The sequence below is a fragment of the Nonomuraea phyllanthi genome, from assembly GCF_006334985.2.
GTDB lineage: Bacteria > Actinomycetota > Actinomycetes > Streptosporangiales > Streptosporangiaceae > Nonomuraea > Nonomuraea phyllanthi.
The window spans coordinates 57,672-169,228 of the sequence record NZ_VDLX02000009.1; the positions used below are offsets into that span (position 1 = coordinate 57,672).

The 111,557-nt window shown below is 70.6% G+C and carries 117 protein-coding genes, 1 tRNA gene and 1 pseudogene (1 of these 119 only partly in view); 76 read left to right on the forward strand and 43 right to left on the reverse strand.

Translation table 11 applies throughout. The features are described from left to right. Positions 1-280 precede the first annotated feature (280 nt). The 4 genes from FH608_RS24025 to FH608_RS24040 all read left to right on the forward strand — a co-directional run bounded on the left by FH608_RS24025 (position 281) and on the right by FH608_RS24040 (position 5,466). The gene (locus tag FH608_RS24025) at positions 281-2,035 is read left to right on the forward strand and encodes a tyrosine-type recombinase/integrase (RefSeq protein ID WP_226899832.1); all 1,755 of its coding nucleotides are present in this window, start codon (positions 281-283) and stop codon (positions 2,033-2,035) included. 730 nt (positions 2,036-2,765) lie between these two features. After that, the gene (locus tag FH608_RS24030; protein ID WP_139632847.1) at positions 2,766-4,007 is read left to right on the forward strand and encodes a DUF262 domain-containing protein; all 1,242 of its coding nucleotides are present in this window, start codon (positions 2,766-2,768) and stop codon (positions 4,005-4,007) included. A gap of 22 nt (positions 4,008-4,029) precedes the next feature. Then, positions 4,030-4,653 (forward strand): HEPN domain-containing protein, encoded by a 624-nt coding sequence (locus FH608_RS24035; RefSeq protein WP_152315448.1) that lies wholly within the window; start codon positions 4,030-4,032, stop codon positions 4,651-4,653. A gap of 258 nt (positions 4,654-4,911) precedes the next feature. After that, positions 4,912-5,466, forward strand: coding sequence for a hypothetical protein (locus FH608_RS24040; RefSeq protein ID WP_139632849.1), 555 nt, complete (start codon positions 4,912-4,914; stop codon positions 5,464-5,466). 21 nt (positions 5,467-5,487) lie between these two features. On the opposite strand, the gene FH608_RS24045 is transcribed toward FH608_RS24040, so the two are convergent. Together FH608_RS24045 and FH608_RS24050 are read right to left on the reverse strand one after the other, a co-directional pair. Further along, positions 5,488-6,192, reverse strand: a complete 705-nt coding sequence (locus FH608_RS24045) for an HAD family hydrolase (RefSeq protein WP_139632850.1) — start codon at positions 6,190-6,192, stop codon at positions 5,488-5,490. Next, on the reverse strand, positions 6,189-7,028 hold the full coding sequence (locus tag FH608_RS24050) for a GntR family transcriptional regulator (RefSeq protein ID WP_193318589.1): 840 nt from the start codon (positions 7,026-7,028) through the stop codon (positions 6,189-6,191). Before FH608_RS24050 ends, FH608_RS24045 begins: the two co-directional genes overlap by 4 nt. Positions 7,029-7,388: 360 nt before the next feature. On the opposite strand from FH608_RS24050, the gene FH608_RS24055 reads away from it, so the two are divergent. From FH608_RS24055 to FH608_RS24150, 24 genes and pseudogenes are all read left to right on the forward strand, one after another. After that, positions 7,389-7,655 (forward strand): hypothetical protein, encoded by a 267-nt coding sequence (locus FH608_RS24055; RefSeq protein ID WP_139632851.1) that lies wholly within the window; start codon positions 7,389-7,391, stop codon positions 7,653-7,655. 139 nt (positions 7,656-7,794) lie between these two features. Then, positions 7,795-7,965, forward strand: coding sequence for a hypothetical protein (locus tag FH608_RS51630; protein ID WP_153262168.1), 171 nt, complete (start codon positions 7,795-7,797; stop codon positions 7,963-7,965). A 512-nt stretch (positions 7,966-8,477) separates the two neighbouring features. After that, the gene (locus FH608_RS24060) at positions 8,478-8,705 is read left to right on the forward strand and encodes a hypothetical protein (RefSeq protein ID WP_139632852.1); all 228 of its coding nucleotides are present in this window, start codon (positions 8,478-8,480) and stop codon (positions 8,703-8,705) included. A 107-nt stretch (positions 8,706-8,812) separates the two neighbouring features. Next, entirely contained in the window at positions 8,813-8,983 is a 171-nt protein-coding gene (locus FH608_RS51635; RefSeq protein ID WP_153262169.1) for a hypothetical protein, read from the forward strand. Positions 8,984-9,046: 63 nt separating this feature from the next. After that, positions 9,047-9,190: a hypothetical protein gene (locus FH608_RS51640; RefSeq protein WP_153262170.1), complete on the forward strand. Its 144-nt coding sequence runs from the start codon at positions 9,047-9,049 to the stop codon at positions 9,188-9,190. 122 nt (positions 9,191-9,312) lie between these two features. Further along, entirely contained in the window at positions 9,313-9,510 is a 198-nt protein-coding gene (locus tag FH608_RS24065; RefSeq protein ID WP_139632853.1) for a hypothetical protein, read from the forward strand. 107 nt (positions 9,511-9,617) lie between these two features. Continuing rightward, positions 9,618-9,791 carry a hypothetical protein gene (locus FH608_RS51645; protein WP_153262172.1) on the forward strand — a complete coding sequence of 58 codons (174 nt, stop codon included), beginning with the start codon at positions 9,618-9,620 and terminating at the stop codon, positions 9,789-9,791. Positions 9,792-9,879: 88 nt separating this feature from the next. After that, entirely contained in the window at positions 9,880-10,248 is a 369-nt protein-coding gene (locus tag FH608_RS24070) for a WhiB family transcriptional regulator (protein WP_139632854.1), read from the forward strand. Beyond that, entirely contained in the window at positions 10,245-10,532 is a 288-nt protein-coding gene (locus tag FH608_RS24075) for a hypothetical protein (protein ID WP_139632856.1), read from the forward strand. The genes FH608_RS24070 and FH608_RS24075 overlap by 4 nt, the downstream gene beginning before the upstream one ends. Beyond that, on the forward strand, positions 10,529-10,918 hold the full coding sequence (locus FH608_RS24080) for an RRQRL motif-containing zinc-binding protein (protein WP_139632858.1): 390 nt from the start codon (positions 10,529-10,531) through the stop codon (positions 10,916-10,918). Before FH608_RS24075 ends, FH608_RS24080 begins: the two co-directional genes overlap by 4 nt. 68 nt (positions 10,919-10,986) lie before the next feature. Further along, a complete protein-coding gene (locus FH608_RS24085; RefSeq protein WP_139632859.1) occupies positions 10,987-12,042 on the forward strand; it encodes a conjugal transfer protein TraI in 1,056 nt (351 codons plus the stop codon). Beyond that, complete coding sequence (locus tag FH608_RS24090; protein ID WP_139632860.1) at positions 12,042-12,371, forward strand: hypothetical protein; 330 nt, start codon at positions 12,042-12,044, stop codon at positions 12,369-12,371. Before FH608_RS24085 ends, FH608_RS24090 begins: the two co-directional genes overlap by 1 nt. A gap of 7 nt (positions 12,372-12,378) precedes the next feature. After that, positions 12,379-14,658, forward strand: coding sequence for an FtsK/SpoIIIE domain-containing protein (locus FH608_RS24095; protein ID WP_193318590.1), 2,280 nt, complete (start codon positions 12,379-12,381; stop codon positions 14,656-14,658). Positions 14,659-14,798: 140 nt separating this feature from the next. Next, entirely contained in the window at positions 14,799-15,017 is a 219-nt protein-coding gene (locus FH608_RS24100; RefSeq protein WP_139632862.1) for a hypothetical protein, read from the forward strand. Positions 15,018-15,056: 39 nt separating this feature from the next. Then, entirely contained in the window at positions 15,057-15,395 is a 339-nt protein-coding gene (locus tag FH608_RS24105; RefSeq protein WP_139632864.1) for a hypothetical protein, read from the forward strand. A 150-nt stretch (positions 15,396-15,545) separates the two neighbouring features. Beyond that, positions 15,546-16,451 carry a DNA-processing protein DprA gene (locus FH608_RS24110; RefSeq protein WP_193318591.1) on the forward strand — a complete coding sequence of 302 codons (906 nt, stop codon included), beginning with the start codon at positions 15,546-15,548 and terminating at the stop codon, positions 16,449-16,451. Positions 16,452-16,453: 2 nt separating this feature from the next. Next, on the forward strand, positions 16,454-17,293 hold the full coding sequence (locus FH608_RS24115) for a phosphoribosyltransferase (RefSeq protein ID WP_139632867.1): 840 nt from the start codon (positions 16,454-16,456) through the stop codon (positions 17,291-17,293). 141 nt (positions 17,294-17,434) lie between these two features. Then, the gene (locus tag FH608_RS24120) at positions 17,435-17,908 is read left to right on the forward strand and encodes a single-stranded DNA-binding protein (protein ID WP_139632869.1); all 474 of its coding nucleotides are present in this window, start codon (positions 17,435-17,437) and stop codon (positions 17,906-17,908) included. A gap of 158 nt (positions 17,909-18,066) precedes the next feature. Then, positions 18,067-19,011 (forward strand): adenine nucleotide alpha hydrolase family protein, encoded by a 945-nt coding sequence (locus FH608_RS24125; protein ID WP_226899833.1) that lies wholly within the window; start codon positions 18,067-18,069, stop codon positions 19,009-19,011. Positions 19,012-19,348: 337 nt separating this feature from the next. Next, positions 19,349-20,227: a bifunctional DNA primase/polymerase gene (locus tag FH608_RS24130; protein ID WP_139632871.1), complete on the forward strand. Its 879-nt coding sequence runs from the start codon at positions 19,349-19,351 to the stop codon at positions 20,225-20,227. A gap of 20 nt (positions 20,228-20,247) precedes the next feature. After that, positions 20,248-21,420, forward strand: coding sequence for a DUF3631 domain-containing protein (locus FH608_RS24135; RefSeq protein ID WP_193318592.1), 1,173 nt, complete (start codon positions 20,248-20,250; stop codon positions 21,418-21,420). Between the two features lie 172 nt (positions 21,421-21,592). After that, positions 21,593-21,796: pseudogene (locus FH608_RS24140) on the forward strand (helix-turn-helix transcriptional regulator); the annotation flags it as partial. Then, positions 21,796-23,220, forward strand: a complete 1,425-nt coding sequence (locus FH608_RS24145) for a tyrosine-type recombinase/integrase (RefSeq protein WP_139632875.1) — start codon at positions 21,796-21,798, stop codon at positions 23,218-23,220. The pseudogene FH608_RS24140 and the gene FH608_RS24145, both read left to right, overlap by 1 nt. A gap of 120 nt (positions 23,221-23,340) precedes the next feature. Next, positions 23,341-24,285, forward strand: coding sequence for a restriction endonuclease (locus FH608_RS24150; protein WP_139632876.1), 945 nt, complete (start codon positions 23,341-23,343; stop codon positions 24,283-24,285). 146 nt (positions 24,286-24,431) lie between these two features. Here FH608_RS24150 and FH608_RS24155 read toward each other — a convergent pair. Next, positions 24,432-24,505, reverse strand: a tRNA-Ile gene (locus FH608_RS24155). A 243-nt stretch (positions 24,506-24,748) separates the two neighbouring features. Between FH608_RS24155 and FH608_RS24160 the strand changes: the two genes are divergently transcribed. Continuing rightward, entirely contained in the window at positions 24,749-25,279 is a 531-nt protein-coding gene (locus tag FH608_RS24160) for a histidine phosphatase family protein (RefSeq protein WP_139632878.1), read from the forward strand. Between the two features lie 217 nt (positions 25,280-25,496). Here FH608_RS24160 and FH608_RS53860 read toward each other — a convergent pair whose 3' ends face one another. Together FH608_RS53860 and FH608_RS24170 are read right to left on the reverse strand one after the other, a co-directional pair. Continuing rightward, a complete protein-coding gene (locus FH608_RS53860; RefSeq protein ID WP_193318593.1) occupies positions 25,497-26,939 on the reverse strand; it encodes a S1 family peptidase in 1,443 nt (480 codons plus the stop codon). Positions 26,940-27,023: 84 nt separating this feature from the next. After that, the gene (locus FH608_RS24170; RefSeq protein WP_139632880.1) at positions 27,024-27,959 is read right to left on the reverse strand and encodes a LysR family transcriptional regulator; all 936 of its coding nucleotides are present in this window, start codon (positions 27,957-27,959) and stop codon (positions 27,024-27,026) included. Between the two features lie 94 nt (positions 27,960-28,053). Here FH608_RS24170 and FH608_RS24175 point away from each other — a divergent pair, with 94 nt between their 5' ends. Beyond that, positions 28,054-28,281 carry a DUF6158 family protein gene (locus FH608_RS24175; RefSeq protein ID WP_139632881.1) on the forward strand — a complete coding sequence of 76 codons (228 nt, stop codon included), beginning with the start codon at positions 28,054-28,056 and terminating at the stop codon, positions 28,279-28,281. Next, positions 28,278-28,514 (forward strand): hypothetical protein, encoded by a 237-nt coding sequence (locus FH608_RS24180; protein WP_139632883.1) that lies wholly within the window; start codon positions 28,278-28,280, stop codon positions 28,512-28,514. The genes FH608_RS24175 and FH608_RS24180 overlap by 4 nt, the downstream gene beginning before the upstream one ends. Positions 28,515-28,599: 85 nt before the next feature. Here FH608_RS24180 and FH608_RS51650 read toward each other — a convergent pair whose 3' ends face one another. Together FH608_RS51650 and FH608_RS24185 are read right to left on the reverse strand one after the other, a co-directional pair. Then, the gene (locus tag FH608_RS51650; RefSeq protein WP_193318594.1) at positions 28,600-28,761 is read right to left on the reverse strand and encodes a hypothetical protein; all 162 of its coding nucleotides are present in this window, start codon (positions 28,759-28,761) and stop codon (positions 28,600-28,602) included. Next, positions 28,758-30,389 carry a sodium:solute symporter family protein gene (locus FH608_RS24185; protein ID WP_226899834.1) on the reverse strand — a complete coding sequence of 544 codons (1,632 nt, stop codon included), beginning with the start codon at positions 30,387-30,389 and terminating at the stop codon, positions 28,758-28,760. Before FH608_RS24185 ends, FH608_RS51650 begins: the two co-directional genes overlap by 4 nt. Before the next feature lie 184 nt (positions 30,390-30,573). On the opposite strand from FH608_RS24185, the gene FH608_RS24190 reads away from it, so the two are divergent. Continuing rightward, a complete protein-coding gene (locus FH608_RS24190) occupies positions 30,574-31,368 on the forward strand; it encodes a putative hydro-lyase (RefSeq protein WP_226899835.1) in 795 nt (264 codons plus the stop codon). Positions 31,369-31,423: 55 nt separating this feature from the next. On the opposite strand, the gene FH608_RS24195 is transcribed toward FH608_RS24190, so the two are convergent. Both FH608_RS24195 and FH608_RS24200 read right to left on the reverse strand, forming a co-directional pair. Beyond that, positions 31,424-31,813, reverse strand: a complete 390-nt coding sequence (locus tag FH608_RS24195; RefSeq protein WP_139632888.1) for a PPOX class F420-dependent oxidoreductase — start codon at positions 31,811-31,813, stop codon at positions 31,424-31,426. A 34-nt stretch (positions 31,814-31,847) separates the two neighbouring features. Continuing rightward, on the reverse strand, positions 31,848-32,744 hold the full coding sequence (locus tag FH608_RS24200; protein WP_317135579.1) for a phosphotriesterase family protein: 897 nt from the start codon (positions 32,742-32,744) through the stop codon (positions 31,848-31,850). Between the two features lie 201 nt (positions 32,745-32,945). Here FH608_RS24200 and FH608_RS24205 point away from each other — a divergent pair, with 201 nt between their 5' ends. Further along, positions 32,946-33,365 (forward strand): TIGR02611 family protein, encoded by a 420-nt coding sequence (locus FH608_RS24205; protein ID WP_226899886.1) that lies wholly within the window; start codon positions 32,946-32,948, stop codon positions 33,363-33,365. A 64-nt stretch (positions 33,366-33,429) separates the two neighbouring features. Further along, complete coding sequence (locus FH608_RS24210) at positions 33,430-34,359, forward strand: TolB-like translocation protein (protein ID WP_139632894.1); 930 nt, start codon at positions 33,430-33,432, stop codon at positions 34,357-34,359. 3 nt (positions 34,360-34,362) lie between these two features. Here FH608_RS24210 and FH608_RS24215 read toward each other — a convergent pair whose 3' ends face one another. Continuing rightward, positions 34,363-34,683, reverse strand: a complete 321-nt coding sequence (locus FH608_RS24215; RefSeq protein ID WP_139632895.1) for a GroES family chaperonin — start codon at positions 34,681-34,683, stop codon at positions 34,363-34,365. 119 nt (positions 34,684-34,802) lie between these two features. On the opposite strand from FH608_RS24215, the gene FH608_RS24220 reads away from it, so the two are divergent. Together FH608_RS24220 and FH608_RS24225 are read left to right on the forward strand one after the other, a co-directional pair. Next, positions 34,803-36,056, forward strand: a complete 1,254-nt coding sequence (locus FH608_RS24220; protein ID WP_139632896.1) for an ArgE/DapE family deacylase — start codon at positions 34,803-34,805, stop codon at positions 36,054-36,056. Between the two features lie 21 nt (positions 36,057-36,077). After that, positions 36,078-36,677, forward strand: coding sequence for a TetR/AcrR family transcriptional regulator (locus FH608_RS24225; protein ID WP_193318595.1), 600 nt, complete (start codon positions 36,078-36,080; stop codon positions 36,675-36,677). Positions 36,678-36,706: 29 nt separating this feature from the next. On the opposite strand, the gene FH608_RS24230 is transcribed toward FH608_RS24225, so the two are convergent. Genes FH608_RS24230 through FH608_RS24240 form a run of 3 tightly spaced genes read right to left on the reverse strand, consistent with a single transcriptional unit; the run spans position 36,707 to position 39,563 of the window. Next, entirely contained in the window at positions 36,707-37,507 is an 801-nt protein-coding gene (locus tag FH608_RS24230) for an ABC transporter ATP-binding protein (RefSeq protein WP_139632897.1), read from the reverse strand. Beyond that, positions 37,507-38,514, reverse strand: coding sequence for a FecCD family ABC transporter permease (locus FH608_RS24235; protein ID WP_139632898.1), 1,008 nt, complete (start codon positions 38,512-38,514; stop codon positions 37,507-37,509). The genes FH608_RS24230 and FH608_RS24235 overlap by 1 nt, the downstream gene beginning before the upstream one ends. Continuing rightward, on the reverse strand, positions 38,511-39,563 hold the full coding sequence (locus FH608_RS24240; RefSeq protein WP_226899836.1) for a FecCD family ABC transporter permease: 1,053 nt from the start codon (positions 39,561-39,563) through the stop codon (positions 38,511-38,513). The genes FH608_RS24235 and FH608_RS24240 overlap by 4 nt, the downstream gene beginning before the upstream one ends. A gap of 84 nt (positions 39,564-39,647) precedes the next feature. Between FH608_RS24240 and FH608_RS24245 the strand changes: the two genes are divergently transcribed. After that, positions 39,648-40,655: an ABC transporter substrate-binding protein gene (locus FH608_RS24245; RefSeq protein WP_139632899.1), complete on the forward strand. Its 1,008-nt coding sequence runs from the start codon at positions 39,648-39,650 to the stop codon at positions 40,653-40,655. Here the strand turns inward: FH608_RS24245 and FH608_RS24250 are convergent. Together FH608_RS24250 and FH608_RS24255 are read right to left on the reverse strand one after the other, a co-directional pair. Then, complete coding sequence (locus FH608_RS24250; RefSeq protein ID WP_139632900.1) at positions 40,639-43,059, reverse strand: helicase-associated domain-containing protein; 2,421 nt, start codon at positions 43,057-43,059, stop codon at positions 40,639-40,641. The two genes, FH608_RS24245 and FH608_RS24250, sit on opposite strands and share 17 nt — an antisense overlap. Before the next feature lie 80 nt (positions 43,060-43,139). Beyond that, the gene (locus tag FH608_RS24255; RefSeq protein ID WP_139632901.1) at positions 43,140-43,655 is read right to left on the reverse strand and encodes an ATP-binding protein; all 516 of its coding nucleotides are present in this window, start codon (positions 43,653-43,655) and stop codon (positions 43,140-43,142) included. A gap of 222 nt (positions 43,656-43,877) precedes the next feature. Here FH608_RS24255 and FH608_RS24260 point away from each other — a divergent pair, with 222 nt between their 5' ends. The 5 genes from FH608_RS24260 to FH608_RS24280 all read left to right on the forward strand — a co-directional run bounded on the left by FH608_RS24260 (position 43,878) and on the right by FH608_RS24280 (position 46,541). Continuing rightward, positions 43,878-44,699 carry a helix-turn-helix domain-containing protein gene (locus tag FH608_RS24260; protein WP_139633156.1) on the forward strand — a complete coding sequence of 274 codons (822 nt, stop codon included), beginning with the start codon at positions 43,878-43,880 and terminating at the stop codon, positions 44,697-44,699. Continuing rightward, positions 44,700-44,936, forward strand: coding sequence for a DUF397 domain-containing protein (locus FH608_RS24265; protein ID WP_043632079.1), 237 nt, complete (start codon positions 44,700-44,702; stop codon positions 44,934-44,936). Positions 44,937-45,024: 88 nt separating this feature from the next. Next, on the forward strand, positions 45,025-45,282 hold the full coding sequence (locus FH608_RS24270; RefSeq protein WP_139632902.1) for a hypothetical protein: 258 nt from the start codon (positions 45,025-45,027) through the stop codon (positions 45,280-45,282). A gap of 96 nt (positions 45,283-45,378) precedes the next feature. Then, on the forward strand, positions 45,379-46,281 hold the full coding sequence (locus FH608_RS24275; protein ID WP_139632903.1) for a maleylpyruvate isomerase family mycothiol-dependent enzyme: 903 nt from the start codon (positions 45,379-45,381) through the stop codon (positions 46,279-46,281). Next, positions 46,278-46,541, forward strand: a complete 264-nt coding sequence (locus FH608_RS24280; RefSeq protein ID WP_193318597.1) for a sigma factor — start codon at positions 46,278-46,280, stop codon at positions 46,539-46,541. The genes FH608_RS24275 and FH608_RS24280 overlap by 4 nt, the downstream gene beginning before the upstream one ends. A gap of 109 nt (positions 46,542-46,650) precedes the next feature. Here the strand turns inward: FH608_RS24280 and FH608_RS24285 are convergent, their stop codons facing one another. After that, entirely contained in the window at positions 46,651-47,235 is a 585-nt protein-coding gene (locus tag FH608_RS24285; protein ID WP_139632905.1) for a histidine phosphatase family protein, read from the reverse strand. A 109-nt stretch (positions 47,236-47,344) separates the two neighbouring features. On the opposite strand from FH608_RS24285, the gene FH608_RS24290 reads away from it, so the two are divergent. The 11 genes from FH608_RS24290 to FH608_RS24340 all read left to right on the forward strand — a co-directional run bounded on the left by FH608_RS24290 (position 47,345) and on the right by FH608_RS24340 (position 59,741). Beyond that, positions 47,345-48,202, forward strand: a complete 858-nt coding sequence (locus FH608_RS24290; RefSeq protein WP_139632906.1) for a Gfo/Idh/MocA family protein — start codon at positions 47,345-47,347, stop codon at positions 48,200-48,202. Positions 48,203-48,401: 199 nt separating this feature from the next. Next, positions 48,402-49,352, forward strand: coding sequence for an ABC transporter substrate-binding protein (locus tag FH608_RS24295; protein ID WP_139632907.1), 951 nt, complete (start codon positions 48,402-48,404; stop codon positions 49,350-49,352). A 2-nt stretch (positions 49,353-49,354) separates the two neighbouring features. Then, positions 49,355-50,389 (forward strand): FecCD family ABC transporter permease, encoded by a 1,035-nt coding sequence (locus tag FH608_RS24300; RefSeq protein WP_139632908.1) that lies wholly within the window; start codon positions 49,355-49,357, stop codon positions 50,387-50,389. Continuing rightward, positions 50,386-51,159 carry an ABC transporter ATP-binding protein gene (locus FH608_RS24305; RefSeq protein WP_139632909.1) on the forward strand — a complete coding sequence of 258 codons (774 nt, stop codon included), beginning with the start codon at positions 50,386-50,388 and terminating at the stop codon, positions 51,157-51,159. Before FH608_RS24300 ends, FH608_RS24305 begins: the two co-directional genes overlap by 4 nt. Beyond that, positions 51,156-51,794, forward strand: a complete 639-nt coding sequence (locus FH608_RS24310; protein WP_139632910.1) for an adenosylcobinamide amidohydrolase — start codon at positions 51,156-51,158, stop codon at positions 51,792-51,794. The genes FH608_RS24305 and FH608_RS24310 overlap by 4 nt, the downstream gene beginning before the upstream one ends. A gap of 63 nt (positions 51,795-51,857) precedes the next feature. After that, complete coding sequence (locus FH608_RS24315) at positions 51,858-52,439, forward strand: Uma2 family endonuclease (protein WP_139632911.1); 582 nt, start codon at positions 51,858-51,860, stop codon at positions 52,437-52,439. A 278-nt stretch (positions 52,440-52,717) separates the two neighbouring features. Further along, on the forward strand, positions 52,718-54,181 hold the full coding sequence (locus tag FH608_RS24320) for a zinc ribbon domain-containing protein (RefSeq protein WP_139632912.1): 1,464 nt from the start codon (positions 52,718-52,720) through the stop codon (positions 54,179-54,181). Continuing rightward, entirely contained in the window at positions 54,181-55,890 is a 1,710-nt protein-coding gene (locus tag FH608_RS24325) for a serine/threonine protein kinase (RefSeq protein WP_139632913.1), read from the forward strand. Before FH608_RS24320 ends, FH608_RS24325 begins: the two co-directional genes overlap by 1 nt. Before the next feature lie 85 nt (positions 55,891-55,975). Next, positions 55,976-58,051: a DUF6421 family protein gene (locus FH608_RS24330; protein WP_139632914.1), complete on the forward strand. Its 2,076-nt coding sequence runs from the start codon at positions 55,976-55,978 to the stop codon at positions 58,049-58,051. Next, positions 58,048-58,692, forward strand: a complete 645-nt coding sequence (locus FH608_RS24335; RefSeq protein ID WP_139632915.1) for an SDR family NAD(P)-dependent oxidoreductase — start codon at positions 58,048-58,050, stop codon at positions 58,690-58,692. Before FH608_RS24330 ends, FH608_RS24335 begins: the two co-directional genes overlap by 4 nt. Then, positions 58,689-59,741 carry a threonine aldolase family protein gene (locus tag FH608_RS24340; protein WP_139632916.1) on the forward strand — a complete coding sequence of 351 codons (1,053 nt, stop codon included), beginning with the start codon at positions 58,689-58,691 and terminating at the stop codon, positions 59,739-59,741. Before FH608_RS24335 ends, FH608_RS24340 begins: the two co-directional genes overlap by 4 nt. Positions 59,742-59,760: 19 nt before the next feature. Here the strand turns inward: FH608_RS24340 and FH608_RS24345 are convergent, their stop codons facing one another. Continuing rightward, a complete protein-coding gene (locus FH608_RS24345; protein WP_139632917.1) occupies positions 59,761-61,161 on the reverse strand; it encodes a phytoene desaturase family protein in 1,401 nt (466 codons plus the stop codon). Between the two features lie 4 nt (positions 61,162-61,165). Further along, a complete protein-coding gene (locus FH608_RS24350) occupies positions 61,166-61,789 on the reverse strand; it encodes a DUF305 domain-containing protein (protein ID WP_226899837.1) in 624 nt (207 codons plus the stop codon). Positions 61,790-61,921: 132 nt separating this feature from the next. Here FH608_RS24350 and FH608_RS24355 point away from each other — a divergent pair, with 132 nt between their 5' ends. Then, entirely contained in the window at positions 61,922-62,608 is a 687-nt protein-coding gene (locus tag FH608_RS24355) for a DUF3105 domain-containing protein (RefSeq protein WP_139632919.1), read from the forward strand. A 34-nt stretch (positions 62,609-62,642) separates the two neighbouring features. On the opposite strand, the gene ald is transcribed toward FH608_RS24355, so the two are convergent. Then, positions 62,643-63,758, reverse strand: a complete 1,116-nt coding sequence (gene ald, locus FH608_RS24360) for an alanine dehydrogenase (protein WP_139632920.1) — start codon at positions 63,756-63,758, stop codon at positions 62,643-62,645. Between the two features lie 148 nt (positions 63,759-63,906). Here ald and FH608_RS24365 point away from each other — a divergent pair, with 148 nt between their 5' ends. Beyond that, a complete protein-coding gene (locus FH608_RS24365) occupies positions 63,907-64,833 on the forward strand; it encodes an excalibur calcium-binding domain-containing protein (RefSeq protein WP_139632921.1) in 927 nt (308 codons plus the stop codon). Here FH608_RS24365 and FH608_RS24370 read toward each other — a convergent pair. From FH608_RS24370 to FH608_RS24380, 3 genes are read right to left on the reverse strand one after another with little or no spacing between them, the layout of a single operon-like run. Next, entirely contained in the window at positions 64,830-66,209 is a 1,380-nt protein-coding gene (locus tag FH608_RS24370) for an NCS2 family permease (RefSeq protein ID WP_139632922.1), read from the reverse strand. The genes FH608_RS24365 and FH608_RS24370 overlap by 4 nt on opposite strands. A 60-nt stretch (positions 66,210-66,269) precedes the next feature. Beyond that, complete coding sequence (locus tag FH608_RS24375; RefSeq protein ID WP_139632923.1) at positions 66,270-66,503, reverse strand: EF-hand domain-containing protein; 234 nt, start codon at positions 66,501-66,503, stop codon at positions 66,270-66,272. Next, positions 66,487-68,706 (reverse strand): xanthine dehydrogenase family protein molybdopterin-binding subunit, encoded by a 2,220-nt coding sequence (locus tag FH608_RS24380; protein ID WP_139632924.1) that lies wholly within the window; start codon positions 68,704-68,706, stop codon positions 66,487-66,489. The genes FH608_RS24375 and FH608_RS24380 overlap by 17 nt, the downstream gene beginning before the upstream one ends. A 95-nt stretch (positions 68,707-68,801) precedes the next feature. Between FH608_RS24380 and FH608_RS24385 the strand changes: the two genes are divergently transcribed. Then, complete coding sequence (locus FH608_RS24385) at positions 68,802-70,415, forward strand: PucR family transcriptional regulator (protein WP_139632925.1); 1,614 nt, start codon at positions 68,802-68,804, stop codon at positions 70,413-70,415. A gap of 318 nt (positions 70,416-70,733) precedes the next feature. After that, positions 70,734-71,264 carry a hypothetical protein gene (locus tag FH608_RS24390; protein ID WP_139632926.1) on the forward strand — a complete coding sequence of 177 codons (531 nt, stop codon included), beginning with the start codon at positions 70,734-70,736 and terminating at the stop codon, positions 71,262-71,264. A gap of 34 nt (positions 71,265-71,298) precedes the next feature. Here the strand turns inward: FH608_RS24390 and FH608_RS51655 are convergent, their stop codons facing one another. The 3 genes from FH608_RS51655 to FH608_RS24405 form a co-directional block, all read right to left on the reverse strand. After that, positions 71,299-71,808 carry a hypothetical protein gene (locus tag FH608_RS51655; protein WP_193318598.1) on the reverse strand — a complete coding sequence of 170 codons (510 nt, stop codon included), beginning with the start codon at positions 71,806-71,808 and terminating at the stop codon, positions 71,299-71,301. 326 nt (positions 71,809-72,134) lie between these two features. After that, positions 72,135-72,668: a hypothetical protein gene (locus FH608_RS51660; protein WP_193318599.1), complete on the reverse strand. Its 534-nt coding sequence runs from the start codon at positions 72,666-72,668 to the stop codon at positions 72,135-72,137. A 1-nt stretch (position 72,669) separates the two neighbouring features. Beyond that, positions 72,670-73,995 (reverse strand): hypothetical protein, encoded by a 1,326-nt coding sequence (locus FH608_RS24405; RefSeq protein WP_139632928.1) that lies wholly within the window; start codon positions 73,993-73,995, stop codon positions 72,670-72,672. Positions 73,996-74,744: 749 nt separating this feature from the next. Between FH608_RS24405 and FH608_RS24410 the strand changes: the two genes are divergently transcribed. The 4 genes from FH608_RS24410 (at position 74,745) to FH608_RS24425 (ending at position 79,280) form a co-directional block, all read left to right on the forward strand. Next, on the forward strand, positions 74,745-76,028 hold the full coding sequence (locus tag FH608_RS24410) for a helix-turn-helix domain-containing protein (RefSeq protein ID WP_226899838.1): 1,284 nt from the start codon (positions 74,745-74,747) through the stop codon (positions 76,026-76,028). Between the two features lie 43 nt (positions 76,029-76,071). Beyond that, a complete protein-coding gene (locus FH608_RS24415; protein ID WP_139632929.1) occupies positions 76,072-76,686 on the forward strand; it encodes a copper resistance CopC family protein in 615 nt (204 codons plus the stop codon). After that, positions 76,683-78,662, forward strand: coding sequence for a cytochrome c oxidase assembly protein (locus FH608_RS24420; RefSeq protein WP_139632930.1), 1,980 nt, complete (start codon positions 76,683-76,685; stop codon positions 78,660-78,662). The genes FH608_RS24415 and FH608_RS24420 overlap by 4 nt, the downstream gene beginning before the upstream one ends. Before the next feature lie 228 nt (positions 78,663-78,890). Continuing rightward, positions 78,891-79,280, forward strand: coding sequence for a sensor histidine kinase (locus FH608_RS24425; RefSeq protein WP_139632931.1), 390 nt, complete (start codon positions 78,891-78,893; stop codon positions 79,278-79,280). Positions 79,281-79,286: 6 nt separating this feature from the next. Here the strand turns inward: FH608_RS24425 and map are convergent, their stop codons facing one another. Further along, a complete protein-coding gene (map, locus tag FH608_RS24430) occupies positions 79,287-80,135 on the reverse strand; it encodes a type I methionyl aminopeptidase (RefSeq protein WP_139632932.1) in 849 nt (282 codons plus the stop codon). 5 nt (positions 80,136-80,140) lie between these two features. Between map and FH608_RS24435 the strand changes: the two genes are divergently transcribed. Next, positions 80,141-80,347 carry a hypothetical protein gene (locus tag FH608_RS24435; protein ID WP_139632933.1) on the forward strand — a complete coding sequence of 69 codons (207 nt, stop codon included), beginning with the start codon at positions 80,141-80,143 and terminating at the stop codon, positions 80,345-80,347. On the opposite strand, the gene FH608_RS24440 is transcribed toward FH608_RS24435, so the two are convergent. Together FH608_RS24440 and FH608_RS24445 are read right to left on the reverse strand one after the other, a co-directional pair. Next, positions 80,344-80,988: a cyclase family protein gene (locus FH608_RS24440; RefSeq protein ID WP_139632934.1), complete on the reverse strand. Its 645-nt coding sequence runs from the start codon at positions 80,986-80,988 to the stop codon at positions 80,344-80,346. The genes FH608_RS24435 and FH608_RS24440 overlap by 4 nt on opposite strands. 12 nt (positions 80,989-81,000) lie before the next feature. Further along, on the reverse strand, positions 81,001-81,579 hold the full coding sequence (locus tag FH608_RS24445; protein WP_193318600.1) for a hypothetical protein: 579 nt from the start codon (positions 81,577-81,579) through the stop codon (positions 81,001-81,003). A 472-nt stretch (positions 81,580-82,051) separates the two neighbouring features. On the opposite strand from FH608_RS24445, the gene npdG reads away from it, so the two are divergent. Then, on the forward strand, positions 82,052-82,696 hold the full coding sequence (npdG, locus tag FH608_RS24450) for an NADPH-dependent F420 reductase (RefSeq protein WP_139632936.1): 645 nt from the start codon (positions 82,052-82,054) through the stop codon (positions 82,694-82,696). Between the two features lie 28 nt (positions 82,697-82,724). Here npdG and FH608_RS24455 read toward each other — a convergent pair whose 3' ends face one another. The 6 genes from FH608_RS24455 to FH608_RS24480 form a co-directional block, all read right to left on the reverse strand. Next, positions 82,725-83,330, reverse strand: a complete 606-nt coding sequence (locus FH608_RS24455) for a response regulator transcription factor (RefSeq protein ID WP_139632937.1) — start codon at positions 83,328-83,330, stop codon at positions 82,725-82,727. Beyond that, entirely contained in the window at positions 83,327-84,412 is a 1,086-nt protein-coding gene (locus FH608_RS53865; protein ID WP_139632938.1) for a sensor histidine kinase, read from the reverse strand. Before FH608_RS53865 ends, FH608_RS24455 begins: the two co-directional genes overlap by 4 nt. A gap of 116 nt (positions 84,413-84,528) precedes the next feature. Next, a complete protein-coding gene (locus tag FH608_RS24465) occupies positions 84,529-85,242 on the reverse strand; it encodes an ABC transporter permease (protein WP_193318601.1) in 714 nt (237 codons plus the stop codon). A 55-nt stretch (positions 85,243-85,297) separates the two neighbouring features. Beyond that, the gene (locus tag FH608_RS24470) at positions 85,298-86,176 is read right to left on the reverse strand and encodes an ABC transporter ATP-binding protein (protein WP_139632940.1); all 879 of its coding nucleotides are present in this window, start codon (positions 86,174-86,176) and stop codon (positions 85,298-85,300) included. Positions 86,177-86,221: 45 nt separating this feature from the next. Beyond that, positions 86,222-86,908, reverse strand: coding sequence for an alpha/beta fold hydrolase (locus FH608_RS24475; protein WP_139632941.1), 687 nt, complete (start codon positions 86,906-86,908; stop codon positions 86,222-86,224). A gap of 13 nt (positions 86,909-86,921) precedes the next feature. Beyond that, complete coding sequence (locus FH608_RS24480; protein ID WP_139632942.1) at positions 86,922-88,349, reverse strand: aminotransferase-like domain-containing protein; 1,428 nt, start codon at positions 88,347-88,349, stop codon at positions 86,922-86,924. A 113-nt stretch (positions 88,350-88,462) separates the two neighbouring features. Here FH608_RS24480 and FH608_RS24485 point away from each other — a divergent pair, with 113 nt between their 5' ends. Then, on the forward strand, positions 88,463-89,641 hold the full coding sequence (locus tag FH608_RS24485) for a trans-sulfuration enzyme family protein (RefSeq protein WP_226899839.1): 1,179 nt from the start codon (positions 88,463-88,465) through the stop codon (positions 89,639-89,641). Between the two features lie 8 nt (positions 89,642-89,649). Further along, positions 89,650-90,702 (forward strand): threonine/serine dehydratase, encoded by a 1,053-nt coding sequence (locus FH608_RS52925; RefSeq protein WP_226899840.1) that lies wholly within the window; start codon positions 89,650-89,652, stop codon positions 90,700-90,702. 449 nt (positions 90,703-91,151) lie between these two features. Here the strand turns inward: FH608_RS52925 and panB are convergent, their stop codons facing one another. Further along, the gene (panB, locus tag FH608_RS24500; protein WP_139632944.1) at positions 91,152-91,982 is read right to left on the reverse strand and encodes a 3-methyl-2-oxobutanoate hydroxymethyltransferase; all 831 of its coding nucleotides are present in this window, start codon (positions 91,980-91,982) and stop codon (positions 91,152-91,154) included. A gap of 142 nt (positions 91,983-92,124) precedes the next feature. Between panB and FH608_RS24505 the strand changes: the two genes are divergently transcribed. The 6 genes from FH608_RS24505 to FH608_RS24530 all read left to right on the forward strand — a co-directional run bounded on the left by FH608_RS24505 (position 92,125) and on the right by FH608_RS24530 (position 100,088). Further along, the gene (locus tag FH608_RS24505; RefSeq protein WP_139632945.1) at positions 92,125-93,369 is read left to right on the forward strand and encodes an MFS transporter; all 1,245 of its coding nucleotides are present in this window, start codon (positions 92,125-92,127) and stop codon (positions 93,367-93,369) included. Positions 93,370-94,107: 738 nt separating this feature from the next. Further along, positions 94,108-95,613 (forward strand): MFS transporter, encoded by a 1,506-nt coding sequence (locus tag FH608_RS24510; RefSeq protein WP_226899841.1) that lies wholly within the window; start codon positions 94,108-94,110, stop codon positions 95,611-95,613. Positions 95,614-95,620: 7 nt separating this feature from the next. Beyond that, positions 95,621-96,229, forward strand: a complete 609-nt coding sequence (locus FH608_RS24515) for a TetR/AcrR family transcriptional regulator (RefSeq protein WP_139632946.1) — start codon at positions 95,621-95,623, stop codon at positions 96,227-96,229. A 186-nt stretch (positions 96,230-96,415) separates the two neighbouring features. Further along, entirely contained in the window at positions 96,416-98,479 is a 2,064-nt protein-coding gene (locus FH608_RS24520; protein WP_226899842.1) for a right-handed parallel beta-helix repeat-containing protein, read from the forward strand. Beyond that, positions 98,476-98,862 (forward strand): cupredoxin domain-containing protein, encoded by a 387-nt coding sequence (locus tag FH608_RS24525; RefSeq protein ID WP_139632948.1) that lies wholly within the window; start codon positions 98,476-98,478, stop codon positions 98,860-98,862. The genes FH608_RS24520 and FH608_RS24525 overlap by 4 nt, the downstream gene beginning before the upstream one ends. Continuing rightward, the gene (locus FH608_RS24530) at positions 98,859-100,088 is read left to right on the forward strand and encodes a hypothetical protein (protein WP_139632949.1); all 1,230 of its coding nucleotides are present in this window, start codon (positions 98,859-98,861) and stop codon (positions 100,086-100,088) included. The genes FH608_RS24525 and FH608_RS24530 overlap by 4 nt, the downstream gene beginning before the upstream one ends. Positions 100,089-100,143: 55 nt before the next feature. On the opposite strand, the gene FH608_RS24535 is transcribed toward FH608_RS24530, so the two are convergent. After that, the gene (locus FH608_RS24535) at positions 100,144-101,259 is read right to left on the reverse strand and encodes a hypothetical protein (protein ID WP_139632950.1); all 1,116 of its coding nucleotides are present in this window, start codon (positions 101,257-101,259) and stop codon (positions 100,144-100,146) included. 56 nt (positions 101,260-101,315) lie between these two features. Between FH608_RS24535 and FH608_RS24540 the strand changes: the two genes are divergently transcribed. Beyond that, positions 101,316-101,993 carry a TetR/AcrR family transcriptional regulator gene (locus FH608_RS24540; RefSeq protein WP_139632951.1) on the forward strand — a complete coding sequence of 226 codons (678 nt, stop codon included), beginning with the start codon at positions 101,316-101,318 and terminating at the stop codon, positions 101,991-101,993. A 28-nt stretch (positions 101,994-102,021) separates the two neighbouring features. Here FH608_RS24540 and FH608_RS24545 read toward each other — a convergent pair whose 3' ends face one another. Beyond that, positions 102,022-102,408 (reverse strand): MerR family transcriptional regulator, encoded by a 387-nt coding sequence (locus FH608_RS24545; RefSeq protein ID WP_317135580.1) that lies wholly within the window; start codon positions 102,406-102,408, stop codon positions 102,022-102,024. 45 nt (positions 102,409-102,453) lie between these two features. Here FH608_RS24545 and FH608_RS24550 point away from each other — a divergent pair, with 45 nt between their 5' ends. Beyond that, the gene (locus FH608_RS24550) at positions 102,454-103,092 is read left to right on the forward strand and encodes an SDR family NAD(P)-dependent oxidoreductase (RefSeq protein ID WP_139632952.1); all 639 of its coding nucleotides are present in this window, start codon (positions 102,454-102,456) and stop codon (positions 103,090-103,092) included. Here FH608_RS24550 and FH608_RS24555 read toward each other — a convergent pair. The 3 genes from FH608_RS24555 to FH608_RS24565 are packed head-to-tail and all read right to left on the reverse strand — an operon-like array spanning position 103,082 to position 105,109. Further along, entirely contained in the window at positions 103,082-103,798 is a 717-nt protein-coding gene (locus FH608_RS24555; RefSeq protein WP_226899843.1) for a GNAT family N-acetyltransferase, read from the reverse strand. The genes FH608_RS24550 and FH608_RS24555 overlap by 11 nt on opposite strands. A gap of 43 nt (positions 103,799-103,841) precedes the next feature. After that, positions 103,842-104,408 carry an NADPH-dependent FMN reductase gene (locus FH608_RS24560; RefSeq protein ID WP_226899844.1) on the reverse strand — a complete coding sequence of 189 codons (567 nt, stop codon included), beginning with the start codon at positions 104,406-104,408 and terminating at the stop codon, positions 103,842-103,844. A gap of 11 nt (positions 104,409-104,419) precedes the next feature. Continuing rightward, complete coding sequence (locus FH608_RS24565) at positions 104,420-105,109, reverse strand: nitroreductase (RefSeq protein WP_139632954.1); 690 nt, start codon at positions 105,107-105,109, stop codon at positions 104,420-104,422. A gap of 159 nt (positions 105,110-105,268) precedes the next feature. On the opposite strand from FH608_RS24565, the gene FH608_RS24570 reads away from it, so the two are divergent. Together FH608_RS24570 and FH608_RS24575 are read left to right on the forward strand one after the other, a co-directional pair. Continuing rightward, positions 105,269-105,847, forward strand: a complete 579-nt coding sequence (locus FH608_RS24570) for a TetR/AcrR family transcriptional regulator (RefSeq protein ID WP_139632955.1) — start codon at positions 105,269-105,271, stop codon at positions 105,845-105,847. Further along, a complete protein-coding gene (locus FH608_RS24575; protein ID WP_139632956.1) occupies positions 105,831-106,973 on the forward strand; it encodes an alpha/beta hydrolase family protein in 1,143 nt (380 codons plus the stop codon). Before FH608_RS24570 ends, FH608_RS24575 begins: the two co-directional genes overlap by 17 nt. Before the next feature lie 48 nt (positions 106,974-107,021). Here FH608_RS24575 and FH608_RS24580 read toward each other — a convergent pair whose 3' ends face one another. The 3 genes from FH608_RS24580 to FH608_RS24590 all read right to left on the reverse strand — a co-directional run bounded on the left by FH608_RS24580 (position 107,022) and on the right by FH608_RS24590 (position 109,931). Beyond that, positions 107,022-107,501, reverse strand: a complete 480-nt coding sequence (locus FH608_RS24580; RefSeq protein ID WP_139632957.1) for a MarR family winged helix-turn-helix transcriptional regulator — start codon at positions 107,499-107,501, stop codon at positions 107,022-107,024. Continuing rightward, a complete protein-coding gene (locus FH608_RS24585) occupies positions 107,498-108,703 on the reverse strand; it encodes an acyltransferase family protein (protein WP_226899845.1) in 1,206 nt (401 codons plus the stop codon). Before FH608_RS24585 ends, FH608_RS24580 begins: the two co-directional genes overlap by 4 nt. Before the next feature lie 208 nt (positions 108,704-108,911). Further along, positions 108,912-109,931, reverse strand: coding sequence for an alpha/beta hydrolase (locus FH608_RS24590; RefSeq protein ID WP_139632958.1), 1,020 nt, complete (start codon positions 109,929-109,931; stop codon positions 108,912-108,914). A 541-nt stretch (positions 109,932-110,472) separates the two neighbouring features. Here FH608_RS24590 and FH608_RS52930 point away from each other — a divergent pair. After that, positions 110,473-111,557: the 5' portion of a sensor histidine kinase gene (locus FH608_RS52930; protein ID WP_226899846.1), read on the forward strand. Its footprint extends 574 nt past the window's final position; the window shows 1,085 of its 1,659 coding nt (coding positions 1-1,085); the start codon lies at positions 110,473-110,475; the stop codon falls past the right edge of the window.

Below are 111,557 nucleotides of genomic sequence, written 5' to 3' on the forward strand. Positions count from 1 at the left end.
CCTGCGGGCGGGCGAGGCGTTTGGAGTCTGGCCGGCGTTCTGCGACTGGGACAAGCAACAGCACGTCCCCACATCCGGCGTTCGGCCAGTGCGTGGGCCGGGATATGTGACCAGGGGATATTGCTTGACGTGGGTCGTGAAGGTGGGCGTCGATACCGACCGCCCCGATCCATCGGTGGCCCCCGACCGTCCCGCTGTGGCCCCTACGTGCCTGTGTGGGCCGACAGGGGTCGCCGTGTGGCCTGGGGTGCGGCATACCCCACCCCGCGGTCGCTGGGCGGTGACCCGCGCGGGCGTCGGCCCGGTGAGCAAGGCCGCCGGTGGCGTCCTGCACGGGCGACACCTCATCGGCGGTGTTCAGCGGCGTGGGCTGCAGAAGGGTGCGGCGTCAGGTAAGCGGCGACGCGAGGTCAGCGAACAAGGGAAAGGCGCGACAGCGGCGATGAACGGAACCACCTTCAAGACGTGTTCCTGCCGGGACGAGGCGACCGGGAAGAGACTGGGCAAGGCCTGTCCGAAGCTGCGCCGCCCCGGTGGCGGGGAGCGGTGGAGCAGCACCCATGGCCGGTGGGCCTACCAGCTGGAGTTGCCCGCGCACGCCGACGGGCGGCGGCGGAACCCGCTGCGACGGCGCGGCTTTGCCACGCTGGAGGAGGTGGAGGCGGAACTGGAGCATGCCCGGGCGCTGCTGGCGCTGGATGAGGATCCGCATGTCCAGCGGAAGGTCACCGAGCTGATGCTGTCGGTGCTCAAGGACACCAAGGCGCTGCCGCCGGTGGAGGAGGTGCGGCGCAAGGTCCGCACTCGTCAGGACCTCAACCCGACGGTGACCGTGGCCGAGTGGATGCAGGAGTTCCTGCGCCGCAAGCGGAAGATCGACGTCACCACGCGACGCTCGTATGAGGCGCACATTCGCTTGTATTTCACCCCTTATCTGGGTGATATTCGGCTGGATCGGCTGCGGGTATCGGATGTGGGGGGCATGTTCGATGCGATCGAGGAGTTCAACGATGTCATCGCCACCGCGCGTGCCAGCAGCGATCCTGAGGAGCGGGCCAAGGTGCGGTATCGGCGGCCGGTTGGCCCGGCCACCATGCACCGCATCCGCGCCACCCTGCGGCACGCACTGAACATCGCGATCAAGCAGGACCGGCTGATCGACTTCAACCCCGCTGCGGTCGTCGAACTGCCCGATGCCGAACGCCCCAAGGCACTGGTGTGGACGGACGAACGGGTTACGGCCTGGAGTCGCGACCTGCAGGATCGGCTCGATGTCGAGCAGCGGCGGCGCGGGGATCGGCTTAGCCGTGCCAGCATGATCAACGTGTACGCGTCCGTGCCGCGACCCTCGCCGGTGATGGTGTGGACGCCCTCCCACACCTTCACGTTCCTGGCTCAGGCGGCCAGCCACAGGCTGTTTGCGCTCTATCGGCTGATTGCGTTGCGTGGGCTGCGCCGGGGTGAGGCGGTCGGGCTGCGCTGGAAGGACGTCGATCTGACCGCGGGGACGGCTGGGGTGCACTGGCAGATCACCCAGCTGGGCTGGGAACCGGTGCAGGGCAGGCCGAAGACTGAGGCCAGCGACCGCGTCATTGCCCTGGATGAGGACACTGTCAGCGCGCTGTGTGCGCACCGTAAGCGCCAAGCTGCTGAACGGCTGGCCGCGGGCGAGGCCTGGACCGACAGCGGGTTCGTCTTCACCGACGAGATCGGCCGGCCGCTGCATCCACAACAGGTCAGCGACCACTTCTACCAGCTGGCCTTCCAGGTGGGACTGCCGCCGGTGCGGCTGCACGACCTCCGTCACGGGGCCGCCTCGCTGATGCTGGCCGCCGGGGTCGATCTGAAGGTCGTGCAGGAGACCCTCGGCCACGTCTCCTCCACCTTCACCCGCGACACCTACACCAGCGTCTACCCGGAGGTGGCACGCGCCGCCGCCGAATCCACCGCCGCCCTGGTCAACACCGTAGCCGCAGGCGCCCACACCGCCCGGCTGATCACACTGCCGCCCCACACCGGCGACGCCACTACCTGAACCACCGAATCCCGCAGGCCCGCCGATTCTTCGGCGGGCCTGCGTCGTTGTTCTCGGCGCTGTCGTGCAGGTGATGCAGCCGATCAATCCCCAGCCCGTCCTGCAAACGGAGGCCGAGAGGACGGCCGGGGGAAGCAGCGGAGCTTTTATCTGCTGGTCAGCAGCGGCCTGGCCAGCAGGACGAGCCGGCTTGGACAAGGCTTGACCGGGCATGAGACCACGTTGACCAGCGGCGCCGTGCAGGCCTTCTGGCTTGACCTTCGGATGGTGGTCTTTGGGGTCTGAGTTGACAGTGACGGTCTAAATGATCTACCGCGTTACACGGTCCGTACACAAGAGCAACCACCGAGCAACCAACCATGATCCACAATGCGATCCAAGGTCGGCGAGATCCAAGAAACCCCAGGTCGAACGTGGTATTGGTGAGTAGGGCGGGTGGGACTTGAACCCACGACCCACGGATTATGAGGCAGGTGCCCCGTCATGCTGAATTACACATCTGAGCTGGAACGATGAGCGATCGCTACCGTTTGGACGGCTGCACCGGGTAAGCATTGGGTAATGATCATGGCTGAGGCGCGCTCTGCGGCTCGTGACGGTGGGAGTGAGGAAAACCCATCGACGCTGCAGTGAACGTCCGCCAGCGTGGCGTTCACCGCCCCAACGGAGGGACCAGCTTCCGTTAGGATGGCCGGAGTTACTGGGGTCTTGATCAGAGCGGGTGCTAGAGATGAGCGAACAAGGTCGGAGTAGCCTCGAAGCCAATGCACTGAGCTTGGAGATTGACGAGCCTGGCCCCCCACTGATCCATGAGCAGGGAGAGACTGAGGACGAGCTCAGCACTCATAACCCGATCGAATTTGAGGCCGCTCTTTCCTCAACTGATTGGACTGTGGAAACTCTCGTCAACCAAATGCGCAAAGGGCGCATCAATCTCAACCCTGATTTTCAGCGGCGAAATGCCTGGCTCGATCAACGGAAGAGCCAGCTTATCGAATCTATCATTTTGCGTTACCCCGTACCGCAGTTGGTCCTTGCGGAGGATCCTGCCCACGAAGGCGTTTACATTGTTATTGATGGCAAACAAAGACTATTGGCCTTGCGTCAGTTCTGCGTGGACAAGGACGATAAGCGGGATCGGGAATTTTCGCCATTGAAGCTCCAGGGTCTCAAGATCCTGACAGATCTGAATGGACTTTATTGGCCAGATATTCAGAATATGTATCCAGCTATGGCTGCGCGCCTTGAGAATCAAACCGTTCGCACCGTATTCATTAGCAAGTGGCGATCCCAAGATCTTCTTTTGTCCCTCTTTTTGAGACTCAATACTGGTAGCGTAACCCTCTCCCCTCAAGAGTTGCGACAAGCTCTAAGGCCCGGCCCTTTTGTTGAGTGGGTTGACCTCTCGTCTGGTCGCAGCCAGGAACTTAGGAACCTGCTTGGGAGCACTCAGCCTGATCGAAGGATGGTAGATGCTGAGTTGCTACTCCGCTACTTGGCTCTTAGGTTTTCCACGCATCCATATAAAGGGAACCTGAAGAAATTCCTCGACGATACGTGCGCATCCTTTAATAAGGACTGGCCAAAATCACGCACGCGTATTGAAACAGGGCTTGTAGATCTCGAATCGGCGATTTCCGCAGGTCGAGAGATATTTGGAAGTCACCTGTGCCGTAAGTGGACTAGGGATCGTTACGAACGACCATTCAACCGCGCACTATTCGATATTCAGATGGTATCTCTTACCGAACAAGTGGTGCGAGAGGAAATGCTACGCAACGCCGAGGACGTCGTGGAGGGATTCAAGCTGCGCTGTGACCACGATTCAAACTTCGTGCGCTCTATTACGACCACAACGAAGAGCGTTGAGGCGTTTCTGACGCGCTTCGAAGCCTGGCGGGATATAGTGAGGGAGGCAACTGGCCGAACCTTTCGAATTCCAGCAAGCCTAGACGCTGGCCGAATCTTCTAGTTCAATGGTTACCTTAAGTCAATTGGCTCAATTAAAGCGTGAGACCAGAGAGCTTGACAAAGTTTTCTTAAAGTCAGTGCTGGGTCAGCCACCAACTCCGCTTGCATTCGCTGAAGAGGCTGCAGTTTGTGCGTTTCTGGTTCTAAGCCACGGGGCGGTTGAAGAATTTGTCGAGGCGGCGTTTAAAGATTATGTACAAAAATGCTTCACTTTGAATAGTCGCCAACTGTTAAATCGCGCATCCCATTTGATTATGATCCAATTTGCGGCCGATGCAGCTGTTGCACTTGAGCAAACGAGAAGCAGCGTCCCTCGCGATGATGCCGTTATTCGAATGGTTCCAGCACTTTACGAGAGAAAGATTTGCGGCACAAATAACGGTGTAAGAACTCATAATATCAAGAAGCTCGTAACTGGGGCGGGGCTTGTTTGGGATAAGTTCGAAAATGACTGCTCTGAGGCTATTGCGGCGCTAGACGCGCTCGGTGCGCGCCGTGGCGATATTGCTCATTCGTCAGCTGCCAATCGTGCAGCCACTGGGGGGGTGAGCAAAGCTCTGTATCCAAAAGAGGCCAGAGAACTGGTTAACACAGCGCTTGCGGAACTGTCTGCAATCGTATCCTTTTTGGCGAGCCCCAAGCATTAGCCCAGGCATTGCCAGACGCTTTTAGGGCGGACGGTTTTACTCAACGCCTCGACAGCAGCGCTACGGATCAGTGTTGTGGCGAAGCTGTCGCTGCTGTGCAGAGCATCCTGTCTTATACGTCTTAGTTTACCGCAGCCTGTACCACGACAGCGATAGGGTGACGGCCCCTACGAGTCCGCGTGATCCACACAGGTCGGCGTGGTAGAGCAGATGGGACTTTGGCCGGAGAGCAGCTGGTTATGAGCGCCGCCTGCCAAGGTGCACGTCACCGCCCTCCTCGCTGCTTCCTTTGATAACAAAATGGAGAAAGAGACAGGTAGCATCCAGCCAGGAGCATATGCTGCCAACGTGGATCTGAGTTTCGTGCTGGGATTGCTGCTGAGTATTCCTCTCAGTATTCTTGCAAATGTCTTCACGCCTAAGTTCCAGGCTTGGATGGCCAAAAGGAGTCGATCGGCTGCCGAGAAGCGCGAACGCGAAAGCGAAGAATTTTGGAAGGAGATAGACTTCTATAAGAAGCATCTTGCCGCATATGTTGCGCGCAGTCATATGATGACCGTGCGCGTAATTTCGTATACGGCTGCCGCAATCCTATTCTCTATACCGGCCGCTCATTGGGCAATGCAAAACGACGATGTCTCCAGTGTAAAGCTGGCTGTAGCTGCCGCTCTCACGATCTCCGCAATACTACTGGCCCTTATGGAGGTTCGGCGAGCCAGAATTCTCGCCTTTTCTGTTATTCATAGCGCTCAGCATGATGCTGGTTACTTTGATGAGGAAAACCGCGCTGAAAAAGGTGGTGCAGCCGAGTAAGGTGCCTAATCTAGGGCGTTTTCAGCGCGTCTCTTTGGAGTCTGTTACGAGTAGCTTCGTCATGCTGGTCACGACATAATTAGCTCCGGCCTTTTCAAGCTGCGATGCCTTACCAGGGCGGTTGGCATACCCGACCGCGACCACACCTGTTGCTAGGCACACCTCCATATCGGTCATGGAGTCGCCCACTAGGATCGTCGCTGACGGGGTCGCTGCAAGCCGTTCGAGCGCCTGACGTACCAAGTGCGGATTCGGCTTCATGAAATTCGGATCTGGATTGACGCGCGCCGAAACATAGTCGATTTCTTCCCTGAGATGTGTCCGTTGCAGGTACGCTATTACCGCCATTGTCGAGTTATTGCTGACTACCGCTACGGACTTGCCGAGACGCTTCGATTGGCGAATCACATCGGCGGCCCCTGGAGTCGGGTGTGCTGTCTTGACGGCCTCGACTTCGAGCGTCGTCAAAATGTCCTGCGTGATGCGGCTCATGTCTCGTCCAAGTTGCCAACTGAACCGGAAGACTGCCAGCGGATCGTCAAAGGCTTCGATCTCTGCTGGGATCTCGACATCATGGTCAGTGAGGAAACTGCGCAGTGATGCCGCGACTCGCGGCGCGGGTAGTCCCGCGAAGATGTCGCAGATGGGGCCGTCGAAGTCGAGTAGGACACACTCAGCTTTCCGCATCGCATCCTGTACGGCGAGCGGTCCCGTGTGCGTCGTCACGCTGACTCTCGCGCGACTGTGTTCCAGAGGCTGTCGAACCAAGCGCGCGACTGTATGACGAACTGGCCGGACGTGGAGTCCTCTCCGTCGCTCAGGGCGAAGTGGAACAGCTCCGCATCCTTGCCCATCAGGTCATAGATAGCCTGCGGTTCTCCGCCGAGAGCAACGGTGTGTTTGGTGACGGGATAGAAGCCGAAGAACGCCTCTTCGCCATTGATCACGTAGAGCTTGAAGCGGGGCGGTTCGCCACAGATGCGCACCTCGGCTGAGGCTGACGCGACAAGACCGAGATCCTTGAGTTCTTGTACAGACTCCACGATGGCCTGAGCGTGGCGAGAGGTGATCCGCTCCGCACGCTTTCGGAACAGGGGCTCGTCTTCAAGGTCGTCTACGCGGCACGGCAGCGACCACGGACGGGACGTGTCCGGGATCAGAATGCGGACGTTGATGCTCTCGGGAACGAGTTTGCCTGCCCGGATGTTGTCGAGTGGCTCCTGAATTGCGCCGTGAAGGGTCTCGCCAGAGAAGCCGGCGAACTCTATCGAGACCTCTGAGCGCTTGAACGCCTGCTCAATATGCGGACGAAGGCCGACAGGGCGCGCGGTCCGTTCGCGAACAAACACGCCGCTTCCCTGCCTTGTGACCACGAGCCCCTCATCGCGGAGTTGGCGGATGGCCTGCTGAACGGTCATGCGGGCAACGCCGAAGCTCTTGGCCAACTCAGGGCCGGACGGGAGCTTGTCGCCAGGGGCGAACTTCCGCGTGAGAATTGCTGCCCTCAACTGGTGGGCTACCTGCAGATACGGCGGACGCGGGTCATCCGGGTCAAGTTGCATGCCCTACAGCCTAGCCGCTACCTGGTCAACATTCCTAGGCAACTTAAGCATGTCTCTTGACATGCCTAGGCAGGCCAGTCAGCATGATGCTTGTACAACCTGCCTAGCCATGTTGAACAGCCTGCACAGCCGGAAGACCTGGGAAGGCGGCCATAGGCCGCGCGCCGACGGGCTGGAGCGCTTGATCGCTTGAGAACTGAACAGTGACGACTAAGGGTCACCGCCTCCCGAGAAAAGGCGGCCAGAACAGGGGAAACGCCCCTGCTCACCTTGGATTTCCGCCCCGATGGTCGCAGGCAGGGTTCGACTCCCTGCCGGGGCGCTGCCACCAATCAAATCCCGCCCCTGGAGGAGACCGTCATGGGCTGGTTCGACAAGAAGAGCGTCAAGGCTGACCAGTGGGAGGCCGAGGCCAAGGAGTACGACCGCGAGGCGCGCGCGGAGGCGAGCAAGGCCGAGGGGTACAGGAACAGCCTGAAGTCGGGCAAGAGTAGCGATCCGGGCGCCGACCGCTACATGATCCGCGAACACCAGGCGAATCAGTGGGTCGCAGCGAAAAACGCGCAGACCCTCCGCGAATTCGCCAAGCACGAGCGGCGGCGCTGGTGGGCACCCCCGCCCAAGTGACCTGTCACCTTTGCGCCCTGTCTGCCTCAGCGCGGGCAGAGTGCGCCCCTCCGATTCGCCCCGATGGTCGCAGGCAGGGTTCGACTCCCTGCCGGGGCGCCCCTCCCCGTCTCTGTTCGCGTCTTTGTCACCTACACCCATGGGAGTGCTGATGTTGTCCATCCGTCTGGTTGGCGCGCCTGCCGAGGTTGCCGATGCCGTGCTGACCCTGCGTGAGGCGTTCTCCGTCACCGCGATCAAGGGTCTATGCCCGTCGGCGCCCGCGCAGCCGAGTGTTCGCGTCTACGTCGAGGTGGCCAGCGCCACCTGAGCCCGCTCTTTCTGGCCAGCCTGACCAGCAGACTCCCGGGTGCAAGTCCCGGGCAGGCACGACGGGAGCCCACACCCGCTCTCGCACCCCATCGACGGAAAGGAGCCGAAACCTCGGGGTCCCGGAGATCCGGGGACCTCTGCGACACAACGAAAACAGCCCCCGCCGGGCTCCCTGACAAGAAACCGGCGGGGGCGACCTCCAAAGGAAGAGGTACGTCCATCATGCCTTACCTCAGAGTACGACGGGGTACCGCTGGTCAGACGCCGTCCACCTGGGTGTGTGACGGCTGTGGCCGCCCGAACCCGCGCACGGCGATCGCCTGCCAGGGATGCGGGGGATCGCGGTGAAAGCGACCTGGAAGACGTTTGGCGAGTGGCCGAAGTCGGCCAGCGCCGCGGACAAGCCGCTCAACTGGTGCCGCCGGCACGCCGTGCAGTACAGCAGCCCGACTTGCCCGCGCTGCAAGGCGCCCGAAGAGGCGAAGGGGCGGGGTCGTCGTGCGTAGCCGGATGACGGACGCCCAGCTCGCCGCGCTCAAGGCCAAGGCCGATACCGCCAACACCCTCAACGCGCTCGCCCAGGCCGCCAACGGGCACGGCGTGACCCGTGTCCAGGCGCGCAAAGCCGAGGCCGCACTCGTCGAAGCGGTCGGCACGCGCAAGGCCAACCAGATGAAGGAAGACGCCCTGGTGCGTTCCGGTGCCCGCCCCAAGGGTGTGCGCCGGTTCTTCGGCTGACATCTCCGGTGCCCGCCCGGCCTCTCTTCCCTCGGGGCTGGGCGGGCACCCGGCGCAGTCACCAACCCCTCACCTGGAAAGACACCTGCACCCGAGAGGAAAGCACGATGCCAAAGACCAAGTTCGCCGTCTACAAGAACAACACCACCAGCGCCGCGTACGCGATGGCGTACGTCTGCGGCTGTGGAGAGCCCGTCATTGGCTACGGCGACGACATGAAGGGCCTGTTCGTCGGCACGTGCGGCAACGGCCACGAGTCCACCGTGATGGCGAGCTAACGGTCACGGGTTTCGAGCTCAACCCGCACCGCACAACCCCTTTCCGACGACAGGAGAACAGTCGTGTCCGTCATGACCCCGCTGACCTCGCGTAAGGCCGTCTGCCTGGACTGCAACGGCAGTGGCCAGATCGTCGGCACCCCGGCGGCCAACGGGCTTGCCCTGGCCGCGCAGTGCCCCTCCTGCAACGGCACCGGCAAGTGCTGACACCCCCACTCGCGCTCTATCGCCCCGATGGTCGCAGGCAGGGTTCGACTCCCTGCCGGGGCGCTCCCAATCCAGCCCGGCCGGTGCCGGTTCCCCAACGACGACTCTCATGGAGACCTGCGATGTCTGACCCGACCATCACACCCGAAGTCGGCCTTGCCGACGCTGATATGACGCTCTCCGAACTTGCCGAACGTGCCGAACGGCTGATCGCGGCGGCGGCGCAGAAACGCGACTACCGGCGGCAGCTATCCCTGTTCCTCCGCACGGGCGACCCCGAAGACCTGCCCGAAGGGCTCGCGACCGAGCGTGAGAGTTGACCGCCTGCCCCCGAGAACAGCCCCGATGGTCGCAGGCAGGGTTCGACTCCCTGCCGGGGCACTCCGGCCACCTCCTATGCCGGGCCACCTACCCAAGGGAGCTACCCATGCAGCCCGTCAAAAGCGTCAGCCGGTTCCTGCCGACGCTGCTGTTGATCGGCATCGTCTTCTACATCTTCACCGACCCGCAGGGCGCGGCGGTGGCGTTCAAGTGGGCCTTTCAGACCCTCACCGACGGCGCCCGCCAGTTCGCCGACTTCGTCAAGGCGATCAGCGCTTAACCCCGTCCCCCGCCTGCCCCGGGGCGGCCTCCATCTGCCACGACACGAGCCGCCCCCGGCCTGACACCCCGAAGGAGCAACCACCATCATGACCCGTTCGGATGTTGCTGTTCACCCGTCGCGCATGTCGCTTCCCGAGATCGAAGCGGCCTGGAGCGGCAAGGACGGCGACTCGCCGCTGCCCGAGTGCACCTACGACCCGGAGCTGCACACTGGCCCCCGCGCCGAGGATGAACCGGACGCTGAGCGCGCCGCCCGCGAGAGCGTGGCGCGTGAGGTGTGCGCCACCTGCCCGGCGCTGGAGCTCTGCCGCCGCTACGCCGTGCAGGTCCGCCCGACCTCGGGGATCTGGGCTGGCCTCACCGCCGCCGAGATCCACGCCTACGCCCAGATCACCGAGCTGCATTCGCCCATGCGCGCCCGCGCCGCTGAGTGGTCCGGCCTGGAGGTGGCGTGACGGCCAGCCACGAGCACAACGACCCGGACCCCCACGAAGAGGAAGGCAGCGACATGTTCGGCAAGCGCCCCAACGATCCCGTCCCGTCCCACCGCAAGTCCTGGAAGAGCTTCACCGAGGGCTACGACATCTACTGCGCCAGCTCCTGGCGCAAGGTCGGCTCCCTGGGCGAGTGGGTGTGCGGCTACTGCCAGCAGACCAGCACCGACCCGCTCTCGCCCACGCAGCACGACACCCTGGCCGACTGCCGCCGATGTGGCCGCACCAACCGGATTTCGCTGTGAGCCGCATCCGCGCCCTCTTCTGGGACCCGGCCGGCGAGCGGTACGGCATCCCCACCTACCCGTGGAAGATGGCCCCACCGCACCTGCTCACCCTGCGGCAGCTCACCGCTGGAGGTCTGCGGCCCGGCGGGCAGGGCGTACAAGCACAGGTGTTGTGGCGCTCGCGCCGCTACCGCACCCGCGGTGGGGTGCGCGCCGCCTACCTGTACGACGTGCGGTTCGCGCTCCCGAAGCGCACCCCGACCACCGCCCAGTGTGCCGCGCTGGCCAAGGCGAACGCCGCCCGCCGCACCTGCCCGGTGTGTGAGCGCGATGTCGGCTACGTACTGCCGCGCCACCTCGGGACCTGCCTGGACTGCGCCGAGGCGGTGGCTGCCGCCGCGTGACTCTTCCCTGTTCGGCGGCCATCGCCTGATCCGCCCCCGCTCACCACCATCATCGTTTGGAGACAGTCATGACCACCGCCATTCCGACCCCTGAGCCGGGAGGGGACGACGACATCTCCCGCGCTCTGGCCGAGATCGAACAACACCTGCTGGAGCCGGTGCCGCCGCCCCCGCCGCCTGCCACCCCCGACACGACCCCCGACACGACCCCCGCCACCCTCGACAACCCCGAGAACGACCCCGGGGACACCGCCGCCGACGCCGCGCAGGAGGCGGTGGGGTTGGGCGAGACCAAGCGGGTACGGCAGTTGCGCGCTGAGGTCGCCGAGGCCCGCCACCTGGCCGCGCTTCAGGACGACGACACGCCGCTGCTGCTGGACACCGCGCGGGTGCGTCGGCGCCGCAAGCAGGCGCACGAGGCCGCCCGACTGCACCTGCTGGGACAGGACCCGGCCATGCGCGCCTGGCAGGCCGCCCGGATGCGGCGCCTGCTGGTGGCCGCCGCGATGACGGCGCTGGCGTTGGCGCTGGCCTGGTCCACCGCCGGCGTGCAGCACTTCGCCGCCGAAGGCGCCGCGGCGTGGTCGCCCGGCTGGATCTTCGCGTGGCTGGTGGAGCCGTTCATGTCCATCGCCCTGCTGGTCGTCGTCGGCTCCCGCGCCTACCTCGGCACCCGCGGACAGCCCTTGAACGATCGCAAGCTGATCCGCATCGAGTACCTGTTCCTCGGGCTGACGCTCGGCATGAACGCCTGGCCGTACCTACCCTGGGCACTGCCGGACGGTACCGGCTTCTCCCTGTCGCGGCTGGTGCTGCACGTGCTGGGACCGATCGTGGCCGTGGCCGTGGTCACTGCCCTGCCGATCATCCTGGCCGCCTTCTCCCGGCTGGACCACACCCACACCAGCGCAGGGCTTACCGGCCTTACGTACAGCGCCAACACCGGTGATCGAGTAAGACGAGCCGCCGCCGAGGTGGCCCCCCTGATCGAACGCGCCCAGATGCTCATCGCGGCCGGTACCCTGCCCGCCACCCCGAGCGCCTACAAGATTCAACGCGCGCTGCGCTGCGGCATGGACGACGCCCGCACCGTGCGCGACGCCCTCGCTGAAGGGGACGCGTGATGGGCATCCGGATCACCGACACCACCATGACCGCCACCCGATCCGGCCACACCGCCACGCGCGGAGCCAACGGCCGCTGGAGCGTCACCGGCCATCCCGGCCGCGCCTTCACCCGCAACCAGGCCGTCACCGCGCTGACGCTGGCCGAAGCCCTGGCCACCAACCCGCCCCCCGCAGACCGGATGTGGTGGCACATCAACGACTGGCGCGCCGAACTCGACCTGCCGCCCCTATCCCCGACCACCCACCCCGCGCGGGATGCGGCCTCATCCGCCAAGACTCCGGCCGCACCCCGCCACACCCCGCAACCTGCAACCAGCACGAGGTGATCCCATCATGACGCATGACCCGTTCACCCCCGCCGACCAGCCCGACCCGCCCGAACCGGCCACGAGCGGCAAGCCGGCGGACACCGAACCTGAGCACGCACAGAACCCCGCCGAGGACCACACCGAGCACGCCGGCGAGTCTGGCGAGTCTGCCGAGGGTAAGGGCGCCGACATCGTCCACCTGGACACCGCCCGCGCCGGCCGCCTCCCTTACCGCCCCGACGACCCGGAGCCGACCAGCCCGGCCCCGGCCGGCGACCGCCCGCCGCTGGAAGGGCAGATCGTACGGGTTGACCAGGTGGGCGGGGAGGATCGCGACTGGCGCGCCGAGCTGGAGGCCAAGGTGCACACCAGCCGCCCCGTGGTGCCGCTGTGGCTGCGCTCGCGAGCCGAGGCGATGCAAACCCTGTCCTGGCTGGGCAAGCACTACGCGCACGTGGCCGGCTACCAGCTCACCCGCACCCCGATGTATGCCGGTCGGCTGGCCTTCCGTTCCCCGCGCGGCCTGGCCCGGCTGGTGGGCGGCATGGTCCGCTGGACGTTCGACCTGGAAGGCGAGCCGGTACGGGTGGCCGCCGTGACCAAGGCCGACCCCGAGGCGTACCTGAAGCTGTCGCGACAGCGTGATTCGCGCGTCCGGCTGCGCATCCCGGTCATGCTGGTGGTGCTGGTCACGCTGCTGATCGCGGCCATCATCCTGGCCAACGCGGCGACCGCGGTGCAGTGGGGCGCCCTCGCGGTGGCTCTGGCAGCGCTCGGCGTCCTCGGCAAGCCCGCCGACCGGCCGCTGATCGAACGCGCCGTGCTGGCCTCCACCGTGGAGAAGCTGACCAGCGACATCGTCATCCGCGCCCTGACCTCGCTGGGCATCGCCGGCATCAGCCAGGCGATGTCCAAGAACCCCAAGGATGCCATCCGGTTCGTCTCCCCGATCACCCGCGATGGTCCCGGTTGGCGCGCTGACCTGGACCTGCCCTACGGCGTGACCGTGGGCGACGTGCTCGACAAGCGGGAACGCCTGTCCGGCGCGCTGCGCCGCCCGCTGGGCTGTATCTGGCCCGAGGGCGATTCCTCCATCCACGAGGGCCGACTGATCCTGTGGGTCGGCGACAAGGACCTGTCCAAGACCATCGTCAAGTCGCCCCTGCTCAAGGCCACCTCGCACGATCTGTTCAAGGGCGTCCCGTTCGGCAACGACCCGCGCGGCCGGCTGGTCACCGTGCCGTTCATCCAGCACAACATGCTGATCGGCTCACTACCCGGCCAGGGCAAGACCGCCTCGGTGCGCGAACTGGCCGCCGGCGTCGTACTCGACCCGACGGCCGAGGGCTGGTTCCACGAACTGAAGGGCACCGGCGACCTCGACCCTTACGAGAAGGTCTGCCACCGCTACGTCTCCGGCATCGAGGATGAGGCCATCGCCTACGCCGCCGACTCCCTGGCGCTGCTGCGCAAGGAGGTCATGCGCCGCGCCGCCACACTCAAGACGCTGCCCCCGGACTTGTGCCCGGACAAGCGCGTCACCCGGCAGATCGCCGACAAGCGCTCTTTGGGGTTGCACCCGCTGGTGGCCATCTTCGATGAGTGCCAGAACCTGTTCGCCCACCCCGAGTACGGGGCGAAGGCGGGCGAGGATGCCGAGTTCATCATCAAGCTGGGGCGCGCCCTCGGCGTGGTGCTGATCCTGGCCACCCAACGGCCGGACAAGGAAAGCCTGCCCACCGGCATCTCGGCGAACGTGTCCATCCGGTTCTGCCTGAAGGTGGCCGGCCAGACCGAGAACGACATGATCCTCGGCACCTCGGCATACAAGAACGGCATCCGCGCCACGGTGTTCGTGTCCGAGACCGACGCCGGCACCGGCTACCTGATCGGCGCCACCCCGATGCCCAAGGTGGTCAAGTCCGCCTACCTCGACACCCCCCAAACCCATCTCATCGCCGATCGCGCCTACGCGCTGCGCAAGGCCGCCGGCACGCTGTCCGGTCACGCTCTCGGCGAGAGGCCCGAACAGAGCGCGCCGTCCTATGACCTGCTGGCCGACATCCTGGCCGTGGTCGGCGCCTCGGAGGCCAAGGTCTGGAATGAGACCGTCATCGCCCGACTGGCCGACCTGCGGCCCGACATCTACGGCGGGTGGGAGGTCGAACAGCTCACCGCAATGCTCAAGCCGCACGGCATCAAGACCGTCCAGGTGTGGGGCACCACGACGGACGGCAAGGGCGCGAACCGGCGCGGCATCATCCGCGAAGAGGTAGCGGAACGTAGTCGTGGAGCCGCTTCGTAACCCGCTGATCTCCCGCTAGGTCTAGCGGCCTCGCCCGCTAGACCTAGCACCCCTCCTAGCACCCCAATCCGCGATTCACCAGGGCACTAGCGTCTAGCGCCCGACCTGCGGCAACCCCGAAAACCGGCCTGGAGGCCACCTTGGCTACCGTCATCGCCCTGCTAGTCGTCTGCCTCCCGCTGATCACGATCGGTTACATCGGCTGGTGTTACGCCTCGCCGTGGGGCGTGTGCCGACGCTGCGCTCCTGGCGGCAAGAACCGCACCTGCCGCGCCTGCGAGGGCACTGGCATGCGGCCCCGCCTCGGCTGGCAGCTCTACGTCTACCTACGCCGCCTGCACCACGACGGCACCCACTGACCCACTCCCCGACACAAACCCGGAAAGGACCGCCCCGCCATGTCCAAGAAGATGCACGGCCTTGACGCCGTCACCCCCGGAAGCCTCTGGGCCGACCGGCGCGCCTGGGGACGCGTCGTGTTGGTCGAAGCCATCGACGGCCGGCACGCCGTCTGCACCACCCTGACCAACTCCCACGAAGTGCAACGCCTCATCAACCTGACCGCCGACCCGACCGCGTACGCCAACACCGTCGACATGCGCGGCGCCACCCACCGCATCCTGCTGGACCGGTTCCGCCCCACCGCCAACGGTTTCACGTTCATCACTGCGACCGGCGCCCACCTGTCGCCTCAACTTGCCACCCGCCCCTGTCTGCATCACGACGGCACCCACTGAGAGTGGCATGAATCCAACCCGGCAAACCCGCCCCGCCGTGGCGCCAGCCTCGGCACGATAGCCCTCAAGGCAACCGCGCATCCCGTCGTCGTTTTTGTCGGCGTCGGCGCGTACGTTCACACCGAAACCACGTTCGAGATGGTGATGACCATGACCATGACCGCGCTCGATGAACAAGCCGCCGTCCTCGCCCTCACCAAAGCCACCCATACCCAGCCCTGGCACCACACCGCCCACGTTATCGCTGCCACGGGCAGCGCCCTCAAGCTCACGAATGGCGATGTCGCCGGACTGGACGAAACTGACCAGGCACACCTCGCCGATCTCCGCTCCCGCCTGAACATCGAAGACCTCAATCAGGCGCGTGACCTCATCACCGCCATGCGCGCCGCCGGCGTCCACCTCATCACCGTCCTGGACGACGCCTACCCCGGCAACATGCTGTGGGCCAACAACTACCCGCCGTTCGTGTGGGTTCGCGGCCGAATGGTCCCCGAGGACTACCGGGCCGTCGCCATCGTCGGCGAGCACGACAGCGAGCACGCCGTTACAGCCGCCCGGGCTCTGGCCGATGCCGGACTCACCGTCATCGCGCCGCTTCGCACCGACCTGGACGCGGCCGTCCACCAGGCCGCACTCGAAGCCGGCGGGCGCACGCTCGCCGTGCTGGCCGGTGGGATAGCCGCACCCGGCACTCTCGGCCCGTACGCGAATGTCGCTCAGCAGATAGGCCAGCGCGGCGCGTTGGTCTCCCCGCTGTGGCCCGACACCACCCCCACCCACCACCCGACCGCGCAGGAACGCGTCGTGACCTGCGGTTTGGCCGCCACCGTGTACGTCACTGACGGCGGCGACGGCGGACCCGGCCAGCACTGCGCCGACATGACGCTGAAGACGGGCAAGCACGTCTTCGTGCCCCAGCAGCTTCAGCAGGAACACCCATGGGTCGCGCGGGCGGGGTTTCGGGGAGGCATCACTGTCGTCCAAGACACTGACGAGTTGTCCAAGCACGCGGTCAATCTCGTAGATATGTGCTCCCAAACGACCATGTTTTGAGCATGGATGACGCCAGGGCTGTCACCGACCGCGTCATCCACCTGTACAGGAACGTTCCGGCGACGCGCCCCGGAGTCTGCCGGATCTGCCACACCGGGCCCAACAACAAGCGGGACACAGGAGAGCCACACGACATCTGCTCAAGTTGCGAGCGCACCATGGGCGGGCTCTACCGCCCGACCGAGCATGTGGTGCCCATCTCGTTGGCCGTCCAGTACGGCGAGGACAACGCCCTGTTCAAGATAGTGGTCAGTAAGGCGAACGCACGCGCCGCTCCGGGTTGGATGACGCCTCGCCGTCTGATGACGGCGACACTCTCCCGCTTCTACCAAGCCCACGAGGCATGCCTGACCGGCTTAGCCGGCGGGCCGTTCACGCTGGTGACTTCCATCCCCACCACCCGGAGAAACCAGCCCGTAGAGGCTATCCACCCCCTGATACTGATCATCAACGACATCAACGCATGGAAGGACCTGCACAAGCCGCACCTCTTGCTGGCCAACGATGAGCACGCCCCATCGCTCTACGATCGGTACTCTCACCCCGACGCTTTTCACGTCATGGGGGCGCGGAAAGAAGATCAGGTGTTGCACGGCGAACGAGTCCTCCTCGTGGATGACTGGTTCATGTCCGGTGCCCACGTCCAGAGTGCCGCATCCACGCTGTTCGAACACGGGGCGGAAGAAGTCGTCGCACTCGTGATCATCAGAGTGATAGACCCTTCCCCCGATCGCCCGAACAGGATGACCATCTGGCAGGAAGCATCGGCCGAACCCTTCGACTTCGACCGCTGCTGCATCTGCGACCGGCACGACCACACCAGGTCCTTGAGCAGCCGGTAACGGCCACCCCACGGCACCACACGACAGAGCCTCGGCGCTGACAGCGCCGAGGCTCTCGCGCATTCCGGCACCCCACCCCGTACCGGCGAGCCCTTCCGCACGCCTTGCCACCACCCGCCATCAGGGAAGGAACACCCCGCCATGTCCGGCGAGACCACGATCACCATCATCGGCAACCTGACCGACGACCCCAAGCTCAATTACACCCAGACCGGCACCGCCGTGGCCGGCTTCACCATCGCCTCCAGCGCCCGCACCTACAACACGCAGGTAGAGCAGTGGCAAGACGGCGAGGTGCTGTTCATGCGCTGCAGCGCGTGGCGCGACCTCGGCGAGCACGTCACCGAATCACTCACCCGCGGCACCCGCGTCATCGCCTCAGGCCGGCTGCGCATGCGCACCTTCGAGACCAGCGACGGCGACAAGCGCACCGTGGTCGAGATGACCGTAGACGAGATCGGCCCCTCCCTGCGCTTCGCCACCGCCAAACCCCAAAAGGCCGCCTGCACCGGCAGCAACGGCCACGTCGGCGGCACGTCCGACCCGTGGGCAACCAACACCCCTGCCAACGCTGGCGCCGGCGGTCAGTGGCAGGGCGACGAACCGCCGTTCTAGCAACAGCACGAGGGGCGGCCTCGGCGACAAGCAGCCGAGCACGCGGCCAAGGTCCCCGCCCCATTCCGATCACAGCCACCACCGAAAGGCCCCTGATCGTGAACACCACAACATCGTCAGATGCTGCCGCCCTCCGTGTTCTCAGCCTCGGCGCGGGTGTGCAGTCCACCACCCTGCTCTTGCTGTCGGCTCATGGGAAGCTGCCCACGATCGACGTAGCCGTCTTCGCCGATACCGGGTGGGAACCCAAAGCCGTCTACGCCCACCTTGATCGGCTGGAACGAGAGGTAGCCCAGCCAGCCGGCATCCCCATCCTGCGCGTCCGCGCCGGCTGGGTCGAAGGCAACGTGCCCGCATCCACGCCGGCGCGCATCACCGGCAACCTCCGCACCGACTCGCTCACCCCCGGCGCTTTCGTGCGCTTGCCCGTGTTCGTCCGCGACCGAGCCGGGAACGGAGCCGCGATGGTGCGCCGCCAGTGCACCGAGGAATACAAGATCAAGCCCATCAAGGCCGCCATCCGCGCCTTGCTGGGCTACCCGCACCCGCGCCCCGTCCCCGCCGAGGTGTTCGCCGACCAGTGGGTCGGCATCAGCCGCGATGAGTTCCACCGGGCAAAGGACGCTCACGTGCGCTACTTGCGCAACACCTTCCCCCTGCTCGACATGGACGGCGCTGCCGATGGCCGGCCCGGCTGGACCCGTACCGACTGCCAGCGCTACCTGCGTAGCCACGGCTGGGCGGACACCCCCAAGAGTGCGTGCATCGGCTGCCCCTTCCACGGCAACCGCCAGTGGCGCGAGCTGCGCGACAACCACCCCGACGAGTGGGCCGATGCGGTCGCCTTTGACCGCAGCCTGCGCGAGATGGCCTTGCGTGGCATCAAGGAACGGCCTTACCTGCATCGCAGCCTGCTGCCCCTCGACCAGGCCCCGATCAACAAGGTCACCCGCACCGAATGGAAGCAACGCCAAACAGACCTGTTCGAGGCCCTGGCCGACGACGCGACAACCAGTGCGACCGACGACGCCGAGGACGGCGCTCCAGCCGGCTGCTCCCCGTGGAGTTGTCGTGGCGACCAGATCACCGATGAGGCGGCCTGACAACCGTGGTACGCGGCCTCGGCGACAAGCCGCCAAGCACAACCGCCGAGGCCGCCCGCCCCACTCCCGATCACAAGAGGAAGGCACCTACCAGCATGACAGCAAGCTCTACCGGCTACCGGCTCTGGCAAGGGCGCGTATCCCTGAACTGGCGCCATGAGCCTGGACATTGGGGCGGTGGCCGCCGCCGCCCGTGCCGCCTCTGTCGTCGTCTGTGCTTCCTGCTGGACGACGACGGGCGACCCGTTCACAAGGTCTGCCTGGAGCAGGCGATGACCGCCGCCCTGCTTGCCGATCCCGGGAGGCAGGCAGCATGACCGCACCACACCGTCACGGTATGGTGGTCGCCGCTCTGGGAGCCGCCGCCCGCGGCTGGCCTGTCTTCCCTATCGCCGTGGGGGACAAGGCACCCCCGCGCGGCTTCACCGACTGGGAGACCCGCGCGACCCGCGACCCCGACCGCATCCGCGCGTGGTGGCGGCGCGCCCCCTACAACGTCGGCATCGCCACCGGCCCGGCCGGACTCGTCGTCATCGACCTGGACGTGCCCAAGCCCGACCAGCGCCCGCCCCGCGAATGGGACCTGCCCGGCATCGGCGACGGCGCCGACGTGTTCGCCCTGCTCTGCCAACGCGCCGGCATCCCGATCGAGTGGGAGACGCTACAGGTCCGCACCCGCCGAGGCGGCCTGCACCTGTACTACACCGCCCCGCCCGGCCCCCGGCTGCCCAGCACAAACGGCAGCCTCGGGTGGCTGATCGATACCCGCGCCTGGGGTGGCTACGTCGTCGCCCCAGGCAGCCACGTCGCCCTCCCCGACGGGGTCGGCAGCTACCGCGTGCAGCACGCCACGATGCCCGCCCCGCTGCCCCCCTCCCTGTTCAAGCTGCTCACACCCGCCCCGCTACCAGCCAAGAGGCCCGTGCACGTCCCCATCGCCAATGATCGCCATTCCGCCTACCTGCGCGCCGCTTTGGATCGCGAGCTTGCGCACCTGGCCGCCGCCCAACCCGGCCAGCGCAACCGTGCCCTGTTCGGCGCCGCCGCCGCCCTCGGCGAGCTCATCGCGGGCGGCGCGCTCCCCGAGGAACCCGTCAAAGAACTGCTTGAACAGGGAGGGGGCGACCTTGGACTAGCCCGCGCCGAAGTCGCGCGAACCATCAACTCCGGGTTGCGGCACGGCGCCCATCGCCCTCGCCGCCTGGCCACCGTCTGATCACAGCCGTGGGAGGCACCATGACCCATCACCCGACCGGCTCACAGCTACTCGACCGGCTGCGCGCCGCCCTGACCCGCTACGTCATCCTGCCGACCTTCGAGGCCGCCGACGCCGTCACGCTGTGGATCGCAGCAACCCATGCCCAACCCGCGTGGGCGCACGCGCCCCGCCTGGTCATCCGCGGCCCCGAGAAGCGGTGCGGCAAGTCCCGGCTACTCGACATCGTGGAGGCCACCTGCCACAACCCGTTCATCACCGTCAACTCCTCCAGCGCCGCCGTCTACCGCTCCATCACCGAGGACCCGCCCACCATGCTCGTGGACGAAGCCGACACCATCTTCGGCCCCAAGGCCGACGGCAACGAGGACCTGCGCGGCCTGCTCAACGCCGGACACCAGCGCAACCGGCCGGCCAAACGCTACGACGCGGCCACCAACCGCGTGGAAAGCATTCCGACCTTCGCCATGGCCGCACTCGCCGGCATCGGGGCTATGCCCGACACCATCGAAGACCGCGCCGTTGTCGTCCGTATGCGCCGCCGCGCGCCCGGTGAAACCGCCGCGCCCTACCGCCACCGCCGCGACCGCACACCACTGCGTGAGCTGGCCGCCGACCTTAACCAGTGGCTGCGCGCTGACCTGGCCACTCTCGAACAGGCCGAACCCGCCATGCCCGTCGAGGACCGCGCCGCCGACACCTGGGAACCCCTGGTCATCGTTGCCGACTACGCCGACGGCACCTGGCCCGAGCGTGCCCGCGCTGCCGCCTTGGCGCTCACCGCCGAGGCCGACGACAACGACCAGGCATCGGCGCGCGTCCGACTGCTGACCGCCTGCCGCGCCGCATTCAGCGCCGACACCGCACTGCCCACCGCCGTACTCCTGGAACGGCTCAAGTCCGACCCTGAGGGCGAATGGAACGAGCACGGACCGGCCGGCCTGACACCCATACGACTCGGCGCGATGCTGCGCGAATACGACATCCGCCCGGCCGCGATTCGCTTCCCCGATGGTCCGCTGAGGGGCTACCGCCGCGGCGACTTCGCCGACGCGTGGGCGCGTTACTGCCCGACCCTCGAACCCCCTCCGGAGGCCGACGTTCTGCATCTGGAGCGGGGTAGCCGTTACAGCCGTTACAGCCGTAACACCGCAGGTCAAGGCGATACGGCTTCCGACCCTGTTACGGCTTAACCCGTAACACCGCAACAAGCCGTTTCGGCCCTGAGCTGCGATGTTACGGCTGTAACGGGTTGAAACGGCTACCCCCTCCCAACCTGCTATCGGCCCCTCGGCGACAAGCCGCCAAGCATGACCGCCGAGGGCGCCGAACCCTTTCCGATCACGCCACACCCGGAAGGAACGCGCCGCCATGGCCACCGTCACCCGCCTACGCGCGATGCTCACCGTTCCCGAAGTCTGCACCGAACTCCAGATCTCCCGATCCACCTTCTACGACTGGCGCCAGAAGGGTCGCGCCCCACGCTGCATCACCCTGCCCAATGGTTCCCTTCGCGTCCGCCGTACCGACCTTGAAAGCTGGCTCAACGCCCGAGAGGACGCGGCCTGATGGAGAACACCACCTACCGCGTTCGCGTTCACAAGACCGAGGTCCGCAAGAACGTTGCGGGCAAGGTCACCTCATACCGCGTCCAGTGGTCCACGGATGGCAAGCCGTGGAAACGGACCTTCCAGAAGAGTGCGCAGGCAGATGCTTACCGAAGCAAGCTGCTCACCGCGGCTCGGGAGGGTGAGCCGTTCAGCCTGGCCACCGGCGAGCCGGTGAAGTGGAGCCGCGTTGAGCGGCCAGAGATGACCTGGTACGACTTCGCCTGCAAATTCGCCGACTTCAAGTGGAAAGCTGCCTCGGCTAAGTACCGCCAAGACATCGCCCGCGCCCTTACCGCAGCCACGCCGGCCATGCTCACGAGCGGCAAGGGCAAACCCTCTGACCTCCACCTCCGAACCGCCATGCGTCGATGGGGGTTCAACACGAAACAGCGCGCCGAAGCGTCCGAGGAAACGGCCGAGGTGCTGGCGTGGCTCGCCAAGAACACCCGTTCCGTTTCCGCGCTGACCGAGGCGGCCACAGTCCGGGCGCTGCTCGACGCTGCCACCTCGCGCCTGAACGGGAAAACCGCCGCCACAAGCACGATTCGTCGGCACAAGACCATCCTGCAGAACGCCATGGACTACGCCGTAGAGCTGAAGCTCTTGGATTCCAACCCGATCAAGGCTCTGAAGTGGAAGCCACCGCGGGTCACCTACGAAGTGGACCGACGTAGCGTCGTCAACCACGCCCAAGCCCGTCGCCTGCTTGCCGCGGTGCAAGCACAACAGCCCAGCGGAAAGCGGCTGGTCGCATTCTTCGCCGTCATCTACTACGCGGGGCTACGTCCCGAGGAAGTAGTCAGGCTTGGCGAGGACAACATCACCCTCCCCGAGCTGGCCCGAAATCCTGAGTCGGGAGAGCTGGAGGAGCCGGCTGACGGTTGGGGCGAGCTGCGCTTCGCCGGCGCCGCGCCGTTCGCCGGCCGTGAATGGACGGACGATGGCAGCCTGCGGGAAGAACGCGCCCTGAAGCACCGCGCCGAGGGGGAGACCCGCATCGTTCCCTGTCCTCCCGCGCTTGTCCGGATTCTCCGCGCGCACCTCGCGGAGTTCGGCACTGACCCCGGAGGGCGGTTGTTCACCGGAGTGCGCGGCGGTGAGCTGGCCGGCATCACATGCCGGCGCGTATGGGCCAAGGCCAGAGAGCACGCCCTGACCGAGAAGGAGGCACAGTCGCCGCTGGCCAAGCGCATCTACGACCTACGTCACGCCTGCGTTTCGACCTGGCTCAACGCTGGTGTACCGGCGACGCAGGTAGCCGAGTGGGCAGGTCACAGCGTGGATGTGCTGCTCAGGATCTACGCGAAATGCATCGTTGGCCAAGACGAGGCCGCTAAGCGGCGCATTGCCGACGCGCTGAAGGATCTCGACTCTCCAGTCTGACCTGATACCGCAATCGGACCCAGAAAATCGGCATCCAATTTCCGTACAGAACTTGCACGCCGATGATCTGGGTCCGTTAAGGTAGATCACAGGTAAAGTGATCACAGGAGGGACTGCCCCATGACCACCCCCATCCCCGCATGGACTCTCAAGCCCGACCAGCAGATCGAGCGCAAGAAACTGCACGAGGACTTCGGCGGTCGCACCCAGGGTGGCATCGGCCCGTCCAGCCGCAGCGACAACGTTTTCGTCTTCACCGACCCGATCGCCGGCGAGAAGCACGGCTACTTCGACGGCTGGATGCCTGACGGCCTGTTCCACTACAGCGGGGAGGGTCAGTATGGCGACCAGCGGATGATGTCCGGGAACGCGAGCATCCTCAACCACAAGCAGAACAACAAGGCGCTGCGCGTCTTCCAAGGCGCCCGCGGCACCGTCACCTACCTTGGCGAATTCGAGGTGGACGACAAGGAGCCCTGGTACGAAGCCGACGCCCCGGAAACTGGCGGTGGCGCCATCCGTCGTGTCATCGTCTTCCGGCTACGTCCCATCGACGCGGCCGTGCAACCGCCGCAGACCAGCCTGGCGCGGCTGCTTGACGCCGCCAAGGACAACCCGAACGAAGACCAGGTGCAGGAGCTCGAACTGGAGCAGCTGCTCACGGAGCGGACTTTCATCAACCCCGACCGGGAGCCGTACGAGGCTGAGCGGAAGGAGTCCACCCTCGTGCAGGCACTGGGCGATTACCTGCGCGGCAAGAATCACAAGGTCGGCCGGCATCAGATGCTGCCGAAGGGGGAGACCCGTCCGCTCTTCACCGACCTGTACGACCACGACGCCAAGCTGCTGGTTGAGGCGAAGGGCAGCGTCACCCGCGAGAACGTGCGCATGGCCATCGGCCAGCTGGCCGACTACGGCCGCTTCCTGCCGGACGCTACGAGGGCGATCCTGCTGCCCAGCGAGCCGCGTCACGACCTGATCGAACTGGCCCACAGTCAGGACGTGGTGGTCCTGTGGCCGGCCAAGCAGGGCTACGGCGCCAGTCGACCGGACTTCGAGCTGTAGTCGACCGGCCTAGTGAGGTCGTGGGTAAGCATTGGGTAGAGCCACCCGCAAACGATCGGTATCGGCCGTAGACAGCCGGACATGAGAAACCCCCGTCTCCGCGCGGAAGCGCAGGTCAGGCGGGGGTTTTGGCTGTTCTGGAGAAGTAGGGCGGGTGGGACTTGAACCCACGACCCACGGATTATGAGTCCGATGCTCTGACCGGCTGAGCTACCGCCCCTGGATTCAGTTGTGACGTGCGGCGCGATGCCCCAGAAGCACCTTGCTGAGCCCTCGCGCATGCTAAGGCTAGAGCATCGGATCCCGTCGTGGTGCCCGGCGGAACGGGCGACGGGTCTCCGCCGACATCATTCCATGCCCGGCAAGGTACGTGGAGCCCGGCACGATCATATTCAGGTCTCGGTTGCGGGAGCGTCCAAGGGATTCGGCGCCGCGGGCGGGGGCGGGCGGGTAGCTTCTGGGCGTGGCCGTGAAGCTGGTGTACGAGACACACTCCATCACCGTGGACAACGAGACGGGGATCTCCACGGGGTGGTTGCCGGGTGAGCTGTCCGCTCGCGGGCGGGAGGCGGCTGTGGAGCTTGGGGTGCGGCGGCGGGAGGTGGACGTCGTGTACGTCTCCGACCTGCGGCGGGCCGTGCAGACGGCGGAGATCGCCTTTGCCGGGAACGGGAAGGAGATCAGGCTCGATCGGCGGCTCAGGGAGTGCGACTACGGGATCTACAACGGGCGGCCGGCCAGTGAGGTGGCGGCGTTGCGGGCCAGGCATGTCGACACGCCGTGGCCGGGTGGGCAGAGCTATCGGCAGGTCGTGGTGGAGACGGCGGCGTTCCTGCGGGATGTGATGGCGGAGTGGCAGGGGCGGGTGGTGCTGGTGGTGGCGCATTCGGCCAATCGGTGGGCGTTGCAGCATCTGCTGGAGGGGACTCCGTTGGAGGAACTGGTCGACGCGCCGTTCGAGTGGCGGCCGGGGTGGGAGTTCTGCTTGGCGTGAGTGCGTTCGTTCCGTCCGAGTGACGGCCCGAGTGTCGGTCAGAGCCACACCTGGGAGTGCGGCCTGGGAGGGCTGCCTGGCGGGAGTCGTACGATGCTTCTTGATCGTGGGGCCGGGCCGATCCGGGGGGGTGCCCGGGCCGGTCCGGCCCTTTCCGCGGTTACGAGCGCTCAGAGCGCCCAGTGCTACGAGCGCGCAGTGTTACGGGGGCGCGGTGCTACGGGTGGTTCAGGCCGAGGGTGTAGGAGCCTGAGCCGCTGTAGGCGTGCACGCGGTACCGGTAGTACCCCGAGGTCCCGCTGTAGGAGATGGTCTCGTCGGAGTTGGGGCTGTCGCCTCTGGCGACCACGGTCCATGACGAGCCGTTCCACTTCTGCAGGTACACGTCGAAGTCGGTGCCGTCCGGCGCGTCCAGGCAGGCCGAGTGGGTGCCCGAGGTGCTCGACAGGTAGTACGACCCGTCCGGCTCGTACGTGCTCTGGTTGGAGCTCAGCGACCCGGAGTACGTCTCCTCGAAGCCGTCGCACCCGGTCGGAGGCGGTTCGGAGCCGCCGCCGGAGGTGATGAGGGTGAGGCTGCCCGCGGAGAGGATCTCGTTGACGGGCTGGAAGTACGTGACGCCGCCGCTGGAGCAGTTGCCCGAGCCGCCCGAGGTCATGCCCTGGGCCTGGTCGCCGGAGATGAACGCGCCGCCCGAGTCGCCGCCCTCGGCGCACACCGTGGTGCGGGTCAGGCCATAGACGGTGCCTTCCTGGTAGTTGACGGTGGAGTTCAGGGCGGTGACGGTGCCGCAGTGCCACTGGGTGGTGGAGCCGGAGCGGCACACGGAGCCCTGGGGCTGGGTGACGGCGGATCCGCGGACGGGCAGGATGCCGGCGCTGTAGCCGTTCACGACGCCGGGCGCGGTCCAGTTGGAGTTGGTGGCGATCCACGAGTAGTCGTTGCCGGGGAACGACGAGATCTGGAACGTCCCCTGCGCCACCCGGTTGTAGCCGGTGGTGGTGACGCCGACGCCGCCGCAGTGGCCGGCGCTGGTGAAGCCGAGCTGGGTGCCGCGCCGGGCGGCGAAGCCGACGGAGCAGCGGTAGCCCTCCGAGGTGTAGTACGCGTCCCCGCCCCGGATCTCGTAGAACAGGCGGGGGCGTTCGGCCGACTGTTCCAGCTTGACGGCCGCGGCGTCCACGCCGCTCGACGTCAGCCAGGCCGTCGCCGCCGCCTCGTCGCTCGTCCGGACGACGACCGAGTTGTCCTGGGGCGAGATGGCCCAGCTGTGTACGGAGGCGGGTGGCGCGGTCTTGTCCAGGCCCTCCTTGACGGTGGTGAGCTGGGCGAACGAGCGCGCCACGATGCGCGCCCTGGCGCCCGCCCGGTTGATGGCGGCCGTGTCGGCGGGGTCGACGCTGGCCACGACGAGGGCGCTCTCGGCGCCTTCGTACCAGATGCCGGCGTAGTCGTCGCCGAGCTTCTTGCGCAGGCCGGGGGCGGCGGCGTTGCCCCGGGTCTCGTTCGCCAGGCGGTTGATCGCCTGCTCCTTGGTGATGCCGAGGTCGCGCTGGAGGGCGTCGATCACGCCTGACGGGGGTTTGGCGGCGACGGCGGGGGTGGCCGTGACGACTAACGCGCCGATCGCGATGGCGATCAGCGCCGGAGTTCGGAGCATCGTGGTCTCCTCGCTGCTGGGGGTGCCGTCAACGTAACGGCGCGCCCAGACGCGGAGGAGTACTACTTTGCCCCTATCACGGTGTTATGGTGCGGTGCCGTATCCGGGGTTCCGTACCAGCCAGTCGGAATAGACCGGGTTGCGGCGTACGGCGTCGTCATGGACCTGTTTGGCCTGGGCCACCACCCACGCGGAGTCGGGGGCGGTGGGGTGGCGGCCGAGGAGCTGGCGCCAGCGCAGCGGCGCGCCGGCGAGCGGGACCGTGACGAGACCCTGCGCGGCCTGGTGGGTGGCCTGGCAGAGCACCACCGCGCGGCCCACCTGGGCGAGATGGATGCAGGTCGCCACGTCCGTCTCGTAGATCGTGCCGGGGGTGAACCCGGCACGCGCGCACGCCATCGCGAAGCAGTCGGCGAAGCAGCCGTCGCCGGGCGTCACCGCCCAGTGTTCGTCGGCGAGATCGGCCAGCTCCACCTCCTTCTCCGCGGCGGCCGGATGGTCGGCGCCGACCAGGCAGAACACGGGGTCGAGGCCGATGGTCTCCCACACCACCGAGCCGGAGGGGGTGCCGGAGTCGCCGCAGGCGCCGGTCAGCACGTAGTCGAGGCGGCCGAGGTCGACCATGCCGGTCAGCTCGTACGCCGACCAGGAGGTGTACGTGCGCACCGCCCGCTCTGCGGCCAGCCGGTGGACGAGGCCGCCCAGGATGGGGCCGTTGGTCGCGCCGATGCGGTAGGCGGGGGAGGAGGGGGAGGCGGCGAAACGTACCGCTTCCTCCTGTAGCTCCTGGGCTGCCGGGAGAAGCACCCGTGCCCTGGAGAGCACCAGCTCACCCAGTCTGGTGGGTCTCGCGCCGTGCCGGTCGCGCTCGAACAGGGCGCCGCCGAGCACCCGTTCGATGCGCTTGAGCTGGGCGGTCAGGGCCGGCTGTGCCAGCCCGAGCAGGGACGCGGCCTTGCTCACACTTCCCGCGTCCGCGACCGCGCGGACGATCCTGAGGTGCCTGAGCTCGAGGTCCATAAAGGGAACGTAAAGCGACCATCCCTCACAAACAATGCCATATGTCAGGAAATGTGACAGATATTGTCGAGGGTCTCCGGGGTAGAGGGAGCCCATGACGACGATGGGAATAGACCCGGCGCAGCTCAGCGACGAGGACGTGGTCCGCGAGCTGCGGCAACTGCACGCCACGCGGAGCGACACGTTCTTCCACGGGTCGGACGACGCCCTGGCGCGGCACACCTCGAGGACCAACGAGCTGGAGGCCGAGTACCTCCGCCGCAACCCGGATCGCGACGTCGATCCGTACCGCTTGAGGGAGGGGGCGAGAGAGCGCTCATGACGCGGTCACACGATGTGCAGGCCCTGTCGGACGTCGACATCCACGTGTACGAGACGGTGGCCTCCCAGGTGGTCGAGAACGGCGTGGCGGGGCTCGACGGCGTGGTGCACGCGTCCGGGCTGAGCGAGGACGAGGTACGCGGGTGCGTCGCGCACCTGATCGAGCAGGGGTGCGTGGTGCCCAGGGGAGACGGGCTCGCCCTGGGGCCCCACACGTTCGAGGTCTGGTACTGAGGCCTGAAGCGTCCGGGCCCGTGCCGGTCGGAGCCGCCGGACGCCTGCCCGTGCCGGTCAGAACCAGGACCGCCTGACGTCAGGGTCAGAGCCGCCGGACGCGGGCCCACACCAGGAACGTGCCGCCGAAGACGGCCATGATCAGGCCGGTCCACAGGTTGACGGCGCTCCCGAACGCCCCGGCGACGACGAGGATCACGCCGTACACCAGGAACAGCCCGCCGATCACCATCCGGATGTCACTCATATGATCACTCCGTACATCGCGGCGGCCAGGATGACGGCGCCCGTGCCGAGCAGCACGGGCGAGCGGTACCATCGCGCGTCACCCGCCAGCGCGTCGTCCTCCAGCCCGACGGCGCTGAGCCCGTACACGAGCCCGCGCAGCTCCTCGACCGGTTTGGCCGTGGTGACCAGCGTGACCACCACCGACACGACCACGTCCACGACGAAGGCCAGGCCGGCGCCCCAGAAGCTGGCGTTCAGCTCGGTGCCGAAGTCCACGAACCCGGCCTTGTACGCGATGTAGGACGCGAAGGCCGCCACGGTGCCCGCGAGCAGCCCCCAGAACCCGGCCCACGGCGTCATCCGCCGCCAGAAGAGCCCGACGATGAACGTCGCGAAGAGCGGCGCGTTGAAGAACGAGAACAGCGCCTGCAGGTAGTTCATGATGTTCGAGTAACCGGCCGCGATGAACGCCGTGCCGACGCCCAGCGCCACACCCACCACGGTCGCGATCCGCCCCACCCGCACGTAGTAGCCGTCGTCGCGGTCCGGCCGCAGGTGCGACTGCCAGATGTCGTTGGTGAAGACGGTGTTGAAGCCGCTGATGTTGGCCGCCATCCCGGCCATGAACGAGGCCAGCAGCCCGGTCACCGCGACCCCCAGCACGCCGTTCGGCAGCAGGTCGCGCATGAGCAGCGGGATCGCGTTGTTGTAGTCCTGGTTCTGCCCCCAGCCGCTGAACAGCACGAGCGCGATCATCCCCGGCAGCACGGTCACCAGCGGGATGAACAGCTTCGGGTACGCGGCGATGATCGGCGTGAGCCTCGCGGCGTTCGTGTTCCTGGCCGACAGCGCCCGCTGCACCTCCGCGAAGTTCGTCGTCCAGTAGCCGAACGACAGCACGAACCCCAGCCCGAACACGATGCCGATCCAGTGGGCGTGCATCGGGTTCTCGCCGGCCGTCCCGGCCCAGGTGTGCAGGCCGCCCTCGCCGAGGGAGCTCTGCCGTACCTTGTCCACCAGCCCCGAGATCCCGCCCACCTTGATCAGCCCGAGCACGGTCAGCGGGATCAGCCCGGCGAGGATCACGAAGAACTGCAGCACCTCGTTGTAGATGGCCGAGGACAGCCCGCCGAGCGTGATGTACGCCAGCACGATCACCGCGGAGACCACCACCGAGACCGGCAGCGGCCAGCCCAGCAGCGCCTCCATGACCAGGGCGAGCGCGTAGAGGTTCACGCCCGCGATGAGGATCTGCGCGACCGCGAACGTGATCGCGTTCAGCAGCTGCGTCGCCCCGTTGAAGCGTTTGCGGAGGAACTCGGGCACGCTCCTGACCTTGGAGCGGTAGTAGAAGGGCATCATCACGATGCCGAGGAACACCATCGCGGGGACCGCGCCGATCCAGTAGTAGTGCACGGTCATGGCGCCGTACTGCACGCCGTTGGCCGCCATGCCGAGGATCTCGATCGCGCCGAGGTTGGCCGACACGAACGCCAGGCCCGTGACCCACGCGGGCAGGCCGCGGCCGGCCAGGAAGAAGTCGAGGCTGGAGCTGATCCGTCTGCGGGCGGCGACGCCGATGGCGAGCACGGTGACGAAGTAGATCGCGATGAGGACGTAGTCGAGGGGGTTCACGTCGAGTCGCACGGCACCGCCGCTACCCCCAGAAGTCCCGATATCACCGGCCATGCCGACCCGACGTGCGTCTGCTCAGGTGAACCGTGCGCGCCCCCAGGCGAGGAGACCCGCGTTCCCCCAGGTGAGGAGTCCTGGGCTCCCTCAGGGGAACGCGTGGTGGACCGGGCGGCAGGGCTCGCCATACTGTCGGAGTGTGCACTACTCCCCGAGGGGGAACGTCGCCGACCTGAGCCCGGCGCGGGCGCGGGAGCGCTTCCGCGCGGGCGAGCGCGTTCCCACGGCGGGCTGGTGCCGGGGCTGGACGCAGGCCAACCTGATCGCCGTGCCCAGCGGGCTGCGGTACGAGCTGCTGCTGTTCGCCCAGCTCAACCCTCAGGCGTGCCCGGTGCTCGACGTGGGGGAGCCGGGCGCCTGGTCCACGCCGCTGTTCCCCGGCGACCTGCGTACCGACCTGCCCGGGTACCGCCTCTACCGCGACGGGCGGCCGGTCGCCGACCTCGGCGACGTGCGGGAGGAGTGGCGCGACGACCTGGTGCCGTTCCTCATCGGGTGCAGCTTCACCTTCGAGGCGGCGCTGCTGGCCGCCGGGGTGCCGGTGCGGCACCTGGAGCTGGGGACGAACGTGCCGATGTACGTCACCGACGTGCCATGCTCGGCGGCGGGCAGCCTGTCGGGGCCGCTGGTCGTGTCGATGCGGCCGGTGCCCGAGGCGCTGGTGGCGACCGCCGTCGAGGTGAGCGGGCGCTACCCGATGGTGCACGGCGCGCCCGTCCACACCGGCGACCCCGCGGCGATCGGGATCGCCGACCTGGCCAGGCCCGACTTCGGCGACCCCGTGGAGGTGCGCGCCGGCGAGGTGCCGCTGTTCTGGGCGTGCGGGGTGACGCCGCAGGCGGCGGTCATGGCCAGCGGCGTCGAGTACGCGATCGGCCACCTGCCGGGACACATGGCCATCCTGGACGCCCGCGACGACGACTACCGGGTGTGACCCGCGCGGACGCCACCGCTCGCCACCCCGCCGCCGGGTCCCCGCTACGGGGCCTTCACGCAGTCCGGGTCTCGCGCGGCCCCGACAACCCCCACGAGATGACCTTCTTGGGCGTGATCCTGATGATCTCCCGGGAGAAGAACGGCACGGGCGGGTCGACGTCGGTCAGCGCCTCCGCCGTGCCCCTGATCTCGATGCCGCGCACCTCCCACGGATCCACCGACACCATGTCGTCCACGACGAAAGCGACGGTGCTGCCCTGCTGGATGTTCCTGAACTTCTTGGATGCGCCCAGCGCGTGCCCGCCGATGGTGATGGTGCCGCTCTCGGCGTCCACGAAGAAGCCGACCGGGTTGTTCTGGGTGTCCCCGGCGGGCGATACGGTGGCCAGGCGGCCGAGGTGCTGGGCGTTCAGGTAGTCAAGTTCGGCTGGTGTGAAAGTCATGCGACCCAGTCTGCAACCTTGACATTGGTTGAGGTCAACCCATGCCGTCGGTCAGCCAGCGCAGCGGGTTGTCGTGGGTGACGAGCTCGATCACCTCCGCGCCGGCGCCGGACTCGCGCAGGCGCGGCAGCAGGGCATTGTGCAGGTGCGCGTAGCCGGGGCCGCCGTACTTGCGCAGCTGCGCCACCCGGCTCAGCCCCGTGCTGATCAGCAGGCGGTCCGCGTGGCCGTCCTCGATGAGGGCGAGCGCGATCCTGGCCGCCTGATCCGTGCCGAGGCCGAGCAGGCCCAGGCTCACGTACGCGCCGGCTTCGGCGATCTTCCTGGCCGCCCCCAGGTCGGTGCCCGCGTACCCGACGGCCACCCGGGAGGCCGGCAGGCCCTGAGAGAGCAGGATCTCCAGCAGGGCGGGGGCGTTGGCGCCGTGCGTGGCCACCGGCAGGCGCGACTTCAGCGAGGCGCGGGCGGCGGCGATCAGGCAGCGCTCCTCGCGCGGGGTGGGCTCGGCGCCCCAGGAGCCGACCTCGCCGATGACGCCGGGGAACACGCCCATGTCGTCGGCGCCGCTGAGGATGTCGTCCATCAGGCGGCTGGTGAGGGAGTCCACGTCGGCCTCGCCGACGCTCGTGAACGGCTCCGCGTACAGCCCGGTCGAGGCGATCACCGGCACCCTGCTGCCCGCCGCCATGCGGGCCAGGGCGGCGGCGTCGCGGCCCATTCCCATGCAGGTCAGGTCGACGACCAGGCCGAGCCCGCCGGACTGGCGCAGCTCGCGGAGCTCGCCGGTGACGGCGTGTTCCTCGTCGAGCCAGCGGTACGGGTCGGAGTCGATGCCGACGGCCCATCGCATGTCGGTACGCAGGTGCTCGTGGGGGAGCACGGCGCCGGTGACGGCGGCCGCGCGTACAGGACCGGTAACGGTGCGGAGCAAAACCTCGGGCATAACAGACATTAACCGATGTTTGCCGGAAGCCGCCTGGTCTGGCGGGATATTTTACCGTCTGGTGGGTTTGGTGAACTGCTAGTCGGCTGCAAGAGGTCACCCTCCACCGCGCCGTATCCTGGGTGGCACACCGAACTGCCGGGGGGAATTGTGCAGGTTCAGTCGTCCGAGACCGGCGATGCCGACGTGATGAAGCACGATGCGGGCGACCGTTCCGAGATACCGGAGCGCCGCACGGGGATCCACGGCTGGCTGGACGGCATCAGGTCGACGCGCACCGGCGCCCTCACGCTGAAGATCGTCATCGGCGTGATCGGGACGCTCATGGTGGTGGCCGGGCTGATCATGGTGCCGTTCCCCGGGCCGGGCTGGGCGGTCGTCTTCGCGGGCCTGGCGGTGCTCGCCCTGGAGTTCCACTGGGCGCGCAAGGTGCTGGACTTCGGCAAGAGCACGCTGCACGCCTGGATGGAGTGGTACAAGCGGCAGGGCTGGCTCGTCCGGGCCGTGGTGCTCGTCGTGACCGTGGCCGCCGCCGCGGTGATCGTCTACGTCGGCCTGCGCACGCTCGGGTTCGACGTGATCGCGATGGCCCGCCAGTACCTCGTCTGAGCGGACCCAGACCGCATCGGCATCGCGCCCCCGATCGGGTGCCCTCCCTGCCTATTCTGCGGGCGTGATCGCCGAAATCGCCCTCGCCCTGTCCCTGACGCTGTCCGGCGCCTCCACCGCTCCGCTCGCGGCTGATCTGGTCCTGCCAGGCACCGGAAACATGAAATATCGCGAAAAAACCGGCGATCCCGTACGGCTCGCCGCCTACGGCCTCGGCACCAAGCGCACCTACCTCCGATCCGCGACCGGCACCTCCTTCGCCTGGGAGAAGACACTGTCCGAGGTGTCCGTCTCGCCCGGCCGCCGCCTGACGGCGGGGGTGCCCGGCGCGTACCGCTCGGGCTACGACTCCCTGATCGTCACCGACCGCACCACCGGCAGGTCCAGCCGCATCCGCACCGTCAAGAAGCCGATGACCGCCTCCTACGCCTCCTGGTCCCGCGACGGGAAGCGGGTCGCGCTCACCGTCGAGCAGAAGGTGAGCGGCACGTGGCGGGTGCTCGGCTTCACGGTGGTGGACGTGACCGCCAAGAGCGCGCGCACGGTCCGCGTCTCGGGCCTGAGCCGCGACGCCGGCTTCTGGTGGAGCCCCGACGGCAACCTCGTCTCGATGTACGGCAAGGGCCTGCGCGTCTACCGGGCCTCCGACGGCGCGGTCGTGCGGACGTACGCGGACGTGGGCCGGCCGACCGGCCCGGAGGACGCCTTCTCGCCCTCGGGCAAGCGGCTGACCACCTGGTGCCCGTCGCGTTTCAAGGAGCAGCTCTGCCTGGTGGACGCGGCCACCGGCACGATCGCCCGGCGCGTGAACGTACGGCCCGAGGCGCTGTTCGGGTGGTGGGACGAGAGCCACGTCATCGCCGTCATGGCGCACGGCGCCGACCACCGGCTGGCCGTGCTCGACCTGAACGGGAAGGCGACGCGCGTGCTGGCGGACGTGCCCCGCGCCACCTGGGCGTCGGAGCTGTGGCTCTCCTTCAGCCGCGCCTCGTAGGTCCTACAGGTAGAGGCCCGTGCCGTGGTCGGTCTCCTGGGTGGCCACCGCGTGCAGGTCGCGCTCGCGCATCACGAGGTAGACCTGCGCGTGCACCTCGACCTCGAACTGCTCCTCGGGGTTGAACAGCACCTTGTCGCCCACCTTGACCGAGCGCACGTTCGTGCCGACGCCGCAGACCTCGCCCCAGGCCAGCCGGTTGGCCATCTTGACCGTCGCCGGAATGACGATGCCGGAGCCGCTGCGCCGCTCCTCGGCCTCCTGCTCCAGCTTGATCATGACCCGGTCGTGCAGCATCTGAATCTCGAACTTGGGCTCTACCACAGCCCCAAGTTTACGAGCAGCGGCACGCGCGAAACTCCGCGAGCGTGATCAGGGCGGCCCGCGATGAGCTCCCCATAGCGGCATATATCCCGATAGGAGTTCGTGAGAAGGTGTGCTCCATGCACGACGTGGAAGCCAGGGTCCTGAACGCCCTTGACACGGCCGAGACCGTGAACCTGCTGGCCGAGACCGTCAGGGTCCCCAGCGTCACCGGCACCGACGCCGAGTCCGACCTGCAGCACACCACAGCCCGCCTGCTCACCGAGGCCGGCATGGACGTGGACCTCTGGAAGCTCGACCTCGCCGATCTCACCGGCCGTCCCGGCTTCCCCGGCACGGAGGCGCCGAGGAGCGAGGGGTACGGCGTCGTGGCCGTCACCGCGGGCGAGGGCACGCCGGCGCTGGCGCTCCAGGGGCACGTGGACGTCGTCCCCACCGGCGACCTCGCCAAGTGGGAGGGCAGCGACCCGTTCGCGGCCCGGATCACCGGGGACGTGCTGCACGGCAGGGGCGCCTGCGACATGAAGGCGGGCCTGGTCGCCAACCTGGCCGTGGCGCGCGCGATCCACCGGGCCGGGGTACGGCTGGCCAGGCCGCTGGCCGTGCACTGCGTGGTCAGCGAGGAGGACGGCGGGCTCGGCGCGTTCGCCACGCTGGCCAGGGGGCACACGGCGGAGGCCGCCGTGATCACCGAGCCCACCAGCGGCGCGGTCATCACGGCCAACGCGGGCGCGCTGACGTTCCGGCTGGAGCTCGCCGGACAGGCCGCCCACGGCGCCACCCGGTACGAGGGCGTCAACGCGATCGAGGTGTTCTGGCCGGTGTTCGAGGCGGTCAGGCGGCTGGAGGCCGAACGCAACCGCGACCTGCCGGAGGTCTTCGGCGACAACCGCCTGCCGTACCCGATCGAGATCGGGACCGTGCGCGCCGGGGACTGGGCCAGCACGGTGCCCGACCTGCTGGTCGCCGAGGGGCGGCTCGGGGTGCGGCTGGACGAGGACCCGGCGGAGGCGCGGGCCGCGTTCGAGGAGGCGGTCGCGGACGTGGCGCATCCCTGGCTGCGCGCAAACCCGCCGGTGGTGACGTGGCCGGGCGGCCAGTTCGCCAGCGGCCGGCTGCCCGCCGGGCACGAGTTGCTGGACGAGGTCGGCCGGGCGGTCGCCGACGTCACGGGCGCGCGGCCGGCCGAGGCGGCGGCGCCGTACGGGAGCGACCTGCGGCTGTACGCGGCGGGCGGGATCCCGACGCTGCACTACGGCCCCGGGGACGTGCGGTTCGCGCACGCGCCGCGCGAGCAGGTCGACCTGGGCGAGCTGCGCGCCGTCACCCGGGCGCTGGCGCTCCTGGCCGTACGGCGGTGCGGCGCGCACTGATCACGGACTATAGTCCGGTTCATGTCGGAGTCATTGGAACTGCTGGTCGGCCGGCCCGTACGAGAGCGGGCGGACGCGGCCCGCAACAGGGAGAAGGTGCTGGCCGCGGCGGCCCGCCTGTTCGCCGAGAAGGGCGTGGACGCGGTCTCCATGGACGCGGTCGCGGCGGAGGCGGGCGTCGGCAAGGGGACGTTGTTCCGGCGGTTCGGCGACAAGTCGGGGCTGGCCGCCGCGCTCCTCGACGCCCGCGAGCGCGACCTGCAGGAGCGCATCCTCTCGGGCCCGCCGCCCCTGGGGCCCGGGGCGCCCGCCGCCGAGCGCCTGACCGCCTTCGTGGCCGCCTACCTCGACTACCTCTTCTCCCACCTGGACCTGGTGCGCATGTCGGAGACCGCCAGCCCGGGGGCGCGCTACCGGATCGGGTCCTACCGGTTCTGGCACCGGCACGTGGCCATCCTCCTCGCCGAGGCCCGGCCGGGGGGTGACGGGGACGCCCTGTCCCACGCGCTGCTGGCGGCGCTGGGGGCGGAGGCGGCGGGGGTGCTGCGCGACGAGTACGGCCAGGCCAGGGCGGAACAGGCGATCACCGCTCTCGTCACCGCCCTGACCACGGCCCCCTGACCCACCGCACGCCTTGGGGAGAGGGGAGCTCAGGCGGGAGCGGGGGAGCGGCGGCGGGCCTCGGGGACGATGAGGGGCGTGCCCGTCTGCGGGTCCGAGATGATCTCGCAGCGCAGGTCGAACACCTGGTGCACCAGCTCCGGCGTCACCACCTCCACAGGGTCCCCCTCCGCGACGACCTCGCCGGCCCGCATCACGATCAGGTGGGTCGCGTACCGGCAGGCCTGGTTCAGGTCGTGCAGGACCGCCACCATGGTCCGCCCGGCCTCGTGCAGGTCGGCGCAGAGGTCGAGCACCTCGATCTGGTGGGAGATGTCCAGGAACGTGGTCGGCTCGTCGAGCAGCAGGATCGGCGTCTCCTGCGCCAGCGCCATGGCCAGCCACACCCGCTGCCGCTGCCCGCCCGACAGCTCGTCCACGATGCGCTCGGCCAGGTCGGTCACGTCGGTGGCGCGCATGGCCTCGGCGACCGCCGCCTCGTCGGCGCGCGACCACTGCCGCATGAGCCGCTGGTGCGGGTAGCGGCCCCGGGCCACCAGGTCGGCCACGGTGATCCCGTCGGGGACGATCGAGGTCTGCGGGAGCAGCCCGAGCCGCCGCGCCACCTCCTTCGACGGCAGCGACGTGATGACGCTGCCGTCCAGGTGCACGGCGCCGGTCCGCGGCTTGAGCATCCGGGCCAGGGCCCGCAGCAGGGTGGACTTGCCGCAGGCGTTCGGGCCGATGATCACGGTGAAGGACTCGTCGGGGATCGCCACGCTCAGCCCGGAGGCCACGACCCGCTGGTCGTAGGCGAGGGTCAGGTCGGTGCCGGACAGTCGGGCGGCCATCAGTGGCGGTCCTTTCGCAGCAGCAGGGTGAGGTACGTGCCGCCGATGGCGGCGGTCAGCACGCCGACGGGCAGCTGGGTGGGCGCGAGCACGCGCTGCGCGGCCAGGTCGGCTGCGGTCAGCAGCACGGCCCCCATGAGCGCGGACGCCCCCATCGTCACGCCGGGGGAGCGGGTGAGGCGCCGGGCGAGCTGCGGGGCCGCGAGCGCGACGAAGACGACCGGCCCGGCGGCGGCCGTGGCCACCCCGGACAGCAGCACGCCGGCCGCGATCGCCACCGCGCGCACGACCTCGACCCTGATGCCCATGGCCCGGGCCGAGTCGTCGCCCATCTCGATCATGCGCATCGGCCGCGACAGGAACGCGCACACCGGCAGCAGCACGGCCAGCGCGAGCGCCACGGGGATCGCGTGGTCCCAGCCGCGCCCGCTCAGGCTCCCGGTCAGCCAGGCGCCGGCGGTGGCCGCGTCGTTGATGTTGGCCCGGGTCAGCAGGTACGAGTTGACGGCCAGCAGCAGCGCGTTGGCCCCGATGCCGACGAGGACGAGCCGGTAGCCCTGCACGCCGCCGCGGAAGGCCATCGCGTACACCAGCGCGGCCGTCACCACGCACCCGGTGAGCGCGCCGCCGGCGATCGTCATGGCCGAGCCGCCCGCCACCACGGCGAGGATGCCGCCGGTGGAGGCGCCCGCGGTGAAGCCGATGAAGTCGGGGCTGCCCAGGGGGTTCCTGGTGAGGCTCTGGAAGATCGCGCCGCTCAGCCCGAAGGCCGCGCCGACCAGCAGCCCGGTCACCACGCGGGGGGCACGCAGCTTGCTGACGATCAGTTCGGCGACCGGGGTGCCCTGGCCGAAGAGCGCGGAGACGACGTCGGGTACGGGCACCGTGAACTCGCCGGTCGAGATGGCCGCCACGGTCACCCCGCAGGCGACCACGACGAGGGCGAGGCCGACGACGAGGGCGCGGGGCGCGAGCCGTACGGACCAGGGGCCGAGACGGATGGTCACAGCGCCGCCACCCGCCTGCGCCTGGCCAGCAGAATGAAGATCGGCGCGCCGATCACCGCCCACACGATGCCCACCTGCACCTCTCCCGGCCGGGCGATGACCCGGCCGACCACGTCGGCCCCCAGCAGCAGCACCGGCGCCGCCAGCGCCGAGTACGGCAGCACCCACCGCTGGTCGGGCCCCACCACCGCGCGCACGGCGTGCGGCACGATCAGCCCCACGAACCACAGCGGCCCGGCGGCGGCGGTGGCCGCGCCGCACAGCAGCGTGACGGCCACCCCCGTCAGGAGCCTGGTCCTGTTCACCGCCACGCCGAGCGCCCGGCCCGCGTCGTCGCCGAGGGCCAGCATGTTGAGCGGCCGGGCCAGCAGCAGGCCGAGCGCCAGCCCCGCCACCATGAACGGCGCCAGCCGCGCCAGCGTGCCGGCCGTCTGCCCGGCCAGCGACCCGGTCAGCCAGAACCGCATGCGGTCGAACGCCTGCGTGTCCATGCGCAGGATCGCCGAGGCCACCGCCGTGCAGACCATGCCGAGGGCGACGCCGGCGAGCGCGAGGCGTACCGGGCTGGAGCCGGAGCGGCCGGCGGAGGCCAGGGCGTAGACGACGACGGAGGCCAGCGCGGCCCCGCCGAACGCGAACCACACGTAGACGGCCGGGTCGGAGAGCCCGAACAGGCCGAGCGCCAGCGTGACGCCGAGCGCCGCGCCCTGGTTAACGCCCAGCAGGCCGGGGTCGGCCATGGGGTTGCGGGTGAGGCTCTGCATGAGCGCGCCCGCCAGGCCCAGCGCGGCGCCCACGCCGATGCCGAGGAACGTGCGGGGGACGCGCAACTGGAGGATGACCGTGTGGTCGCTGGAGCCGTCGGGGGCGACGAAGGCGTCGATCACGGTCGGGAACGACATGGACCGCGCCCCGAACGCGACACTCGCCATGGCCACCAGCGCCAGCATCGCCAGCGTGACGACGAGCCCGCCCGCCAGCACGGCGGCACGTCCCCTCCCCTTCGGCGCCTCGACGGCGACCTCGGCCGTGTGCTCAGCCGTGCGCACCCGAGCCCCTCTCGTAGCGGTAAAACTTAGGTAAGGCTAATCTCATGACGTAGTAGGAAGGCAAGCCTAACCTTAGGAGATGAGATGTCGGGACCGGTACTGGCTCGCAGGGGCTTCCTCGCGTCCGCCGCGGGACTCGGAGCCGCCCTCGCGCTGGGGGCCTGCGGCGGCGAATCGGCCCCCACGGCGGGCGCCCCCGCCACGTCGGCCCCGGCGGCGGGGGGATGGACGTTCACCGACGACCGGGACAAGAAGCTGGAGCTGGACAAGACGCCCTCCAGGATCGTCGCCCAGGTCGGCGCCGCGGCCGCGCTGTGGGACTTCGGCGTGCGCCCCATCGCCGTCTTCGGCCCGCACAAGCTCGACGACGGCACGAAGGACCCCCAGGTCGGCAACGTCGACATCACCAAGGTCGAGGGCCTGGGCAACGTGTGGGACGAGTTCAACGTCGAGAAGTACATCTCGCTCCAGCCCGACCTCCTGGTCAGCAGCATGTACGTCAAGGGCACTCTCTGGTACGTGCCCGACAAGTCCAAGGAGACCATCGAGCAGGTCGCCCCCACCGTCGGCGTCATGCTCACCGGCCGCAGCGCCACCGAGGTGATCGGCACGTACGAGCAGCTCGCCAGGTCGCTCGGCGCCACCATGGAGGGCGTGCCCGAGGCCAAGGCCCGCATGGAGGCCGCCACCAAGGAGCTCGCCCGGTTCAAGGACCTCAGGATCCTCCTGATGTCCGGCGGCCCCGACGCCATGTGGGTGGTCAACCCGCCGGAATATCCGGACCTCGTGCACCTGACCACGGCCGGGCTGAACGTCGTCACCCCGTCGAAGGTGGACGAGGGCGGCTTCTTCCAGACGCTGAGCTGGGAGAACGCCGACACCTACGACGCCGACGTGATCCTCTACGACACCCGCACCCAGTCGCTCAAGCCGGAGGAGATGCTGAAGAAGCCCACCTTCGCCAAGCTCCCCGCGGTCGAGGCCGGGCAGCTCTATCCGTGGAACGCCGAGGCGCCCTACAGCTATCAGGGCTACGCCGTCTTCCTCGAAGGCCTGGTGGCCAACCTGAAGAAGGCTAAAGCGCTCCCCTGACCTCGACGATCTCGGCGAGGGGGAACTCGAGGTAGTCGCCCGCCTCCTCGCACCAGGCGTCCAGTGCGCCGCCCTTGAGCTCGCCGTGGCTGATCGTGGCGGTCAGCCCGTCGGTCAGCGTGATGCCCGCGCGCACGCCCCGGTCGACCACGAACCCGAGCAGCGACTGCTGCGCCGTGGGCAGCCTGGTGGCCATCCTGCCGATGATCGCCCACGTGCGGCCGCTCGTCTCGTCCTCCGACCGGCTGGCGGTGATCAGGCGGCGGGCGTGCTCGTACGGGTCGGGCGTCGGCTCGGCCAGCATGTACGGCAGCGCCTCCCACTCCTTGATGCCGGGGAACTCCGACAGCTCGGCCACCTGGCCCCCGGGCAGCAGGATCAGCTTGCCGCCCGGCGGCTCCTCCGGCCTGGCCCGGTGGATGGTGATCTCGCCGGTGTCGGAGACGGGCACGGGGGAGTAGCCGGCCTCGCGCAGGGCGGCCAGCGTACGCTCGGGCGGGGCCCCGCTCACCAGCACCGTGGGCGCGAGCAGCCGAAGGCCCAGCCTGCCCAGCCGCCGGTGCGCGGCGATCTCGGCGAGCAGCGCCGGGTCGCCGGCCTGGACCAGGCAGCCGACCGTGGTGACGGTGACCTCGCCGTGCCTGCGCGCGGTGTCGCGGACGAGGTATTCGAGCGGCTGCGGGATCGTGCCGACGGTGGCCAGCTCGTCGAGCAGCTCGTCGGCGTCGTGGCCGTGGTCGAGGGCGCGGCGCACGCTCTCGGTCGTGAACCGCCACACCGAGGCCGCGCCGCGCGACTCGCGGTCGGCGGCGCGGTCGAGCAGCGCCGCCAGCTCGGCCGACGGCGGCCCGGTCACGACCGCCGTGAGATCGGGGCCGAACAGCGCGCTCCTGCGCACGCTGGCCAGCGCCCGGGTGGCCGCGTCGGCGAGCACGGGGTCGTGCTCGACCATGGGCACGGCGTCGTCGTTCTCGTCGCCCGGCCTGGCGGCGAGCCCGGCCAGCGCCCGGCCCAGGTCGGTGATCGCGTCGTTGGCCAGCAGCCCCAGCAGCGTGGCCTCGTCGAGCACCGCGGGGGCGCACGCCGTCAGCAGCTCCCGGTCGAGCAGCGGCGCGTGCCAGTGGACGTTGGCCACGAGGCTGTCGCGGTCGGCGAAGGCGGTGCCCGCCGGCAGCCCGGCCAGGGCCGAGATCACGGCCCTGCGGACGCGGGCGACGGCGCTGCCCGCGGAGTCGTCGCCGAGCACGGTGCCGTACTTGCCGTCGATCTTGCGCAGCGAGGAGCGCTCCATGCGCCACCACGCGGCCAGCAGCACCCGCAGCCGGGCCGAGCCCTCGTCGAGCCGCCACCGGTCGAACCGCTCGGTGGGGATCATGCCGCCCGACGGCTCGTCCCAGGCCAGCAGCCGGGCCACCGCGCAGATTTCCAGCAGCAGCCGCGTCTCGTCCTCGTCGCAGCCGGTCTCCTTGGCGACCCTGCGCACCTCGCGCACGCCGACGCCGCCGGTCTTCAGCAGCGGCAGCGGGGTCTTCGCGGTGTTGTCGAGCAGCGCGGCGCAGCGCTCGACGACGTGCGGCGCGGCCAGCGTCATGAGGTGGTCGACCTCCTCGGGGTCGACCGGGATCGTGGCCACCTCGGGCGGCTCGGGCCGGTAGGCCGGGTGGTAGCCGGGGCCGCGCAGGCCGATCGCGACCTCGCGGGGGATCTCCGCGACGTGCCAGCTCGGGCGGAAGAGCAGGCCGTGGTCGGCGCACCACTTCTCCGGTGTGCCGGGCGTGACGAACCGGCCGCCGTCGACGTTCAGCGCGGGGCCCTGCCAGGCGAAGCGGTCGAGCAGCGGGACGGTGCCGTCGGGCGCCCCGCGCACCAGCGCGGCGACCCGCTCGCGGTCGGAGAGCGCCTCGGTGACGCGGGCGACGACGCGCCGCTTGTTGCCCTGGGCGGGCAGGCCGAGGTTGCGGGCGAGCGCGTGCAGCGCCTCGTTGCCGATCGACCAGGTGTTGAGGTAGTGGTCCAGCGGCTCGCCCAGGCTGAGCGGGGCCGACCACCAGCGCGCCACGCCCTGCGCGAGCCGGATGACGCCGTCGTCGCCGGGCCAGGCCAGCGCGCGGTCGTAGAGGTGCCGCAGCCAGGGGGTCACCTCGTCGAGCGTCGCGTCGACGAACGCCGCCAGCCGCTCGGGTGTGGGGCGGGTCATGGCCAGGGCCGCCTCGGCCAGCTGCAGGCAGGGCAGGGGAAGGCCCCGGAGCGTCTCCATCACGGCGAAGCCGTTGCCCAGTCGCTGGGCGAGGGTGTCGAGCCGCCGCGGCCAGGGCGCGGCGATGGCGTCGGGCCTGTTGGCCAGGATGCGGCCGAGCCCGTCTTCGTTCAGTGTTCGCAGCCAGCCGAGCAGGTGATCTTCCATCTGTCAGCAACTCTCATGGGGTCGCGCGCGGGGACTCACCGTGAGCCATGAGCATCCACGGTAATGCAGATCACCCCCGGTCAGGAGAGGACTGCCCAGACGATCTTTCCGTGAGGTGCGAGAGCGGACCAGCCCCAGCGGAGGCTGAGTGATTCGACGATGTGGAGTCCGAGGCCGCCGGTGTCAAGGGGGCCAGGGTATCGCAGCACCGGCACCGATGCGCCGGGATCGGTGAAGGCGCAGGTCACGAGCGCTCCCCGGCGCACCAGGGACATGTGGACGGGGGTCTGGTGGCAGGGCTCGTCGAGGCGCAGGCCGTGGCGCAGCGCGTTGGTGGCCAGCTCGGAGACCACCAGCTCCATGTTCTCGGCCAGCTCGCCGAGGCCCCACCCCGACAGGGCGCCGGTGGTGAAACTACGGGCGGAGTGGACGGAGGCCGTGGTGGGCGGGAGCACGAACGTGGCGCTCGCGGACGGGCCAGGGGACGGGCCGGGGACCAGCAGATCGCGGGCCGCCTCCGGCCACCAGCCGATCGGGGGCCACCAATCGAACGTGGTCCACTGGCCGGGCGCCGTGGTGGATTGCACGTTGATCATTCTGGGGCAAACTCTCGTGCAGGTGCAAGAGCGAATGCACGTGCAGACATGTGTTGCACACGCTACGGTTGCCCTCAAATGGTCAATATGGGGGAAAGGGGATCTTGTCCGCGGCCCATGATCTTTCGGCCGTGAAGTGACACACTGTGTGGCAAGGAAACGAACAAGGAGCAGCACGTGTCCATTGATCCGCCCGGTTCCGGTTCGACGGTTCGGCGCATCATGCTCGGGGCGAGTCTCAGACGCCTGCGTGAGGCCAGCGGACTCGACCGTGGACAGGCCGGATTCCATATCCGGGCGTCCGAGTCCAAGATCAGCCGGATGGAGCTCGGGCGCGTCGGCTTCAAGACGCGTGACGTGGAAGATCTGCTCACCCTGTACGGCGTCGTCGACGATGCCGAACGCCGTGCGCTGCTGGAGATGGTCCGCGAGGCCAACACCCCCGGGTGGTGGCACAAGTACTCCGCCGAGCTGCCCGCGTGGTTCACCACGTACGTGGGGCTGGAGGAGGCGGCCGAGCTGATCCGCACCTATGAGGTGCAGTTCGTGCCCGGCCTGCTGCAGACGGCGTCGTATGCGCGATCGGTATACCAGCTTGGCAACCCCGGTGTGAGTCCGGACAAAATCGAGCGACGCGTGCATATGCGCATGCAGCGTCAGGAGCGCTTCACCAAGAAGGACGGGCCCCGGCTGTGGGCCGTCATCGATGAGGCGGCGCTCAAACGGACCATCGGCGGGCAGGAGGTCATGGCCGAGCAGCTCCAGCATCTGCTGGAGGTCGCCGCCCTTCCCAACATCACGATCCAGGTGATGCCCTTCAGGTTCGGCAAGCACGCCGCTGAAGGGGGCGCTTTCAGCATCTTGCGGTTTCCCGAGTCCGATTTGTCGGACGTTGTCTACGTTGAGCAGCTCTGGGGTGCCCTTTACCTGGACAAGCGTGAGGACATCGACCCGTACCTCACGGCCATGGAGCAACTGTGCGTGGAGAGCACCACGCCAGGGGGCACCGTCGAGCTCATCGGCGGTCTTCTCAGAAAGATGTAGATGAACCAGACCTACAACGGCATGCCAGCGGCGGACCTCACCCAGGTCGCGTGGCGCAAGAGCCGCTACAGCAACTCGCAGGGCAACTGCGTGGAGCTCGCGGAGCTTCCCGACGGGGGCATCGCGGTGCGCAACTCACGGTTCCCCGACGGCCCCGCCCTCATCTATACCCGCGACGAGATCCGGGCCCTGGTGCTCGGGGTGAAGGACGGAGAGTTCGACGGTCTCCTCGTTTAACGACGATGTAACCCCCGGCGCGCCCCCTTAACGGTGGCGCGCCGGAGGCGTAACCGCCCGGCCTTGTCCCGCGGACATGATCAGAGGCATGATCGACCAGATGACCCTGTATCCGATCGCCGACGACGTGCTGTTCGCGCCGGGCGGCAAGGTCGTGGTCCGCACCTACGGCGTGGCGCCCGCCGCCTCCGGAGCCTCCGTCGCCTACCGCACCTGGGTGACCGGCATCCGGGACCAGCCGCGCTCCTGGCACTGGGGCCACTTCGAGGACGCCGCCTCGGGACACCGCAGGGTCCTGGAGTGGCTGACGGGGCGCGGGCCGCAACCGACCCAGGCGCCCGCCTGACGCGGGCTATCTGGAACGCCCCTCCCGTGAGACGCTGCTGACAGCGTTCCCGGCCGGACCCGCACCGCCGGGCCGGCGTCGGCTGCGGAGGTGGCCATGACGGAGTCGTTCTCCTTCGACGGGTGGAGCCACGGCGACCACGTCGCCTCCTGCCCCGGCTGCGAGGCCGCGATCGCGCTGCTCGACGGCCCCGGCACCGCCGTCGAGCCGCCGCCCACGCTGCGCGAGGCGGTGCTGTCCCGGGCGCGCCGCCGCCGCGGCCCGGCCGCCGCGGGCGTGGCCTCGGTCGCGCTCCCGTACGCCGAGCAGGTGGCGTTCATGGACGGCCTGCTCGCGGAGCTGAGCACGCCGCAGTGGGAGGCCCCGATCGACCGGCACGGCACGGTGCGCGGGCTGGTGGAGCACCTCGCCGCCAACGACGCCACCGTGGCCGGCCTCATGGGCGTGCCGGGCGAGGGCGGTCTCATGGGCAGGGCCGCGACGCCGCCGCACCGGCGCTGGCGCGACCAGGCCGGAGCCCTGCTCGAACGCCTCTCCGCCGGCAGCGAGGTGCTGCTCGGCGTCGAGGTGGCCCTCGCCGGCACCCGCCCGGCCCGCGCGCCGCTGCGCCAGGCGCTGGTCCAGCGCGCGTTCGAGACGTGGACGCACGCCGACGACATCAGGGCCGCCACCGGCCGCCCTCCGTCGCCGCCGCGCCCCGAGCACGTGCACCGGATCGCCGAGTTCGGGCTCGCGCTGCTGCCGCGCGCCATGAAGGGGCCGCGCCGCGCCGTCTCCGCCACCGTCGTACTCACCGGGCCGGGCGGCGGCACCTGGACGGTCCCGCTCTCGCCCGCCTCCGACCACGTCGCCGTGCTGCTGTCGGCGGACGCCGTGGGCTTCTGCCGGCTGCTCGCCGGCCGGTGGCCGCCGGGCTCCTTCCCGTACGCCGCCGAGGGCGATCCCGTGCTCGCCCGCGACATGATCACCGCCGCCGCCACGCTGGGATGCGACCGATGAGCGACATGGAGCTGCGCGCCAGGCTGGCCGCCGGCGACCTCGGCGCGCTGGCCGACGCCTACGACCGGCACGCCCCGTACGTCTACGGCGTCGCCGTGACGGTCACCGGCAGCCGGGCGCACGCCGAGGAGATCACCCAGAGCGTGTTCGCCGCCCTGTGGGAGGAGCCGCTCACCTACGACCCGGCGCTCGGGTCGCTGCGCGGCTGGCTGGTCGGCAGGGCCCTGCACGAGTCGGCCCTGCGCACCCAGGTCGGCTGACCCCCTGACCGGCCGGGGACCTGACCGGGACCTGACCGGCCGGGGGTCTGACCGGCCGGGGCTGGCAGGCTGAGCCGCTGATCGGCCGGGGTCACCTGGTCGGCCGGGGTCAGCTGATCGGCGCGTTCCAGGTGGCGAGGACCGGCTCGGCGTGCTCGAAGCCGAGCCGCGAGTACGTGCCCGTGTCGAGCTTCAGCAGGCGACCCTCCTCGGGCCCCAGCCCGAGCCAGCGGGCGGCCAGCACCCGCAGGAAGTGCCCGTGCGCCACCAGCGCCACCCGCCCCCCGGCCCTCCTGGCGCGCTCGATGACCCGGTCGGCCCGCGCGGCCACCTCGGCGGCGCTCTCGCCGGGGTGCTCGGCGTCGCCCGGGATCACGCCGTCACGCCACAGGTACCAGCCGGGCCTGGTGTCGCGGATGTCCTGCGTGGTGATGCCCTCGTAGCCGCCGTAGTCCCACTCCCACAGGTCGGGGTCCAGCCGGTAGCCGCCCAGCCCGGCCAGCTCCGCGGTGCGGCGGGCGCGCTGCGCCGGCGAGACCAGCACCAGGTCGAACGCCTGCCCCTTGACCAGTGGGGCCAGCGCCCTGGCCTGGTCCTCGCCGTGCTCCGTCAACGGCAGGTCGGTGCGGCCGGTGTGCCTGCCCGCCTTGCTCCATTCGGTCTCACCGTGCCGGAGCAGCAGCATCTCGTCCATGGTCTCCATCATCGGGCACGGCCGTCCGGCGCGTGGCGCCAGGTGCCTGCCCGGGTGACGGCGCCCCTGTGGAAAGATCGCGCTATCGGGCGATATGCGAGGAGGGTTCATGGAGCCGGTGGCGGTGGGGCTGGTCGGAGCGGGGCCGTGGGCCGAGCAGGCGCACGCGCCGATGCTGTCCAGGGGGCCGCACACCAGATTGGCCGGGGTGTGGGCGCGCCGGCCGGAGGCCGCCGCGCGGCTCGGGGCGCCGGTGTTCGAGCGGATCGAGGAGCTGTTCGACGCCTGCGAGGCCGTGGCGTTCTGCGTGCCGCCCGCCGTACAGGCCGAGCTGGGCGTGCGGGCCGCCCGCGCGGGCAAGGCGCTGCTGCTGGAGAAGCCGCTGGCGGACTCGCTGGACGGTGCGCGGCGGCTGGCCGAGGCCGTCGCGGAGGCGGGCGTGGCCTCCCAGATGGTCCTCACCATGCGCTACGCCGCGGCGACCCGCGCGTTCCTGGCCCGGTGCCGCGAGATCCGGCCGTTCGGCGGGCACGCCGCCAACATCTCCGGCGTGCTCCTCGGCGACCACCCGTTCGCCACGCCGTGGCGGCTGGAGAGGGGCGCGCTGCTCGACGTCGGCCCGCACGTCGTCGACCTGCTGGACGCCGCGCTCGGCCGGGTCACCGGCGTGCGCGCGCACGGCGACCCGCTCGGCTGGACCGGCCTGCTGCTGGAGCACGAGGGCGGCGCCGTCAGCGAGGCGTCGCTGTGCATGGTCGCCGCCGGCGACCCGCCGCCGTCCACGTTCGCCGCGTACGGCCGCACCGGCAGCGCCGTGCTGGGGCGCTTCGACGACGACCCCATGGTCACCCTCGTGGCGGAGTTCGCCGAGACGGTGCGCGCGGGAGGCGGCCACCCGCTCGACGCGGCCCACGGGCTCAGGATCCAGGAGATCATCGCCGGGGCGGAGGCCCAACTCGCCCCTTGACGCGGCGCGCATCCAGAGGATTGATAGCGTTTGTCCGACGCGCAGTGTTGCAGCGAAGTCCGGTGCGAATCCGGCGCTGTCCCGCAACTGTCATAGCCAGGTCGCCTGCCTCTGCGCTGACGTCATCAACCCTCGTGGAAAAGGGTGATCCGTCGCTTTTCGCGGGTCTCTCGGTTCCGACAGTGTGAAAGGACTACTCGTGAGGCCCGTACGCACGGCCTTCGCGGGCGCGCTGCTGGGAACGCTGGCCCTGGCCGGATGTGGCCAGACCGGCACCCCCACGCCCACCCCCGCCGCCTCCGTCCCCGCAGCCGCCTCCTCGGCCGGCTTCCCCGTCACGATCAAGGCCGGCAACGGCCAGGTCACCCTCGCCAAGAAGCCGGAGCGGATCGTCTCCCTCTCGGCCACCCACACCGAGACGCTCTTCGCCATCGGCGCGGGCCCGCAGGTCGTCGCCGTGGACGACCAGTCGAACTACCCGCCGGAGGCCCCCAAGACCGACCTCTCCGGCTTCAAGCCGAACGTCGAGGCCATCGTCGCCCAGAAGCCCGACCTCGTCATCATCTCCAACGACATCGACCAGATCGTCGCCGAACTGGGCAAGGTGAACGTGCCCGTCCTGCTCGAACCCGCCGCCACCAAGATCGACGAGGCGTACGAGGAGATCGCCGAGATCGGCGCCGCCACCGGCAACAAGGCCAAGGCGGACGAGGTCGTCTCCGGCATGAGGACGGCCATGGACAAGCTGGCCGCAGAGGCTCCCAAGGACAAGAAGCTCACCTACTACCACGAGCTCGACCAGACGCCGTTCGCGGCGACGTCCCAGACGTTCATCGGCCAGGTCTACGCCCTCTTCGGCCTGACCAACATCGCCGACAAGGCGCCCGACCAGGCGGGCGGCTACCCCAAGCTGTCGGCCGAGTTCGTGGCCCAGGCCGACCCCGACCTGATCTTCCTGGCCGACGCCAAGTGCTGTCAGCAGAGCAAGGAGACGCTGGCCGAGCGGCCGGGCTGGCAGAACCTGTCCGCCATCAAGAACGACCAGGTGATCCAGCTCGACGACGACCTCGCCTCCCGCTGGGGGCCGCGCGTCGTCGACCTCGCCGAGGACATCGGCGCCGCGGTGGCCGAGGCCGGGGCGAAGAGCTGAGCATGGCACGGCAGGCCGGCCCGTCCAGGGCCAGACCCCTCTGGGTGGCGTCCGCCCTGGGCGTGCTGGCCCTGTGCATGATCGCCGGGATGCTCGACGGCGCCGCCGACATCTCGCCCTGGCAGGTGGTGCTCCAGGCGCTCGACTGGCTGCCGTTCGTGCACGTCGACTCCGGGCTCGCGCCGGTCGAGCAGGGGCTGCTGTACGAGCTGCGGCTGCCCCGGGTGCTCGTCGCCGCCGTGGTCGGAGGACTGCTGGCGATGGCGGGCGCGGGCTACCAGGGCGTGTTCAGGAACCCGCTCGCCGACCCGTACCTGCTGGGGGCCGCCGCCGGGGCCGGGCTGGCGACGACGGTGGCCATCGTGCTGCTGCCGGTCTCGGCCGGGAGCATCCCGGTCGCGGCCTTCCTGGGCGCCGTGGGCGGCGTGTTCCTCGCGTACACGCTCGGCAACACCGCCGGCCGCTCCGGCGGCACCGCGACACTGGTGCTGGCGGGGGTGGCCGTCACCTCGTTCCTGACCGCGATCCAGACGTTCGTGCAGCAGTTCAAGGTCGAGGAGCTGCAGCGCATCTACGCGTGGATCCTGGGCGACGTCGGCGGGGGGTGGGACCAGTTCTGGCTGGTCCTGCCGTACGCCGCCGTCTCGGCCGCGCTGCTCCTGCTGCACGGGCGCATGCTGGACGTGCTGTCCGTGGGCGATGACGAGGCCACGAGCCTCGGTGTGCGGGCGGCCAGGGTGCGCTTCACCGTGCTGCTGGCCGCCTCCCTGGCCACCGCGGCGGCCGTGGCGGTGAGCGGGCTGATCGGGTTCGTCGGCATCGTCATCCCGCACGTCGTACGGCGCCTGGCGGGCGGCTCGTACCGGATCGTGCTGCCGCTCTCGCTGATCGGCGGCGGGGCGTTCCTCGTCCTGGCCGACCTCATCGCCCGCACCGTGATCGCGCCCGCCGAGCTGCCGATCGGGGTGGTGACCATGTTCGTGGGGGCGCCGTTCTTCGTCGGCGTGCTGCGGATGACCAGGCGGGCGGCCCTGTGATCACGGTCAGGGGCGTGTCGGTACGGCTCGGCGAGCGCGACGTCGTCTCCGAGGTGGACCTCGACGTGCGCGGCGGCGAGTGGCTGGCCGTCATCGGGCCCAACGGAGCCGGCAAGTCCACCCTGCTCAAGGCCGTCATGGGCCTCGTCGCGCACCGGGGCGAGGTCACGCTGGACTCCAAGCCGTCGGCCCGGCTCAAGCCGCGCGAGCGGGCCCGGCTGGTCGCCTACGCGCCGCAGGCGCCCGCCCTGCCGCCGGACATGACGGTCTTCGACTACGCGCTGCTCGGGCGCACCCCGTACATCCCCTACCTGGGCCGGGAGAGCGCGCACGACCGGGAGGTGACCGCGTCGGTCCTCGACCGGCTCGACCTCGCCGCCTTCGCCATGCGCCGCGTCGGCGAGCTGTCCGGCGGGGAGCGCCAGCGCGTGGTGCTCGCCAGGGCGCTGGCCCAGGAGGCGACCGTGCTGCTGCTCGACGAGCCCACCACCGCGCTGGACCTCGGGCACCAGCAGCAGGTGCTGGAGCTGGTGGACCGGTTACGGCGCGCCGACGGCCTGACCGTCGTCACCACCCTGCACGACCTGACCGTGGCGGGGCTCTACGCCGACTCCCTGCTCCTGATGGCCGGCGGCCGGGCGGTCGCCTCGGGACGGCCCGGCCAGGTCCTCACCGAGCCGTTGGTGGGACGGCACTTCGACGCCCATGTCAAGATCGAGCCGGGGCCGGACGGCCGGCCCGTCGTGCACCTGGTCAGGGGAGGGCCGTGAAGCTCACGTATCGCGTGGAGGACGGGGCGCGGCTGGGGTCGCTGCTGTGGGAGTTCGGCCCCGGCTGGCGGATGATCTCCTCGGCGATGCTCGGCGGCGGCATCGGCGTGCGCGAGTGGGTGCTGAACGCGCAGGTCGTGGCCGGCTACGCGCGCATGGACCCGGTCGAGCACCTCGTGTCGTTAGGCCCGCCGGGCCAGGGCGTCGGCATGCTGACCGCCGCCTCCGTCGACCGCTACGTCGAGGCGTCGGACGGCGGCGTGGAGGCGTGCGCCACCGTCGGCCTGCGCGTCCCCACCTGGGCCGCCGCCCCTGAGGGCAGCGCGGACCCCGAGCTGGCGCCCATCCGGGTGGGGACCGTCAACATCGTGGCCGTGCTGCCCGTCGCCATGACGGACGCCGCCCTGGTCAACGCGGTGATGACGGTCACGGAGGCCAAGTCGCAGGCGCTGGTCGAGGCCGGCTACGCGGGCACGGGGACGGCGTCGGACGCGGTGTGCGTGGCCGTACCGCTCGCCGGGCCGGAGGAGGTGTTCGGCGGGCCCCGCTCGGAGTGGGGGGCGCGTCTGGCCAGGGCCGTCCACACGGCCGTCCGGCGCGGCGCGGAGGCGTGGCGGCCTCGTGACTGTAAGTGATGGATTTCCGGCAAGTAGCATGTGGGCGAGGGCGAGACTCCCGATACTGAGTGGGTGACCGCAATGGCGACGATCGAACCGATCGCGGGGCGCGCAACTTTTCCCGTTGTGCCGTTTACCGTCGACGACCTGCTCGAGTTCCCGGACGACGGGTACCGTTACGAACTCTTCAACGGGAGTCTGGTAGTGAGCCCTGCCCCCACCCCCATGCACCAGCGGGTGATCTCCCGACTCCTCTTCATCCTCGCTGACGCGGCACCGCCTGCGCTGGAGTGCCTGACGACCGTGAACGTCCGCCCGAGCAACGAGAATTTCTACATCCCCGACCTCGTCGTCGTTCCTCAGCAGGTGACTGAGACCGTCGATCTCATGTATGCCCCAAGTGACCTGCTCCTGGCCGCGGAGGTCGTCAGCCCGAGCAGCAGGGTGATCGACAGAGCGCTCAAAGTGGCGGCATACGCAGAAGCGGGCATTCCCCTCTACTGGCGCGTCGAGCCCATGGAAGGGCCGACCATCTATGTCTACGAGCTCGACGGTCCATCGTATTCAGGACCGGTCGTTCATAAAGCGGGGACCACTGTCACCCTGTCGTCGCCGTTCCCCGTGAGCTTCGACCCCGCCGAGTTGACGCGCCTCACTGGCTGAAGCAGGCTGCTCCGCGCACCGATCGCCTGACCTGGGCGAAGTCCCGCGGGCGTAACGCATGACGCGGTGCCCGCGATGGGGTCGTCGTGGGGGCTCGAACATCTCGTCAGGCTCGGGTGCACGTGAACGGCCACGCCGGTGCCATCGGCGTCGGTGTCCCTGCCCCGGCTCGTCAGGACGTGTTAGGTCATCCCGAACAAGCGCTTGTCTATGTAACGGTCTATTGACTTACCGCATCTGATTGGGACCCTGGTTCTAGGCCTGCGTTTGGAGCGGAGATGGCGCGCCTGACAGCTCTTGCCGGTGGGGTGGCGGCGGCACTCGTGCTGATCGCGACGCCGGTCGCGGCTCACGAGCACCCCAGCGGGATCACCGATCTGGTGACCCCCGCCGTGGTGCGGCTGGAGGCCGTGTCGCATGTGGAGATCACCCTGCTCGACCACATCGGCGAGCTGAAACACGTGGAGCGCTCCTACGACATCCCGTTCGGGGAGGGCACCGGCACTGTCGTCAACCCCGATGGCGCCATCGTCACGCTCAGGCGCCTGGCGGTGAACGACGACGACGTCGCCGTCTACGCGGCCAACAAGGTCTTCGCCGAGCACCACAAGGTGAAGATCCCCGCCGACTACGACAAGCACCACGTCTCCGACGACCAGCTCGACCATCACCTGCAGGAGTGCTACCCCCCGAAGACCGACACGGCCACCTGCATCATCGACGTGACCACCGAGATCACCGCCTACCCCAACGTCTCGCCGCCCAGCCCGAACGGCTTCAAGGTCAAGCTCGCCAGGGCAGGCCCGAAGCCCGACAGCCCCGCCGTGCTGGTGCCGGTGACCCCCGCGGCGGGAGGCGTCGGCATGCCGACCGCGCCGCTCGCCGACAAGGTGCCCGAGCAGGAGGGCTCGCCCACCAGCGTGGCCGGCTTCCTCGGCCGGCCGGGCCCGAACGTGCACCACACGGTCGAGATCGCCCACCTCGGCAAGGGCGGCGTGGCCGGCGAGGGCGGCCGGCCGTTCGCCGATCCCGAGAAGAAGGTGGACGAGCCGGCCAAGCTGGGCGGGCTCGCCGACAAGGGCATGATCGGCGCGCCGGTGATCGGCGACAAGGACGGCCACGTCGTCGGCCTGCTGGTCGGCGGCGGCAAAGAGGGCAAGATGATCGGCATCAGGGAGGTCACCGGCATCCTGGCCGAGGCCAAGGTCGTGGCGCGCAGGGGCGCGATCGACACGGCCTTCGAGGCGGCCCTGACCCGCTACCACACGCAGTACTACACCGAGGCCGCGCCGGGCTTCCAGCGCGTGCTGGAGCTCTATCCCGGCAACGTGGTGGCCGCGCAGCTGCTGAAGACCTCGCTGGCCAAGCGCGGCGGCTCCGAGGACAAGGGCACGCGTCCGGCGGTGGCCGCGTCCGGCGACTCCACGCCGATGTGGCCGTTCATCCTGGCGGCGGGGGTGCTGTTCCTCGCCGCCGCGGGCGGGGCGTATCTGCTGTGGCGCCGCCGCACTCCTGAAGGGATGACGGAGCTGCCCGAGCCACTGGCGGCCGGTCCACCGCTCGACGACGGGGCCAACCAGACCGTGGTCGTACGGCGCTCACAGACGTTCCCCGTGGTCCAGCAGCAACAGCAGGTGATGACCGCGGCCAACCCGGCGATCAAGTACTGCACGTCGTGCGGCATGCGACTCGGGCCCGCGCACCGGTTCTGTGGCTACTGCGGCCACCCCATCGAGACGTGATGCACGTGAACGACAGATCGCTCATCGGCCAGGAGGTGGCCGGCTATTACATCGAGGACATCGTCGGCAAGGGCGGCATGGCCGTCGTCTACCTCGCGCTCGACCCCCGGCTGAGCCGCCGGGTGGCACTCAAGATCCTCAACCCGGTGCTGAGCGTGGACGACCGGTTCAGGCAGCGGTTCATCCTGGAGTCCAGGACGGTCGCCAGCATCGAGCACCCCAACATCATCCCGATCTACGAGGCCAACGCCGACGCCGACGGCGTGCTCTACATCGCCATGCGCTACGTCGACGGCCTCGACCTGCGCCGTCTCATCTACGACCGCGGCCCGCTGCCGATCGGCCCGGCCAACCAGATCTTCGCCCAGGTCGCCGCCGCGCTCGACGCCGCGCACGCGCACGACCTGATCCACCGCGACGTCAAGCCGGCCAACATCCTGCTGGCCGGCGACCACGTCTACCTCACCGACTTCGGCATCACCAAGCACCGCTCGTCGATCTCCGGGCTGACCCAGACCGACCAGTTCATCGGCACCCCCCGCTACATGTCGCCCGAGCAGATCAACAAGGAGACCATCGACGGCCGCTGCGACCAGTACGCGCTGGCCTGCGTGGTCTACGAGGCGCTGTCGGCGCGGCTGCCGTTCCAGCGCGAGAACGACATCGCGCTGCTCTGGGCCCACCTGGCCGAGCAGCCGGTGCCGCTGTCGCAGCTGCGGCCCGAGCTGCCGGGCGAGGTGGACGCGGTGATGATGCGGGCGCTGGCCAAGGCGCCCGAGCAGCGCTACGCGACCTGTACGGAGTTCGTCTCCGCGCTGCGCGACGCGATCAGCGGGCAGCAGGCGGGCCAGGCCGGCGGGATGCCGTTCGTGCCGCGCCAGAGCCTCCACTCCGGGCCGTACCCGGTGCCGGACCAGGGCGTCCCCCCGATGCCGTCCTCCGGGCTCCCTTCGGGACCGTCTCCCGTACCGTCTTCGGGGCCGTCTTCTGTGCCGTCTTCCGGGCCGCATCCGGTGCCGGTGTCCGGGCCGCACGCGGCGGTGCCCGGGCCGCGCGGGGGAGGCGGGTTCGGGGCGCCGACGCAGCCGTCGGCGCCGAGGAAGCGCCCGGGCCGGGTCCCGATCGTGGCCACCACGCTGGTCGCCGCCGTCGCTGCCCTCGCGCTGGTCATCATGATCATCGTGAATCACCGCGGCGACACGTGGATCCGCTACAAGGCCAGCTCGGCCGCGCCGCTCACGTTCGAGTACCCGGGCGACTGGACCGCACGCACCCACCAGGACCTGTTCGCGGTGGCCTCGCCGCACGCCACCGAGTTCGAGTCGCTGTTCGTGGCCGGCCCCGGCGCCGACTGGACGGCCGTCGCCCAGATCGTCGGCGACGACCCCGACAGCGCCTCGGGCGTGTACGTCCAGGTCTCCGACACCCTCGACGCCGGTGGCACCTCCGAGCAGATGCAGGGCAAGATGGCGGCCCTGCTGCCGGGCGAGGTGGACGTCGGCAAGCCCGTGCAGGACCAGGCGGGCACCAGCCCGGCGACCCGCTTCGACGGCGCCCTGCACGACCCGGTGACCGGGACCAGGCTCGGGTTCGTCAGCTACGTGATCGACCGCGAGCCCAAGACCATGCTCGTCATGTACTTCTGCGCCAAGACCAGTTGCGACGACGCCACCCAGACCCGCATCAGGCAGAGCGTACAGGTGTCGTGAGCCCGAAACCGTGAGGCTTTGACGGGACACTCCGCTCCTGTGTGTATATTTTTCTGCGTAAAGCGGTACACACAGGAGATCTTTCATGCAATCGTTCCCTCGGGTGCTGTTCGACGAGGCTCACAGCGAGTCCTGGACCGTCCGCCGTGAGGTGGCTGAGGCCATCAACCCCGCCCACCCCGATGACAACAGTTACGCGCGGGCCGCCGGGCTGCTGCGGCACCTCGGCCAGACGGTCACCGCCCGCACGTCGGGCGCGCTCACGCCCGAGGTCCTCGCCGAGCAGGACGTCCTGGTGATCGCGCACCCGGCGGGCGAGCGCTGGGAACGTACCACCGGCCAGGGCAGCCCGGTCTTCACCGCCGATGAGCTGGACGCCGTCGAGTCCTTCGTCGCCGCGGGCGGCGGGCTGGTCGTGCTGGCCGAGGAGGAACAGGACAAGTACGGCAACAATCTGCGCGAGTTGCTCGCCCGCTTCGGGGTCGGCGTCGGGCACGCCACCGTGCGCGACCCGCGGCACGCGCACCGGGACGTGGCCACCTGGGTGCTCGCCACGCCCGCCACCGGCTCCGGCCTGGTCGCCGGGGTCCGCACGGCCTGCTTCTACCGCGCGGGCGTGCTGTCGGCGGACGGGCCGGAGGGGAGCACGGCCGAGGTGCTGTTCGCCTCCTCGGCGGACGCCGACCCGGCGGGCGCGCCGCTGGCCGTCGCGGTGCGGCACGGGCGGGGCCGCGTGGTCGCGTTCGCCGACTCCGACCTGTTCGGCGACGACTCCATCGACGACTACGACCACCGCCGCCTCTGGGAGAACGTGGTGACCTGGGCGGCCCGCGTCCCGGACGCCGACGCCCCCGGCGCGGCCCGCGACGAGACCAAGTCGGCGCTGTTCGAGCGGCTCAAGGCGGCCGTCGAGGAGCTGAGGCCGCTGCAGGTCAAGGACGGCTCGGTGCCGGAGGAGAAGGAGCGGGCGAAGGCGCTGGTCGCGGAGATCGGAGCGCGGGTGGGCGAAATATCGCCATATTTCCCCCACGACGCCGCGTACCTCCAGGCCGTCCAGGACGACCTGGCGAAGTGGGCCGCGCAGGACCTCGGCGTGCCCGACTTCCTCGACTCGCTCGACCGCTTCCACCCCGACACCCAGCGCGTGGACGGGCTGGAGCACGTCGTGGTCTTCCCCATGTACACGCAGAACGGCAACCCCAACCGCAACCTCGAAGCCGTCTGGATCCGGACGATCTGGCCGGACTGGCTGGCCGAGCTGGAGGCGGGCGGCTACGACAACCCCATGTTCGTGCCGATCGCGTTCGAGGACTTCACCGCCGGCTACGACACCCACTCCGCCGTGCTGTTCCCCGAGACGGTCGCGGTGCGGCAGGCGCCGGCCCGCTTCACCTGGGGCGGCATCTTCGCCGACCGCGAGGCCGCCAGGTTCAGGCGGGTGTCGCGGGCCGCCGCCGACACGCTCAAGCTGGACCTGCCGCCCGACGCCGAGCGGCTGCTGGCCTCGCAGCGGCTCGCGCAGGACACGTACGTGCTGTGGGACCTGGTCCACGACCGCACCCACAGCCACGGCGACCTGCCGTTCGACCCGTTCATGATCAAGCAGCGGATGCCGTACTGGCTGTACTCGCTGGAGGAGCTGCGCTGCGACCTGACCGCGTTCGGCGAGGCGGTCAAGCTGGCCGAGCGCGGGGTGCCGCACGCGCGGTACGTGCAGGTGGCCATCCTGTTCGACCGGCTCTTCCGGTTCCCGATCACCGGCGCGCGGGTGCGGAACTACGACGGGCTCGGCGGGCAGCTGCTCTTCGCCTACCTGCACCGCAACGACATCGTGCGGTGGACCGACAACCGGCTCACGATCGACTGGGAGCGGGTCGCGGACGGCGTCGCCGACCTGCGCGGCGAGGTCGAGAAGCTGTACCGCGACAGCATCGACCGGTCCAAGCTGGCGCACTGGCTGGCGGCGTACGAGCTGGTCAGCGCGTACGTGGCGCCGCACCCCGGATCGAGCTGGGCCAAGGGCCTCGACGCGCTGCCGGAGGAGCAGAAGGCGAAGGTGGATGCGGTGCTGCCGGACGAGTTCCCCCTCAGCATGTTCTACGAGGCGCTGCGCCGTAAGCTGACGGACGTTGTCGAATCGACGGAAGGGCTGCGCGCATGATCATCCTGGTGACGGGCGCCGGTGGACCGACTGGCGAGGCCGTACGGGGATATTTCGAGAAAAACGGTGACACCGTGATCGGCGTCGACCGTGATGGCCGTGCGGGAGAGGACGTCGACCTGCTCGACCGTGACGCCGTCCAGGCGCTGGCGGACCGGATCGAGCGGGAGCACGGCCGCGTGGACGGCGTGGTGCACCTGGTCGGCGGGTGGCGGGGCGCGTCCTCGTTCGCCGAGACCAGCCTCGACGACTGGGACGTCCTGCACGACCTGCTGATCCGCACGCTCCAGCACGTGTCGCTGGCCTTCGAGCCGCTGCTGCGGCGCAGCGAGAACGGCCGCTTCGTGATCGTCTCGGCCAAGGCGGCCGAGCGGCCGAGCGCCGGAGGCGCCGTCTACGCCACGGCCAAGGCGGCGGCGGAGGCGTGGACGCGCTCCCTGGCCGACGCGTTGTCCGGCACCGACAGCGCGGCGGTCGTCCTGGTCGTCAACGCCCTGGTGAACGACGCCATGCGGGCCAGGAAGCCCGACGCCAAGTTCGCCGGCTTCACCGACGTACACGACCTCGCGGCGGCCATCGGCGGTCTCTACGACCGCCCCGCCGCCGAGCTCAACGGCACCCGATTGGACCTGACTGCGTGAACCCCCGGCACGACCCCCGGCTCAAGGCCTTCGCCAGCGACAACTACGCCGGGGTGCACCCCGAGATCCTCCAGGCCATCGCCACCGCCAACGGCGGCCACCAGACCGCCTACGGCGACGACGTCTACACCGAGGCCATGCGGGAGGTCTTCAGGACGCACTTCGGCGAGCAGGCGCAGGCCTGGCCGGTCTTCAACGGCACCGCCGCGAACGTCGTCTCGCTGCGCTCCATGACCGCCCACTGGGAGGCCGTCATCTGCGCGGAGAGCGCCCACATCAACACCGACGAGGGCGGCGCGCCCGAGGTGGCGGGCGGCATCAAGCTGCTCACCGTGCCCACGCCCGACGGCAAGCTCACGCCGGAGCTGATCGACCGGCAGGCGTGGGGGTTCGGCGACGTGCACCGGGCGCAGCCGCGCGTGGTGTCCGTCTCCAACACCACCGAGCTCGGCACTCTCTACACGGCCGACGAGCTCGCGGCGATCTGCTCGCACGCCCACGACCTGGGGCTGCTCGTCCACCTCGACGGCTCCCGCCTCACCAACGCGGCCGCCGCGCTCGACGTCCCGCTGCGGGCGCTGGCCACGGACGTGGGGGTGGACGTGCTGTCGTTCGGCGGCACCAAGATCGGCATGCTGTACGGCGAGGCGGTCGTCGTCCTCAACCCCGGCGCGGCCAGCGGGGTCGACTACATCCGCAAGACGTTCATGCAGCTGTCGTCGAAGATGCGGTTCGTGTCGGCGCAGTTCGAGGCGCTGCTGTCGGGCGACCTGTGGCTGCGCAACGCCCGCCGCGCCAACGCCATGGGCCGGCGGCTGGCCGACGCGATCGGCGGCATCCCGGGGGTGTCGCTGTCGCGCCCGGTGGAGGCCAACGCCGTCTTCGCCGTCCTGCCGCCCGACGTGACGGCGCGGCTGCAGAAGCGCTTCCGCTTCTACACGTGGAACGAGGCCACGGGGGAGGTGCGGTGGATGTGCGCGTTCGACACGACCGAGGCCGACGTGGACGCCTTCGCCGCCGCCGTCGCCGAGGAGATGCGCTCGGCCTGACCGGCCGCTCCTGCCGGGGTCATCCGGCGCGGAGGGCGAGGCGGGCCGCCTGCCAGCCGCCCATCCCGTGCACCGAGGGCCCCGGGGGAGTGGAGGCCGAGCAGAGGAACACCCCCGGCAGCGGCGTGCGCCACGGCGCGGGCGACCAGACGGGACGGCGCAGGAACTGCGCCAGGCTGGTGAGCCCGCCGGTGATGTCGCCCCCCACCAGGTTGGGGTTGGCGGCCTCCAGGGCGGCCGGCCCCATCGCGTGCCGGGCCAGCACCCGGTCGCGGAAGCCCGGCGCGTACCGCTCGATCTGGGTCTCGATGGCGTCCGTCATGTCCACGTCCGAGCCGTTGGGCACGTGGCAGTACGCCCACAGCGTGTGCCCGCCCCGCGTCGGGTCGGCCGCGTACGGCTGGACCGCCAGCACGTACGGACGGGGCGAGTGGCGCCCGGCGGCCGTCTCCGCCTCGCTCAGCGCGATCTCCTCCAGCGTCCCGCCCAGGTGCACCGTCCCCGCGCCGGCGACCCCCGGGTCGCGCCACGGCACCGGCCCGTCGAGCGCCCAGTCCATCTTGAAGACGCCGGGAGCCCGCCGGAAGCGGGACAGCCGCCGGCGGTACGCCGGGGGCAGGTCGGCCATGGCGAGGAGCTGCCGGGGCGAGACGTCCAGCACCACCGTCGGCGCGGACAGCTCGGCGAGGCGGCGCACGCGGTGGCCGGTGACCGCCTGCCCGCCCAGCGATCTCAGCTCGGCCACCAGCGCGTCGGCCAGCACCTGCGACCCGCCGCGCACCAGCGGCCAGCCCACCAGGTGGGCCAGGGCCGCCAGCATCAGCCCGTAGCCGCCGGTGAGGGGCGAGCGCAGGTCGTTCACCGTGTGCGCGGCCATGCCGGCGATCAGCGCCCGCCCCTCCACGGTGCCGAACACCCGCCGGGCGAGCGTCGTGGCCGGCAGCACGGCCGCCGCCCCGAACCGGGCCGCCCGCGCGAACGCCGGCACGTCGAGTCGCCACGGGCCGAGCGGCTTGAGCAGCAGCTCCACCAGCGGCAGGCCGCCGCGCGCCGCCGCTCCGGCGGTCGCCAGCCACGCCCGCGCGTCGCGCCCGAGCCCCTCGGCGGTACACCGGGCGTCGCGGTGCACGAGCACGGCGGGCCGGTCGTCGAGGGGATGGGCCGCGGCGACGGGAGGATGGGCGAACTGCACGCCCTTGAGCTCCAGCGACCGGAACGCGGGCGAGGCCAGCGCCATCGCCATCACGGTGGCGCACACGTCGTGGACCCGGCCGGGCAGCGTCAGCTCGGCCGAGCGCAGCCCGCCGCCGAACCGGTCGGCCGCCTCCAGCAGCAGCACCCTGCGCCCCGCGCGGGCGAGCGTGACGGCGGCGACGAGCCCGTTGGGTCCCGACCCCACGACGACGGCGTCGGCGTCCACCGGGCTACTGGGACGTCAGGATCGACGGGTACGGCTGCGCGCCGCGCTTGTGCAGCATCTCCGTCATCAGCTTGATCTCCCCGCTCTGACCTTGGATGATCTTCTGTGCCATGCCGACCACCTCGGGGCGGGTGGACAGCTTGAGCAGCCCCTCGGCCATCTGCACGCCGCCCTCATGATGGCGGATCATCAGCTGCAGGAACAGCACCTCGGCCTGCGTGCCCTGCGCCTGCTTCAGCTGGGTCAGCTGCTCGGGCGTGGCCATGCCAGGCATCAGCCCCGGCGTGGCGGAGGCGGTGCCGCCGTGGCCGTGGCCGTTCATCCAGGCCATCTCTTTCTGGTCGGTCGCCTGGGGCAGCCCCCACTGCTGCAGCCAGCCCAGGAACATGCCGCGCTGGTTGGCCTGGGTGTTGATGATGTCGAAGGCCAGGCTGGCGATCTCCTTGGCCGGGCCCTTGTCGCGGATGGTGAACGCCATGTCGACGGCCTGCGCGTGATGCGTGGCCATGTCGCGGGCGAACCCCGCCTCCGGCGAGGTGTCACCGGGCGTGCCGTCGCGGAAGAACAGCAGGAAGGCGGCCACGACGAGCACCAGCACGCCGCAGGCGATCAGGACGGGATTCCTCACGGGCTTTTCCATGGCCCGTCCAGCGTACTCATCGGAAGGGCGCATTGTGATCCGACCCTTATAGGGGTCGTATTCTCCGCATACCCCATGAGGCAATAGGGTGACCGGAGTTGGCACGCCGATGGGAGAACGATGACGAAGGAGAAGACGCAGGCGAGGCGCGAGCATCTGGCCAAGATGCGGGCCGAGCAGAAGCGCAAGCAACGCCGTGCCGCGTTGCTCATCTGGGGCACCGGCGGTCTCATCATCGTGGTTCTCGTCGGATTGGTCGGCTTCTACCTGGTCAAGCGGGCCCAGGAGAGCTCGCTCGCCGGGGTGAGCGACTACTCGTACGAGGCCGGTCAGCACGTGTGGACGGCGGTCACGTACAAGGAGACGCCCCCGGTCGGCGGCCAGCACAACAACTACTGGCAGCAGTGCGCGATCTACGACAAGCCGATCCACAACGAGCACGCCGTGCACTCGCTGGAGCACGGCGCCGTCTGGATCACCTACCGTCCCGACCTGCCCAAGGCCCAGATCGACAAGCTGAAGGACGTCGCCACCTCCACGGGCCAGCAGGACTACATGCTGGTCAGCCCGTACCCCGACCTGCCGTCGCCGGTGGTCGCGTCGACGTGGGGGCACCAGCTCAAGCTGACCGACCCGGCCGACCCCAAGCTCGTGGCGTTCATCAAGAAGTACCAGAACGGCGCGGACACGCCTGAGCCCGGCGCCGTGTGCGGCGGTCCCGACGCCATCACCACGACGGCCGACCAGGCGCCGCTGCCGCCGGAGCCCACGGGGAACCAGCAGGCGCCGATGGAGCAGACGAAGTAGCCCGCGTCGCCGGGTGGTCCCGGGGCGCCGCCGGTCAGGAGAGGACGCGCTCCGGCGCGGTCCACTCCAGCCCGTGCGCCTCGGCCACCGGGCGGCTGGTCAGCCGGCCCTCGTGGGTGCTCAGCCCCAGCGCGAGGGCCCTGTCCTCGCGCATGGCCCGCCGCCAGCCGAGGTCGGCGACGGCCAGCGCGTACGGGAGCGTCACGTTGGTCAGCGCGTACGTCGAGGTGTGCGGCACCGCGCCGGGCATGTTGGCCACGCAGTAGAAGATCGACTCGTGCACCTCGTACGTGGGCCGCTCGTGCGTGGTCGGCCGGGAGTCCTCGAAGCAGCCGCCCTGGTCGATCGAGATGTCCACCAACACCGAGCCCGGCCTCATCCGGCTCACCAGGTCGTTGCTCACCAGCTCGGGCGCCTTGGCGCCGGGCACCAGCACCGCGCCGATGACCAGGTCCGCCTCCAGCGCCGCCCGCTCGATCTCCAGCGTGTTGGAGGCGACGGTCCTGCAGTGTCCCTGGTGGACGAGGTCGGCATGGCGCAGCTTGTCGATGTTGGTGTCGAGCAGCAGCACCTCGGCCCCCATGCCCAGGGCGATGGCGGCGGCGTTCATGCCGGACACCCCCGCCCCGATGACCACCACGCCGGCCGGCCGCACGCCGGGCACGCCGCCCATGAGCACGCCCCTGCCGCCCCTGGGCCGCATGAGGTGGTACGCCCCCACCTGCGGCGCGAGCCGCCCCGCCACCTCCGACATGGGCGCGAGCAGCGGCAGCGCCCCGTCCGGCGTCTGGACGGTCTCGTACGCGATCGCGGTGCACCCCGAGTCGAGCAGCGCCCGCGTGCACCCCTTGGAGGCGGCCAGGTGCAGGTACGTGAAGAGCACCTGCCCCTCGCGCAACCGGTGGTACTCCTCGGGCACCGGCTCCTTCACCTTCATAACCAGGTCGCCGGCCGCCCAGACCTCGTCGGCGTCCTGGACCAGGACGGCGCCGGCCGCGGCGTAGCCGGCGTCGGGGATCGAGGAGCCGAGGCCCGCCTCCCGCTCGACGAAGACCTGGTGGCCGTGGCGCACCAGCTCGTGGACGCCGGCCGGGGTGAGCGCCACGCGGTATTCGCTGTTCTTGACCTCTCGTGGAACGCCGATCTTCATGGTCGAGCTCTTCTCGGCGAGATCCTCTTACACCACCATCTTTCCTCCCATACCCCGGAAAAATGATGATTGTCCGGCTGATTACCTCGGTGCAGCCGGACCTCGATAGGCTCACCGCAGCCCGAACGTCAGGATGGGATCGTCATCGATGGACAAGCCCGAAGAGCCGCAGACAGCGGACCCGGGGGAGCCGAAGGCCAGCCGACTCACCACCATCGTGCTGATCGTCTCGCTCGTTCTCGTCGTGCTCATCGCGGGCGTGCTCGGCACGGTCGCCGTCCTGATGACCAGGAGCCCCGACTCGCCGATCTTAGGCGGCACGCCGCCGCGGCACCTCGCGGTGCCCGTCCACTTCGCCCCCGTCCGGTCGACCCAGGCGGCGCCCTGCCCCGGCGTCCAGGCCGTGCTGGACGAGAAGCAGACCACCTGCTACCTCCTGGAGGACGGCGTCACGGTCGGCGCCGTGCAGGAGATCGAGGCGGTGCGCGAGAACGACGGGCAGTATTCGGTGCGCATCGCGATCGCGCCGGCGTTCAAGGAGCGGGTCGTGCAGCTCGTCGACGAGCTGGTGCCCGACCAGCGGCAGCTCGCCGTCGTCCTGGCCCCCGAGCAGCCCGACGCCCCCAAGGTCGTGCTGGCCGCGCCCGTCGTCACCCAGTACATGAACGGCGACAGCATGAGCATCGCCGGGTTCGAGCAGGCGGAGGCCGACGCCCTGGTGGCCCGCCTGCTGGGCGGCACGTCCAGCCCCGCCACCGGCACGACGTCGAGCCCCGGCACCGGCACGTCGCCGGTTGACCCCACCGGCACGGGGACGCCCGCCCAGCCCGGCACCACCGGACAGCCGGTCACCACGGGGCAACCGGTCACCACCGGACAGCCGGGCACCGGGACGACCGGCACCACCGACCCCGCGCCGGGCTCCCGGCGCACCCCCGACAAGCGGTTCGCCAGCTGCAAGGAGGCCGTGACCGCCGGCTACGGCCCCTACCACAGGGGCACGCACGAGGAATACTCCTGGTACGTCGACGTGGACGGCAACGGCGTGGCCTGCAACAGCGGCGACATCCGCTAGGCGAAGACCTCCTCCAGCCAGTCGATCGCGAAGTAGGCCAGGAAGACCAGCGAGACGATCCAGAGCAACCACGGGATCTCGGACAGGCGTCCCCTGACGGCCTTGACGAGCGTGTAGACGATCACGCCCGCGCCCACGCCGTTCGTGATCGAGTACGTGAACGGCATCAGCGCGATCGTCAGGAACGCCGGCACGGCCACGTCCGGGTCGCCCCAGGGCACGTTCCTGCTCTGCGTCATCATCAGCGCCCCCACCAGCACCAGCGCGGGCGCCGCAGCGGCGGCCGGGACCACCGAGGCCAGCGGCGTGACCAGCATCGTCAGCCCGAGCAGCGCCCCGGTGGCGACGCTCGCCAGCCCGGTGCGCGCGCCCTCGCCGACCCCGGCGGCCGACTCGACGAAGACGGTGTTGGCCGAGGCGCTCACCGAGCCGCCCACGACGCCCGCCACGCCGTCCACGGTCAGGACGCGGCCCAGCCGGGGCACCTGGCCGCGCTCGTCCACCAGCCCCGCCTCGTCGCTGACGCCGATGATCGTGCCCATCGCGTCGAAGAACCCCGACAGCACCAGCGTGAACAGCACCACGGCCGCCGTCAGCGCCCCCGCCCTGGCGAACCCGCCGGTCACGTCGAAGGCGCCGACCAGCGCGAAGTCCGGGGCCGCGATCAGGCGCTCGGGCACGCGCGGCGTCACCACGCCCCACGATCCCGGCGCGATCCTGGCCAGCGAGTTGACCGCGATCGCCAGGATCGCCGTCAGGATGATGCTGATGAGGATGGCGCCCGGGGTCCTGCGCGCGTACAGGGCGATCATCAGGAGCAGGCCGAAGCAGAACACCGCGACCGGCCAGCCCGTGAGGTGTCCCGTGGCGCCGAGCTGCACCGGCGTGCCGGTGCCGCGCGCCACGAAACCGGCGTCCACGAGGCCGATCAGCGCGATGAACAGGCCTATCCCGACGCTGATGGCGTGCTTGAGCGCCAGCGGGATCGCGTTCATGATCAGCGTGCGCAGGCCCGTCACGGCCAGCACGATGATGACGAGGCCCTCCAGCACCACCAGCCCCATCGCCTCGGGCCAGGTCATGTGGGGCGCCGCCTGGTAGGCGACGACCGCGTTGAGCCCGAGCCCGGCGGCCAGGCCGAAGGGGGCGTTGCCGACCACGGCCATCAGCAGCGTGGAGACGGCCGCGGCCAGCGCGGTCGACGTGGTCAGCTGCGCGATGGACAGCCGGGCGCCGGTGACGTCCGTGGCGCCGGCGAGGATGATCGGGTTGAGCAGGACGATGTAGGCCATCGCCACGAACGTGGTCACGCCGCCACGCATCTCGCGGCCGACGGTGGTCCCCCGCCCGGTGAGCTCGAAGAACCGGTCGAGCACCGACGCCCCCTCCGTGATGATCAGGGGGAACGCCGGTTTGCTACCCGGCGGGGGACGAGATCACGCCTTCTCGTGGCGCCCGTGGCCCACCAGGGCGACGAACTCCTCCAGCCCGATCGTCCCGTCGCCGTCGCTGTCGGCCGAGGTGATGAACGCCTCGATCTCGCTCTCGGACGCGCCGAGCCCGCCCAGCGCCTCGTTGGCCTGCCGGATCTCGGCGGCCGTCAGCAGGCCGTCGCCGTCGGCGTCGAACCGCTTGAACTCGGCCTCGGCCGCATCACGTGCGCTTGTCATCGGATACCTCCCCGTTCTCGAACAAGGCGATATCTTCCGGCCTGATCGGAACGCGCGTCAACCGGAGCCCGGTCGCGGCGCGGACCGCGGCGGCGATGGCGGGGGTGGAGGAGAGGGTCGGGGGCTCGCCGGCGCCGCGCAGCCCGTACGGCGCCGCCGGGTCCGGATTTTCCAGGATTTTCAGCTGCATGGGCGGCATGTCGAGGATGGTGGGGATGAGGTAGTCGGTGAACGACGGGTTCAGCACCCGGCCGTCCCGGACCTGGATCTCCTCCATGAGCGCCAGCCCGAGCCCCTGCGCCGAGCCGCCGTGGATCTGGCCCTCCAGCGCCTGCGGGTTCAGGATCGTGCCGACGTCCTGGACGGCCGCCAGCTCCACCACCTTGACCAGCCCCAGCTCCACGTCCACGTCCACGACGGCCCGGTGCACGCACAGGGCGAGCTGCGTGTGGGAGTCGCCCTGGCCCGTGAGCGGGTCCATCGGGTACGTCGGCCGGTGCCGGAACTCGCGCGTCTCCTCGATCGGCCCGAACGCCTCCAGCGCCTTCTCCGGCGGCAGCCCCTCGAACCGCTCCCTGACGGCCAGGCAGGCCGCCCGGACCGCCCCGCCGGTCACGTACGACTGGCGCGAGGCCGACGAGGAGCCGGCCGAGCCGACCGAGGTGTCGGCGGTGGCCACGGTCACGTTCGCGATGCCGAGCTCCGTACGGGCGATCTGGGCCTGGACCGTCACCAGGCCCTGGCCGACCTCGGCCGCCGCCGTGTGCACGGTGACGTGCGGCTCGCCGCCGACCAGCTCGGCGCGGACCCGGGCCGTGGAGTAGTCGTCGAAGCCCTCGGAGAAGCAGATGTTCTTGATGCCGACGCCGTAGCCGACGCCGCGCCGGACGGACTCGCCGTGCGTGGTCTGGGAGACGCCGCCCGGCCTGGAGAGCAGGCCCTCGGGGACGCCGTCGGGCAGCGGCCCAGGGAGCGGCCCAGCGAGGGGCCCAGGGAGCGGCATCGCCTCCAGCTCGCGCAGCATCCCGGCGAGCGGGGCCGGGGAGTCGATCACCTGGCCGGTGATCAGATGGGAGCCCTGCGAGACGGCGTTGCGCACCCGGATCTCCACGGGCGACAGGCCGCACGCCTCGGCCAGCCGGTCCATCTGTGACTCGTACGCGAAACACGCCTGGACCGCGCCGAACCCGCGCATCGCGCCGCACGGCGGGTTGTTGGTGTAGACGCCGGTCGCGTCCACCCGCACGTTCTCCACCTCGTACGGGCCAACGCCCAGCGACGCCGCGTTGCCGACGACGGCGGGGGAGGAGGAGCAGTACGCGCCGCCGTCCAGCAGGATGTCGGCCTTGACATAGACCAGCCGGCCGTCACGGGTCGCGCCGTGCTCGTAGCGCATCCGGGCCGGGTGGCGGTGCACGTGGCCGAAGAACGACTCCTCCCGCCCGTACACGATCTTCACGGGCCGGTTCAGCCGCAGCGCCAGCATGCAGGCGTGCGCCTGCATCGACAGGTCCTCCCTGGCGCCGAACGCGCCGCCGACGCCCGACAGCGTCAGCCGTACCTTGTCCGGGGGCAGGCCCAGGCAGGGGGCGAGCTGGTCGCGGTCGACGTGCAGCCACTGGGTGGCGATGTACAGGTCCACGCCGCCGTCCTCCGCCGGGACCGCGAGGCCCGACTCCGGGCCGAGGAAGGCCTGATCCTGCATGCCGACCTCGTACTCGCCGGTGACGACGACCTCGGCCTCGAACGTGTCACCGCGCCGCACCGGCTGGTGCCGGACGAACCGCCGCGACTGGCGGGGGTCCGTCACCGCCTCGCGCGGCTCGTACGCGACCACGATCGCCTCGGCCGCTCTGCGGGCCGTCTCCGGATGGTCGGCCGCGACCACGGCCACCGGCTCGCCCTGGTAGCGGACCTCGTCGATGGCCAGCACCGGCTGGTCCCTGTGGTCCAGCCCGTAGAACTTCTCACCCGGCACGTCCTCGTGCGTCAGCACGGTCAGCACGCCCGGGATCCGCAACGCGGGACCCACGTCGATCGAGCGGATCCACGCCGACGGGTGCGGGCTGCGCAGCGTCGCGCCCCACACCATGCCGTCCAGCCACAGGTCGGAGGCGTAGGCGAACTCGCCGCTCACCTTCAGCGCCGCGTCCGGGCGGCGCGCGCTCGTCCCCACTCCGTGCCGCAGGGTCGTCTCCGTCATTCTCCGAGTAGAGCACCGCCGCCCCGCCGACTCCTATGCGCGCCGCGTGAAATCCCGGTCAGCGGATGCCCCGACCGGCTTGTATATTCCTCCAAGTGCGCATCTCTGACCTGCTGGCCATCGACGAGCTGCACCTGAGGCTGCTCGCCGGCGACCCCGCACGCGAGTTCGGCACCGTGCACATCACGGACCTGCCCGAACCGGGCCGCTACCTGGCCGGCGGCGAGCTCGTGCTGTCCGGCCTGATGTGGTGGCACGAGCCCGGCGACTCCGGGGAGTTCGTCGCGGCCCTCGTCCGGTCCGGCGTGGCCGCGCTCGGCGCCGGTCAGGCGTGGCTCGGCCACATCCCCGCCGACCTCGTGGCGGCGTGCGAGACCGCCGGCCTGCCGCTCATCGAGGTGCCCACCGAGGTGTCGTTCCGGACGCTGGCGGAGCTGGTCGTGCCCCGGCTCTCCGGCGACGTCCGCGACGCGCTCGGCCGCCACCGCAGGCTCGTCGCCGCCATCGCCGAGGGCGCCGGGCTGAGCGAGCTGTTCGAGCTGACCGCCGCCGAGCTCGGCGTCACCGGCGCCGTCCTGTCGGCGTCCGGTGAGGTGATCGTGGGCGCCGCCGACGATCCGGTACGGCTGGCGCGCGCCTACCTCACCGCGCCCCGGCTGCCCGCGCACGTCGGCGAGCACACACTCTTCGCCGTCGGGCGCGGCCACCGCGCCGCCGGCTGGGTGCTGGCCTGCGACGGCGACCTCCTCGACCGGGCCGACCTGGGCTACGAGCTGGCCGCCTGCGTCGGGCTGGAGCGCGGGCGCATGGAGGAGGGCCGCCGCGTCGAGCGCCGCCTGATCGAGCAGCTCGTCGTCGCCGCCCTGGCCGAGTCGGACGTGGCCGAGCTCAACGCCAGGCTGCGGACGTGCGGGATCGAGGCGACCGAGCCGTACGCCATCGTGAACGCCACCCTGGAGGTCGACCAGCCGCGTCCCGGCGATCCCGGGCCGGCCACGCTGGGCGGCCAGGTCGTGGAGGAACTGCTCGGCCGCGAGATCGTGGCCGCCACCGGCGCGACCTTCACGGCAGGCGGGGAACTCACGGCAGGTGAGGCGCTCACGGCGGGCAGGGCCGGTGCGCCGGGCGCCGACGGCGGGGCCGGTGTCGCGCGGGCCCCCTATGTCGCGGGCACGGATGGCGCGGTGGCGCTGGCGCCGCTGCGCGGGCACACCACCGCCGAACTGGCAGAGCGACTCCGCGCCGGCGCCGAGGTGCTGGCCGCCCTGCCCGGCACCCGCCTCTGCGTGGGGCTGAGCGGCTCGCTCACCGGCGCCGCCGCCGTCAAGGGCGGCGTGGAGGAAGCGGGCCACGCCAGGCGGCTGGCCGAGGCCCGCGCCGGAGGGGTGGTGACCAGCGACGAGATCTACACGCACGCGCTACTGCTGGCCACGGTGCCGGGAGACGTGCGCCGCTCCTTCTCGGCCCGCCTGCTGTCGCCGCTCCTGGACTACGACCGCAGGCACCAGTCCGAGCTGGTGCGCACCCTCGGCATCTTCCTCGACTGCGCGGGCTCGTGGAACGCCTGCGCGGAACAGCTCCATGTGCACGTCAACACCGTGCGCTACCGCATCCGCAGGATCGAGGAGCTGACCGGCCGGAACCTGGCGACGATGGCGGACCGGGTCGACTTCTACCTGGCCCTACGGGACACGGGCCCGCCACGGTGACCAGGCCGTCAACCCCAAATTTGTGGCCACTGTCGTGACGGCCTACAGGCAACGAGCACCATCTCGACCTGCCGATACGCCTGCTGCGCGAGGTTGGCGGCATCAAGTTGCCGACCGACGGTCCGCTGTGGGTCGGGCCAGGAGACCTACGAGACCGCATCTCCAGGGAGATGCATGCCGAGACCGTCGTGTTCGGCGGTCCGCTCCAGGACCGATGGTTCTCCACCATCGTCGAGGTCCTGCCGGACTCCCGGTGCGGGGCGCTTCCTCGCGCCGGTACAAATCTGCAGCGGCTGCCTGACCATCACGATGCGCCCCGTGATCGTCGGGCCCGACCACATCCCCGTCCTGACCGACCCGCATCAGATGGCCGCGGACCTGCTGACAGCGGCGCTGTCGGTGATGGCGCACGGCCACCTGCCGGAGGTCGCAGAGGCGTTCATCAAACTGCTCGCCGACCTGCCGGCCGACGACGCAGCGTCCCTCTTTGGTTACACTATCGACATGGCCGCGCCGCACGCACGCCGGCTTCTGGAGGAGACCGTGACGATCTACATCCCCGAGCACAGCCCCTGGGCCCAGAACCTGTACCGCAAGGGCCGGGACGCAGGCCGGGAAAAGGGCAGGGAAGAAGGCCGGGAGGAAGGTCGGGAAGAAGGCCGGGCCGCGGGAGAGGCGGCCTCCGTGCTCGCCGTTCTCCGCTTCCGCGGCATCGACGTTCCTCCCGACCAGCACCAGCAGATCACCACGTGCACCGACCTGGCCCTTCTGGAGGTCTGGCTGCGGCGCGCTCTCGAAGCCACGCACATCGACGACGTCCTGGGCGACGGCTCGGAGTCGGATTCGTAGGCGGGGGCGCCCGCGCCCCGGACACGCCCGCTGGTCACACCTCAGGGGTGATGCGCAGGCCGTGGGGTTCCAGGTTGGCTTGCAGGCGGACACCGCCGATGATCGTGTGCCTCTCGCTGTCGGCGTTCTTCTTCGCCCACGCCGCCACGCTCTTGCGCAGTTTGGGCCGGCCTATGAAGACCGCGTCCGCCATCGTGGAGAAGAGGGTGGTGCACGCCCGGGTGTAGTTGCCGAGGCGGCAGGTGGCCTCCACGACCTTGACCTTGTCGGGGGCGTCGTACTCGATGTCCACGTACATGTCCCCCCTCCCGTCAGGTGGCTCGCATGTCGTTCGCTGCTTGGCGCGGCTCCAGGCATCCGGGTCGCCCGCTTCCTGGGTGCACTTCCAGGAGTTCGCCTTCTTCATCCAGTCGTCGACGATCATGGCGAGGGTCACGCTCGGCAGGTACTGCTGATCCCCTCCGGGGAAGTCGGCGGCGAAGGCGGGTGGGGTGGTGCTTCCCGGCACCCCCGTGGTGACCAGGCCCGTGACGCCGCCCAGCACTCCACCCAGGAGAAGGGCCGGTAACAGGACGCCGATCAGGGGTAGGAGCAGGCCCTTCTTCCTCGGAGAGCCGGGCCCGCCCGGATGCGGCACCCCCGGCTGCGGCGGGCCGGGATACTGCGGCCCAGGTTGCGGTGGCCCTGGTTGAGGCGGTCCCGGGTGCTGCGGTCCCGAATGCGGTGGACCGGGCTGAGGTGGTCCTGGTTGCGGTGGTGCTGGATGCGGTGGACCCGTGTGCGGTGGTACGGGCTGTGGCGGGGGCTGGACCGGGCGCCAGGCCGCGCCGTCCCACCAGAACCTGCCGTCAGGCGAGTACTGAACTGGGTTCATGAGGGGATCCTGATGTCGAGCTCGACGGACTTCTGGGGAGTCAGCAGGACGTACTCGTAGTCGGCGATCCTGGCCTTGGTGTCCTTCGCCGCGGCCACCTGCTCGGCCAGCCACTTCGTGATGTCGGCCGAGGTCGCGGGGTCGTCCCGGTAGGGGAGGGTGGCGAACCAGGTCAGGTACGCCATCCCCGCCTTGGTGAGCTTGCCGTTGTCGGCGTGGAAGACGTCGGCGGTGAGCCGGTAGACGTATCCGTCGGAGAAGGAGATCGTCGCCTTGAAGGTCATGGAGCCGATCACCAGGTCGCAGAACCAGGAGTCGTGTTCCTGGCGCTTGCAACTGTGCCCCTTCTTCTTCAGGGCCTCCGTCACGCCGGACGCCTGGAGACCGGGGATGCAGTCGCGGGAGCCGCACGACTGCGTGAACTGGTTGAGGCGGATGTCGCGGGTGAACAGGTACGCGCCCGTGCCGGCGAGGAGGAGTGCGAGCAGGCCGGCCACGGTGACGATGGTCCGGCGTGAGCGGGCCGCCATGTCAGGAACCGTTCCGGACGAAGCCGTTCCACCGGCTCCGGAAGGCGCTCGCCGAGATGCCGAGCACCTCCCGGGCCATGCCGTCGAAGATCGGTAACTCGAAGAAGGAACCGCTCGAGTCGGGGTGCTTGATGATCTGCGCGTACAGCTCCACCGCCGCCTTCCTGCCCTTGAGCCGTTCGGCGAGGCTGAAGACGCTCGAACCGAGCGCGTAGTTGAAGGAGATGTCCCGCCCGTAGAAAGCCGTTCGGCCGGGCGGCGCCCCGCGGAACTTGCCGGCCCGGACTCCCGCGGCCACCTCGGCGCGGATCGCCGATGCGCGCGCCGGGGCGCCGACGGTCTCGATGTAGCGGGCGAAACCCTCGATCGCCCAGATCGGCGGGCCCCAGTCGCCGTAGTCGGTCATCGTGGCCCGCGCGGTCACCGCGTGCGCCAGCTCGTGCCGGATCGTGGCCGCGGGGTCGCCGTCCTTGTGGTTGCTCAGGTTCACCACGATCCTGGACGCGGCGTATTCGCCCTGGTAGATCAGGCCGTCCTTGCGTACGCCGAGCAGGCGAACCTGGTAGCCGAGATTGCGCGCGTTGAAGTCGTCGTCGGTGCCCAGGCCGAACCACTGGCGGAAGTTCGTGGCGCTCCGCGTGAAGAAGAGCACGTACCCGGGGTACGTGAGCCGGTCGTCCCAGAGCCCTTCGACGGTCCGCAGCTCCCGTTCGGCGACCGCGGCGTAGCGGTCGAGGTCGGTGACGGAGCGGTCGCCCGCGAGCCAGATCTTCTCGCCGACCTGGGTGACCTTCAGCGCGTCGGTGTGCCAGGGCGCGTCCGCGAGCGGCCCGGAAGCGCCCAGCTTCTTGCGGTTCTTCCGGGTCGCCGGGGTGATGCCGGTGATGACGTCGTCCTTGAACCGGTAGACGAAGCTCTCGCCGGGCGCGATGTCGCCCGGCCCCTCGTCCGCGGTGAGTTTCGCCACGCGCACGACCGGCCCGAAACTGACCTCGCCGTTCGCGAGCGTCCGCTCGCTCACGCGGTCGGAGATGTAGTGGACGTCAGCCAGTTCGAACTGCCGGAGGTTCGAGAAGACGAGTTTCTCGTACGTGACGAGCTCGTCGTCGGACTGGTCGAGATCGGCCAGGTACGCCTTCTCATCCCCGTCTTTGAGCGCCTTGGCCCGGCGCTCGAGCACCTTGCGCAGCCGTTTGCCGGTCCCCGTGCCGGACCCGTAGTCCTCGCTCTGGATCGACGGCCGGCGAGGGCCGCTGCATCCCGTGGCCAGTAACCCTCCGGCCAGCAGCACCGCCCGCCTCGTCCACACCATGCTCGTCTCCGGCATCGTTCCCCGCAATCGTCTGCCGATCAAGTATGGCCAACTCCGTACCGGCTCCGTGGACCTTTCCGGCGAAGTGGCTGCAGGCGGAGAAGTGGATGGATAGCCCGATATATCGGGTGATGGGGGCCTGAGCTGGGCGCTTACCTGCTCGGCGCCGACGTGAGCGAGCCGTCCGAGCGGACGCCACCGAGCGGCCACGCGCCTGGGTGACCGGGATGACCGGGGTGAAGGTGCTGGCCGCCCTGCCCGGCACCCGTCTTCGCGTGGGGCTGAGCGGCTCTGACCGGTGCTGCCGCCGTCAAGGGCGGCGCGGAGGAAGCGGGCCATGCCAGGCGGCCCGCCGGGGCTCGTGCCGGAGGTGTGAGGGCCGACGATCTGATTTGCTCGCACGCGCTGTTGCCGGCCACGCTGCCGGGGGGCGTACGCCGCTCCTTCGCGGTCTGGCCGCTGTCACCTTCCTCGACGGCGCCGCTCGTGGAACGCCTGTGCGGTGCGGCAGCGCGTGCACGTCAACACCGTGCGCCGCCCCGCCTGGAGAGTGGTGGTCGTCCCTCGCTCAGCAGCAAGGAGAAACATCTGCCTGCATCTGCACAGGAGACGAGTCGGCACTTACGGTCGTAACATTGCCTCCTACGGCCACAACGGCCGTAATCGCGGCAACGAGTACGGCCAGAGCAGTACGGGTGCGCATGGGGGTCTCTCCCTCGCCTACTTGTGGTGCTTGGACGTAATAATCTCAGGGAGCGGCAGCTGTGACCACATCTGACATGGTCGGACTCCGTATCAAGACAGTCAGGCGTCAACGAGGCCTGTCGCAGGCGCAGCTCGCGCATCCAGAGCTGTCGGACAGCTACGTCTCTCTGATCGAGAGCGGTAAGCGGACCCCGACCCCGGCGGTGCTGGAGCTGCTGGCTCAGAAGCTCGACTGTTCGCTCTCCTATCTGGTCAACGGTGTCACGGCCGAGCAGATGGAAGACATCGAGCTGGCGCTGGGTTACGCGCGGCTCGCCCTGGAGAACGGTGAGGTCTCTGAGGCTCGCACCCGCTTCGCTGAGTTGTTGACGGACAACAACCTGACAGGTCTCACCAAGCTTCGTCAAGATACGGAATTCGGGCTGGCACTGGCCACCGAGGCGATCGGCGAGCTCGACGAGGCGATCTCCCTCCTCACCCGGCTGCGGACCGAGGAGACCACTCCGGAGCGCGCGGTCGAGCTGGCCATCGCCCTGTGCCGGGTCTACCGCGACAGCGAGAGGCTCACCGAGGCGGTCCAGGTCGGAGAGCAGATCCTCGGCGGCTCCAGCCGCCCCACCTGGACGGACCTGCACGTCGAGCTGGGGGCCACGCTCCTGTCCGCCTACCTCTGGCGCGGCGACATGCTCAGGGCCAGCCAGTTCGCCGCCGAACTCCTCAACGCCGCCGACCTGCTGGGCACGCCCAGGTCGATCGTCGCCGCCAACTGGAACGCCGCGCTGGTGGCGCAGAGCACGGGGCACGGCGCGGAAGCGCTCGGTTTCGCCGAGCGCGCACTCGCGGTGCAGGCCGAGACCGGCCATTCGCGCAACATCGCCCGCATGCGGACCGCGTTCGGTTCGCTGATCCTGAGGGTCCGTCCCGACCAGGCGAGGGCCGCCCGCGACGCCCTGTCGCGTGCCGCCGAGGAGCTGGCGCAGACCTCGGCGAGCGCGGTCGACATGGCCCGGTGCCGGATCGAGCTGGCCAGGGCCGAGATCGTGCTGGGCTCGCCGGCCGAGGCGCTCGACCACGTCCGGGCCGGCCAGCAGGCGCTGCCGGACAACGCGCGGGCCCTCGGTGCGGAGGCCGACCTGCTGATCAGCCGGGGCCACGGAGCCCTGGGCGACTTCACGCAGGCCGGGGTGCACGCCCGCGCCGTGCGCGACCGCCTCGCGCCGCTGCCCGACTCAGGACGGGTGGCCGGCACCTGGTACGCCGCCGCCGAGACCATGGAGATGCTGGGCGAGACCGACGACGCCGTCGCGGCCTACCAGCGAGCCCTGGCCTGTGCGGGGCTGTAGCGGGGTCAGGACCGGGTGGTGGCGTCGGTAGCCTGGGGGTGCCATGAACAGATCCCCGCTCGCGGCGCTGACCGCTGTCCTCGCCGCCCTGCTCGTGCTCGTCACCGCCGCCCCCGCGCTGGCGCATGACGCGCTCAAGAGCAGCTCGCCTGCCAAGGGCACGTCGGTCGAGACCCTCGACGAGGTTCGGCTGGAGTTCACCGCCGGCGTGCGCCAGCCGTTCGTGATCGTGCGCGGCGCCGGCGACGCCCAGCACCAACGCGGCAAGCCGGAGGTGGACGGCAAGGTGGTGACGCAGGCGGTCGAGGGGCCGCTGCCCGACGGGGAATACACGATCGCCTACCGGGTCGTGTCGTCCGACGGGCACCCCATCGAGGACGAGATCCCCTTCACGGTGAAGGGGGCGTCACCGGCGTCGCCCAGCGACGGCCCGCCCGCCTCCGATAGCGCGGCCTCCGCGCCGCCGCCCCCGGCGCAGGCCTCGCCCGGCGAGGCGTCGCCGGCCGACCAGGCCGTGGCCGCCGACGAAGGCGCGGCCGCCGACCAGGCCTCGGCCGAGCAGGACGTGACGTTCCCGGTCTGGCTGGTGATCGTGATCGGCGCGCTCATCGGCATCGGCATCGGGTTCCTGCTCAGCGCGCGGAGAAGGAAGCCATGAGCAGGGCGGCGCGGCTCGCGTTCGCCGGGGCGGTCATCGCGATCGTGGCCCTGGCGGCCGGCATGATCGCCGGGGGCAGCGCGTTCCCGAGGATCATCCCCGGCCTGCCCGACTCCGGGACGGTCGTCCGGTGGGGGCTGCCGCTGTCCAAGCTGGCCATGGACCTGTCGGGCCTGGCCACCATCGGCCTGCTGCTGATGGCCGCCATGCTGCTGCCCAGCGACAAGGGCATGCTCGGCAAGAGCGCCGTCCAGTACGTCCAGGCCGCCTCGTGGGCGGCGCTGGCCTGGGCCGGGTCCGCGTTCGCCGCCATCGTGTTCGGCGCCGCCGACTCCATCGGCAGGACCGTCCCCCAGATCCTCGACCGCACCATTCTCACCAGCTACGCCACCCAGACCACGCAGGGTGTGGCGCTCACGCTCGTGGTGCTGTTCGGCGTGGCGATCGCGCTGTTCTCGCGCGGCGCCATCACCGCCGGGTCCGCTGCGGGGCTGCTGGTGTTCGCGCTGGTGACGCTGCTGCCCGTGCCGCTCACCGGGCACAGCTCGTCCTCTCCCAACCACGACCTGGCCACCTCGGCCGTGGCGCTGCACCTGCTGACGCTCGCGCTGTGGGTCGGCGGGCTGGCCGTGCTGGCGGTGCACGCCGTGCGCAAGCAGCCCCGGCTGGAGGTGGCCGCGGCCCGCTTCTCCACCATGGCCCTCTGGTGCTACGCCGGGGTGGGGCTGTCCGGGGTGTTCAGCCTGGTGGCTCGGCTGGCGGCGGTCTCCGACCTGTGGACCAGCACGTACGGCCTGCTGGCCCTGGCCAAGATCGTGGCCTTCGTGCTGCTCGGCTACGTGGGCTACTGGCACCGGCAGCGCACGCTGGTCGACCTGGACAAGCGCAGGCCGGGGGCGTTCACCCGGCTGGCCGCCGGAGAGATGCTGCTCATGCTCGCCACGGTCGGCATCGCCGTGGCGCTGTCGCGCACCCAGCCGCCCGAGTTCAGCGTGCCCGCCGACCGGGCCTACGAGCTGCTCGGCTTCCCGCTCCCGGCCGCGATCACGCTCGGCAACGTGTTCACCCTGTGGTGGTTCGACCTGTTCTTCGGCCTGGTCGCCGTCCTGCTGGGCGGCCTCTACGCGGCCGGTGTGGTCCGGCTGCTGCGGCGCGGCGACAAGTGGCCCTGGGGCCGTACGGTGTCGTGGTTCATCGGGGTGGCGCTGCTCGTCTTCAGCACGCAGAGCGGCCTGGCCCGCTATGCCAAGGTCATGTTCGACATGCACATGATCGAGCACATGACGCTCTCCATGGTCGTGCCGATCTTCCTCGTCCTCGGCGGTCCCGTCACGCTGGCGCTGCGCGCTCTCAAGCCCGCCGCCCGCAGGGGCGACCGGGGGCCGCGCGAGTGGATCACGACCATCCTGCACAGCCGGTTCACGAAGGTCATCGCGCATCCCGGCGTGGCCACCTTCATCTTCGTGGCCTCGACGTACGCCCTGTACTTCACGCCGCTGTTCGAGTCGGCCATGCAGGAGCACCTCGGGCACATCTGGATGACCCTCCACTTCCTGCTCAGCGGGTGCCTGTTCTTCTGGGTGATCGTCGGGATCGACCCGGCTCCCAACCGGCTGCCGCACGTCGGGCGGCTGCTGATGCTGTTCGTCACCATGCCGTTCCACGCGTTCTTCGGGATCGCGATGATGATGACCGGCACGGTGATCGCGTCCGGCTGGTACGAGCAGCTGGGCCGCACCTGGGGCAAGTCGCTGCTGCAGACCCAGCACGACGGCGGGGCCATCGCCTGGGGCTTCGGCGAGATCCCGACGGTGATCGTGCTGCTGGCCATCGCCGTGCAGTGGTACAGGGACGACGAGAGGCAGGCGCGGCGCTCCGACCGCCGGGCCGACCGGGCGGGCGGCACCGCCGACCCCGCCCTCGACTCCTACAACGACTACCTCGCCCGCCTCAACCGCGCCGACAAGGCCGAGTAGGCGCTCCATGAGCGCGTAGCCGTTCGGCCATGGCCTTCTATCTTCGCACTACACGTCCCTGCACCGGCAGGTAGCCTTGCTCCGAGGGGAGACGGGCATAACCTCATCAGCTAGCGTGCGTGGGCCTTGAGGGGGGATTGCGCACCGCCAGGTGGGAGCGCCGGAGTGGGGACCGGCGCGGGCCCGGCGTGCCGAGGAAGGCGAAGACCATTGTCGGAAGAGACACGGATGCGCGGGGGGCAGAGCCTGGCCGAGGCGCTCGAAAGCCACCTCGCCGAGTGGTCCGAGCGCACGGGGATCGCCGTGGAGACCTGGGCGTTGCCCGCCACCGACGTGCCGGCGCGGGTCGCGGGCGCCGTCATGGCCGCGATGCGTGAGGCGCTGTCCAACGTCGAGCTGCACAGCAGGGCCCGGGTCGTGTCCATCGCGGTGACGACCTCCACGAGCGGGCTGCGGATGACGGTCAGCGACAACGGCCAGGGCTGCTCCCTCACGTCGGCGGGCAGCGGCATCGCCCGGATGCGGGCGGCGTTCGCGGAGATCGGCGGGAGCCTGTCGGTCAACAGCGTGCTCGGTGAGGGCACCACGGTGACCGGAGTGGTGCCCGGGCGCCACTGAGCAACGTCAGGGCAGGGTGAGGATCTCGCTGCCCGTCTCGGTCACCACGAGCGTGTGCTCGAACTGGGCCGTGCGCTTGCGGTCGCGCGTCACCGCGGTCCACTTGTCGGGCCAGATGTCGTACTCGATCGTGCCCAGCGTGAGCATCGGCTCGATCGTGAACGTCATACCCGGCACCAGCTCCACCCGCAGCGACGGGTCGTCGTAGTGCGGCACCATCAGGCCGGAGTGGAAGCTGGTGCCGATCCCGTGCCCGGTGAAGTCGCGCACGACGCCGTAGCCGAACCGCTTGGCGTACGCCTCGATGACCCGGCCCACCACGTTGAGCTGCCGGCCGGGCGCGACCGCCCTGATGGCGCGCATCATCGCCTCGCGCGTGCGCTCCACCAGCAGCCGCGACTCCTCGTCCACCTCGCCCACGAGGTAGGTGGCGTCGGTGTCGCCGTGGACGCCGCCGATGTAGGCGGTGATGTCGACGTTGACGATGTCGCCGTCCTGGAGCACGGTGTCGTCGGGGATGCCGTGGCAGATCACCTCGTTGATCGACGTGCACAACGACTTGGGGTAGCCCTTGTAGCCGAGCGTGCTCGGGTAGGCGCCGTGGTCGAGGAGGAACTCGTGGCCGATCCGGTCGAGCTCGTCGGTCGTGACGCCCGGCTGGGCGTGCTTGCCGACCTCCTCGAGCGCCTGGGCGGCGATGCGGCCGGCCACGCGCATGCGCTCGATGATCTCCGGGGTCTTCACGTCGGGCTCGCCGGTCTTGGGGCGCTTCTTTCCGACGTACTCCGGCCGCTCGATGCTGGCGGGGACCTTTCGCATGGGCGAAACTCGGCCGGGCTGGAGCAGTGTCGTCATGAAACATGAGTCTACGGGGCAGAATTGACCATGTGAGCGAAGGCCAGTGGTGGTTCTGTCTCAAGCACATGCGGGTCGAGCCCGACAAGGGCTGCCCCAACAAGGACCGGATGGGTCCCTATTCGTCCGAGCAGGAGGCGGCCGGGGCGCTGCAGCGCGCCGCCGACCGCAACAAGGCCTGGGACGAGGCGGACCAGGACGACGATGACTAGGGCACGACCGCGTAGGCCCTGACCGGGAAGGTCCCGAGGCCCGCGACCATCGGCGGCGCCGCGTGGAAGCGGAAACCGTCCGGGGGCAGCGCGGCCAGGCCCGTCATGTGCTCCACCAGCGGGATCCCCGCCTTCAGCAAGATCGAGTGGGCGGGGCGTTCGCCGTGCGGCGGGGTGTCGTCGAGGTTCAGCGAGTCGATGCCCACCAGCGCCACGCCCTGCTCCGCCAGCCACCGCGCCGACGCGGGCGCGAGGTAGGGATGGCCGTGCAGGTAGGCGTCGGTGCCGAAGTGGCGGTCCCAGCCGGTGTGGATCAGCACCGCGCGTCCCCGTACGTCGAGGTCTTCGTCGATCGTCACCTCGCGGCCGGGGCCGCCGCGGACCACCAGGCCGGGCAGGTCGGCCAGGCTGCTCAGTGACACCTGCGACAGGTCGGGGCCGTCGGCGTAGCGGTGGAACGGGGTGTCGAGGTAGGTGCCGGTGTTGGCGGCGAGCGCGATCGTGCCGATGTGGAACTCCGTGCCCGGCGCGTAGAGCTCGCGTGAGGCCTCCCTGCTCAGGTGCACGCCGAGCTTCGGGGCGGGTATGCCGGGGTAGGTGATCATGCCGTCGACGATGCGGTGGCTGAGCTCGACGATCATCTGGCGGCCCTCCTAGTCCGCGAGTCGGGGGCCGCTGACCTTCTCCAGCAGCCGGGCCAGGCGCTCGCGCAGGCCGGGGCGGCGCTGCGGCTCGCCGGCGGCGGCGCTCACCAGGTGCTGGGCCCCGTCGAACGTCACCAGTCCGTCGCGCGGCACCTCGATCGCGTCGTGGGCCAGCCCGGCCAGCTCGCGGTCGCCGCCCTCGATGGCGAGGATCGTCGCCCCCGTACGCCGGGCGTCGTCGACCCGTTCCAGCAGCGGGACCGGAGCCTGCCGCTCGGCCAGCACGAACAGCGTCTCGCCCCGCGCCGCCCGCTCCAGGCGATCGAGGCCGACGCGGAGGTGGGCGGGGGCGTCGGCGGGTGGCTCCCAGCGCACGAGCGTGGGCGTGAGCTGCGGCAGGCCCGCGAACCTGGCCTCGTCGGCGAGGTGCGCGGTCAGGTGCCAGGGCTCCTCGTCCGGCGTGCCCACCAGCAGCAGGCCGCCCGGGGAGCGGGTGGCGCGCAGGGCGACGCCCAGCTCACGGGCGCGTTCGAGCCAGCCCGTCTCCGCCAGGAGCTCACGCAGCAGGGCCACCGATCCTGAGTCCATGTCACCCATGGTGCCTGACGCGCACGCCCGGGGTGGCTGATTCGGGAGTGATGTGCGGATCCTAGGGCTGCTCGCGTTCGGCAACTGCTGGCCAGCCGTCCCGGCCGGGCCCACCGGGTCCGGCCGGCGTCCGGCGGGCTGGCATGATCGGGGGTATGACGAATTTGAATTCTCCCCCGGCTGAAGCAGGGGGATTCCTGGCTCAGGAAGCCCCGCTGGTCGGCGACCAGCGAGGTCTTACTCCCTCAGCACCAGCCGGGACGGAACCTGCCCGGTTTGGTACGGCAAGCTTGGAGGTGCGTGTGCTGTCTTGGTTCTCGATCAGCACATGCGGGAAGCTTGGTTCTCGCAACCCGCGGAACCGACTCTACCGGACGCTGATCCGCCCTGGAGGCGAATCAGTTGGTCCTGCCCTGCTCAGGGGTTCGATTCCTTCCCGGCCTGAAGACCGGGGCATCCTCGGAGGTATTCGGTGAACGGGCTTTCCATCGGCATCCTCGGCGGCACCGGTGACCAGGGCAAAGGGCTGGCACGGAGGTTCGCGCTGGCCGGGCATCCGGTGCTGATCGGGTCGCGCAGCGCGCAGCGCGCCCGTGACGCCGCCGCCGACATCGGGGCGGGTGCGACCGGTGACGAGAACGCCGCCGTCGCCGCCCAGGCCGACATCGTGATCGTGGCGGTGCCGTACGACGGGCACAAGGCGCTGCTGGAGTCGCTGCGCGCCGAGCTGGCCGGCAAGATCGTGGTCGACTGCGTCAACCCGCTGGGCTTCGACAAGCAGGGCGCCTACGCGCTGCCGGTGGAGGAGGGCAGCGCGGCGCAGCAGGCCGCCGCGGTGCTCGCCGAGAGCCGGGTGGTCGCGGCCTTCCACCACGTGTCGGCGGTCGTGCTGATGGACCCGGCCGTGGACAAGGTCGACCTCGACGTGCTGGTGCTGGGCGACGACCGCGAGGCGACCGACACGGTGCAGGCGCTGGCCGAGGCCATTCCGGGGGTGCGCGGGGTGTACGGCGGGCGGCTGCGCAACGCCCACCAGATCGAGGCGCTGACGGCCAACATCATCTCGGTGAACCGCCGCTACAAGGCGCACGCCGGGCTGCGGATCACCGACATCTGACCGGGCGCGGCCGCACCGGCCGGGCGCGTCAGAGCCAGCCGGCGTCCTGCGCGATGCGGATGGCGTCGATCTTGTTGCGGGCGCCCGTCTTGGTGATCGCCCCCGTTAGGTAGTTGCGCACGGTGCCGGGCGACAGGTGGAGGCGGGAGGCGATCTCCTCCGCTGACGCGCCCCTGGCCGCCTCCTTGAGTACGGTCGACTCGCGCGGCGTCAGCGGGCTCTCGCCGTACTCCATGGCCGAGGACACCAGCTCGGCGTCCAGCACCCGCAGCCCGGCGGCCGTGCGCCTGATCGCGTCCGCCAGCCGGTGGCCGGGCGCGTCCTTGACCAGGAACGCCTCGATGCCGGCCGCCAGCGCCCTGCGGACGTGCCCCGGCTGGCCCATGGCCGTGAGCACCAGGACGCGGCACGACGGGAGCCGCTCCAGGAGCGTGGCGGCCGCCGTGATGCCGTCGACGACCGGCAGGTCGATGTCCACGATGGCGACGTCGGGCCGCACCCGCAGGGACTCGGGCACGATCTCGTCGCCGCGGGTCACCTCGGCGACCACCTCGATGTCCGGCTCCAGGCGCAGCAGGGCGGTCAGGGCCGCCCTGATCATGTGCATGTCCTCGGCGAGCAGGACCCGGATCACGCCGTGACCTCCATCGCCAGCAGGAAGCCGCCCGCGCCGGCGGGGGCGGCGGTGCAGGAGCCGCCGGCCTGGGCGGCCCGCTCCGCCAGCCCCGTGAGCCCTCCTCCTGGCGGCCCGGAGGCCGGGGGCGCGCCGTCGTTGGCGACCTCCAGCCGTAGCCTGCCGTCCTTCGCGGAGGTGGTGATGGTGCACGTCGTGGCCCTGCTGTGGCGCAGCAGGTTGGTGACGGCCTCGCGTACGGCCCAGGCCAGCGCCTCCTCCGAGCGGCCGGGCAGCGCCACGTCGGCCAGGTGGGCCTGGACGCCGATGCCGGACGACTCCAGCAGCGCCACCGCCCGGTCCACCTCGCCCGCCAGCGACATCGCCCGGTAGCCCCTGGCCACCTGGCGCACGTCCTGCGCCGCCTCCCTGGCCACCTGGACCAGCTCGCCCACCTCCGTGCGGGCGGCGACCGGGTCGCGCTCGAGGAGCCGGGAGGCCAGGTCGCCCTTGAGCGCGATCGCCGTCAGGCTGCGCCCGAGGCCGTCGTGCAGGTCGCGGGAGATGCGCAGGCGCTCCTTGAGCACCGCGGCGTCCGCCAGCTCGGCCCTGGCCTGCTCCAGGTCCGCGGTCACGCGGGTGAAGCGCACCAGCGCGTAGATCATCGCGCCCGTCGTCGGTATGGTGACCACGTAGAACAGCGTGACCACCCACATGTTGAAGATCACCCAGATCGCGACGCCCTCGTACGCCATCATCAGCCCCACGAGCGCGCCGCCCCAGCGCAGCGGCAGGAACACCAGCAGCGTCCCGGCCAGCAACGGCGCGGACACCGACGACATGCCGCCGGGCAGCAGGGGGTCGGGCAGGTATGTCGCGACCGCCTGGAGCGCCAGCGTGAGGGGGAACAGGGGCGGGCGCCGGCCACTCAGGCCCGCCCGCATGTTCAGGTAGTGCGTGGAGATCACCGCGAGGACCGCGACCCCCGCCGCCGCGCCGTAGCCCGCGCTCCACTCGAAGTAGGTCAGCGCGATCACCGTGTACGCGAAGGAGACGGCGGTGATGAGCACGCTCGCGAGCCGGCCGGCGGAGGACGAGGTCACGGTGACGATTATGACCGGCCTCGCCCCGCCCCCCAGGCCCGGCCTCACACCCCGCCTCCCGCCCGGCCCCGCGCCCGGCCCCGCGCCCGGCCCCGCGCCCGGCCCCGCGCTCGGCCTCAGGATCGGCGGGGTTCCCACCGGAACCACAACCGGATCGCGACCAGCCCGGCGACCGTCCAGCCGGCCAGGATCAGCGCCGCCACGGCCAGGTCGCCGGTCCTCACGGCGTTCACCACGGCGGTGGTGGGCAGCAGGTCCAGGACCGGCTCCAGCCAGTCCGGCAGCGGGATGGGCCCCATCGCGCCCGCCGAGACCCCGGCCACCAGGAAGACGGGCATCGTGTAGGCGGAGGCCAGCTCGGCGCGCGGGACGGCCGCCGTGTACGCGGCCCCGAGCAGCGCCATCACGACCGATCCGGCGATCACGATCGCGGCGAAGCCCAGCGGGTCGTCCGGGAGCGGCACCCCGGCCAGGACCCGCACGGCCACCGTGGACAGCACGATCATGGCCACGGTCTGCGTCGCCGTGCTGACGATCTGGCCGAACAGGATCTGCCCGTCGGTCAGCCCGGTCGTCCGCAGCCGCTTGAGCAGCAGCTGGTCGCGCTGGGCGGTCAGGGCGACGGTGACGCTCATGAACGCGGTGATCGCCAGCAGCAGCGAGAGCGCGCTCTGGAAGACGGAGGTGGCGAGCGAGGCGCTCTCCACCACGTTCAGCAGCAGCGGCATCCCCACGGCCAGCCCCACCGGGGTGACCACCGTGCCCAGCAGCACGGCCTTGTCCCGCCAGAACAGGCGCGTGCCGAGGCGGAAGGTCGCGATCAGGCTCATCGGAGCACCTTCCAGGAAGGTCGGGTTCATCGGGCACCCCCTGCGAAGGCCGGGTTCATCGGGCACTCTCCAGGAAGAGGTCTTCGAGGGTGGCCGTGCGGACCTCCAGGCCCGCGAGGCGCAGGCCGCGCTCGGCCGCCCAGGTCAGCAGCGTCTGCGCGGCCAGGTCGGGGTCCTCGGCGCGGCAGACGGCCGTCCCGCCCTCCAGGGTGACCGGCAGCGGCAGGTCGGCCGGGTGCACGTGCGCGGGCATCCGGAACGCCACCCGCCCCGCCTGGGCGGCGAGGGTCTCCGCCATGTCGCCCGCCGCGACCACCTCGCCCGCGTCCATGATCGCCATCGTGGAGGCCAGGCGCTGCGCCTCCTCCAGGTAGTGCGTGGTGAGCAGGATCGTGGTGCCCTGCCCGGCCAGGTCGCGCACGACGCCCCACGTGGCCCTGCGCGCCTCGGGATCCATACCGGTGGTGGGCTCGTCGAGGAACAGCACGTCGGGACGGCCCAGCAGGGCCAGCGCCAGGTCGAGGCGGCGCTTCTCGCCGCCGGACAGCTGGCGCACCTTGGTGCCCCTCTTGCCCGCCAGGCCCGCCAGCTCCAGCGCCTCGTCGCGGGGGCGCGGCGCGGCGATGAGGCCGCGCCAGGTGTCGACGGTCTGCGCGACCGTCAGGTCAGGGAAGAACCCCGCCTCCTGCAACATGATCCCGGTGCGCCGCCGGAGCGCCGTGCGGTCGGCGTACGGGTCGAGCCCGAGCACCCGCACGGTGCCGCCGTCGGCCCGCTGGAAGCCGGCCAGCACCTCGATCGTGGTCGTCTTGCCCGCGCCGTTCCTGCCCAGCAGCGCGAAGATCTGACCTTCGCCCACCTCGAACGAGACGCCCTTCACCGCCTCGAACCCGCGATGGCTCTTCCTGAGCCCGTTCACTTCGATCGCCGTCATGCACCCGACTATCCCGGGGCCGCTCGCGGGCGGACAGTGAGGAATTCACGACTTCCGCGAGAGCTTGAGCAGCGCGTCCGTCACGCCCTCGGGGTCGACGAGCTGGTGCAGGTGCAGGCCCGGCACGCGGGTCACCGGCCAGCCCCGCCGGGCCGCCTGCTCGGCCACCGTGTCGTACGGCGGGCCGAACCACAGGCACGAGCACCTGACGTCGTCCCACCCGGCCGGCACCGGGACGGGCTGCGTGTAGTAGTCGAGCGGCAGCCGCGGCTGCTCGCCCGCCACCCGCACGCGCACGGCCGGGTCGGGCAGCATGGCGACGACGTCCTCCTCGTCCCACCAGTCGGTCCAGCGCGGCAGCACGCCGCCGGGGCCGGCGAGGTTGCGCAGGAACGGCAGGAAGCCCTCCTCGGCGACCTTGATCAGCCCGTCGCGCGGCGGGATGTGCGCGTCGGCGAACACGCACGCCACCACCCGCTCGCCCAGCCCCTCCTTGACCAGTGGCACGAAGAACCCGGCGTTGCTGTGCGCGACCAGCACGAGGGGCGTGTCAGGGGCCGCGGCGCGCACCGCCTCCACCACCCGCGGCCAGTACGGCCCGCCGCCCGCCGCCACGCCGGTCAGGTCGGGCACCACCGCCGCGTGGCCGCGGCGCTCCAGCGACTCGGCCACGGCGGCCCACGTCGAAGGCCCGACGGAAGGGCTGTGCACGAGTACGAAGGTCGTCTGCATGGGGTCCAGCCTGTCAGACCACGAGGGGGTGGCGGGAGGGCGGACGGGCGGCTCCGTCGTAGACCGCCCAGGCCGCGGCCAGGTTGTTCACCGCTCGCGAAAGTTCCTCCTCGGGGAAGAGGAAGTGCAGGCGCATCCGGTCGGCGTGCCGGCCCAGCGGGTCGAACGACCGCCCCGGCGCCACCGCGACGCCGTGCCTGAGCGCGAGCTGGGCGAAGGAGTCGGCGTCGCCGCGCGGGATCCGTACCCAGATGGTCTGGCCGCCCCGCGCGGGCTCGAAGGACCACGACGGCAGGTGCTCGCGCAGCTCGGCGCACAGGTGGTCGTGCCGCTCGCGCAACGTGCGCACCCGCGCGGCCCGTACCTCCTCAAGGCGGCCCAGCAGGGCGACGGCGGCGAGCTGGCTGAAGACCTCGCCGCCCAGGTCGTGCACCGCCCGCAGCCTGGCGAGCCGCGAGACCAGCGGCGCCGCCGCCCGGACCCACCCGACCCGCAGGCCGCCCCAGACGAGCTTGCTCAGCGAGCCCACGGAGATCAGGTGCTCGCCCCGCTCGTACGCGGCGAGCGGGGGCGGGGTCTCGCCGGTGAAGGAGAGCTCCGCGCAGACCTCGTCGTCGATCAGCGGTACGTCGTGCTCGGCGGCCAGCGCGGCCAGCCGCCTGCGCTCCGCGGTGTCCATGACCGCGCCGCCCGGGTTGCGGCCCGTCGGGACGAAGTAGGCCAGCGCGGGGCGTTCACGCAGGTCCTCGGCGGTGCCGGGCCGGATGACGGCCGCGGCGTGCCGGAACACCTCCAGCGCCCCCGGGTACGTCGGCGTCTCGGTCAGCACGGTGTCGCCCGGCGTCAACAGCAGCCCGGCCAGCAACGTGAGCGCCTGCTGAGCGCCCGTCGTCACCAGGATCTGGTCGGCGGTGGTGGGCACGCCCCGGCCGGTGTAGTACGCGGCCAGCGCGGCGCACAGAGCCGGGTTGCCCGCCGGCTGGTAGCCCAAGTCGCGCGTGCCGGCCAGCCGCGCCCCCGCCTCCTCGTACGCCTCGAACAGCGCGGGCGGCGGGTCGTGCGGCGCGGCGCACGTCAGCAGCAGCACGCCGTCCGGCGGGTGCAGGATGTGCATGAGCAGCGGGTTGGCCACCACGCCGTCGGCGGTCCGTGTCGCCGGCAGGTGGAGCGCGGCCACCCGGGTGCCGCTGCCCTGGCGGCGCAGCACGCGGCCCTCCTGCTGGAGCAGGTCGTACGCCGCCACTACCGTGCCCCGGCCGACCGCCAGCCGCCTGGCGAGCACCCGGTCGGGCGGGAGCGGCTGGTCGGGCGCGAGCACGCCGTCGTCGATCAGCGCCCGCAGGCGGGCCGCGAGCAGCAGGTACAGCGGCCCGCGGCCGGACGCCCAGCGGCCCAGCAGGTCGACGAGGTCGTCGAGTGCCGGGGGATTGGCCCCATTCATGGACCAATTCTGGCCGATTGGCTCTCACACCGGAACCGTTCCGCGGCGATCCTTGATTCATGACCGAATCCCGCCCCGAAACCTCGCGCCCTGACACCTCGCACCCTGAGGCCGTGCGTTCTGAGGGTTTGCGTCCTGAGACGCGCGTCGTCCACGTGCCGCAGCCCGCCGTCGAGGGCAGCCGCCCGATCGCCATGCCGATCTACCAGACCTCCGGATTCGCCTTCGACGACCCCGCCGTGATGGCCGACGCCATGGGGCGCTCCGACGGGCCGTTCGTGTACGGGCGCTACACCAACCCCACCGTCCGCTCGCTGGAGCAGGCCGTCGCCGGGCTGGAGGGCGGGGCCGCCGCCATCGCCACCGGCTCCGGCATGGGCGCGATCAACACCGTGCTGCTCGGCCTGCTCAAGCCGGGTGACCACCTCATCGCCCAGACCTCCCTGTACGGCGGCACCGCAGCCATGATCAACGACCTGGTGGGCAGGTTCGGGATCGCCGTCACGTACGTCCCCGAGAACGACCCCGCCGCCCTGCGCGCCGCCGCCCGCCCCGAGACCCGCCTCGTCTATCTGGAGACGATCAGCAACCCGATGACGCTCGTGGCAGACCTGCCCGGAATGTGCGCGGCGGCCCGCGAGCTCGGCATCGTCTCCGTGGTGGACAACACGTTCGCCACCGGCCTGCTCTGCCGGCCCATCGAGCACGGCGCGGACATCGTCGTCCACTCCACGACCAAGTACCTGTCCGGGCACACCGACGTGGTCGGCGGCATCGCCGTCTTCGCCTCCGCCGAGCTGCACGAGAAGGTGTGGCACTTCGCGATCGAGCTGGGCGCCTCGGCCGACCCGTTCGCGGCCTGGCTGTCGCTGCGCGGGATGCAGACGCTCGCGCTGCGCATGGAGCGCCACTGCTCCAACGCCCGCCACCTGGCCGGCCGACTCGCCGCGCACCCCGCCGTCAGCGCCGTCCACTGGCCCGGGCTGCCCTCGCACCCCTCCCACGAGCTGGCCGGCAAGCTGCTGTCCGGCTTCGGCGGGGTGCTCTCGTTCGACCTCGCCGGCGGGCGGCCCGCCGGGGAGAAGTTCATGAGCTCCGTACGGCTGGCGCTGCTCGCCCCCTCGCTGGGAGGCGTGGAGACGCTCGTCCTGCACCCGGCAACGACGTCGCACCGGTCGCTGAGCGCCGACGAGCTGGCCAGGAACGGGATCGGCGAGGGCACCGTACGCGTCGCCGTCGGCATCGAGCACCCCGAGGACCTGTGGGCCGACCTTTCGGGGGCGCTGGCATAGTGGCGAGGGTGAACTTTGCGGAAGTCCTGGCCGCGGCCGGGCGGATCGACGGGCACGTGCTGCGCACGCCGGTGCTGGAGGTCTCGCCCGGCACCTACTTCAAGCTGGAGCTGCTGCAGCATTCGGGGTCGTTCAAGGTGCGCGGGGCGTTCAACCGCATGCTGTCGGCCGGCGAGCTGCCGCCCAGCGGGGTCATCGCGGCCAGCGGGGGCAACCACGGGCTGGCGGTGGCGTACGCGGCGCGGGCCCTCGGGGCGCGGGCGGAGATCTTCGTGCCCGAGGTGACCAGCCCGGTGAAGGTGGCCGGGCTGTCGGCGCTGGGGGCGCACATCACGCAGACCGGTGCGATCTACTCCGACGCCGCCGAGGCCGCCGCCAAGCGCGCCGCCGAGACGGGGGCGCTGGTGGTGCACGCGTACGACCAGCCGGAGGTGGTGGCGGGGCAGGGCACCACGGGGCTGGAGCTCGTCCGGCAGACGGGCGGCGTGGACACGGTGCTGGTCGCGGTCGGCGGAGGCGGCTTCGCGGCGGGGATCACCGTGGGGACGTCGGACGGTTCGAAAACCACCGGAATCTCCGAGGGCTCCGCGACGCCCCGGCCTTCGGAGCCATCGGAGCGTTCGGAGCGTTCGGAGCGTTCGGAGCGTTCGGAGCGTTCGGAGCCTTCGGAGCCGTCCGGGGCTTCCGGGGCGGCGGGCGGACCGAGGATCGTCGCGGTGGAGCCCATGAGGATCCCCACGCTCCACGAGGCGCTGCGGGCTGGGCGTCCGGTGCCGGTCGAGGTCGGAGGCGTGGCGGCCGACGCCCTGGGCGCCACCCGGCTCGGCGGTCTGGCCTTCGAGATCCTCTCGTCGCCGCGGGTGCGGAGCGTGCTGGTGAGCGACGAGGCGATCGTGGAGGCCCGGCGTACCCTCTGGGCGCGGCACCGGGTGGCGGCCGAGCACGCGGGCGCGACCGCGTACGCGGCGCTGCTGACGGGCGCCTACACCCCGGCGCCGGGGGAGCGCGTGGCCGTGGTGATCTGCGGCTCCAACACCGACCCCGCCACGCTCACCACCTGACCTCGCCACCTCACCCCGGCACCACCCGCCCGTAACCTCACCCCCGCCCGTCGCCACCACGCTGCCACCGACGACCGCCCGCCATCATGACTCGGCCGTCACCGCCACAGGCGGCCAGTCACGACCGCCCGTGGTCTTGATGAGCCCGTCACCATGACATGGCCATCACCGCCACAGACTGCCGCCGCCATGGGGAAGCCCTCATCACGGGCGATCGGCGTCACGGGCGATCGGCGTCACGGGCGATCGGCGTCACGGGCGATCGGCGTCACGGGCGATCGGCGTCACGGGCGATCGGCGTCACGAGCGACCGTCATCACGAGCGCCGTCTGGCGTATGGGGGTACATCGGCCTGGTGGATCGTGCCCCATAGACGGCGGGCGGGGGCGCGTTCGGGCAGGTCGGGTCCCGGCCATCAGGCCGTAGGCGTGGGCCGGGACCCGGCACCCTCAGCTGTAGGTGTGCTCAGGAGCGGGGAAGGCGCCCGAGGCCACGTCAGCGGCGTAGGCCCGGACGGCGCGGTCCATCACCTCGCCGAGGTCCGCGTACCGCTTCACGAACCGGGCCGGTCGCGGCGTGAGCCCCATCAGGTCCTGCCACACCAGCACCTGCGCGTCCGTCCCCGAGCCCGCGCCGATCCCGATGGTGGGGACGGCCAGCGACGACGTCACCCGCTGCGCCAGATCGGCGGGTACGCACTCCAGCACCAAGGAGAATGCGCCCGCCCGTTCGAGGTCCTTGGCGTCGGCCATGAGCTCGTCCCCCGCCTGGCCGCGCCCCTGGACGCGGTAGCCGCCCAGGACGTTCACCGACTGCGGGGTGAGACCGAGGTGGGCCATGACGGGGACCCCGGCCGCGACGAGCGCCTCCACCTGCGGCAGGATCCGCCGGCCGCCCTCCAGCTTGACCGCGTGGGCGCCGGCCTCCTTCATGAAGCGCGCCGCCGACTCCAGCGCCTGCTGGGGTGAGGACTGGTACGAGCCGAACGGCAGGTCGGCGACCACGAGGGCCCGTGACGAGCCGCGTACGACGGCCGCCGTGAGGGGGAGCAGGTCGTCGACCGTGACGGGCAGCGTGGAGTCGTACCCGTACACGACCATGGCCGCCGAGTCGCCCACTAGCAGGACCGGGATGCCCGCCGCGTCGAACACCCGGGCCGTCATCGCGTCGTAGGCGGTGACCATGGGCCACCGCTCTCCGCGCTCCTTGGCGGTGGTGAGGTCGCGGACGGTGACCCGGCGTCCCGACGCGCCCCCGTACAGCATGGTTGAAGAGGACATGAGTGAACCCTCCAGAAACGTCTCGAGGCGCCCCAGTGGCGTCCCCGGACTCCTTCCGATGATGGCACGCGGGCCTCGGCCGAAAAACCCGTGGCGAAACTGTCGGTGCCGCTTGCCAGAATCGACTCCGGAGGTTAACGACATGGCTCTCGACCCTTACCGGCGGCTGTTCAGGCTCCCGGGTGTCCCCGCCCTGCTGGTGATGGGGCTGCTGGCGCGTGTCCCGTCCACGGCCATGGGCATGACGCTGACGCTGCACGTCGCCGTGGGGCTCGACCTGGGCTACGGCAAGGCCGGCCTGGTCACCATGGCCAGCACGGTCGGGATGGCCTTCGGGTCGCCGCTGTCGGGCAGGCTCGTCGACAGGCACGGCCTGCGTCCGGTGCTCATCGTCACGACCGTGGCGCAGGCGGCGTTCTGGGCGTCCGCGTGGGCCATGTCGTTCCCCGTGCTGGTCGGGGCGGCGGCGCTGGCGGGGCTGCTGGCGCTGCCCGTCTTCAGCGTCACCAGGCAGTGCCTGGCCGCGCTGGTGCCGCCCGTCCAGCGGCGCAGCGCGTTCGCGCTCGACTCGATGCTGGTCGAGTTGTCCTATATGGCGGGTCCCGCCCTCGCGGTGGCGGGGATGACGATGTTCGGCAGCGGCGTGACGATGACCGTCATCGGGATCGGGACGGCGGTGGCGGGCGTGGGCATGATCGCGCTCAACCCGCCCACCCGGTCGGCCGACGAGCTGGCGGACTCCGGGTCCGGGGTCAAGGTGCCGCTGCGGACGTGGCTCACCCCCGGGCTTGTCGCACTGCTCGGCACGGCGGCGGCGGCCACGTTCGTGCTCACGGCGACCGAGCTGTCGCTGGTCGCGACCATGAACGAGGCGGGCCAGACCGAGTGGGTGGGGCTCGCCGTCGCCATCTGGGCCGTTTTCTCCCTCGTCGGCGGGTTCGTGTACGGCGGCATGCCGCGCGGGTTCTCGCCCCTGGTGCTCATCGCCTCCATGGGCCTGCTCACCATCCCCGTGGCGCTGGTCGGCGGCGGCTGGCACTGGCTGGTCCTGGCGCTGCTCCCGGCCGGCCTGCTCTGCGCGCCGTCGCTCTCGGCCACGGTCGACGTGCTCTCCCGATGGGTGCCGGCGGGTGCGAGAGGCGAGGCCATGGGCTTCCACGGCACCGCCCTGCTGATCGGCGGCGCGATCGCGGCTCCCCTGGCGGGGGCTGTGATCGACGGGGCCGGGCCGAAGTGGGCGTTCGTGCTGGCGGGCGCGGTGGGCGCGGCCATCGTCCTCGCGGCCGTCCCGTTCTGGTCCCGCCGCCCGGCCGAGTCGCCGGCGCCGCCGGCGCGGGAGGGGGTGGTGGCGGGCGAACCGGCCACGGTCACGCCGTCAGGGGGGTGAGCCGCCGCCCGCATCGGGCCCAGTCGCCCGGTGACAGGCAAAGCCCGTGAACACAGCTCCACGCCCCCGGGTTTCGAGCCAGGTCCGACCCGTGCCTCGGGGTGTGCTTTGACCTGGGCTCGGGCCTGACCCGGGCCTGGATCCGGCCCTCAGGACCTGCGCCTGGATTCGACCCCTGACCTGCGCCGGAGTCGCAGGTCGGCCCCGGCTCCGCTCCCGACCTGACCCCTGCCGAGGGTCTTGGCGTGGACCCGGGACTCAAGCCTTGCCCCGGCCTGGGATCGGCCTGAGCGCTGAGCTGTGCCCGAGCCGTGCGCCGTTCTGGACCCTGACCTGACCACGAGCCGTGGCCCTGGTCTGGGTCGCGAGCTGGCCACGAGCCGTGGCCCTGGTCTGGGTCGCGAGCTGGGTGCGGTGCCGTGCCCTGGTCTGGGTGGCGATTGGGCGCGGTCCCGTACAAGGCGCTCACCCCGCCCCGGGGTCGCCACACACGGGTGCATCGACCTGCACGGGCTCGCACCGTCAGGGCGTGCGCTGGGGGTGGGTGGTGAGGCGGGTGGACTTCTTGGAGTGGGTGAGAGTTCACCTGAGGTTTACGAAACGGGACCGTTGCGTATCGGAATAGGTTGCGATACGGTGTCGTTGCGAAACTCGTACGTATCGAAATTGAGGAGCACTGTGAAAGACGTAGTCGTGGACCCGAGATTGGGTCACCCACGCCGTTGGGGAATTCTTGGCGTGCTGGTGTTCAGCCTGCTGGCCGTCGTGCTGGACAACACCATCCTCAACGTGGCGATGAAGACCATCGCCGACAAGACGGTCGGCCTGGGGGCGACCCAGAGCGAGCTGGAATGGGCGATCAACTCCTACACGCTCGTGTTCGCCGGATTGCTGTTCACGTTCGGCGTGATCGGGGACCGGACAGGGCGCAAGCGGATGTTGTTCATCGGCATGGCGCTGTTCGGGCTGGCCTCGCTCGCCAGTGCGTACTCGCAGGACCCGATGCAGCTGATCATGGCGCGGGCGGCGATGGGCATCGGCGGGGCGGCGATCATGCCGGCCACGCTGGCGATCATCTCGAACGTCTTCCCGCCCGGTGAGCGCGGCAAGGCGATCGGTGTTTGGGCCGGCGGCGTCGGGCTCGCCGTCGCGATCGGGCCGATCACGGGTGGCGTGCTGATCGAGCACTTCTGGTGGGGCTCGGTCTTCCTGGTGAACGTGCCGATCGTGATCATCAGCATGATCCTCATCGCGACGCTCGTGCCCGAGTCGCGCGACCCGAAGCCGTCGAAGCTCGACCCGTTCGGCGTGCTGCTGTCCATCATCGGGCTGGTGGCCATCGTGTACGGCATCATCCGCGGCGGCTTCCTCGGCACCGTGGCGAGCGCCGAGGTGCTGGCGCCGACCCTGATCGGGCTGGTCGTGCTGGGCGTGTTCGTGTGGTGGGAGCGGCGCATCGACCACCCGGTGTTCGACGTCCGCAACTTCGGCAACGTCCGCTTCAGCTCGGCCATCGGCATGATGGGCATCGTCTTCTTCGCGATGATGGGCGGGATGTTCTTCTTGACCTTCTACCTGCAGACCGTGCTGGAGTTCTCGCCGGTGCAGGCGGGAGCGCTGATGATCCCGTTCGCCGCGGCCCAGCTGATCTTCGCCCCGCTCAGCCAGCGGGTGAACGAGCGGTTCGGCGCCAAGCTGTCGGCCACGGTGAGCATGATCGTGGTGACGGCGGCCCTGGGCAGCTACGCGCTCATGGACCAGGACACGCCGATCCTGCTGATCGAGGTGGTCTTCTTCGTCCAGGGCGCCGCGATGGCCAACATCATGCCGCCCGCCACCACCGCCATCATGGAGTCGCTGCCCAGGGAGAAGGCCGGCGTGGGCTCGGCCATGAGCAACACCGTCCGCCAGGTGGCCGGCGCGCTCGGCGTGGCCGTGCTCGGCTCGGTGCTGTCGTCCAACTACCGCAGCGAGATCACCCCCTCGCTGGCCGGCCTGCCCGCCGACGTCCAGCACTCCGCGGGCGAGTCGATCGTCCAGACCATGGGCGTCGTCCAGGCGCTCGGTGACAGGGGCCAGGCGCTGATGAAGCCGGCGTTCGACGCGTTCATCGACGGCATGCATGTCACGGCGCTAGTGTCGGCAGTGATCGCACTGCTCGGTGTCGCGGTCGTGGCCAGGTGGATGCCTGGCAAGGCGCGCCCGGTGCAGCAGGCGGAACAGAAGGAACCAGCGGTAGTGTGAGGCCGCCATGACGATCCAGGAATCAGGGGCCGCCCGTCCGGCGGGACGGCCGCGCAGCGAGAAGGCCGAAAAGGCGATCATCGAGGCCACCCTCGACCTGATCGGCGAGGGCACGGGGATCTCCGAGCTGTCCATCGAGGCCATCGCGTCGAGGGCGGGCGTCGGCAAGACCACCATCTACCGGCGCTGGTCCAACAAGGAGGACCTGGTCGTCGACGCCCTCGCCACGCTCAAGGCGCCGTTGCCGTCGCTCACCGGCACGTCGGTGCGTGACGACCTGATCAGCCTGCTCGACGCGATGCGCAGGGACGCGGGGGAGACCCGCAGCCGCTGCGTCATCAACATCGCGATGAGCGAGGCCGACCGCTACCCGCAGCTGGTGGCCCGCTTCCTCAACCGGGCCGTCGAGCCCCGCAAGGAGGCGATGCGCGACGTGATCGAGCGCGGCATCGCCACCGGCGAGCTCCGTCCCGACCTGGACGTCGCCATGGGCGCGGCGATCCTCACCGGCACCATGCTGTGGCACACGAAGTGGGCTCCCGCCGGGGCTCTCGCCCCCGACCTCGCCGAGCGGGTCGTGGACGCGGTTCTGGCGGGAATGGCCCCCCTGACCTGATCCACGACCTGGCGCGTGGTGGCGCCGGACGTGCGGGACTGCGGTCACGTACATCCGGCGCCGCGCCGTGCGCGGGCGGCTGTCGCCCGCCGGGGCTTCGCGCGATGCGGCGTGGCCGGCTGGGGGAAGATCGTTCTGGTCTAGGCAGAACGTGAGCATTGTTCTAGTCTCGCGGCCATGCCCCCCATGCGAAGAATCGCGACGATGGTCGTGCTCACCTCCGCCCTCCTGTTACCCTGCGGCGCCGCGTTCGCCCACGAGGAGCGTCCCGTGACGCTGCCGGACGGTACGGGCTCGGTGCCGGTGTTGCGGTCGGGGGAGCCGGACCTGCTCGTATGCAAGACGGATAAAGCAGACTTCGAGCGGCGAATCGCGAAATTTCCGGAGGCGCTCAAAGACCACAACCTCGACCTTTTCGCGAAATGTCAGGCCAAGGGGGTCAGGCACCTCCAGGAGGCCGTCGACCAGGTCGACCGCCCCGGAATGACGATCGCCATCCTCCCCGGGCTCTACCGCGAGGAGCCCAGCCGCCCCGGCCCCACCGGCGACTGCGCCCACCTCCCCGCCCGCTGGTCCACGTGGGGCTACCAGATTCTCAGCTTCGAGCAGCAACAGCAGTGCCCGCACAACCAGAACCTCGTCGCCATCCTCGGCAAGGAGGACCTGCAGATCGAGGGCACCGGCGCGGACCCCCTGGACGTCGTGATCGACGCGGAGTACCGCAAGCTCAACGCCATCCGCGCGGACCGTACCGACGGCATCTACTTCCGGAACTTCACCGCGCAGCGCACCACGTTCAACTCCCTGTACGTGCTCGAAACCGACGGGTTCGTCATCGACCGCGTCCTCACCCGCTGGAACGACGAGTACGGCTTCCTCACGTTCGCCAGCGACCACGGCCTCTACACCGACTGCGAGGCGTACGGGAACGGCGACGGCGGCCTCTACCCGGGCAGCGCCTCCAACCTCAACGACGGCCGCGGCCACGACGTCCCCCGGTACGCCATCGAGATCCGCCGCTGCAAGAGCCACGACAACGCGCTCGGCTACTCGGGCACCGCGGGCGACTCGATGTGGGTGCACGACAACGAGTTCTACGACAACATGGTCGGCGCCACGATGGACAGCCTCTGGCCCTCGCACCCCGGCCTGCCGCAGAACCACGCCAAGTTCGAGAACAACAAGATCTACGACAACAACCGCGACTACTACCGCTACACCCGCGACGGCACCTGCGCGAAGCCGCCGGCCGAGCGCGGATACGAGCGGGGCGTCGTGTGCTCGCAGGTGGGCGTACCGCCGGGGACGGGCATCCTCGTCGCGGGCGGCAACTACAACGTCTTCAGGAACAACCGGATCTGGGGCCACCAGCGGGCGGCGTTCCAGCTGTTCGGGGTGCCCGCGTTCATCCGGGGCGAGAGCGACCTGGCCAAGCAGGCCGACACGTCCGACTTCAACCGCTACGAGGGCAACGTGTTCGGCGTGGACCCGGCGGGGGAGCGGCGGCCGAACGGGCTGGACGTGTGGTGGGACGGGCAGGGCACCGGCAACTGCTGGCAGGGCGACACGGGCAGGTCGTCGCCCGCCGTGCTGCCGGTGTGCGCGGCCCCGGCTCCCGCGCTGTCGGGCGGGGCGAGCCGGCTGGTGGCCGAGCCGGTGAAGGTCGTCAAGCTGTACCTGTGCGCGGACTTCAGCGCCTCGGACGCCCGGCTGCCGGCCGGGTGCGACTGGTTCGGCGCGTCAGGGCTCGGCAAGGTGGAGACGCAGCTCGCGCTGGGTGGCTCGGCGGTGCTGGGGCTGCTGCTGTGGCTGTTCTGGCGGCGCTCGCGCCAGGACGTACGGCGCCGCGAAGCCGCCGCCCGGCCCGGTGCGCTCCGCCATCGCCTGATCGTGGCCGGAAGCGTCGCCGGGCTGGCCGGGCTCGTGCTCGACGTGGTGGCGGCGGCCGTGGACAGCACGGTGCAGGCGGGCGTCGCGTCGCTGTTCATGGGCGCGTGGTGGCTCTGCCTGGGGGCGGCGCTGCGGGCCGGGCGGCCGGCGTTCGGCTGGCTGACGATCGTGCTCGGGCTGCTGGCCTGCGCCGACGCCTTCGACCGGATGGTGTGGCTGATCCCGGCCGTCCCGCTGGGGCCGGGCTGGATCAGAGGACTGGTGACCGGGCTCTGGGTGCTGTGCGCGGTCGTGGTGCTGGCCCCCAGGCGCAGCCGTATCACGGAGGAGGCCGCCGAAGAGGCCGGGGTGCGGGCATGAGACGCGCGCGGGTGGCCGCGGCGGTGCTGGCGTGCTGGCTCGCCGCGGCGTGCGGCCCGCTGTCGCAGACCCACCATAATCCGGGCAACAGCCACGAGGTGGCGACGGCGGCGCCGAGCGGGACGGCGGAAGCCGCGATCACCATCGCGCACGGCCAGGTGAGCCCGCCGCCCGGCTGGCTGGAGGTGGCCAAGGGGCGGCAGGTCACCATCACCGTGACCAGCGACGTGGCCGACGAGCTGCACGTGCACGGCTACGACATCGAGGCCGAGCTGCGTCCGGGCGTGCCCGCGACGGTGCGGTTCACGGCGGACCTGACCGGCGTGTTCGAGGTGGAGACGCACGGGAGCGGGCTGGTCCTCACGCAGCTTGCGGTCCGATGAGCGTGCCCGCGGGATTCGGGGTGCTCGCGCACGGCGTCGGCGCGCGCAGCGACCTGCCGATCCCGCTCTTCTACGCGTACGCGGGCGCGGTCGCGGCGCTCGTCGTGTCGTTCCTGGCGCTCGGCCTGCTCTGGGCCGACTCCCGCTTCCGCGGCGACCGGGCGGGCCGGGTCATTCCGCTCCGCCTGCCCGCCTGGCCGGTCCGCGTCCTGACGCTGCTGCTCGCCCTCTACACGATCGGCTGGCTCGCGGCCGGGCCCGCCGAGCGGAACGCGGGCCCATACCTCGTGTACGTGCTCTTCTGGGTGGGTCTCGTGCCCGCGTCGCTGCTGTTCGGGCCGGTGTGGCGGGCGCTGAGCCCGTTCCGGCTGCTGCCCGGCCGGGCGCGCCGCCCGCTGCCGCCGCGGCTCGGGTACTGGCCGGCCGCCGCCGGGCTGCTCGCGTTCACCTGGATGGAGCTGGTCGCCCCCGAGCCCGCAGCGCCCGTCACCCTGCTGGTCTTCCTGGCGCTGTACGGGGCCGTCCAGGTGGCGGGCACCCTCGCGTACGGCCACGCCTGGCTGGAGCGCGGCGACCCGTTCGAGGTGTACTCCACCCTGATCGGCCACCTGTCGCCCATCGGCAGGCGGGCGAACGGCGACCGGGTCCTGCGCAGCCCCTTCGACGGGCTCGACGCCATCGAGCCCGCTCCCGGCCTGGTCGCCACCGTCTGCGTCCTGCTCGGCGGCACCGCGTACGACGGCTTCTCCACCACCCCCGCCTGGGTCGCCGCCCTGCAGTCGGGCCCGCTGGGCCGGACGGGGCTGGGCACGCTCGGCCTGCTGGCGGCCGTCGCCGGGGTGGCCCTCCTGTACGCCGCCTGCCTCGGCACGGCCGGCCTGATCGGCGGCGCCAGGGGGCTGACCGCCCGCTTCGCCCACTCGCTGGTGCCCGTCGCGACCGGCTACCTCATCGCCCACTACTTCTCGCTCCTCGTCATCGAGGGCCGGCACGGCCTCCTCCTGGCCGTGGGCGTGCCTGCCGAAGCCGACCAGAACGCCGTCGCGCCCGGCACCATCGCCACCGTCCAGGTGCTGGCCATCATCGTCGGGCACGTCGTGGGCGTGGTTGCCGCCCATGACCGCTCGGTCCGGCTCCTGCCGCCGGCGCGCGCGGTCTCGGGGCAGATCCCGCTGTTCGTCCTGATGGTCGGCTACACGATCGGCGGCCTGACGCTGCTGCTCTGATCCACGGCCACGCCGCCGCGCCGATCACCCGCCGCCGTGATCACCGCCGCGCCGATCATCCGCCGATCGACGCGGGGATCAGGTGCTCGGTGAGCAGGCGGCGGACCCGGTCGTGGCCCGTCACCCACGGGCGCAACAGCTCCCATCCATGGAAATATCCGAACACGTACGGGCTCATCGGCGACGGCCTCAGCAGGCCGAGCGCCGACGCGGCCTCCTCCTCGCTGTAGAGCGCCCACCGCGTCAGGTAGCCGACCAGCTCCGCGTCGCTCGCGCCCTCGTCCGCCAGGAACGCCGCGTTGCCCCAGACGCCCCACAGCACGTTCTTGGCGTGGTGGATCGCCGCGAGGTCGCTGCCGTCGGGCCGGATGCCGACCTTGGGGAAGATGTGCCGGTTCAGCCATACCTGGGCCTCGTCGCCGGGAAAGAGGATCTCCTCGGCCAGCAGCCCCAGCCCCTCGCTCAGCACGAAGGGCGGCGACGGCATGAACCGCGCCCGCAGCCCCTCCGTCGACGCCGACTCCTTCAGCATCGACTCGGCGATGTGCCCCGGATGGCCCTCGTGGGCGACCACGTACAGCAGATCGGCCAGGTTGAAGGGAATCGCTCTGTTGATGTGGATCGTGGACTTCAGCCCGCCCTCGTACTCGCCGGCCGCATGGAACGACACGCTCTCCACGAGCCGGCACTCCACCACCTCGTCGGGCAGCGGGACGATGGCGCGGGTACGCGCGCGCGTCTCGGCCACCGCGTCCGCCACCAGGCCGGGCAGCCGCTCGATCGGCTCCAGCGTGTGGGCGGCCTGCCAGGCCCGTAGCCGATCGGCCGTCGATCCGGAGGCGCCGGGCAGCGCCGCGGCCAGTTCCTCGTGCGCCTCCTCGAACACCGACTCCGGCAGCCGCCGCGGCTCCAGGCCGAGGCACTCCCGCGCGTACTCGGCCAGCGGCAGCCGCTCGCCGCCCAGGTACCGGGCGACGGCGCGCATCGCGCGTACCTGGGCCGCCAGATGGGGCGCCGGGGCGCTCTCCAGCAGCCGGTCGGCCTGCTCGGCCAGCGCCTGCGGCGCCGAGGGCACCTCGGCGGGCGTGCTCCCACGGTGGATCAGCACTCCTCCGCCGAGGCGGCTGGTGCCGAACGCCAGCATGTCGTAGTCCCTGTCCCAGTCCGTCATGCGGCCAAGCTAGCTGTACGGTTTTCCGTACAGTGCACGGCCAAGGGAGGCGGAGAATGTCCATCTGGTTCCGCGAGGCGGGCGGTGACAGGCGCGAGCGCCGGCCGCGCCTGTCACGCGAGCGCATCGTCGAGGCGGCGGTCGACCTGCTCGACGCCGAGGGCGTGGCCGGGTTCTCCATGCGGGCCCTGGCGGCGCGGCTGCAGGCGGGGACCATGTCGCTGTACGAGTACGTCAAGAGCAAGGAGGACGTGCTGGACCTTGCCCTCGACGAGGTGATCGGCGAGATCGAACCGGTGGAGGAGGGCTCCTGGCGCGTCGTCCTGGTGGGCCAGCTCACGCAGAGCCGCGAGGTGATGCGCCGCCACCCGTGGCTGTCCGCGCTGACCGGCACCCGCCCCCTGCTCGGGCCGAACGCGCTGGCCCGCTCCCGCCTGTTCTACTCCGCGCTGGCCGGCGCCGGGCTGAGCGGCCCCGCCCTGACCGCCGCCGTGGGCGCGCTGACGTACTACGTGAACGGGTACGTCGCCGCCGAGAACACCTGGTGGGCCACCGTCCGCACCTCCGAGGCGGACACGGAGATCCGCGAGAGGGTCGTCCGCCACCTGAACGAGCACGTCCCCGGGCTCGCCCCGTACACCCAGGTGGACAACGGCGACTTCGACAGCAACTTCCTGCTCGGCCTCGACATCATCCTCGACGGCATCCTGGCCCGGCTTCCCGACCGGACATGACGGGCCATCGGCGGCGCCAGGGGCCGGGTCACGCCTCCGGGCGGACGGCGGCGAGCATGATGTCGAGGGCGCGCTGGGACGTCTGGAGGCGTTCGATCGTCTCGGCTATGCGCCGGCGCTCCCTGCGCAGGTTGCCCAGCATGCCGGGGCAGGCCGTCGGCACCATGCGCCCGCCGTCGTCGTGCACGCACGGCAGCAGGCGCGCGATGACGGCCGTGGGCAGGCCGGCGGCGAGCATCGCGCGGATGTGGTGGACGGCGGCGACGTCCCCCTCGGCGTACTCGCGGTAGCCGTTGGGCAGCCGCACCGGCCGCAGCAGCCCCTGCTCCTCGTAGTAACGCAGCAGCCGCCTGCTCACCCCGGTCCGGTGGGCCAGATCCCCGATCTTCATGTGCTCCTTGACCTTCACATCCATGTGACGCCTTAGCTTGTCGGTGCCAACAACGGAAGGGAGCGGATGATGCCTGGAGCGGTGATCATCGGGGCGGGGCCGGGGATCGGCCGGTCCGTGGCGCGCAGGTTCGCGCGGGAGGGGATGCCGGTCGCGCTGCTCTCGCGTACCGGGACGACCCTCGACCTGGACGGCGTCCTCGGGTTCGAGGCCGACGTCGCCGACGAGGCCCGGCTCAGGGCGGCGCTCGACGCCGCCACCGCCGAGCTGGGCGTCCCGGACGCCGTCGTCTACAACGCCGCGGTCATCAGGCCCGACACGCCGGGCGAGGCGAACGCGAGGGAGCAGTTGGACGCCTGGGCGGTGAACGTGGTCGGCGCGCTGGTCGCGGCCTCCCACGTGCTGCCCGCGATGGCCCGGCACGGCGCCGGGTCGTTCCTCGTCACCGGCGGGATGCCGGAGCCCAAGGCCGCGTACGTGAGCCTCTCGCTCGGCAAGGCGGGCGTGCGGACGCTGGTGGAGCTGCTCGACCAGGAGTACGGGCCGTCGGGGGTGCACGTGGCGAGCGTCACCGTGGCCGGGCCGGTCGCGCCCGGCACCGACTTCGACCCGGACGACATCGCCGAGCACTACTGGCGCCTGCACACCCAGCCCCCGGACCGGTGGGAACGGGAAGCACTCCACGCCGGCGAGGGGGTCAGGAGGTGAGCTTCCACAGCCAGCCGAGGGCACGGAGGCCGAGGCGCTCGGCCACCCGCCGGGAGGAGCGATTGGCGGCGTCGGTGCTGTAGAAGAGGGGGATGCCGGGCAGGAGGGCCGCCCATGCGACGGTGGCGGCCGCCGCGTACCCTCGGCCGCGAAAGGCGGGCGCCGTCCACGTGCCCGCCTCGGCGCCGCCGGCGGTGAGGCGGGCGCTGTGGCAGATCGAGGCCACCTGGCCGTCCTCGACGATCATCGCCCAGGGCGACCCCGCGCCGCCGCCGACCAGCTCGGCCCACTCCTCCGGCTCCCAGGTGTCCGGCCGGAGCGGCAGGACCAGATCGGCGCTGCGCGGGTCATCGGACGTGAGGATGCCGGACGGAAACGCCGGGCGTACGAGACGCCCCTCCGGCCCGTCGGGTGGGAAGGGCGGGCGTACGAGATAGGCCGGGCCGCCCGACACCGTCAGCCCGCCGCCCAGGAGCGCTCGGCACCGCGCCAGGACATCGGGCGGACGGCCCGGGGGCGACGGGGTGGAGCGGGAGACGAGGTCGAGAAGGCGCGCCGCGAGCGGGTCCGGGACGCGTCCTGACACCGCCGCGGCCATGCCGTCGGCCGCCACCCCGACCACCAGGTCCTCCGGCCCCGGCAGGCGGCCACGGCCGTCGAGCCGCCAGATGACGCCCAGCTCGACCCGGAGCAGCGCGACGCTCACGAAACGTCCGGCCGGCGGCGGGGAAGGTCCACGGTCCGGAAGACTACAGCTCCGGGATGTCGTGGTGGTGGCGCCGGATGTGTGCCGCGAAGGCACGCATGTACCCGGCCAGGAACTCCGCGGTGGACGGCACCTGGATGTCGCCCCTGTCGTCGATCAGTCCAGGGGTGAACTGGATGTAGGCCTCGGGCTGGCCGAGCACCGGCGAGTTGGTGAAGGTCAGGATGGACTTGAGGTGGTGCTGGGCGACGGCGGTGGAGATCGGGCCGGGGGAGGCGCCGATGACCGCGGCCGGCTTGCCGTCCAGCACGCTCGACCCCTTGGGCCGGGTCGCCCAGTCGATGGCGTTCTTCAGCGCGCCCGGAATGGACCGGTTGTACTCCGGGGTGACGAACAGCAGGGCGTCGGAGGCCTTGATCGCGTCCTTGAGCTCCTGGGCCACGGCGGGGAAGCTCGGGTCGTGGTCGTGGCTGTACAGGGGCAGCCGGTCGATGGGGATCTCCGCGAGGTGGAGCTCCGGTGGCGCGAGACGGCTCAGGGCCAGGGCGAGCGTCCTGTTGATCGACTTCTGGGACAGGCTCCCGACGATGTAGCCGACGTTGTATGTCACTGCGTTTCCTCTCAAGGGCATGATGGATGCTTGGCTCGGATGTCGACGAACGTGACCGTCTCGTGGAGCGGCGCCCGGCCCGTACGGACGTGATCCACCGTGACGTCCTCGTAGCCGATCGACATGCCGCAGAAGAGGACGAGCTCGTCCGGAGGTGACAGCACTTCCGCGACGGTCCTGCGATACACCGACCACGCCATCTGGGGGCAGCTGTGCAGCCCCTCGGCGCGCAGCAGCAGCATGACCGTCTGGAGGTACATGCCGACGTCGGCCCACTGGGGCAGCCCCATGTCGCGGTCGACGTAGCAGAACAGGGCGGCGGGCGCGCCGAAGCACTGCCAGTTGTCGGCGGCGGCCCTCTGCCGGGCCTCCCAGTCCTCGCGCGGGATGCCGAGCGCGCTGTAGCGCTCCCGGCCGAAGGCGGATCGGCGCTCGCGGTACGGGGACTTGAGCGCGGGCGGGTACATCTCGAACTCCCGCTCGTCCCAGGCGTCGCCGGAGGCCACGCGCTCGCCGGCGCGCTTCTTCAGCTCGGCCAGCGGCCCGCCGGTCAGCACGTAAACGTGCCACGACTGGAGGTTGGAGCCGGACGGCGCCCAGGCCGCGGCGGACAGGACGCGCTCCAGCACCTCCCTCGGGACGGGCCGGTCGATGTAACGGCGCACCGACCGGCGGCTCACGACCGCCTCATAGACGTCCATCGCTTACCCCCGTCAGCTCGGCGCGTCCAAGTTTCATTGCATTCACTACGATATCACTCATAATTGTATCGTTCACTACCATCGAGTGGCGTATGAGCCTGAGCGGTACGGTCCAGGAAGGGTGTACGTGGTACACCTCCATGGTTTACGGTGTACACCATGAGTACGTCCAGCACGGCAGAGAAGATCGCCGACGCCGCGCAGGCCATCCTGGTGGGCGAGGGCGCCGCGGCCGTGACCATGCGGCGCGTGGCCGACATGGTCGGGGTGTCCCCGATGGCCGCCTACAAGCACTACCCGAGCCGCCAGGCGCTCCTCGACGCGGTCGCCGACCGGGCTTTCCGGGAACTGGCCGGCGGGTGGGGTCGGCGGGCCCCGGACGGCCCCTGGGAGGCCCGCGCGCTCGGCCTCATGGAGGACTTCCTCGACTTCGCCCTGGGGCGGCCGCACCTGTACAGGTTCCTCATGACCGACCGCCGCGAGCGGGCCCGGCGCTTCCCCGACGACTTCGAGGCCGGCGGGTCGCCGTTCGGCATGCTGGTCGTGGTGGTCGAGGAGGGCATGCGCGCGGGGGTGGTGCGCCAGGACGATCCGCTGGAGGTCTCGCTGGCGATGACGTCGTCCGTCCAGGGGCTCGTGCAGCTCTATCTCGGTGGCCGCATCGGGCTGGAGGAGGACGACTTCCGCCGGTTGTGCGAGCGCACCGCGAGGAGGGTTCTCGATGGCGTCCGGAACTGAGCAGCAGTGCCGGTGGCGGCGCAGGGCGTGGATCGCGGGCGCGGCGGCCCTCGTCGTGCTGGTCGCGGCGACGGGGTTAGGGGCCTGGTTCGGCAGCGACCAGGCGATCAAGGTCGTGCACTACGGGACGAGCAACGCCAGGGTGCTCGCCGTGCGGGGCGACATGGTGACGTTGGAGCAGACGCCGCAGACCGGCAAGCCCGGCACGTACTGGCTGGAGTGGAGCGGCGCCTACTCCCTGCTCGGAGACGTCGAGTCCCGCGCGCCCGGACGGGTGACGCGCAAGGTGCTGCGTGGTTCGACCCCCTCTGCGGGCACCCCTGGATATTTCGGCAACGTGCCTCCCGGCGATCCCGAGGTCGCCTGGGGGATCGGCTACACCGAGATCATGGTGCCCACCGAGCTCGGGCCCGCACCCGCCTGGTACGTGCCCGGCAGGGGCGACACGTGGGTCGTCGCCGTACACGGCCAGAACGGGCGGCGCAAGGCGGAGCTGAAGATCCTGCCCGTCGTGCACGAGCTCGGGCTGCCCTTCCTGGACATCAGCTACCGCAACGACGAGGGGGCGCCGCCCTCGCCCGACGGGCTGCTCCACCTGGGCGACACGGAGTGGCGCGACCTGGAGGCCGCCCTGCGCCAGGCGCGGACGATGGGAGCGCGGAGGTTCGTCCTGTACGGCACCTCGATGGGCGGGCAGATCGTCGGCCAGTTCCTGAGCAGGTCGCCGCTCGCGACCACGGTCGAGCGGGTCGTTCTGGACGCGCCCATGATCGATGTGCGGATGACCGCGGAGCAGGGGGCCGGGAACTTCCACCTGCCCGCGTTCCTCGCGGACCTGTCGCGGCAGGTCGTCAGGTGGCGCACCGGCGTCGATACGGACCGGCTCAGCCTGATCCGGTATCCGCCGAAGATCAGGCCGCCCCTCCTGCTGATCCACACCGTTCCCGACGCCGACGATCCGATCCAGTCGTCGCGCGATCTCGTTACCACCGGCAGGCGTCTGGGCTGGGAGATCCAGTTCGAGCCGTTCTCGCGGGGCGGGCACACGGAGGCGTGGAACGTGGATCGCGCCCGCTACGACCGGCTGGTGCGCGAGTTCCTGTCTCCGGCCCGGAACGTCCGGTAGAAGAGGCCGGCATCCTGATCACCGGCCCGTGGTCCCTGCCGGGCGCGCCTACGCCTCCGCGGGATAGGCGAACCGGGTCAGCAGATCCTTCAACTGCTCGGCCTCGCCGGGTCCCAGCCCGGCGACCAGGCGCTCGGCCAGCGGCTCCGCCGCCACATGAGCCGCGTCGAAGAGCGCGAGGCCCTGAGGCGTGATCTCCACCGCCCGCACCCGACGGTCCCCGGGAACGGACTTGCGCACGGCCAGCCCCTTGCGCTCCAGGTCGTCCACGACCCGCATGATCCCCGCCTTGTCCGACCCCGTCGCCGCCGCCAGGTCCCGCTGCACGGTGGGGCCGCGGTCGATCAGCACGATCAGCACGGCGAAATGCCGCAACTCGATGCCGAGCGGCCGAAGCGCCTCGGTCATCACCGAGGCCGCGCGCCAGTGCGCCTGGCGCAGCAGCAGGCCGAGAGCGAAGGGCGAGGTGTCCCCGAGGCGGTCGGTCGCAGGCGAGGCGGTGGTCCTGTCAGGAACGTCGGCGCTCATGAACCCATATTACCAGACATACTTTTATTTGAAACTGTTTCATATGAAATCAAATCTTGCTTCGACGGTGCCCTCCGGATACGTGCGGGGCGGCGTTCGTACCTGTGGAAAGCCGTCCAGCACACCACCAGCGCCAGACCGAACACCGGCAACCACCCCAGCCTGGCCACCACCCACCCCGGCCCGTCGGGCACGGTGTGCAGGCCGGGCAGCCGGCGGCCCGCGAGCAGGCCGAGCGCCATGACCATGATCATCGCGGTCTGGTGCCAGAGGAAGATCGTCATCGCGTACAGGTTCACCAGCGCCACCGCCGCCCACGCCACCGGGCGGCGCAGCACCCGGCGCAGCGGGCCGAGCAGCAGCAGGGCCGCGCCACACTGGGCCAGGCCGAAGGCGACGGCCGCAAGGGTGGGCGGGTCGAGGTTGGAGATCGCCGCCCCCGGCACCCCGACCATGGCCGCCGGATATCCCGCCCAGGCGACCAGCCCCGCCGCGCCCGCCGTCCCGCCGAGCAGCAGCACCCATCCGGCGGTACGGCTCCGCAACCTGCCTTCCGCCCAGGCCGCGCCCAGGGAGTACGGCACCAGCCAGCCGGCCACGACATTGACCCAGCCGAGCCAGGCCGGACCGCCGTCCAGCTGCGGCAGGCCGTACCTGACCGCATCGACGGACGCCACCACGGCCAGCGGCCACAGCGGGTGCAACCGCGACACCAGCGGCGTCGCCGCCGTCAGCACCGCGAACACCAGCAGGAACCACATCGGCGACACCACCAGCTTGACCAGCCCGCGCACGCTCTCCGCCTCGGCTCCCGCGGCGAGCATCGCTACCGCCGCGGCGCTCCAGACCAGCACCACGGCCACGACCGGCCGGAACAGCCGCGCCAGCCGCGCGCCCAGCCACCGCCGGTACGCGGCCGCCCCTGCCCTTGCCCTCGCACTGGAACTCGTCGCACTCGCCTTCGCGCTCCGGCTCCGCGCCGCCGCGTAGCCGCCGACCAGGAAGAACACCGCCAGCGTCTGGAACAGCCAGCTCGCCGGAGCCAGGCCGGGCAGGTGCCGCAGGGGGCTGGTGGTGCGCAACGTGCCGCTGTCGTAGACGATCGCGGTGACCAGCCAGTGGCCCAGCACCACGCCGCCGATGGCCAGCGCGCGAAGCGCGTCCACGGCGCGGTCGCGGCCGGGCGGGGTCTCGCTGTCCACGCGGCGGGCCAGGCCGCGGAGGGCTTCGAACGGGGTGGCGCGCGGGGCCCGGATGCCGGACGCTGGCGGGGTTCGGGTAGGCGGGATGTGGTCTTGGGTGATCTGGGGCGTTCCGGAGGGCCGGGTGCGGTCTTGCGAGGGGTGGGATGCTCCAGGGGCTTGGGGGCCGTCGTGCGAGGGCCGGCGGCTGCCGCCGAGCCTGGGCCGATCACCTGCCACGGCGCACCGCCTCGGAGGCCGGCTTGCGGCCCTGCTCCTTCAGCTCGGCGGTCGCCGGGAAAGCCGTTGGGGAAGCCTTTGCGGGGATCTCCGGTCCGGAGACGATTCGCACGATGGCGTCCAGTGACGGACCGGGCCTGAGGTAGTCGCTGTGCCCGCCGCTCCCCGCCGCGAAGACGCGGGCGCCGAACCGCGGGGAGACCGGGTCCGTGCCGAAGCCCAGAGTGACGAAGGGCAGATGGACGCGCTCGTGCGGCACATGGGCGATCCAGTCGCCGCCGCTACGGCCGGCCCACACCGGGGCCCTGGCACGCAGGGCGGTCACGTCGGGGGCGGCCACGCCGGGGCTGCCGTACAGGATGATGCCGGCGACGTCCATCCCGGAAGCGGCGCGGGCGCAGATCACGGAACCGTACGAGTGGCACAGGAGCGAGACGGCGGCGGCCGGCTTGATCACGGCGAGCTCCCGCACGAACGCCCGCAGACCCGGAGCGGCCTCCTCGGCCCGGCCTTCCGTCAACGCGGCCAGGCTCAGGGTGCTCGGGGTCCGGTAGCCCAGCCACGCGATCACGGCGGCCCGGTCGCCGAGCGCCTGGCGCAGCCTGAGGGCGCCGCCGCGGAGCAGCCCGTACTTGTCGAGGTCGGTGTCGGCGCCGGGCACCAGTACGGCGACGCGCTCGGCCGCGGCCAGGTCTCCGAAGACCTCGACGGCCCGGCCGCCGTCACGCCCGTCGAAGGCGAGGAAGTGGCGGGAGTCGTCCGCCATGTCGCGCAACCTGGCGGCCCGCCACCGGTCGCCGTCACGTTCCGACCTGCCCTCGGCCGCCAGGATCGCGTCCCGGGCGGCGGCGTACCGCTGGCCGAGAACGGAGGGAGTGGCGCTGCGCAGCGGCGCCAGGGGAGGCGGGACGGGCGCACGGACCGCCTCGGGCCGCGCCGCCCCGGAAATGGGCACGGCCACGCAGAGGACGACGAACGCGGTGGCGAGCGCGCGGCCCAACCGCCACACGCCGGGCTGTACGCGCGCGCCGAGCTTCAGCCCACGAAACCGATTCCCCAGCGAACGCCCCGGACCTGCTTGCTCCAGGCTTTCACGCTTCCGGCCTTCACGCTTCCGGCCTTCACGTTCCTGACCTTCACGTTCCGGGCCTGCATACCTTCCGCCTCGATGCTCCCGGCCCTCATGCTTCCCGCCCCCATGCTCCCGGCCTGCGTCCTCCCGGCCTGCGTCCTCCCGGCCTGCGTCCTCCCGGTTTGCATCCTCCTGGCCTTCAGGCTCCGGGCGCGCACGCCCCTCTGCAACGGACGCCCGCCTTGCCCGTGAAACGGAACGCCATCTTCGTCCTCCTCCCCAGCGCCGTTCAGCCGACGAGCGGTCCAAGGAACGGAGGTGCGGCACCACCTTGACTTCGATCACCTAGGCGACGCTGCCGTAAGCCGTGCCGGCCCCACATCGAACCAGAGGGCGCATTCCACGGACCACGGGTGGACCCGAGATGTACGACCGTGGTCCGATGCCCCGCCCAACCACCCGCCGCTACGATCGATCCATGCAGGTCACCGCACCCCTCCCGTTGCTGAGGCGGCTCCCGCCCGGCGTCTGGGCCGTGGTGGCCTGGTGCGCGGGCCTGGCGTTCACGTTCCTCATGCGCGTCAGGTTGCCGGGCGAGATCGAGCCGGCCGTCAGCCCCGGCGTGCTGATCTACCGCTGGGACGGTCTGGCCTCCCTGGCGATCGCGACCGCCCTGGCCGTGACGGGCGGCGTCCGGCTGCGCACAGGGCCGCTTCCCGCGCTGGTTCTGCTGCTGGCCGCAGCGGTGGTGGCGTGCGTTCCACTGGGTGTGGCGGAGATCCCGGCGGCCCAGTTCCTGGCGGTCGACGCCGCCCTCTACTTCATCGCCTCCTCCGCCACGCGCCGCAGGGCGATCGCGGCCCTCGCCATGTCCCTCACCGTGCTGGCCGGATATCTGGTGACCCGGCTGCATTTCGGCTGGGGCGTCGGGACGTCGGCGGAGCTCGCCGTCGCCATGACGGCGGTCATCGCGTGGCTGGTCGGGCGCTCGGCACACCAGGCCCACGAGCACGCGGAAAGCCTGCGCGTCCAGGCCGCCGCGCAGGCGATCACCGGCGAGCGCCTGCGTATCGCCCGCGAGCTCCACGACATGGTGGCCCACAGCATCAGCATCATCGCCCTCCAGGCGGGCGCCGCGCGGCGGGTGATCGACACCCAGCCGGTTCGCGCCCGCGAGGCGCTGGGCGAGATCGAGACGGTCGGTCGTGAGACGCTGTCCGGCCTGCGCCGCATGGTGGGCACCCTCCGCCACCCCGACTCAGACCACGCCCGCAGGCCGGCTACCGGATCGCTTGATCCTCGTGACGCCTGCCAGTCGGCCACCGGGCCATCTGATCCTTATGACGGGCGTCGGGCGGCGAACGCCGGAGAGCCGGATTCGGTTCTCGCGGTGCGAGAGGTGCGGAGCGGGGAGGCCGGGCCGGTCGCGGGGTCGTGGCTCGACCGGGGTCGCGGTCAGGGGGCCGGTGAGCCGGAGCCGGGTGTATGGCCGGGGCTTGATCCGGTTGTCGGGCTGGGAGGGCTGGCCGACGTGGAGAGGTTGGCCGCGACGACGACGGCCGC

Bases quoted from the DNA above. Each gene is read 5' to 3' on its own strand.
- FH608_RS24030 (WP_139632847.1), top strand. From the start codon at position 2,766: ATGAGCGAACAAGGTCGGAGTAGCCTCGAAGCCAATGCACTGAGCTTG.
- FH608_RS24050 (WP_193318589.1), bottom strand. From the start codon at position 7,028: ATGCAACTTGACCCGGATGACCCGCGTCCGCCGTATCTGCAGGTAGCC.
- FH608_RS24055 (WP_139632851.1), top strand. From the start codon at position 7,389: ATGGGCTGGTTCGACAAGAAGAGCGTCAAGGCTGACCAGTGGGAGGCC.
- FH608_RS51630 (WP_153262168.1), top strand. From the start codon at position 7,795: ATGGGAGTGCTGATGTTGTCCATCCGTCTGGTTGGCGCGCCTGCCGAG.
- FH608_RS24060 (WP_139632852.1), top strand. From the start codon at position 8,478: ATGACGGACGCCCAGCTCGCCGCGCTCAAGGCCAAGGCCGATACCGCC.
- FH608_RS51635 (WP_153262169.1), top strand. From the start codon at position 8,813: ATGCCAAAGACCAAGTTCGCCGTCTACAAGAACAACACCACCAGCGCC.
- FH608_RS24065 (WP_139632853.1), top strand. From the start codon at position 9,313: ATGTCTGACCCGACCATCACACCCGAAGTCGGCCTTGCCGACGCTGAT.
- FH608_RS51645 (WP_153262172.1), top strand. From the start codon at position 9,618: ATGCAGCCCGTCAAAAGCGTCAGCCGGTTCCTGCCGACGCTGCTGTTG.
- FH608_RS24070 (WP_139632854.1), top strand. From the start codon at position 9,880: ATGACCCGTTCGGATGTTGCTGTTCACCCGTCGCGCATGTCGCTTCCC.
- FH608_RS24085 (WP_139632859.1), top strand. From the start codon at position 10,987: ATGACCACCGCCATTCCGACCCCTGAGCCGGGAGGGGACGACGACATC.
- FH608_RS24090 (WP_139632860.1), top strand. From the start codon at position 12,042: ATGGGCATCCGGATCACCGACACCACCATGACCGCCACCCGATCCGGC.
- FH608_RS24095 (WP_193318590.1), top strand. From the start codon at position 12,379: ATGACGCATGACCCGTTCACCCCCGCCGACCAGCCCGACCCGCCCGAA.
- FH608_RS24105 (WP_139632864.1), top strand. From the start codon at position 15,057: ATGTCCAAGAAGATGCACGGCCTTGACGCCGTCACCCCCGGAAGCCTC.
- FH608_RS24110 (WP_193318591.1), top strand. From the start codon at position 15,546: ATGACCATGACCGCGCTCGATGAACAAGCCGCCGTCCTCGCCCTCACC.
- FH608_RS24115 (WP_139632867.1), top strand. From the start codon at position 16,454: ATGGATGACGCCAGGGCTGTCACCGACCGCGTCATCCACCTGTACAGG.
- FH608_RS24120 (WP_139632869.1), top strand. From the start codon at position 17,435: ATGTCCGGCGAGACCACGATCACCATCATCGGCAACCTGACCGACGAC.
- FH608_RS24130 (WP_139632871.1), top strand. From the start codon at position 19,349: ATGGTGGTCGCCGCTCTGGGAGCCGCCGCCCGCGGCTGGCCTGTCTTC.
- FH608_RS24135 (WP_193318592.1), top strand. From the start codon at position 20,248: ATGACCCATCACCCGACCGGCTCACAGCTACTCGACCGGCTGCGCGCC.
- FH608_RS24145 (WP_139632875.1), top strand. From the start codon at position 21,796: ATGGAGAACACCACCTACCGCGTTCGCGTTCACAAGACCGAGGTCCGC.
- FH608_RS24150 (WP_139632876.1), top strand. From the start codon at position 23,341: ATGACCACCCCCATCCCCGCATGGACTCTCAAGCCCGACCAGCAGATC.
- FH608_RS53860 (WP_193318593.1), bottom strand. From the start codon at position 26,939: ATGCTCCGAACTCCGGCGCTGATCGCCATCGCGATCGGCGCGTTAGTC.
- FH608_RS24170 (WP_139632880.1), bottom strand. From the start codon at position 27,959: ATGGACCTCGAGCTCAGGCACCTCAGGATCGTCCGCGCGGTCGCGGAC.
- FH608_RS24175 (WP_139632881.1), top strand. From the start codon at position 28,054: ATGACGACGATGGGAATAGACCCGGCGCAGCTCAGCGACGAGGACGTG.
- FH608_RS24180 (WP_139632883.1), top strand. From the start codon at position 28,278: ATGACGCGGTCACACGATGTGCAGGCCCTGTCGGACGTCGACATCCAC.
- FH608_RS51650 (WP_193318594.1), bottom strand. From the start codon at position 28,761: ATGAGTGACATCCGGATGGTGATCGGCGGGCTGTTCCTGGTGTACGGC.
- FH608_RS24195 (WP_139632888.1), bottom strand. From the start codon at position 31,813: ATGACTTTCACACCAGCCGAACTTGACTACCTGAACGCCCAGCACCTC.
- FH608_RS24205 (WP_226899886.1), top strand. From the start codon at position 32,946: ATGAAGCACGATGCGGGCGACCGTTCCGAGATACCGGAGCGCCGCACG.
- FH608_RS24220 (WP_139632896.1), top strand. From the start codon at position 34,803: ATGCACGACGTGGAAGCCAGGGTCCTGAACGCCCTTGACACGGCCGAG.
- FH608_RS24225 (WP_193318595.1), top strand. From the start codon at position 36,078: ATGTCGGAGTCATTGGAACTGCTGGTCGGCCGGCCCGTACGAGAGCGG.
- FH608_RS24230 (WP_139632897.1), bottom strand. From the start codon at position 37,507: ATGGCCGCCCGACTGTCCGGCACCGACCTGACCCTCGCCTACGACCAG.
- FH608_RS24245 (WP_139632899.1), top strand. From the start codon at position 39,648: ATGTCGGGACCGGTACTGGCTCGCAGGGGCTTCCTCGCGTCCGCCGCG.
- FH608_RS24250 (WP_139632900.1), bottom strand. From the start codon at position 43,059: ATGGAAGATCACCTGCTCGGCTGGCTGCGAACACTGAACGAAGACGGG.
- FH608_RS24255 (WP_139632901.1), bottom strand. From the start codon at position 43,655: ATGATCAACGTGCAATCCACCACGGCGCCCGGCCAGTGGACCACGTTC.
- FH608_RS24260 (WP_139633156.1), top strand. From the start codon at position 43,878: ATGCTCGGGGCGAGTCTCAGACGCCTGCGTGAGGCCAGCGGACTCGAC.
- FH608_RS24265 (WP_043632079.1), top strand. From the start codon at position 44,700: ATGAACCAGACCTACAACGGCATGCCAGCGGCGGACCTCACCCAGGTC.
- FH608_RS24270 (WP_139632902.1), top strand. From the start codon at position 45,025: ATGATCGACCAGATGACCCTGTATCCGATCGCCGACGACGTGCTGTTC.
- FH608_RS24275 (WP_139632903.1), top strand. From the start codon at position 45,379: ATGACGGAGTCGTTCTCCTTCGACGGGTGGAGCCACGGCGACCACGTC.
- FH608_RS24280 (WP_193318597.1), top strand. From the start codon at position 46,278: ATGAGCGACATGGAGCTGCGCGCCAGGCTGGCCGCCGGCGACCTCGGC.
- FH608_RS24285 (WP_139632905.1), bottom strand. From the start codon at position 47,235: ATGGACGAGATGCTGCTGCTCCGGCACGGTGAGACCGAATGGAGCAAG.
- FH608_RS24290 (WP_139632906.1), top strand. From the start codon at position 47,345: ATGGAGCCGGTGGCGGTGGGGCTGGTCGGAGCGGGGCCGTGGGCCGAG.
- FH608_RS24300 (WP_139632908.1), top strand. From the start codon at position 49,355: ATGGCACGGCAGGCCGGCCCGTCCAGGGCCAGACCCCTCTGGGTGGCG.
- FH608_RS24315 (WP_139632911.1), top strand. From the start codon at position 51,858: ATGGCGACGATCGAACCGATCGCGGGGCGCGCAACTTTTCCCGTTGTG.
- FH608_RS24320 (WP_139632912.1), top strand. From the start codon at position 52,718: ATGGCGCGCCTGACAGCTCTTGCCGGTGGGGTGGCGGCGGCACTCGTG.
- FH608_RS24325 (WP_139632913.1), top strand. From the start codon at position 54,181: ATGCACGTGAACGACAGATCGCTCATCGGCCAGGAGGTGGCCGGCTAT.
- FH608_RS24330 (WP_139632914.1), top strand. From the start codon at position 55,976: ATGCAATCGTTCCCTCGGGTGCTGTTCGACGAGGCTCACAGCGAGTCC.
- FH608_RS24335 (WP_139632915.1), top strand. From the start codon at position 58,048: ATGATCATCCTGGTGACGGGCGCCGGTGGACCGACTGGCGAGGCCGTA.
- FH608_RS24355 (WP_139632919.1), top strand. From the start codon at position 61,922: ATGACGAAGGAGAAGACGCAGGCGAGGCGCGAGCATCTGGCCAAGATG.
- ald (WP_139632920.1), bottom strand. From the start codon at position 63,758: ATGAAGATCGGCGTTCCACGAGAGGTCAAGAACAGCGAATACCGCGTG.
- FH608_RS24365 (WP_139632921.1), top strand. From the start codon at position 63,907: ATGGACAAGCCCGAAGAGCCGCAGACAGCGGACCCGGGGGAGCCGAAG.
- FH608_RS24375 (WP_139632923.1), bottom strand. From the start codon at position 66,503: ATGACAAGCGCACGTGATGCGGCCGAGGCCGAGTTCAAGCGGTTCGAC.
- FH608_RS24380 (WP_139632924.1), bottom strand. From the start codon at position 68,706: ATGACGGAGACGACCCTGCGGCACGGAGTGGGGACGAGCGCGCGCCGC.
- FH608_RS51660 (WP_193318599.1), bottom strand. From the start codon at position 72,668: ATGGCGGCCCGCTCACGCCGGACCATCGTCACCGTGGCCGGCCTGCTC.
- FH608_RS24405 (WP_139632928.1), bottom strand. From the start codon at position 73,995: ATGCCGGAGACGAGCATGGTGTGGACGAGGCGGGCGGTGCTGCTGGCC.
- FH608_RS24415 (WP_139632929.1), top strand. From the start codon at position 76,072: ATGAACAGATCCCCGCTCGCGGCGCTGACCGCTGTCCTCGCCGCCCTG.
- FH608_RS24420 (WP_139632930.1), top strand. From the start codon at position 76,683: ATGAGCAGGGCGGCGCGGCTCGCGTTCGCCGGGGCGGTCATCGCGATC.
- FH608_RS24425 (WP_139632931.1), top strand. From the start codon at position 78,891: ATGCGCGGGGGGCAGAGCCTGGCCGAGGCGCTCGAAAGCCACCTCGCC.
- map (WP_139632932.1), bottom strand. From the start codon at position 80,135: ATGACGACACTGCTCCAGCCCGGCCGAGTTTCGCCCATGCGAAAGGTC.
- FH608_RS24435 (WP_139632933.1), top strand. From the start codon at position 80,141: ATGAGTCTACGGGGCAGAATTGACCATGTGAGCGAAGGCCAGTGGTGG.
- FH608_RS24440 (WP_139632934.1), bottom strand. From the start codon at position 80,988: ATGATCGTCGAGCTCAGCCACCGCATCGTCGACGGCATGATCACCTAC.
- FH608_RS24445 (WP_193318600.1), bottom strand. From the start codon at position 81,579: ATGGACTCAGGATCGGTGGCCCTGCTGCGTGAGCTCCTGGCGGAGACG.
- FH608_RS24465 (WP_193318601.1), bottom strand. From the start codon at position 85,242: ATGAGCCTGATCGCGACCTTCCGCCTCGGCACGCGCCTGTTCTGGCGG.
- FH608_RS24470 (WP_139632940.1), bottom strand. From the start codon at position 86,176: ATGACGGCGATCGAAGTGAACGGGCTCAGGAAGAGCCATCGCGGGTTC.
- FH608_RS24475 (WP_139632941.1), bottom strand. From the start codon at position 86,908: ATGCAGACGACCTTCGTACTCGTGCACAGCCCTTCCGTCGGGCCTTCG.
- FH608_RS24480 (WP_139632942.1), bottom strand. From the start codon at position 88,349: ATGAATGGGGCCAATCCCCCGGCACTCGACGACCTCGTCGACCTGCTG.
- panB (WP_139632944.1), bottom strand. From the start codon at position 91,982: ATGTCCTCTTCAACCATGCTGTACGGGGGCGCGTCGGGACGCCGGGTC.
- FH608_RS24505 (WP_139632945.1), top strand. From the start codon at position 92,125: ATGGCTCTCGACCCTTACCGGCGGCTGTTCAGGCTCCCGGGTGTCCCC.
- FH608_RS24515 (WP_139632946.1), top strand. From the start codon at position 95,621: ATGACGATCCAGGAATCAGGGGCCGCCCGTCCGGCGGGACGGCCGCGC.
- FH608_RS24520 (WP_226899842.1), top strand. From the start codon at position 96,416: ATGCGAAGAATCGCGACGATGGTCGTGCTCACCTCCGCCCTCCTGTTA.
- FH608_RS24525 (WP_139632948.1), top strand. From the start codon at position 98,476: ATGAGACGCGCGCGGGTGGCCGCGGCGGTGCTGGCGTGCTGGCTCGCC.
- FH608_RS24530 (WP_139632949.1), top strand. From the start codon at position 98,859: ATGAGCGTGCCCGCGGGATTCGGGGTGCTCGCGCACGGCGTCGGCGCG.
- FH608_RS24535 (WP_139632950.1), bottom strand. From the start codon at position 101,259: ATGACGGACTGGGACAGGGACTACGACATGCTGGCGTTCGGCACCAGC.
- FH608_RS24540 (WP_139632951.1), top strand. From the start codon at position 101,316: ATGTCCATCTGGTTCCGCGAGGCGGGCGGTGACAGGCGCGAGCGCCGG.
- FH608_RS24545 (WP_317135580.1), bottom strand. From the start codon at position 102,408: ATGGATGTGAAGGTCAAGGAGCACATGAAGATCGGGGATCTGGCCCAC.
- FH608_RS24550 (WP_139632952.1), top strand. From the start codon at position 102,454: ATGCCTGGAGCGGTGATCATCGGGGCGGGGCCGGGGATCGGCCGGTCC.
- FH608_RS24565 (WP_139632954.1), bottom strand. From the start codon at position 105,109: ATGGACGTCTATGAGGCGGTCGTGAGCCGCCGGTCGGTGCGCCGTTAC.
- FH608_RS24570 (WP_139632955.1), top strand. From the start codon at position 105,269: ATGAGTACGTCCAGCACGGCAGAGAAGATCGCCGACGCCGCGCAGGCC.
- FH608_RS24575 (WP_139632956.1), top strand. From the start codon at position 105,831: ATGGCGTCCGGAACTGAGCAGCAGTGCCGGTGGCGGCGCAGGGCGTGG.
- FH608_RS24580 (WP_139632957.1), bottom strand. From the start codon at position 107,501: ATGAGCGCCGACGTTCCTGACAGGACCACCGCCTCGCCTGCGACCGAC.